Consider the following 115,343-nt stretch of genomic DNA (forward strand, 5'->3'; position numbering starts at 1 on the left):
TCACAGCGGCCGCCCGACAACACTGACCTACGACGGCAGTGATGAGGACGATCTGGCCTTTCAACTGGGGATCGGCTGCGGCGGTATCGTGCATATCATGCTGCAACCGCTGAGCCGCGAGCATGACCTGGATCTGGGAGCCCTGGCCGAGACGCTGAGTCGTCGTGAGCTGGGCACCTACTACCAGCAGATCGGCGGCATGGGAGCCCGGTTCCAACCGGGCGAACAGCGCCCGTTCGAGCGCAGCCGGATCGAAGCCGGCTGGCTGGTCACCCCGATCCGGCCCGAACCCCACCTGCTGGTGGTGGGCGGCGGGGTCGATGCCCGGCCACTGGTGCAGATCGCCCACACCCTGGGCTGGCGGGTCACCCTGGCGGACCCGCGCCCGGCCAATGCCCGCGCCGAACATTTCTCCCAGGCCGACCGAGTGCTGCGCTCGCTGGATCACAGCCTGACCGAATACTCCATCGACCATCGGGTCGATGCGGCGGTGTTGATGTCCCATAACATCGAGCTGGATGCCGAGGGTTTACACCGGCTGCACCGCAGTGGTCTGCAGCATATCGCCCTGCTGGGCCCGCAGCATCGCTACCATCAAGTGCTCGAGCGAGCGGGTTTGGAGGAGCGCCAACTTGGCTGCCACGTTTCCGGTCCGGCGGGACTACCGATCGGCGGCCAGTTGCCCGAGAGCATCGCGCTATCGATCCTGGCCGAGTGCCATGCCGTTCTGCACCAAGCGGTCGAGTCCTGTCCACAACCGATGGCCGTAGGGCAATAACCGATGGCGATGCGAATGGCCTGCCTGTTGATGGCCGCCGGTGCCGGCTCCCGTTTTGGCTCGGTCAAACAGCTGGCCGATATCCACGGCAAACCGATGCTGCAGCACGCGCTGGAGCAGTTGCAGCCGCTGTTCGGCGAGGACCTGTTCTGTGTCGTCGGTGCCCACCGGCAGCGGCTCGCATCGATTGTTCAGCCTCGGGCGCAACTGATTGAAAACCCCGACTGGCAGCAGGGGCTGGGCGTCTCCATCGCCCGAGGTGTTGAGGCGATCAGGCGACAGGATAAGGACACAAAGGCCAACGACTCAAACAAAAACTACGACGCCCTGCTGATCGCCCTGGCCGATCAAGCCGCGCTGCTGACCCAGGACTACCGCTATCTGATTAATCACACCGATGGTGATCGGATCGTGGCGGCCGAATATGCGCAACGAGCCGGTGTGCCGGCACTGTTTCCCGCCAGCTTCTTTAACGAGCTCGAGCAGCTTGACGGGGACCAGGGCGCACGTCGCCTGCTCCAACCCCAGGAGCAATGTGGCCGCTTGATCAAGGTTGCCCTGCCCGGCGCTCAACTGGATATCGATACTCCTGCCGATCTAAAGGCACTTGTCTAGCCACAGAAATCGACAGCGGTCATCACCCCCCCACCTGAAAGCACTACACTGACAACCAGTGGTTATCGGTTTCTCTGGTGCATGAATCGAGGAGGCAGATGTTGTTCTCCCTACGCGTACTGCTGGCGTTACTTCTTTGGGTTTGGGCAACCAACGCCCGCGCCGAGACGGTGATCGTCTACACCCACAGCGCCGACGCAGCTACCGAGCGGGATGCAGACGGGCAGCTACGCGGTTTACCCCACGCGGGACGGCGGGCCTTTCTGGTCGAACTGGTCCGCGAGCTGATGCAGCGCGTTGGCCAGCCACCCAAGATCCAGTCGATCCCATTGGAGCGCGGTATCCGAACCCTGAGTCGTCAAAAGCTCAGCGCGTTGTTCAATCTGAACCGCACCCCGGAACGCGAGTCCCATTTCAAATGGGTTGGCCCGCTGCAATCCAATACCGTCTCGTTCTATGAGAATGCCGGCGCGCCAACGGGGATCTCCAACCTGGCCGATGCTAAGCGCGTCGAAGCGATCTGCGTTCGTCGCGGTAACTCCCATGCCCAATACATGCGCGCCAACAGCTTCACCAATCTGATCGATGCCGATTCCTATGAAAGCTGCTGGGAGATGCTCAAACTCAAACGGGTATCGCTAACCACCCTGGGGGATGACCTGGAACCGCAGATGCGCCTGCAAACCCAAACCGACACAGATTCGATCGCCAATACCAAGGTCCCTCTCTACGCCACCGACGGCTATCTGGCCTTCTCTACCGATACCCCAGATAGCCTGATCGCGCTATGGCAGACCAAACTGGATCAGATCAAAGCCTCCGGACGCTACGATCAACTATTGACCAGCTACTACCACCTAGCATCGCCGTCGAAAGGTTTGCCACCCTAGACTTATAACGGCTTTGACCGGTTCAGATCAGAGTCTCAACCAGCAACGTCACCGCGATCAGCTTCATAGCCCACTTCAGCAACAACCTGAAGCGGTGCTCATATAAACGTCCCAGCAACAAGGCCCCAAGCCAGGTACCGACAAAGCCCGTCACCATCATCGCCAACACCACCGGCAGCCAGGGTAACGGGTTAAACCCCAGTGATCCGAACACCGCGATTTTCATCAGGTTCTGCCCCAATAGGCAGACTGCCATCGTGCCCACCAACGTCGTTTTAGCGAAATCCAGACCCTTCATCAATTGATGCGTACGCATATATATGTCAACCAAGAGTCAGATTTTCCTTGCCGTCTTGCTAATCCACGATTAGCTGACCCTCAACTGTCCAGCCCTGAAAAACCTATACTTACCTACATCAGCCCCGCGTAATCGCTTATGGCTAAGCCCGCCCCCTACAATTGGTCGCGTCCACTGTTGTCGTTACTGGCGCTACTGTTATTGACCCTGTTGTTGCTACCCCCTGCGGCTCTAGCCCAACAGACTTCTCCGTCTGACTCGCCTGTCGGTTGGAGGCTAAAATTGGCCGGAGGCATCGGCCCGGCCAGCAGTGATCTGGTCGAGCGTACCATCAGCGACGCGGCTGATGCCGATGCCCAGCTACTGGTTATCGAGCTGGATACTCCGGGCGGGTTGGATAAATCGATGCGAAGCCTGATCAAGCAGATCATCGCCTCGCCGATTCCGGTGATCAGCTATGTCTCTCCCCAGGGTGCCCGAGCCGCCAGCGCCGGCACCTATATTCTTTACGCCAGCCATATCGCAGCGATGGCCCCGGCCACCAACCTGGGTGCAGCGACCCCGGTACAGATCGGCGGCCCCAGTGCACCACGCTCGCCCTACCCTCGCAGCCAGGATGATCAACAGCCCGATGACAATGCCACCGCCCTCAGACGCAAAGTAGTCAACGACGCGGTGGCTTACATACGTGGTCTGGCCGAACTACGTGGTCGCAATGCCGACTGGGCCGAAGCGGCTGTTCGCGAAGCTGCCAGCATCGATGCCGCCGAAGCGTTGAAGCTGGAGGTGATCGACCTGGTGGCGGTCGATATCGACGACCTGCTTCGCCAGCTCGATGGCCGAGTAGTACAAGTGCAGAATCGTGATTACCCACTCCGGACCCAGGGCATGCAGTTACAGCTGATCGAACCGGACTGGCGCCATCAGTTTCTGCTGGTGATCACCAACCCCAATGTCGCCTACATCCTAATGATGCTCGGGGTCTACGGCCTCTTGCTGGAGTTCTACCACCCCGGCATCGGTTTGCCAGGGATCGTCGGCGGCATCTGTCTGCTGCTGGCGCTTTATGCCCTGCAACTGCTGCCGATCAGCTATACCGGGCTGGCATTGATCGCCTTGGGTATCGGCCTGATGGTGGTGGAAGCGCTGTCGCCCAGCTTTGGTCTGTTCGGCCTGGGTGGCGCTATCGCCTTCGTCATCGGCTCGGTGCTGTTGATGGATACACAGCTACCGGCTTATCAGATCGCCCTGCCGGTAATCGCCGCCTTTACTCTGATGACCTTGGTACTGGCGATCCTGGCCCTGGCTTTGGCCCTGAAAGCAAGGCGTAGCGCGGTGGTCAGCGGTGTCTCGACCATGCTGGGCCAACAGGCAACAGCCCTGGTCAGCTTCGAAGGTGACGGCAAGGTGTCGATTCAAGGTGAAACCTGGAACGCTCACAGCGTTGAGGCGATCAAACGGGGTGACAGCGTCACCATCACCGCAATCGATGGGTTAATACTCGAAGTTAAAAAGGGAGACCGATGATGCTCGCCCAATACTTTACCAACGCCTTTACCATCGCCATGGTGATCCTGGTACTGGTGCTGCTGGTCAGCATGTTCCGCATCCTGCGCGAGTATGAGCGCGGGGTGATCTTTATGCTGGGTCGCTTCTACCGGGTCAAAGGGCCGGGGCTGATCATCGTCGTCCCCCTGATCCAACAGATGGTACGGGTCGATATCCGTACCGTGGTGATGGACGTTCCCACTCAGGACGTGATCTCCAAGGATAACGTCTCGGTCATGGTCAACGCGGTGGTCTACTACCGGGTCACCGACGCCCAGCCGGCGATCATCAATGTCGAGAACTTTCATGAAGCCACCAGCCAGCTGGCCCAGACCACGCTGAGGTCGGTGCTGGGCCAGTACGAACTAGACGATATGCTTAGCTCCCGCGAGACCCTCAACAGCGCCATCCAAACCATTCTCGATCAGCAAACCGACAGCTGGGGCATCAAGGTCAGCAACGTCGAGATCAAGCATGTCGACCTGAACGAGTCGATGATTCGCGCCATCGCCAAGCAAGCCGAAGCAGAGCGCGAGCGGCGCGCCAAGGTGATCCACGCCCAGGGCGAGCAGGAGGCGGCTGAAAAGCTTAGCCAGGCGGCCAAAACCCTGTCCCAACAACCCCAAGCCTTGCAGCTACGCTACCTGCAGACCCTGACTGAGATCGCCGGCGAGCACAGCAACACCGTGGTCTTCCCGCTGCCGATCGAAATGCTTCAGCACCTGCAAAAAGCAACCGAGGGAATGAGTAGCGATGAAACGGCAAACAGTTAAAGCTTCTCTGGGATCAGTAACAGGTGCTAATCGATGAGCCAAGGAGATCAGCCCATCAAGGTTTTTTACGATGGTGCCTGCCCGCGCTGCGTCCAGGATCGGCGCAACTACGAACAGCTGGATTCCGGTGATCCTGAGCAAGTCTGCTGGGTCGATATCACCGACCGTGAAGCCGAGCTGGAGCGCCTAGGGATTGACCCAAATAAAGCCCTGACCGAGCTGCATCTCATGACCGCCGACGGCCGGATACTTTCTGAGCTGGACGCCTATATTGTGCTGATGCGACGAGTTCGCTGGTTAAAACCGATGGCCTGGCTGATCGGCTTGCCGGGTATTCGACCGCTACTATCTCGCGGTTACCGATATACGGTCACCCGGCGACTGCAACGCAGTGGCCGCCTGCCTGAATAACGCGTTCAGAAGTGACTACTCGGCAGGCACCCCAAAGTAGTTAGCTAAAAAAGCGGTTAGCTAAAATTAGAGAAGCACCGATTAACCCGATCACCGAGACAACGTTATGGGAACCGTCACCAATATCAGCCGAGCTAAATTCTGCGTCGGGCAGCTGATCCACCATCGGCTATTCAACTACCGCGGCGTTGTTGTCGATGTCGATCAAACCTGCCAGGCCAGCGAAGAGTGGTATGAAACCGTTGCCAAATCCAGACCACCGAAAGACCAGCCCTGGTATTCCGTACTCGTCCACCAAGGCACTCACACCACCTACGTGGCGGAACGCAATCTGGAGGCCGATGATAGCGTCGACCCGGTCATCCACCCTCTAGTGGAGCAGTGCTTCTCACGCTTTGAAAACGGTCGCTACATTCGCCACAAACCGGCCAACTAGACCCTAGCCCCTACCTAGCCTAAGCCCGGTAGAAAGCCTCTTTTCATTTGAGTTATTAGCTATATTTACAGAGCTATCGATCATCACTGACAAGATCGGAGACCCTTGTGAAACTTGCCTACCTGCTCGGGCTGGCCATCGCATGGAACGCTACGGTACAAGCCGCTGAACCCACCCCCGAAACCCTACCGGAATCCCTAATCAAGAAGTTAAGGGGCGGCTCGACTATCACCATATACCCGATGAAAACCAAACCGATCCAATCAGAGAAAGAGAAGGGCTGCGGTATCAAGCGCGAATGTTTCCTGGTCCAGTATGGCGACGGTGCTCTACGAGAGGAGTGCTACGTGATTAAAGACTGCCACCTGTAGCCCCGTTTACCGGGTCGATGCCAGTCCAGGACAACGACTGGCCCAAGCCATCGCTGGCGGTTTCTCAACTAAACTATTCAACCAGTTAGCTTACAACCCCGCTCTCGACACGCCCTGACCGGGGTCATCGCGCTAAACCAGCCTGTGGAGAGAGACCGTGGCTGACCTTGCCGAACCCCAGCCGCTCAACGATACCCAAACAGCCGAGAAACTCCTGACTCTGCTCGAAGCCCTACGCCAGGAGATTCAACCGGGGCGAACCAGCGCAGCACCTGTCAGTCTCGACAGCTCGCTAGATCAAGACCTGGGGTTTGACAGCCTGGCCCGGGCGGAAATGCTGGTGCGGATCGAGCAAGGCTTCGGCGTGTCTCTGCCCGAATCCCTGCTGATGAACGCCGAGAGCCCACGCGACCTGTTACGGGAGTTGCTTCGCGCCGGCCGACCGGCGGATGGTCAGCACAGCGCATCGACACCGGAACCGCAGCTGCAATCCACCGAATCAGATCCGCTGCAGGCGAAAACCCTGCAGCAGGTCTTGGCCTGGCATGTCGCCGCCCATGGCGATCGCCCTCACCTATACCTTTATAGAAATGCCCTGCAGTTTGAAACCATCAGTTACCGCGACCTCCACAACGAAGCGATGCGGGTGGCTACGCTACTGCTATCCAAAGGGATACTGGCCGGACAAAGCGTCGCCATTATGCTGCCAACCAGTCGCGAATATTTCGCCACTTTCTTCGGCATTCTGTTGGCCGGTGCCGTGCCGGTGCCCATCTACCCGCCGCTACGACCGTCACAACTGGAAGAGCATCTACGCCGCCACGCCGGCATTCTCAATAACGCCCAGGCCCGCCTACTGGTAACGGTGCCCGAAGCGCTGACCGTGTCGCGGTTTCTGAAAACCCAGGTAGCCACGTTGCAAAGCCTGATATCGGTGGCCGAATTCAACGAACTGGAGGCAGTAGAATTCAACTACACCTCGCAGAGCCAGGATACCGCTTTTTTACAGTACACCTCCGGCAGTACCGGCAACCCCAAAGGCGTCATCCTCAGCCACGCCAACCTGCTGGCCAACATCCGTGCTTTCGGCCAGGCGCTGCGGGTCGACTCCACCGATGTCTGCGTCAGCTGGCTACCGCTCTACCACGATATGGGATTAATCGGTGCCTGGCTGGGCAGCCTCTACCATGCCGCGCCGCTGGTGGTGTTCTCACCGCTGCTGTTTCTAGCCCGGCCACTACTGTGGCTCCAGCTGATCGACCAGCACCGCGGCACCCTGTCGGCAGCACCCAACTTCGCCTACGAGCTGTGCCTGAGCAAGCTGCAGGAACCGCAGCTGCAAGGGCTGGATCTCAGCTGCTGGCGCGCAGCACTGAACGGCGCAGAGGCGGTCAACCCGGCGACCCTGAGGCGTTTCAGCGAACGCCTGCGCCCCTATGGGCTCCGCCCCCAGGCCATGCTACCGGTCTACGGCTTAGCCGAGTCCTCGGTCGGGCTGGCGTTTCCCCCGATCGAGCGCGAACCGCTGATCGACCGGGTACAACGCGAACCGCTGATGCGCGATAGCCAAGCGCTCGCTGCTGCCGACGACGAGTCTCAAGCGCTGGAGTTTGTCTCGGTCGGACGACCGTTGAGTGGCCACCAGATCCGTATCGTTGACGCCTTGGGCAACGAGCTGCCCGAGCGTCAGCAGGGAGACGTCGAGTTTCAGGGGCCGTCGACCACCAGCGGTTACTTTCGCAACAACGAGCAAACCCGCAAGCTGTTCCGAGGCGATTGGCTCGATTCCGGTGATCGCGGCTATATGGCCGGCGGCGAGCTGTTTATCACCGGCCGCAGCAAAGACATCATCATCCGTGCCGGTCGCAACCTCTACCCGCACGAGCTGGAACAAGCCGTGAGCGAGCTGGCCGGCATTCACAAAGGCGGTGTCGCCGTATTCGCCAGCCCCCAGCCGCAGGGCGTGGAACAGCTGGTGATCGTAGCCGAAACCCGGGAGCAGGATCGCCAGGAGCGGGATCAACTGCAGCAGCAGATCCAACAGCTCTGCCTAACCTTACTCGGGGCTATGGCCGACAAGGTGGTGCTGGCACCACTGCACAGCGTCCCCAAAACATCCAGCGGCAAGGTGCGACGAGCCGCCTGCCGGGAGCTCTATCAACGTGACCAGCTCGGCAGGGGCCGCACCGCGTTATGGTGGCAACTAGGCCGCCTGGCGCTGGCCACCATCGGCCCGCAGATTCGCCGCAGTGGCCGTACTATCGCCGAGTATCTCTACGGCGCTTACCTGTGGATGCTGCTGGCCGTTTTGGGAACAGTGGTCTGGCTGCTGATGCTGCCGTTGTTTAACCAGCGGTGGTGTCGATCCCTGGCCAAAAAGGCGATGGGCCTGGTGGTTAGCATGAGCGCAACCCGTATCGACCTGGAAGGCGTGGAGCACCTTCCGGAGCATCACTGCGTGCTGGTCGCCAACCACTGCAGCTACCTGGATGCACTGCTGTTAACGGCGGTGTTGCCGCCAGATTTCGGCTTTGTCGCCAAGGGAGAGTTTAAACGCAACCCGGTGCTGTACCTGCTGTTCAGGCGCGTGGGGGCAAAGCTGGTGGAACGCTTTGACCTGCAGCGCGGGCTCGCCGATGCCCGCCGGTTGGCTCAGGATGTAGCCCAGGGCCAGTCGCTGATCTTTTTCCCTGAGGGAACTTTCGACCGCATTCCCGGCCTGCGCCCCTTTCATATGGGTGCCTTTGCGGCCGCCGCCGAAGCCGGGGTCGCCGTGGTACCGGTCAGCATTCGCGGTTCACGCTCCAAACTGCGCGCCGGTTCCTGGCTGCCAAGGCAGGGCTCCGTTCAGATCCGAATAAGTCAGCCGCTGATACCCGAAGGCAGCAACTGGACGGAGGTGGTCAAGCTTCGCGACCAGGCCCGCTCGCAGATCCTACGAAGTTGCGGCGAACCTGACCGTGGCGAGGAGTGATGGCCGCCCGGATATGACGGATTTAGGGGCAAGCTATCTAGCCCGTTATCTTGATTTAGCGAAACGATAAACCATAGTTAAGGAGCTAAAACGGCCAGTGCTGAATGGGAGGTTATCGCCATGTCCAGAACTATCACCGTTTCCAATGAGGTCTACGCTGCAATCGCGGCCCGACGCCAACACAAAAACGAATCCGACAATGCCATTTTGAGCCTGATTCTGGCCACTGCCGGCAGTGCTGAAGAGATTCACGCTCATATCCATCAAGATGCCGATGATGCTCACCTGATTCTTGATAGCGAGATGGATCATACATTCGAAACCGAATGATGAAATGGCGGTTGGATTATCCACTCGGTGGATACCAGTTGGCCTCTGCGTCTAAAGCCGATCGCCCTATCCTGCCAACGGCTAACTAATACAGCGACCAGCGACGGCTACACATCGCTTGCATGACCCGTGCCTTGGCCATCTTCAATGCTGCTGCACGGGGCGTAATCTGTCGCGCCAAAGCGGTCTCAAGGGTTTCAGCGGTATTGCTGCGAACCTTATCTTCGATGGCGTCTAAGGCGCTCGCCTGGCTTTGGTGTTGGTACTCCATCGCGGCGCAGATCACCCCGCCGGCATTGGCGATAATATCGGGAATATTAAGAATCCCGCGTTGGTGAAGCCGCTTCTCTGCGGCCGGCGTGATCGGTATATTGGCACCTTGGACGACCAGTCGGGTTTGGAGCTGGTCGACGTTGCCCTCGTGAATCACATCAGGGCGAGCCGCCGGTATCCAGATATCGCACTCAATACCCACCATTGCTTCAGATTCAAGCGGGAGTCCATTCGGGTAGCCGATCACACTCTTGCCTGCCGATTTGAGTGCTAACAGCTGTGCCAGATCCAGACCAAGAGGGTCATGGACGGCGCCTTGAGAGTCGGCAACAGCGACCAGTACCGCGCCCTTAGCACAAAGGAACCGGGCCGCGTGGCTGCCGACGGCGCCAAACCCCTGCACCGCTACGCGCGCGCCTTCCAGTTCAAAATCACAATGCTCCAAAGCTACCTCGACAGCATGATTGAGCCCCCATGCGGTAGCGCCTATCTCATCCAACGGGATGCCACCAAGCGTCTTGGGCAAGCCGACCGCCCGGCCGATCTCATCCTTGACCCAGGCCATACAGTTCTCATCGGTGCCCATATCGGGCCCGAAGATGTAGGCGGATTCGTTTTTGAGCGCGCAGGCAAAAGCCCGGACCAACTGCTCTTTTTCAGTAACGGGCATCCGCGGGTCACCGAAAAGCACCGATTTAGCTCCACCATGGGCCAGACCCGCAGCGGCATTCTTAAGGGTCATCGCCCGAGCCAGTCGAGCGCACTCCCGAGTGCTGACATCGGTAGCCATCCGCAGACCACCGATGGCTGGCCCCGCAGCCACATTATCGATCACCAGCACCGCCCTGAGGCCGAGACTAGGCTCGTATACATGGATGGTTCGAGTGGGGCCTAACTCATCCATGCTATCGAATAGTTCACTCATGGACTTCACCCTTGGCAGCAAAGCACTGACTAGAACACGGGGTCCGCAGTATCAGCCGCCGCGTTAGCTGCCCTCCTCCTATTTTGGCCTGCCAGCGGCGGCGATAGTTCCCAAGTCCGGATCTTGGTCGATGGCTTAATTACTGGGGTAAGCTCCATGTATAATGGCGTTTTCCTTTGTTCGTACGTTTTCTACATGACTGCCTCTAACACCACCACCGAGCCCAACCGCCGCTTCTCCGTGGCACCGATGCTGGATTGGACCGACCGCCACTGTCGCTACTTCCATCGTTTACTGAGCCAACACGCGCTGCTGTACACCGAGATGGTGACGACCGGCGCTATCCTGCACGGTGGTGCCGAGCGCTTCCTGCTGTTCAACGAAGCCGAACATCCATTAGCGTTGCAACTGGGAGGCAGCGATCCGCAGGCGCTGGCCGAGTGTGCCAGGCTGGCTGAACAGTGGGGATACGATGAGATCAATCTAAATGTCGGTTGCCCCAGCGACCGGGTTCAGAACGGTATGTTCGGCGCCTGCTTGATGGCCGACCCTCAACTAGTGGCTCAGTGTGTTACCGCAATGAAGGCCGTGACCTCCGTCCCTGTCACCGTCAAGCACCGGATCGGTATCGACGATCAGGACAGTTACGAGTTCCTGCGCCGCTTTATCGAGCCGGTGGCCGAAGCCGGCTGCAACACCTTTATCGTCCATGCCCGCAAAGCGATCCTGAAGGGCCTCAGCCCGAAGCAGAACCGCGAGATTCCGCCGCTGGATTACGAGCGGGTCTATACCTTGAAGCAGGATTACCCCGAGCTTGAGATCATCATCAACGGCGGCATCAAGACCCTGGAAGAATGCCAACAGCACCTGCAACACCTCGACGGTGTGATGGTGGGTCGCGAGGCCTACCAGAACCCGCTGATGCTGGCCGAGGTTGACCAAGCCCTGTTTGGCGGCGATGCTGTGGAACTGGAAGCCATGCTGCTGCAGATATGCGACTATTGTGAGCAGCAGTTGGCCAGTGGTGCGCAACTGGGCTGGATTGCCCGTCATCTGCTAGGCCTGTATCAGGGCCAGCCCGGAGCACGACGCTTCCGCCGCTATATCAGCGAGAATGCGTTTCAGCCGGGCGCCGATGTCGGTGTGTTGAAACAGGCCCTGGCGCTGGTTAAGCCCGACCTGTTTGCCGCCTGAAACGTTAAAGATCATCAGGGTGCCGCCGATGACAGGTGGCCCCGTTGTTATATTTCACGATAAGAGAGACCTGGAATGTCAAACCTGCTCGAACAGCTTAAAGCTATGACCACGGTAGTGGCCGATACCGGCGAGTTCGCCGCCATCGAGTGCTACACCCCTGAGGATGCGACCACCAACCCGTCGCTGATCCTCAAGGCGGTTCAGCAGGAGCAGTATCGCCCCCTGCTGGATCAGACCCGTACCTGGGTCGAGCGCCAGAACCTGAGCCAGACCAGCGCTCTGAACCTGATGGCCGACAAACTGGCGGTCAGCTTTGGTGAGCAGATCCTGAAGGTGATCCCTGGCCGGATCTCCACCGAGGTCGATGCCCGTCTATCTTTCGACACCCAGGCCACCATCGAGCGTGCCCGCGGTCTGATCCGCCTGTACGAAGAGGCCGGCATCGGCAAAGAGCGGGTGCTGATCAAGATCGCCTCCACCTGGGAAGGTATTCAGGCCGCCCGTCAGCTGGAAACCGAAGGGATCAACTGTAACCTGACCCTGCTGTTTGGTTTCGCCCAGGCGGTCGCCTGCGCCGAGGCCGGCGTCTATCTGATCTCACCGTTCGTGGGTCGAATTCTGGACTGGTACAAGAAAGACACCGGTCGTGACAGCTATCCGGCGGCGCAAGATCCGGGCGTACTGTCGGTCTCCAAGATCTTCAACTACTACAAGCAGCACGGCTATCACACCGTGGTGATGGGGGCGTCCTTCCGCAACAGCGGTGAGATCATCGAGCTGGCCGGCTGCGATCGCCTGACCATCAGCCCGCAGCTGCTGGACGAGTTGGCTTCCACCGAGGGCCATATCGATCGCAAGCTGGATCCGAGCCAGACCGGTGCCGAACAACCCAAACTGAGTCTCAACGAGTCCCAGTTCCGCTGGATGATGAACGAGGATGCGATGGCCACCGAGAAACTGGCCGAAGGGATCCGCAACTTCACCGCCGACCAGATCAAACTGGAGCAACTGCTGCAGAGCTGATCCGCAGAGCGGTGTCACCGATCGCCCTGCCTTCTGGCAGGCAGGGCGACTCAGGTTGACGAATCAGTTAAAGGTTCCGCATCGACTGGATCCGTTTCGGCACCCGGCTCCTGCTCACAAAACCGATCACGCCCTTGCTGCTTGGCCTGATACAACGCCCTATCGGCTTGCTTCAGCAACCAGGACAGCAACCCATCACGGCTGTGACCATCCCACATCACCACCCCGACGCTGATGGTTGTTGAAACCAGCTGCCCGTCACACTCAAATTCCAACTGCCTGACCTGATTGAGCAGCCGCTCGACTAGAGGCCGAGCCTGCTCCAATCGGGTCTGCGGCAACAGCATGGCAAACTCCTCGCCGCCGATACGCGCCAAAATATCTGAGCTGCGCGCCTGACGCTCCAATGCATGGCTGATTCCCTGCAGCACCCGATCACCGAAGTCATGGCCGAAGCGGTCATTGACCTGTTTGAACCTATCCACGTCGATGATCAACACCGTTACCGGCGTATTGAAGCGAACCGCCCGCTCCAGCTCCACCCGCCCCATCTCGCTGAAGCGGCGCCGGTTCAACAGTCCGGTGAGCGGATCCACCGAGGACAGGGTCCGGTAGCGGTTGGCTTTCTGTTCATTGAGTACGCTGCGCGCTTCATCGTATGAGCCCTGCAGGATCTCCACCCGGCATCGTTCGTAGGCGGTCAGGATATGGCGCAGCTCGTCATCGGCCATCAGGTCATTCAGCAACACGGTTTGATCACCGCTGGCGAGCCGGCTGAGCGCGACCGTCACCTTTTCCACCGGCTCGACAACGCTACGGATCAACAACCATGACAGCCACCACAACAGGATCAGAAACAGCCCGGTCAACAGCACCGTAAAACCTACGATCCGTTCCTGCTCGGCCCTGTCGTGTTGCATCTGCTCCACGATGATCAGGGACAGTTGATCCAACAGCACCTGTAACTGGTTCATCCGATCGGTAAAGCTGCCCCACCAGTCGTCACCGCTGAGCTGAGCCAGCTGGTTGGTGTCGATCCGATCCAATAGGCGTTGCTGTAAACGCAGCACTTTTTCACTGATATCTGAGCGCTGCTCAGCCTCCAACAACTCACTCAACGCCGGGGACGCCGCGTTGAAAAAAGCTTGCAACAGCGCCTGCTGCTGTCCCAGCAGTTGGTAAAACTGGCCTAGGGTTTGCCCTTCCATCTTCCCGTTTTCAATCGCCTTCAACCCCAACGCCCGCTCAAGCCCGAGTTTTTCCTTGTAATGAATCAGGGAGATATAGGCGCTGATCGAATTACTGACCGCGTTGGACATCGGAACATGGGTGATCCGATCGGCAATCTGCAGCAATTCCTCGATATAGGCGGTGTAGTAAGCCTGAATCTCATCGCTAGCCAGCAACTGGTTATCGACGGCCACTCGGATCTGCGCCAGTTCGTCGCTACGCAATGCCAACAGCTCGCCCAATTGAGGCAGCAGAGGATACAGGTTGCTCTGCTGGAGCCGGTTCAGGTAGGTCTGGAAATGGAGCACGGTGGCGTCCGAGTCGCTTCGCAGCGTACGTATCCGCTCGGTAAACTGCTTCGGCCGGGAAGCGGGCAGCCCGATGCTCAAGCCCCGCTCGGCTTGCAGCGCATGGACCAGGTGACTGGATTCATCGGCCAGTTGATAGAGTGATTCCAGATCGGTTAGCGCGTTGGCTTTGGCGGCACTCTGGAGAACCACGTAGAGACTCAAGCAGACCATGCCCAGGGTCGGGATCAAAGCGGTCAGCAAGACGCGGGTTCGAAACGGCACCGTGCGGGTAAAGCGGGCGATGACTCCTCCCCAACCGGGCTGAGTCTGCTGTCGCGATGTCTTGATCAGGTGCGCCAGCTTGGTGTCTTCGGCAACGATATGGTGAATCAACCACTGGGTCAGAAAGTCGATCGCCTTCTCGGCCACTTCGCGACTACTGCTGCTCAGCAGTTCCGCTTTCAGCTCTCGAACTCGGTCGGTAAAGTTCCGATGCTGAGCCTGATGGTCCGCGCGGTCAGAATAGTGGTACTGCGCCATCAACGCCTCTTCACGACTGAAATGACGGTGAATATAGTCTTCGAGCCGATCAAAGCTGTCTTCGATGCTGTGCTGAGTATCGCCTTCATCCAGCGCGACAAAAAGTGCATTAATCAGCGCAATCAATGTCTTATGATCGTTGTCGATCTCCTCGACACCGACACTCAAGCCATCATTCCATTCGATAACCGGCATCCTGAATTCCCCACAGGGACCCGCATAATTTAGGCTTCGGGAGGCACCCCTGGCTTGTTCAGACAGCAGCAGAGATACAAGCCAGCATCCTGCTATAAGCTCAAAGTCCTTCCACCAGCGCAGGGTGATCGATGACAGTATCCCTGCCCCCTAACGACATCAAGTTGAAATTGATCAATTATTGATCGACCTCAGGATTCTGATGGTCGCCAGCGGATGCTGAAGACGATTTCTCCAAGGTGTAAAGTCGAACCTTACCTTCACGACCTCGAACCATGGCTTCGGCCACATAGGCCAGAGGCTCGCCTGTTAACTGTCTGGCCGTGGACTCGCTGACCAACAGGCGGGTGCCGTAGATCTTATTCATCGACTCCAACCGCGCCGCCAGATTCACCGCATCACCGTGGACGGTATAGTTCAGTCGCTGTTTGGCGCCGACGCTTCCGGCCACCAGTTCGCCGCTGTTGATGCCAATACGGCAATGCAGCTGCTGATCGCAAAAACGGCTCTGCTCTACCCGTCGAAGAATGTCGCAGCCCGCTTGCCAAGCTTTGCGAGCGTGTTCCGTATCGGCCAGAGGCACATTAAATATGGCCAACACCGCATCCCCTTGAAACTGAGTCACAACCCCACCATGAGACTCGATAATGTCGACCACGCTGGAAAAATAACTGTTGAGAGTTTCGACTAGACGGGAGGGTTCAAGCTGCTGGGAAAGTCGGGTAAAGCCCTCCAGGTCACAAAACAGCACGGTCGCCTCAGATTGCCGGGGTTTTAGCTCTCCCTGCTGCTGCAGCAGCTCATGGGCTACCGCCTGGGGGACATACTGACCAAACAACCGCTGGCTGGTTTCGTTCTCGCGCAACCCCTTCAGCATTCGGTTAAAGGCCAGAGAAACCCGGTTGAACTCCTGGATTCGGCTGCCGGGAAGGTCTTCAACCTGTTGCAGCGGATGATGGCCAACCGCATCGAAACCGGCCACGGTGCGATCCACCACCGCGCCGATTCGGCGACTGATCCAGATTACCAGCAACAGAATCACAACCACCAAGGCAAGACCGCCAATCAAGATGTCCCACATTCTCTGAAACACATCGGGAATCTGCTTGGGATCCAGATAGGTTCCGACGACCCAGGGTTTATCGCCATAGCGTTGCATCGGTCGTATCAGGTAGAGCAGACGGCTATCCGAATCGTTGAGCGTGAATGCCTGGGCATTTTCAGGCATCACAAAGGGATCCTGCTTGCGCCTGGGCCCCCAGATCTGCTGTAGGGCGGGATCGCCAATCTCGCCAATCTTGGGCAGGAAACTGCTTCTTCCTTCCAGTGCGCCCTGATCCACCCACTCGTCCAACAGGTGGTTCAACTTGGGATGCGCCAGCACCTGATCGCTGTCGAACAGGATAAACACGGGGGATTCGACCTGGGTCGAGAGCTGAGAGACAAAGTCAGAAAGATTGGAAACTTCAATGGGAGAAATGATCAGGCCGACAAATCGCGGTCCTCGGTAGACCGGCTGCACCAGCGGCAACACCAACTTACCAAGCCAGGGGGAGTAGGTCGGCTCCAGCCAAAGTGAGCCGGTGGGCGGTTGCTGCATCAGCAGCTCCAACCGTTCACTTCGGCGCTTTAGCCAGGAATCGATGGCAATCTCATGCTGGTCCCGGTCGACCCAGACTCGCCCACCTTGATGGTCGAGCATCAGCAGGCCTGTTACCTGGGGCGTGGCGGCCAAGGCGCCTTCAAACAGCAGGCTGACGGCTTTTTTATCGTCAAAAGGGAATTGATCGGCGCCAACAGCCCTCGCCAGGTATTCCAGCTGGGTCTCAACCGGTTGAAGCTGGCCGTCGATCTGGTCGACCACGGTTTCTATCAGCCCGTCCGACAACTCAGACAACAGAGTTTGGGTGTTACCGCGAGTTCCACTGAAGCCGAGAAACAACAACACCCCCAGCCCCACCAGAACCAGCAAGCCAAACCCGCCGCTCAGCAAGCGGGTGAAGGTGATTGTCAGGGCAGGCTTCAATCAGCTACCCGTATCAGCTGCGCGGTTACCTTGCGTAGCTGTTCGCCACTGCGATAACGGTGAAACTCCAGCAACAATCCTTTGTCATTGAGGGTGCGATCGTAAACCTGCATCTCGTAACCACCGTCCTCGGTGATCACCAGCGTGTGGACCGTCAGGGTGTTACCCTTGATTCGCGCCCAGACGAAGGGGTCGCCCTTGAGCGGATCCAAGGCGATCTGACCTCCGAACACATTGGTCTTCATCGCCGACGAGTAGATCCCTTCTCGCCGGCTTCGACGGAATTTAATCTCGTACGCTTTGCGCTTGAGCGTTTGGTCGGCCTTTTCAAGCACCGTGGTCCATTTGACGAAAAACCCCCGCTTGGCAGTCGGGCCGATGGTGACGCTCAGGTCCCGGCGAATGGACTCTCCACCCTCGGTCTCGGTGGTCTGGCCGATATACTGGCCGTAGAAGGCCTCCAGGGGTTGATTCGCCAGTGCTGACCCACAAGCCAGGCTGAACCACAGGGCCAGCATCCAAGCCCGCAGCATACGGATTTTGTGCATGAAACAGAAAACCTCTTAAAAACTTGCAGCTTATCTTTCTAAAAGTATATCAATTGGACCAATTTAGCTGCATAAATTCCCCAGGTTTAGCTCGATAAGAAATTAATTTTCATCTATTTTTTATAGGTTACATTTTTTCTCCGTCAATCAGTCGAGAACTGCATGAAGCAACCGCCCGCGCTACTCGAAATACGCAATCTTGCTGTGGAATTTCAAATGCACGGCACCCCTATCACCGCTGTTAAGGATCTATCCTTGACCCTGCGTGCCGGTACCACCCTGGCGCTGGTCGGCGAATCCGGTTCCGGCAAGACGGTTACCTCCCAGGCTATTCTCGGTATTTTGCCGCGCTCGGCCCGAATCAGCGCCGGTGAGATACTGTTCACGCCGCCAGGTGAAGAAACCGTCGATATCGCTCAACTGCACCCGGATCAACCGGCCATGCGAGCACTTCGTGGAGATCAGATCTCGATCATCTTCCAGGAACCGATGGTGTCGCTCTCTTCGATGCATACCATCGGCAATCAGATCATGGAGGCGATGCTGCTGCATCGCGACTGCAGCAAGCAGGAAGCCCGAGAGGCCACCATCGAGATGCTGCGCTTGGTCGGTTTTCCGGAGCCGCAAAAGGCGATCAAGCGTTATCCGTTCGAACTCTCCGGCGGCTTGCGTCAGCGCGCCATGATCGCAATGGCGCTGATCTGCCGCCCGGCGCTGCTGATCGCCGACGAACCCACCACTGCCCTCGATGTCACGGTACAGGCCCAGATACTAAAGCTGATCAAGTCACTGCAGCAGGAGTTCAACATGGCCGTGCTGCTGATCACCCACGATCTCGGCGTGGTCGCCAACATGGCCGACGATGTGGTGGTGATGTACCACGGTGAGGTGATGGAGCGCGGTCCGGCCAAAGCGCTGTTCGAAGCTCCCCGTCACCCCTATCTGAAAGCCCTGTTCTCGGCCGTGCCCCACTTCGATATGCGCGCCGGCGAGCGACTAACCCCGATTCGCGAAATCGAACATGACATCGACCACTTCCGTCGCCTGCGTACCCCCTGGACCGAAGAGCAGATGACAGCCGGTCCGCACCTGCAGGTGAGCCAGCTGAGCAAAAGCTTCAGTGCCCATAGCGGCAGCTGGTTTGGCGGTGGGGAAGTTCATCACCACCTGGCGGTACAGGACGTCAGCCTGGAGATCGGCTGCGGCGAGTGCTTCGGTCTGGTGGGCGAGAGCGGCTGCGGCAAGACCACCCTGAGCAAGATGCTGATGCGGGCGGTGCAACCCGATTCCGGCAAGCTGCTGTATAACGATCGCGGTCGGATGATCGACCTGTTGAAGCTCGAAGGCGAAGAGCTGCGGGCATTCCGGCCCAAGATGCGAATCGTGTTCCAGGATCCGTTCAGTTCCCTCAATCCTCGGATGACGGTGCTTAATATCCTGGTCGAACCGATGCAGATTCATCAGGTCGGCGACGCCGCCTCACAACTGCAGCGGGCCCGAGAATTGATGGCGCTGGTGGGACTCGATCCGCGTTATCTCAACCGCTACCCCCACAGTTTCTCCGGCGGCCAACGTCAACGGATCAGTATCGCCAGGGCTCTGGCACTCGACCCCGAACTATTGATCTTCGACGAGCCGGTCTCGGCGCTGGACGTGTCGGTTCAGGCGCAGATCCTGAATCTGCTCAAGGATCTGCAACACGAGCTGGGGCTGACCTACCTGTTTATCTCCCATAACCTGGCGGTGGTCGACTACATTGCCGACCGGATCGGGGTGATGTGTCGTGGCCAACTGGTGGAGGTCGGTCGACGCGAGCAGATCTTCCGCAATCCCCAGCACCCTTACACAAAGGCGCTATTGGCGGCCGTCCCCTACCCGGACCTGTCCCGACCACTGGATTTCGAGCTGCTGGAGAGCGGCCGCCACAACGTCCCCGAACTCTGGCCTGATCCGTACTGCGCCCCCAGCGACGGCGATCTGGAACTGATCGAGATCGAACCCGACCACCAGGTTCGTCGCCAGCCCATCGAACAGCTTGAACGGAGCCTGATGTCATGAAGTGGCTATCCCTGTTCGGATTCATCCTTTGCAGCCAGGCATTGGCACAGCAACCGCTGGCATCAACCTACTCGTTGTTGGAACCACCCTACTTCGCACCGAAGGTCGAGCAGGGTGAACTGCCACCGTTGTCCCAACGGTTACCCCAAACACCCCTGGTTGACCCTTTCGAAACCCTGCCTGGACGCAGCCTGGGCCTGTCCGGCGGCACCATCAATCTGCTGATGGGCAAAGCCAAGGATGTTCGCCAACTGGTGGTCTACGGCTATGCCCGGCTGGTGGGATTCAACGAATCTATGCAGCTCCAGGCCGATATCCTGCAGGACTATCAGGTCGATGAAGGGCGAATTTTTACGCTGCACCTGCGCCCCGGCCACCGCTGGTCCGACGGTACCCCCTTCACCAGCGAGGATTTCCGCTACTTCTGGGAATCGATGGCCAACAATGCCGAGCTGTATCCGTTCGGCCCGCCGAATAAACTTCTGGTGGATGGCAAGCCGCCGACGGTCGAAATACTCGACCGCTATACCGTGCGCTACAGCTGGCACCGACCCAATCCGGAGTTTCTGCTGTCGCTGGCCGGCCCTCGGCCGCTCTACATCTATCGTCCGTCCCACTACCTGAAGCAGTTCCATCCGGATTATGCCGACCCCGATGAGTTGGCCGACAAGGTTGCCCACGCCAAGACCAAGAAGAAATCCTGGGTGGCGTTACACCAACGCAAGGACCATCAGTACAAGTTCGATAATCCGGATCTTCCGACTCTGCAGCCCTGGATGCCGGTCACTAAGCCACCGGCCGAGCGCTTCCACTTTGTCCGCAACCCCTACTACCACCGCCTCGATACCCGGGGTAACCAACTGCCCTATCTGGACGAGCTGATTGTCGATATCGCCAGCAGCAAGCTGGTGCCGGCCAAGACCGGCTCCGGTGAATCCGATCTACAGGGGCGCTACCTGAGTCTGGATGACTACACCTTCCTGCACGAGGGTGCCGGCAGAAACCATGTCGATGTGATGCTGTGGCGTACCTCGCGCGGATCACGGATGTCGCTATACCCCAATCTCAATGCGGTCGACCCGGTCTGGCAGCCGCTGCTGCGTGATGTGCGGTTCCGCCGCGCCCTGTCGCTGGCGGTCAATCGCTACGAGATCAACCAGGTAATCTTCTTCGGGCTGGCCCTTGAAGGCGCCGACAGCCTGCTGCCCGAGTCACCGCTGTTCCAGCCCCAATACCGCAGCCGTTGGGCCGAGTTCGATCTGGATGAAGCCAACCGACTGCTGGATCAGCTGGGATTGACCAAGCGAGACCCCAGAAAGATTCGACTGCTGCCCGACGGTCGTCCAATGGAGATCATCATCCAGTCCGCCGGCGGCAGCACCGAGGAGTCCGATATTCTGGAGCTGATCCACGACAGCTGGATGGAGATCGGCATCAAGATCCACACCAAACCCACCGAACGGGAGGTGTTCCGTAACCGAATCTTCGCCGGTGAAGCGCTGATGTCGGTCTGGACCGGCCTGCCCAACGCGATCCCGTCATCGGACATGAGCCCGGCTCAGCTGGCCCCGACCTCTCAGCAACAACTGCAGTGGTCCCAATGGGGCAAACACTACGAGACCGGCCAGGGGGAAGCCCCGGTGCTGCCCGAAACCCAGCAATTGCTGCAGCTAAACAATGCCTGGCGTGAGGCCACCGATGACGATCAACGGCAGCAGATCTGGCAGCAGATGCTCGATATCTACAGCGACCAGGTCTACAGCATCGGCACCGTCGCCCGGGTTCTGCAGCCGATCGTGATTCGGTCGGACCTGCGCAATGTCCCCGCCGAAGGGCTTTGGAACTGGGAGCCCAACAGCTACTTCGGTGTCTACCGGCCGGATCGTTTCTGGCTTGACCCTGCGCTTTCGACCACAACGACAAATACCCAGGAGGCGAACTGATGGGCCGCTATATCCTCAATCGCCTGCTGCTGATGATCCCGACGCTGATCATTATCAGTTTCATCATCTTCGTGATCATCCAGCTGCCGCCGGGAGACTATCTGGAGAGCTATATCTCCGAGCTGGAGAGCCAGGGTGAATCGATCGATCATCACCAGATCGAGATGCTGCGCCAGCAATACGGCCTCGATGAGCCCTTCCTGATGCAGTACTGGACCTGGGCCACCGGGATGCTGGTGGGAGATTTCGGCTACTCGTTCGAGTACGGCCTGCCGGTCACCGATGTGGTCGGCGACCGGTTGTTCCTGACCACGGTGATCTCAATCTTCACCATCGCCTTCACCTGGATGATCGCATTCCCGATCGGCATGTACTCAGCCACCCACCAGTACAGCTGGGGTGACTATGGCTTAACCTTCCTTGGTTTCCTCGGCCTGGCGACACCAAACTTCCTGCTGGCACTGGTGATGCTCTACTTTGCCAACGTCACCTTCGGCACTTCGATCGGCGGCCTGATGGATCCCGAGTACGTCAACCAAGCCTGGAGTTGGGACAAGCTCAAATCGGTGCTCGAACACCTATGGATTCCAGTCGTCGTGATCGGTACTTCCGGTACCGCGGCGATGATTCGACGCCTGCGAGCCAACCTGCTCGACGAGCTGCACAAGCCCTACGTGGTCACCGGTCGCGCCAAGGGGGTTCCGCCGTTCAAGCTGCTGGTCAAATACCCGCTGCGCACCGCGCTGAATTTCTTTATCGCCGACATCGGTAATATGCTGCCGAGTATCATTTCCGGCGCCGAGATCGTCGCGGTGGTGCTGTCGCTGCCGACCACCGGCCCGATCCTGATCGCCGCGCTGCAGAGCCAGGATATGTACTTGGCCGGTTCCTTCCTGATGTTCCTGGCGATCCTGACCGTGGTCGGGGTGCTGGTGTCCGACCTGGCGCTGGCGCTGCTTGATCCACGAATCCGGCTACAGGGAGGGTCGCGCTGATGGCTACTCACTCCTCAGAAGCACCGATGCAAAACGACCACTGGGTCAGTCAGAAACCCTTCGACCCCCAATCGATCGAGGCGATCAGCCCCGAGCAGGAGAAGTACTACTTCGCGTCCCAGTGGCAACTGATCTGGTGGCGCTTCAAGCGTCACCGCCTGGCGCTGATCTGCGGCATCTTCCTGGCGCTGATGTACCTGTCTATCCTGATTACCGAGTTCCTGGCGCCCTATGCCCTTTCGACCCGGCACACCGACTACATCTACTCGCCGCCGCAACCGGTGCACTTTATCCATGAGGGCGAGTTTGTCGGCCCGTTTGTGTACGGCTGGAACTACGAACTCAATATGCAGAAGCTGCTGCGCGAGTACAGCGAGGACAAAAGCCAGGTCTACCCGCTACAGTTCTTCTGCAAGGGCGACCCCTATAAGTTCTGGGGCTTGTGGGAATCCGACCGGCACCTGTTCTGCGCCCCGGAGGGTGCGACACTGTTCCTGCTCGGCACCGACCGACTCGGCCGTGACCTGCTCTCCCGGATCACCTACGGCGCCCGAATATCGCTGACCATCGGCCTTATCGGTATCAGCCTAAGCTTCTTCCTCGGCATCCTGATCGGTGGTCTGGCCGGCTACTACGGCGGCTGGGTCGACTCCAGCGTGCAACGGATCACCGAGGTGATCCGCTCGTTCCCGGAGCTGCCGCTATGGATGGCACTGTCGGCGATCCTACCGGTCACCTGGAGTCCGCTATGGGTATTCTTCGGCATCACCCTGATCCTGGCCCTGCTGGACTGGACCGGCCTGGCCCGGGCAGTTCGCTCCAAGCTGTTAGCTTTACGGGAGGAGGACTACTGCCTGGCGGCCCAATTGATGGGGGCCAAACCCAAGCGGGTTATCGGCCGTCACCTGCTGCCGGGGCTGTTCAGCCATCTGATCGCCTCGGCCACGCTGTCGATTCCGGCGATGATCCTGGGCGAGACCGCACTGAGCTTCCTCGGTCTGGGTCTGCGCCCACCGATCACCAGTTGGGGAGTCCTGCTCAATGAGGCTCAGAACATCAACGTGGTGGCGATCTATCCCTGGCTGATGTTCCCGGTACTGCCGGTTATCGTGATCATTCTGGCGTTCAACTTCTTCGGTGATGGTCTGCGCGATGCCGCCGACCCCTACAAGCATTGAGCAGATTGAATGGATAGCCGATAACGATGGGGAACTGCCGATATTGTCTGAACGCCTCGCTGATCAACAAGCTGGGGCGCTGCCGTGATTGCATGCTCAAAGCCTGGATCTTCGCGCTGCTGTGCTGGGGGTTATGGGGTTACTTGGCTTGGAGCGGGGCTGAGCCCACCTCCACCCTGGCAGCCCTGGTCGGTGCGTTGCTTCTATCACTGCTGGGGATCAGCCACTCACTGATGGCTATACGTCACCGTCGCAAAGAGAAGATATAAACAGTATCTGCACTATCAGCGGGTCAAGTTAGAGAATGCGGTAGGTCAACGCCGAGGGCTTGTTATTTCTTCTTGTGGCTACCATCGCACAGAGGCTTAGACGCCGTGCCCTTACAGCCGCAAAAGAACACTTTCTTTGATTCCTCGGCTTCATACTTTACCGGGCTAAAACCGGTCCCCTTATGCGAGCCATCGCAAAAGGGCTGATCTTGGCTCCTGCCACAGGCACACCAGAAATAAGACTTACCGGCCTCGACTTCCACGGCATAGGGGGTATCCGACGCTCTTCTTGGTTTATTCATTTTATGCCTCCCTAGGGATAGCCTAGCAGCTTGCTGACAGGACGAACCTACGAAGTCCCCACAAAGGGGCTGAGGCCATAGTCACTTGTTGGGCGGTACACGCTTAGTTTTCATTGAGTATCCTCGATACGAAAAAGCTTGCCCCTAATAAAAACGGCAGCTACCAAAATAATAGCGGCAGAAAAGATACTGAAAAAAGAACGCCAATATTGGCCACCATGCGCGATCAATGCTTTGGCCTGTTGTTTGCCAGAAGTAAAGAGAAACAGCAGCACAAGAAACTAAAACCGCACCAAGTGTGTAAAAGTTGAACCGCTGAAACGCCTTTCTTTTTTGTTGTGGAGGCTGAACACGTACAAACAGCCAAAAGCTTATGGCTAGTATCGGAAGTAGACTGGCTGATGCTAAAATCATGTATGTACGCCTAACGCCCTACATAAAGGGCCGGAGCGCAGCGACGGTCTAAGCCCGAAGGGCGACTTTTGATGTTTTTGTTAGGTGTTTTCCAACTCAATGGGATTATCCCAAAGCTGACAGTCATTAGTTCGTTCCTTGAATTTAATTAGAGGCTCAATCGGTATGTCCCAACGCCTACAAATAACTAATAAGCGGATAGTTGCTTCTTCACTTATAGGGCTAACGAACTGAATAGTTAGCTTCGTTCCATGACCAACAACCTGATCAAAACCTTGAAGGTCGCTCAAACACTCAAAAAAGAGATTTTCATCTTCCGGATCGTAAAAACTAGGCCCTTCTATGGTGATTTCCATTTATACACCTAACGCCGCGCTAACGGACTGGTGCTTCGCAGCAGCGACAGTCCAAGACCAGCCAAGCTGGGCTGAGTGTTGAGTGCCTTGTTAAATAGAATCATGAGTATTGATACCCCATGTACCAAGTTAGCCCCGGCAAAGCATAAAGTGCGCCGAACCCAAAAAACATAACAAGGCCATCTAAACCACGAGTCTTTGCAAGATAATATGGCAGTACAAGTGGCCAAAAGATAAACATGAAGAATCCGTACTCATAAGGCCAACCTTTGCCTGTTTTGTCACGGTCACACCACATGGCTATTAGAACAGTAAACAAGCACATCCATAGCGTATAGATGCTATCTGTAGACTCTATTTCATGCAGCCCCATGTAAAATTGCTGAGCTGCAAAAATCAAACTAAGCCCTATGATTGTTATTGCCAAATACTTGGGCGCTTTCTCCATGACATCCTTTTCCATTTAACGCCACGCTAACAGGAAAATTGCGAGCGCAGTGAGTATTTTTTCCTAGTTGAGCGTTTTGTTAGTACTTATTACTTCACAAAACTCATTTATTTCTTCTCTGCTTTGAAGCCTTACCTTCTTTCCACAGAACTTTTCAAATAACTCATTGTGGTAAGAGTGAGATGTTTTGGTTTTCCTAGAATTGTACTCTGATGCCCACTGTAGAAGTTCATTGAAGCCCTTTTTGGCAGCGGCTGGGTCCGATAGTTTTTCGCTTACAGTCCCTCGACTCAAAAGTCCTTCTCGACAATCCTTCCATGGGAGATCAAGAAATATCAAAAAACTGGCGACATCACAGAAAGGGGTAATCAGTTTTCCAAACACTCCTTCGACTACCCACTTCTCGCTCACTTTGATTCGCTGAAGCCTTTTATATACGTCGGCTTCATCCCTTTTTATCTGTAAGCCGCCAGCCTCCCAGAACACTTTGTCCAACCCTATATACGGTAGCTCCAATGACTCAGACAAGCACTCGCCTAGCCAAGACTTTCCAGAACCCGAGTTACCTATAATCAATATCCTTTGCATCTGTCTCAAGAGTACTAACGCCGCGCTAACGGACTGGCGCTGCGTAGCAGCGCCAGTCCAAGAACAGCGAAGCTGGGCTGAGTGTTGAGCGCCTTGTTAAATGCAGAACGCTGCGCTGCTGTTGTGGTTTGGGTGTAAGCCATTACTTTATTCAGTTTGTTTTTGTTGTCTCTGGGAATCACTTTGCACGCCACGTGATGTATAGGACATACAAAGAAAAGCAAAGCATGCCAGCAAAAAACACATAGGATTCAGGAGGCTGCATTGTTATGAAGTGGCCCGTTCTTGTGCCGAAGCCTCCATTGAAAAGAAGATCTAAGCCTAGCCAAACTGGCAATATTGCTAAAGCTAGACCACAGAGTTTTTTCACTAGAAAATCACTGTTTTTACGCATAGGCATTTAACAGCCTGGTTATGATGACAACGTCCACATAACAATTATTAACGGGACGTCCATATATCCCGCGCTTAGAATCTTGCTGCTTCTCATAACCATTTGTTTATCTGGATAATTCTACGCCAAGTGTTCGATTAAGCCGCGGCAAATATGGACACCAGCCTATGCTCGAGACACAAACAAGGACAAGCCTGTAGAAAACAGAGCGTCAGAGTGGATTACGCGCATGTCATGATCTCCATTTCCATTCTTGCAGTCCTTTGCCGAGTCTATGACTGTTCGGCGTTATGGCAAGCCAAGGATCAGTCTTACCGATATTGGATCGAGTCTTTCAAAATCTTCCATTGAAGAACACAGATCCGTCGTTGGAATTTAGAGACTTAGTTCGTCTCTTTCAATTCCGGCTGATAGCAGATGTCTCCGTCAACCAGGCTGTAGCCCCCGCCTTCGTGCTGTTGCTGGTTCTTCAACTGGTTGTCATCGGCCGACAGTGTCACACCCGGATACAGGGTCTTGCGGGCGATCAGTTCGACCCCGGCAAACAGCCCCTTGCGCTTCTCCTTGAGCTCTTGCCGCTTTTGATCCCATTCCACGGCTTGGTTACCGACCTCAATACTCTGCCGCAGTGCCTGCTTGTAGGCCTTCTGGTTCTCTGGGGTTTTGGGCTGGGATGACAGGCTGCTCAGTTGCTCTTTCACCTCGGCCAGCTGCTGCTCCTGCTGCTCGACCGCATCAACCAACTGCGCCATCTGCTGGTCAATCTCAGCCACCGCCGCCGGATACAACTCAACCTGGGTCGGAATAAAGGCGTCGGTCCCGATATCCCCGCTGACCAACTGCTTGCCGACCCGACTGACACCGCCGATCAGCTTGGCGTTACGATCACCGCTACGACCCACTTTAAGTGATTGCCGGGCCTGACTCAGGCAGTGGATCAGCTGCTTATCGACCAGGATGTCGCCTTCGGATTGCAGTCGCGCATATTGGGCAAAGCCGACATGGATATCGCCCTTGGCGTAGAGCTCGCAAGTCAGATCTTCACTATCGAAGTGGTGATCATCGTCGGAGCGTTGATGCCCCACCACCCCCTTGCGGACCTGCAGGTCGCCCCCGGCCTGTAGATAAGCCGACTGGATCGAACCACCGATGGTGATGTCGCCACTGGCCACCACCTTCATCATCTCGGCCACATCCCCGCGGACCACCACACTGCCGTCAAACTCGATATGACCACTCTCGACGTCAACCTGGGATACAACATAGATGTTATCGACCCGCATCCCTCCGGGGATCTCCACCGGTAGGCCGGCCCGGGCGGCGATCAACTGCTTGCCGTCGGCTGACAACTCCACCCCTTCGGATTCGACAAATTCCGCCTCGCGGCCAGGCTCAGCCTCCAGCACCTGACCACAGACGTCCGCGCCTGGCTCACCCGCTCCCGGCGGCACCAGCTCCATCAACAGGTCGCCCTGCTGCACGCTGGGTATCTCGCCGTAATCGAGCAGGTCGATCAAGCCCTCCTGATGCTGGCTTGGGCGGTCGGTGGTATGGGAGGTTTCGATCAGGCTGTTCCAATGCCCGTTGCGGCCTTTGACCGCCGCACGCCCCTTGGCGATCACCGCACTGTGCAGCGAACCGGGTTCGGCCCGGTAAGCCTTCTTCATCAGTTGGGACGCGGCCTGGGTATCGATCCCATGCCGGATACCGGCTTTAACCAGGGCCCGTTTAAAGCAAGGCGCATCCACCGGCGCGCCGCCATAGGCGCTGCAGATCTGAGCTTCGACCCGCATTCGGTCTTCACTGAGTTTGAGTTTGAGTTCGGCATCGATTCGGGTTGCCAGAGTCACGGTGGTGGTAACACCCACCGGGCTGTCCAGGTCACTGCTCGCTAGGCTCTTGGCGCTGCTGAGGAGTTGCTGCAGCGCTTCACTATCGAGTTTGAAGCGGCGGTAATCAGAAGCCTGGATCAGGGCTAGAAGCTGTTCACGGCTGGGGGCGTCTTGACGACGCAATGCGTCGACGACAATCTCGGCCTGAAGTTGTTGCTGATCCGCTGATAAGCTAAACCGAATTGCGTCCACAGTATCCTCCAATGATCGATTTCCTAGGCTCCACTACCTTGAGCCTCAAACAGAGCCCGCATAACCTGACACAAAACAGGGTTTTATGCTTCTGTTTATTATCGACCGTTGCGACGATATCTACAGCGCTACGGGTCAGGGCGAATCAATCAGGCGGATACCCTCGGGTTCGATGTCGATGCGGCGCTGCTTGTAGAGGGTGCCAATTGCCATCTTGTACTTCTTCTTGCTGACCCCAAAGCGTTTCTTGATCAACTCGGGATCGGAGCGGTCGGATAATGGCAGGAAGCCACCCTGCTGCTGCAACTGTTGCAGAATCCGTTCAGCCAGCCCCGTCACCGGGGCAAAGCCGGGCTGTTCGAGCAGCAGGTCGATCTTTCCGTCTGACCGTACCTGCTTGATATAACCGCTGAGCGGCTGCCCATAGTGTAGTTTGCGGAACAGGTCCTTGTTATGTACCAGCCCCCAATACTGCTGATCAACAATCGCCTTGACTCCCAGATCGGTACGCTCGGCGATCAACAGATTGACCTTGTGATGGTTGCGATAGCTGCAGGGTTCAGGATTCAGGAAACGATCCAGCTTGGTAGAGGCGGCAATGCGGTTGGTGTTATCGAGGTAGACGGCCACGATCACCGTTTGGCCTTCGCTAACCGGATTGCGCTGCTGTTGAAACGGCAACAACAGATCCTTGGGCAGGCCCCAATCCAGGAATGCACCCACCGGCCCGGTCGAGACCACTTTCAGCGCCGCAATTCCACCCACCTGAACCAGCGGTTCCACGGTGGTTGCGATCAGATCATCCTCGGAGTCCAGGTAGACGAAGACATCGACCTCGTCACCTTCGGACACCCCCTCGGGCACATAGCGTCGCGGCAGCAGTACCGTACCGAAACGACCAGCTTCCAGAAACAAGCCGATATCCCGGTCACGCTTGACCGTCAGGCGGTTATAGCGGCCGATCTGAAGTTCAGTATCGCGGTTACCCGATGAGTAGATCTCGTTAGTCATAGACTGCACACTTAGGCTGGCAAACCCTGCCAAATGCGGCCGGGGCTGCCCGGGACAAGCCCGGAGGGATTGGAAAAACGCGCCAGTGTATCACGCCGGCCGCAGCTCCCGTAACTCGCCATGGCCCAGTTCCAGAATCCGATCGAAGCCGTCGGCCTGGTCGGCCCGACCGCTGAGCAGAATCAAACCGCGACCGATCTGCAGTTGGCGTACATTGGTCAGCAAGCGTTTTTCGGTATTGGGATCCAGGCCATTGAGGGCATCGTTAAGGATCAGCACATCCGGTTGCTTGATCAGCACTCGAGCCAGCGCCAGTTTCTGACGTTGCGCCTGGGACAGCCTCGATCCGGCGGTGCCGACCTGAAAGTCCAGCCCTACCTGCTGGATACTCTCCTCCAGCCCCAGCTGTTCGACCACCCGCTGTACCAGCTCGGTTACCCGGCGCCGCGCTGATGCCTGGCCGTAGGCCAATCGACCAAACAGCATATTATCCATCAGGCTCAGGCGGTTGTTGAAACGCTCCAGGGCGAAGAAATCGATCTGCAGATCCGCATCGGTTTGCTCAGCCAGCTGTGCCGCCAGCTTATGTCGGGCTTGGACGATCTGCTGTTGAATGGTCGAATCGATCAAGCCCAAACGATGTCGTGCCGGACAGAGCTGGAAGGTCAGGGCCAGGAATTTGCTACAGCACTCAACATCTTCAAGGTCTATGCCGTCAGCGGTCTTATTCAACAAGGCTCGATAGTCCGGCAGGTCCTCATGATGGATAAAGCTGAAGCGTTCGAACAGGTCACTGTCCGGCTCCACGTCGGAGAACAGATCAACCATGATCTCGGTGACTTTACGGCCGATTTTGACAAAGTCCTCGTATAAGCCAGCCTGTTCCAGGAACTCACGCACCGTCGGGCTGGCAGCCTCGGTGTGGGTGTCCCTAGGATTATCCGTCGTACCGAACAGGATATTTTCCTGCACCGTCAGGTTGGTGTTATAGCGATCCCAATCGAACGGCTCCACCAGATCTTTGAAGTTGGGCTCACCCAGTTGCTCGCGGATCAGCTGCCGAGCCTGCAACACCTGCTGCTCAATCTGATCGCAATCCTGCTGTTCCAGCCGACCGGCCAAGCCCATCTGGAACAGATCCGCCCCCAGGTCGGCGGTATCGATCGCCTGCTGAATCCGGGCTTTGAAAGCCCGCTGATCGGTCAGTTCGAGACTGTCCAGATCGAACCAGTTGCCGTGCGGATCCTGAATACTGTTTCCCGACTGTCTGGCCCGCAGCTGCATCCGCTCACGTTCTGCATCGGTTTCGGCAGGTTCAAGTTCTCGATTGCGTAATGGATAGAGCAGGTTATCCCGGATCGAACCACTGAACAGATGGGCACCGGCGGCCACATAGCCCACATGATTGGCCATCGCCGATTCCGGTAACTGGTCCAACTCTGCGCCGGCCAGTGCCAGCCCCCCCTGGGACGGCGTTAACAGCCGTACCAGCAGCTCGCCTAACTCCTGTCGACCGCTGCCTTCGGCGCCGATTAACGCATTGTGACGGGTGATATCCAGCTCAAAACTGAGTCGCCCAAAGCGACTCTCGCCCTCGTCTTCGGCATATCCGAGTCGGGTTGCCTTCCAGCCCCCTTGAGACAGGTCCAACGACAGCCGGGGAGCGTCCAGCAGCTTCTGCTCCATCATCCCGTCGGCCTCGAACATCTCGACCACCTGTTCGTACTTGATCCGAACATCTTCCTTGGTCTGGTAGTACTTCAGCAGCTCTTTCCAGGGAGCATTCAGATCTTTATAGGCCGCCAACACCGCCACCAGAGCACCGAGTGAAAGCTCTCCCTGAATCACGTAGTAACCGCCGGCGCTGTAGAAGAAGAACGGGGTTACCTGGGCGAGAAAGTTATTCAGAAACTTGATAAAGAACTTTTTCTTGTAGATCTCGAAACGGATCTCAAAAATCCGCCCCAGCCGCGAGCTGATCTCGGCACGCTCGTAATGACTGGTGTCATTGGCGTGCACTTCGCGAATACCCGAAATGGTGTCACCGATCCGGTCACCCAGCTGGCGCGCCGCCAACACCCGCTGTTTACCGAGCTGGTTAACCTTGCGCTGCAGCTTCGGAATAATATAGAGCTGAAACGGATACAACACCGTGGCGGCTGCGCCCAACAACGGATCCTGGTTGAAGATAAAAAAGATGTAGGTCAGCAGAATACCGCCCTGGAACGCCGGCAGCGCAAACGCCTCACCGATAAAGCCACCCAGGGGTTCGGTTTCGGCGGTGATGATCGGAATCACCTCCCCCTGGCTCAGGCGCTTAAAACGGGGCAGCGGAAAACGCAGCACCTGGCAGAACAGATCGTAGCGCAGCCGTCGCAGCATCCGCTCGCCCACCACCCCACGATAGACATTGAGCACGTATTTGATCGCGCCGTTGATCAGTACCAACCCCAAAAATAACCCGCACAGCAGGAACAGATAGCTGACCTGATCCATCGGCCAACCAAACAACTGCTCCGGAATGTCCACTCCACCAATCGCGTTGTTGATGATCAGCTTGGGGACTTCCAGCGACGCGTAAACAAAGGGGAAAGACAGCAGGGTCAGCGCCAGAATCAATATTTGATCGCGCTTGGTATGCCGCAAAATAAACTTAAAAATCGACGGATCCATGGTCCGACCCGAACGCGGTTCCTTGTTCTGCATCCTTTAATGTCTCTCTAGGCTACGCTGACACTCGGGGCATAATGTTGACCAGCTCCCATCCTGCTGCATCTGCCGCAGCACCTTCGCGAGTGGTGCAATCTGTGACTGATGACGATGATGCAGCAATAAATACAGGTTGCTCTCAAGCAGTACCGCAGAGCGCTGTAAGCGTTGTCGTAACTCAGGCTCAAGCAACAGTGACAATGCTTGGTCCTCATATAGCAACACATCAAAGATCTGCAGTCGTATCAACTGGGCCATCTGGCCATCATCATGCAAAGGCACGGCACTACCGTAATACTCCGACCGACTGTCGAATACCTGCCAGCCTGCCGGATAGGTTACCTGGTGGCCTTTAAGATCCTCCCAGTCAGCGATCTGCAAATCAGGATCGAGCGAATAGGCATAGTAGCTGGAGCGATAAATAGGGACCGGTACCCGGATCAGGTTCGGATAGAGTTCATCCACACTGGAAGTACGCAAAAAGTGACCATCGACATGACCGCCGTCTGCCAGCATCAATCCTCGCTGCTCGGGATAGATCTCAACCTCGGCCTGTCGATCAAGACGTTTGAACGCCTCCTTCAGCAGCAGATCGACCTGACCCCGGCCATCCTGAGCGGAAAATGGGGGCTCGAGATAGCTGCTTAACCGAATAGGATCTGCAACCAGAGTGCCCTGGAATATGAGCATTAGGACCAACGCAATCAGCGATCGAAAAAACACTACAACCTAACCTAAGCAACTGAGCTCACGAAAAAATCAGCTTACACTAGCGGTGCCCTATATTATAGTTGCGCACGCCCCGAGGAGTCTGTGAAAAACCCTCCTAAGGCTTATTCGTAGACTCCCTAACCGATCTGATACGAGAGAATACCGTTGTCCTCCCAAATCGCCGTTGTCCTTAAAGGCTATCCGCGTCTGTCCGAAACCTTCATCGCTCAGGAGCTTTACCAACTGGAACAGCGAGGATTGAAGCTGATCATCGTATCCCTGCGCCACCCAACCGATAAGGATATCCACCCGATCCACAAACAGATCCAGGCTCCGGTCCTCTATCTACCAGAGTATCTTCACCAGGAACCGTTACGGGTACTTCGCGGCTTGTTCAGCGCCCTGAAACGACCGGGGTTCGGACGCGCACTTCGTAGCTGGTGGAAGGACCTGCGTCGTGAGCCTAGCCGCAACCGGATTCGTCGTTTCGGACAGGCATTGGTTCTCAGCCGCGAGCTGCCCGTCAGCGTGCAGCAACTCTATGCTCACTTTATCCATACCCCGGCCTCGGTGACCCGCTACTGCGCCCAGATCAACGCCCTACCCTGGAGCGCCTCGGCCCACGCCAAGGATATCTGGACCCTGGAGGAGTGGGAGTTACGCGAAAAGCTGGCCGAGCTGGAGTGGCTGGTCACCTGCACCCGCGCCAACACCGAACACCTTCAAGGCCTGAGCGCCGACCCTACCAGGGTCGAACTGCTCTACCATGGGCTCGATTTCGATCGTTTTCCAGCCCCTGCTAACAACAAGCACCACGACGAGGAGCAGCCTCGCGATGGCTCCGATCAGCCGGTACGGTTAATCTCGGTGGGTCGAGCGGTGGAGAAAAAGGGCTACGACCACCTGCTCAATGCCCTGGCGGCGCTACCGCCGCAGCTGAACTGGCATTTCACCCATATCGGCGGCGGAACCCTGCTCAAACAGCTTCAGGCCCAGGCCAACGAATTAGGTTTGAGCGATCGGATCGACTGGCTCGGCGCACTACCGCAGCTGGAAGTGCTTGAGCGCTACCGCAACGCAGACCTGTTCGTACTGGCCAGCCAGGTTATCGGCGATGGTGATCGCGACGGCTTGCCCAATGTGTTGATGGAAGCCCAAAGCCAGCGATTGTGCTGCCTGGCGACCAACATCTCCGGGATACCGGAGCTGATCGACCATCAACAAACCGGTCTGCTGGTAGAACAGCGCGACGTTGAAGGCCTCAGCGTTGCCCTGGAGCAATTGATTCGCCAACCGGAGCTGCGTGACCAACTGGCCGAGGCTGGCTATCGACGGGTCACCGATGGTTTCTCGGTCCACCGAGGTATCGATCAGTTGATGCAGAAGTTCTCCCATCTGACGGCTGAAAAAAGCACCCAGCAGGACGGAGGTGCGTAATGAGCCGGGGGCGTCACAGCCGCACTGAACCATCGGCCACGCCGATCGCGTTCTACGCCCCGCTCAAGCCACCCTGTCACCCCAACCCATCCGGCGACCGACTGATCGCTCGCCTGATGCTGCAGGCATTGGCCGGAGCGGGGTTTGAGCCTCAGCTGGCAAGCCGCTTTCGCAGCCGGGAAGGCCAGGGAGACCCGATACGACAGCAGCGGCTTAAATCGGTGGCTCAACGTCTAGCCGATCGCTTGATCCGGCGCTACCGCAAACTCCCCGCCGATCAACGCCCGCGACTCTGGTTCAGCTATCACCTGTACCACAAAGCGCCGGACTGGATCGGACCCCGAGTCAGTCAGGCGCTGGGGATACCCTATGTGGTCGCCGAAGCCTCCTACGCCGCCAAACAGGCCAACGGCCCCTGGGCTAACGGGTTAGCCGATACCACCGCCGCGATCGAGCAGGCCGAGCTGATCCTCAGCCTCAATCCCCAGGATGACGAAGGGCTGCGCCAATGTCGCGCCGATGCCCCAATCCGCCGGCTCTATCCCTTTGTTCCCGGCGTCTGCGACTCCGCCGTGGAAAACCCACGAGAACAGCTGGCCCAACGCCTACAGCTGGACCCCGATAGCCGCTGGTTGATCTGCGTTGCGATGATGCGACCCGGCGACAAGCTGCATTCATTTCAGTTGCTGGCGGATTCGCTGCAACAGCTGCCAACCCAAGATTCTGCGAGCTCCAACTCAACACTGGCCCAGCCCTGGCAACTCCTGGTTGTGGGCGATGGCAGAGCCCGCAATCAGGTCGAGCAGTTGTTTGCCCCGCTGCAATCCCGGGTTCGGTTTTTAGGCCGTCTACAACCCTCCCAGATCGAGCCGCTGCTGCAAGCCAGTGATCTTTACGTCTGGCCGGCAGTCAACGAAGCCTTTGGCATGGCTCTATTGGAAGCGTTACAGGCAGGCACTCCGGTGCTGGCCGGCGATGAAGGGGGCGTTTCCTCACTGGTTGAAAACGGCAACAATGGCTGGCTGACACCGGCCCGTGATAGCAACGCCTTTGCCCAGACGCTTCAGCAATTGCTGCAACAACCCGAACGACTGACCGAAGCTGGAACAAACGCCCGCGAACGGGTGGATCGGTACCATAGTCTGCATGCCGCCGGTCAACGCTTACAGCGACTGCTGATGCCGTTGATCAGCCCAACAGCAGCGGGCTCTCAATCTGATACCAGGAAGCCAAGCGATGCTTGAACTGTTACTGATTCGCCACGCGGCAACCGAATGGAACGCCGAAAAGAAGCTGCAGGGACGCCGTGACATCCCGCTCAGCCAGCTCGGCCGCGACAGCCTAAGCCAACGCGCTATCCCTCCCGAGCTGCGTGAGCGAGACTGGTTCTGTAGCCCGCTGCTTCGAACCCAACAAACGGCAGAGCTGCTGGGTATCCCGCACCCCAGCCTGAGCGACAGCTGGATCGAAATGGACTGGGGCGACTGGGAAGGTCGACGGATCACCGAACTACGCCAACAGCAGCCGCAACTGATGAAGATCCAGGAGCAACGCGGCCTGGACATGACCCCGCCCGGCGGCGAATGTCCGCGTCAGGTGCGTCAACGCATAGGTGCCTGGCTCGCCAGCCAAGACCCGCAGGACTCTCTGAAGCGCATCGGCGTAGTGACCCATAAAGGCGTGATCCGCGCCCTACTCAGTGATGCGCTAGAGTGGGATATGCTGGCCAAATGCCCGATCAAGCAGGACTGGCAATGCGCGCTGCTGCTGCATTACCAACAGGGCAAACTGACGCTCCAGCAGCACAACATCAGCCTGCTGACCGACGCTGATTGAAAACAAACGCGTTGATCAACCTGCCGGATTGAACAGCTCGGCACCGGTAAGCCACCGCACCGGCTGATCATCCAAGAAGCCGAACAGGCGTTCCAGAAAATCCCAACAACCCTCATCATGGGCCAGGTGGTGGCTCATCAGCCCGGTGGCCTCCTGCGGGTCCACCTCTGCCAGTCGTCGCTGGCGCAGATGGTTGATCAGCTGTCCCAGCACCTGGGCATCACCAGCAAAACAGCGGCCCTCGCGCCAGTTGATCAGATCGATATGGACATGGTTAAGCCGCAAACCGGACGCGACCTCAGCCTGCCGAGGCCCCAACGTCGATAGACCGACAAAGTCTTGGGACTGGAGCTGATCCACCAACGCTTCACTGAGGCGGTTCCAGGGTGGAACCAGGGCCGGAACAAAGGCTTGCCCCAACAGCTGAGTCAGGCGCACCCTACCCCGGGATAACTGCTCCATGATATCGGACAGCGGTCGATCATCGCCCAGCTCACACTTACGCTTGGAAGCCGGCGCGTGGTTCTGGTGGCTGTAGCCGTGCTGCAGCGCCTGCAGCCTGGGTGTAAATTGGAACAACGGCCGCAGACTTTCATCGGCACCGGCGGGAATAACGGCCAGAGATAGCGGTATCGCAAACTCACGACTGAGTCGGCATAGCCGCTGCAAAGCCTCGCTATCCTGCTCAGCATCATCATCGCGCCACCACAGGGTCGGCGTCCGGTCTAGCGCTCGCCAACAGTCCAGCTCATCGGCTAACAGCTGCCAACTCTGGCTGTCATCAATCGGCGTTGGATTCATCGTCGCCTCGGAAAATGATCAGAAAACGGTTACTTGTCGAGAGTTTCGAACAACTGCTGCAAGATAGACGCGGACTTCGCGGCACCGTTGCAGTCGAGTTGAAAATTATTACCGGCAGGCGCGTTCAGGGCTTTGATGATTGCTGCGCAGACCGCCTCAGGGCCTAATTGAGCTTCGCTGACCCACTGACACAGCCCCAGCTCCGCCAAACGTTCGGTTCGGGCTCGTTGCTCTGTTTCACTGCTGCCTTCGAAGGGCACCACCACGGCTCGCGGGCGCGCAGACAGAAGATCCATCAGGGTGTTGTAGCCCCCTTGAGAGATCGACAGCCGACAAGCTTTGAGCAGATCGACAAAGTCCGGACGCAGCGGTTCCAGAATCACTCGATAGCGATCAGGATCGGCCGCCTGGGCCAGCTGCTGGAGTTGCTCGGTTTGCTGCGTGGTCATGTTCGGCCCCAACAACAGTCGCCAACACACCGGCCCATTGCCACTCAACGCCTGGGCAAGCTCGGGCAACTTCAGCGCCTCCAAGCAAGCTTTCATCAAACTGAACCCAACCGCACCGCCACCAGCAGACACCAACACCTCATTACTACTGCCACCGTCTTTGTTATCGAATGAGCCGGGCGATTCGGTCACATAACCGGTGTAATGTAGCTTGTCGGAAAGCTCGGTGCTACGCGGGAAGGAGTCATGCAGCGGAATAAAGGCCGGATCACCGTGAACCAGCACCGCATCAAAGTGGGCCTCGATCAGATCCAGGCTCTCCTGCTCCCGCTCAGGCTTGCGGCGTTGGAGGATATCGCGGATAGAACAGACCCGAACAGGCGGTTTATCGAGCTGCCCGGCACGGATCAACAGCGGTTTCAGCTCCCAACGCAGCTGGCGACGGCCGAACGGGTAGTTTTCGATCACCAGCAGATCCGGCTGGGTCTTCTCCATCGCCTGCAGCAACTGCTGACGGCGACGTTGTTTGAACGCGTCACTCAGCGGTTGGCCCTGCTGGTCAACCAGGCCGGAGAAGGCGGCATCGCTGGCCCGTACCGGCGGTAGCTGTATCAGCTCGGCGCCATCAAAACCAAACTGTTCGACGGCTTCTCCACCACTGACCACACTCACCTGCAGTCCGGCATCCAGCCAGCCGCGCACCAGCAGTGAGGCCCGCTTGATATGGCCGATACCCAGCAGATGTTGAACGTAGAACAGAACCCGGGGCGAGCTCATGATCGAGGCATCAACGCCAGTGCCCGCTGACAGACCTTATCGAGGCCGTTGAGGAAACAATCTGCCACCAGCTCACGCGGCGGAGACTGCTTTAACAACGCCTGTAATGCGCGATGCATCTCTGTCGCATCGATCCCCTTGCGAGGATCCAACAGGCTGACCAGCCCCAGATCACTGGCTTTCTCGGCACGAATCAACTGCTCTTCCCGGGGGCGGGTTCTGGGGATCAACAGGGCCGGTTTGTTAAACGACAGAATCTCGCAGAAGGTGTTGTACCCTCCCATAGCCACCACGGCAGCGGCATTGTCGATTAACGACTCCATCCGGTTATCGAAGGTTACCAGGCTGGCATTCTCAATCCGGCTGATCCGCTCCCGAAATGCCTGCTGTTCCGCCAGCGCCATAAACGGGCCGAGCACAAACAGGCCATGGGGCAGACTGCTCGAATCTAACTCGTAGGCACGCAGCGCCCAATCAACCATTTCAACGCCGTCACCCCCGCCACCCGGCGTGATCAGCAGATAGTTCTGCGGCACTCCGAGCAGATGTTTGGAAGGTACTGATTCGGGAACTTCTCGCTGCAGATAACCGGTATAGTGGGTCATCTGCTCGATTTGCGCCGGCAGCCCTAGCCCTTCAAGGGGGTTGCCCATCGAGCGGTCACCGTATACCCAGACCTCGTTGTAGTATTCCTGCAAAGCCGCGCCAGCCCCCTTGGACTCCCACTCCGGGCGCAGCAGATGGGGAGCATCGAGCACATCCCGGATCCCCAGCACCGTGGCTACACCTTTCTGTTTCAGTAGCTTGAGAGTGCTTTCGACCTCGCCTTTAAGGCCCAGGGGTTCTTTATCAACGAGAAACAGATCCGGCTCGAAAGCTTCGGCGGTATGCAGGATAATCGACTCACGTAGCTTAAGGGTATGCTGCAGGTCGATATGCAACCCCAGTGACGTGTATTCACCGTTGTGGAGTTTGATCACGCCGGGTATACGGACAAAGTCGACCCGGGCTTTAAAATCGAAGCGGCCGATAATCGGCGATCCGGTCAGGATCAATACCGACAAGCCCTTGTACTGCTCCACCAAGGCGTGGGCGAGGGTACGACAGCGGCGCAGATGCCCCAACCCGAAGGTGTCGTGGCTGTAGATCAACACCCGGGCGTTATCGAGTTTATCCGGCAGCGGGGAATCGGCCATCTTACTGCAATCCATCCACAGAGAAACGGCAATCTTAGTGGATCAACAGGGCCTTTACAAACACACAGACTGCCTCTCAAGAACCAAAGTATCTGCTGAAAACTTCCACAGGAACAGTAACATCCACCTAGCTCCATCGTCTAAGCTCAGCACACCGGAACGGACGGAAGCCAACATGACCCTTACCACGGAAAACTCCAAGTCGACACAGGATCTGCATTCGCGCATGACGGCCACCCGTGCCAGCCAACTGACCGGTCGCTTGAAGCAATCTTTGATCCAACATCAAGCCGGTAGTGAACGCCTAGTGGCCTGGGTGCAATTCTTCGTGGTAGTCACCTTCTCGCTACTCTATTCACTGGCCCCGAAAACCTTTACCTCTGAAGCCGAGTTCGCACCGGTACCCTGGGTATTGGGCGCCTACTTTTCGTTCACCGTACTGCATCTGTATGTCTGCTACCGCCGTCTGCCACCGGACTGGTTCACCTATCTGTCGATCGCCGTCGACATGGCGCTGATCTATGTTCTGATCTGGAGTTTTCATCTGCAGTACATGCAGCCGCCGTCGTTTTACCTCAAGGCACCGACGCTACTGTATGTGTTTATCTTTATCGCGCTACGAACGCTACGCTTTGAGGTCAAGTTCATCCTGTTTGCCGGCGGTTCGGCAATCTTTGGCTGGATTCTGATGATCCTGTATGTCTTTACCGCCGACCCCGGTAACACCATGGTCACCAAGGACTATGTGCAGTATCTGACCTCCAACAGCATGCTGCTCGGTGCCGAGTTCGACAAAATCATCAGCATGCTGATCGTGACATTGGTACTGGCCACCGCCGTTCATCGCAGCAAACGCCTGCTGTTGAATTCGATTATCGAAACCCGGATGGCGGAAGACCTGTCGCACTTTGTTCCCGATCAGGTACTGCACGATCTGAGTCACAGCGACGACGCCCCCCGAGCCGGTCAGGCCAGCCGCTTCCAGGCTGGAGTGCTGTTCATCGATATCGCCAATTTCACCAGCATCAGCGAGAAATTCAGCCCCGAACAGCTGGTCTCGACCTTGAATGACTACTTCACCGAGGTCGGCGCGATCATGGAGCGTAACGGCGGCACCATCAACCAGTTCCAGGGCGACGCAATCCTGGCCAGCTTCGAGCAGTCCCACGATGGCCTCAACAGCTCCGAATGTGCCATCAAGACCGCACTGGAGATCCAGCAACGGCTTGAACAGGCCCGTTTCGGCGATCAGCAGCTCAAGCTAAGCAGCCGCATCGGTATCAACAGCGGCGAGGTAGTCGGTGGAATGATGGGATCGCGGAACCGGCTGATCTATACCGTCCACGGCGACGTCGTCAACCTGGCGGCCCGGTTGGAGCAGCATAATAAACAGGTCGGCAGTGATATTTTGGTCTCGCGCGATACCCGACTGGCCTGCCGTGACGGTCTGTTTGAGTTTCACCCCGAGGGCGAGGTCAAAGTGAAGGGGCGGGATGCCATTACCCGGATCTACTCGGTCAAGTCACCGGATACGCAGAGTTAACCCGCCAGGCTTTCGGGAGCATCCTGGCATTCCGGGCGCGCTTCCAAGAGTTCAATCAGCTGGATGATATTCTGCCTAGCCGCCGGTTCATGGTCGGCCCGGAACTGGGCATGGTGATACAGCTGCGGCCGCCGGATCAGTTCGCGTAAGAACTCCAATTGACCTCTATAGTCGCAGGCTGGGTTAACCAACTGCCTCTCTTCCTGACAACGGACAGTATCGCGAAGATACTCTGCCCAAGGGCGGGCAAAACTGGCCAGGTCGATATCCAGCATCAACGCCTGCTCCGGATCATCGACCGGAGTTTGGTGAGTGGTCAGCGCAATCATGGTACAGATCTTGTCCAGCCGTTGCGGTGCCATCCGGTCCTGCGCCAGCTCTCGTAATAGCGCTGCTCCGCGCTCTTCGTGCCCCTTGGGATCAGGTCCGTAACAGGCATCATGGAACCAGATCGCCAGTTCCACCGCGTCCGGATCTTCAATGGTCTGGCGGTAGCGGTCCAGCCATAACAGGCACTGCTCGATATGGCTACCATCGTGATAACGGCGACAAGGCTCGCTGTAGTTGGCCTTCAGACGATCAAAAACCGCCTCACCATCGGACTCCTGGTCGGGATTGAGATTGCGCATCCACAGCTGACCAAAACGATAGGCATCCATCTAAGGACCTCCGCACACCTGGGTGGACAGTTGACGTTGCAGCAGGTTGTTGGTCTCCTGCGCTTCTGCCAATTTGTCCGATAACTGGCGCATGACGTCAAGGGCCACGTCGGAGTTGCTGGTCAACAGTTTGACGAACATATCCCCTTCGATGCGTAACACCTTCAGGCCATCCCGTGCCCGGATGGCAGCACTACGCCCCTGTTTTGAGATCACCGCCATCTCACCGATCAGATCACCGCTGGTTCGGGTCAGTACGACCTTTTCCGTGCAGCTTTCTTCATCACAATCGGGTTTAGCCATCACCTCGGCCTCGCCCTGCATGATCAGGTAGACGTCATCGGCAGGGTCATCTTTGTAAAACAGATAATCTCCCGCCCGGTATTCAACCAGCCGACTGGTAAAAGCCAGTAGTTTGAGCTTGGAGTCATCCAGTTTAGACAGCATAGGAATACTGCGTAAAAACTCCACTTCCTGATTGATATCCAAAACCGACTCCCAACGACGGAAAACTAAGAGCCTCGCACTGGAGCTCCTACAGTGTCAAGCACACCCAAAATCCCCGGGAATTATTCCCGGAGATCTCATTAGTGTAGATGAAAGCGTAAGTTTGTGACGAATCAGTGTCAGTCGCGCTCTAGCGCACGGTACTCTTTATCCCAGCGCTTGGCTTCTTTCTTGGAGGGGCCGCCGACCACTCCCAGGGCGTGGCGAACCCGGGCACGGCTCAGATCCGGCCCCAGCAACGCCATCGATTCGATCACCGAAACCGAGGCAGCGCTGCCTGAGATCGCCACGAACAACGGCGCCAGCAGATCACGAATCTTCAGTCCCATGGCTTTGGACAGTCCATTCAGGGTCTGGAAGATCGCATCCTTTTCCCACTGCCGCAGCGCTTCGAGATCCCAGAGCGCATACTGCAGCACCTTACGAACCTGCTCCGGCTCCAGGCTCTTGTGGGCGAACTGCTCCTCGTCCAGATCCAGCATTCCAGCCATAAAGAACCCGGCCAGCGGCACCACGTCGGAGAAGGTATCCACTCGCGGCTGAATCAGCGGAATGATCGGCATCAGGTAGTCACGATTCAGAGCCCATTCCTTGACCCGCTCGGCGAACGCCTCGGCATCCAGGCCTTCACGAATCCACAGGCCGTTGAGCCAGCGAAGTTTTTCGGTATCAAAGACCGGTCCACCCAGGGACACCCGCTGAATATCGAAGGCGTCAAACATCTCCTGACGGCTGAATTTTTCCCGCTCGTCCGGCATCGACCAGCCCATCCGTCCCAGGTAGTTCAACAGCGCTTCGGGCATAAAGCCCATGCGCTGGTAATACAGGATGCTGGTCGGGTTCTTACGCTTGCTCAGTTTGCTCTTGTCCGGGTTGCGCAGCAGCGGCATATGGCACAGATGCGGCATCTCCCAACCAAAGTATTCGTATAGCAGCTGATGCTTAGGCGCAGAATTGATCCACTCCTCGCCCCGAAGAACATGGGTGATCTTCATCAGATGATCGTCGACCACATTGGCCAGGTGGTAGGTTGGCATGCCGTCGGCCTTCATCAGCACCTGCATGTCGACCTGGGCCCAGTCGATCTCGATCTGGCCGCGCAGCATGTCATTGAAGGTACAGACACCTTCGCGGGGCACCTTCATCCGGACCACATGGGGCTCGCCACTCTCGAGACGACGGGCGACCTCCTCTTCGGACAGGTGCAGGCAGTGTCCGTCATAGCCCAGCTGCTGCTTGTTAGCCATCTGATCCTTACGCAGCTCATCGAGTCGCTCGGAGGAACAGAAGCAACGGAACGCATGTCCGTTATCCAGCAGCTGCTGGGTATGCTCTGCGTAGATTTCACTGCGCTCACTCTGGCGGTACGGACCATGGGGGCCACCGACATCCGGTCCCTCATCCCATTCCAGCCCCAGCCAGCGCATCGAGTCCAGAATCATCTGCTCAGACTCCGAAGTACTCCGGGCCTGGTCGGTGTCTTCGATCCGGAGAATAAACTCTCCGCCTTGCTGGCGGGCAAACGCCAGGTTAAACAGCGCAATATAAGCGGTACCTACATGCGGATCACCGGTAGGAGACGGAGCAATACGAGTACGAACGGTCATATCTGGACAGATTCCGTGGCTAGAAATATTAAGGGAGGCGCATTATAGCGGAGCCGGACAAAGCAATGCCAATGGATGGTTGTCTGCGACACCGATTTGGTTACACTATAACATTACATATAGATCGCTGAATTCTATTCAAATTCCAGCGCCAACCTAACTATCAACAAGCTGAATCCAAACCATGCCGCATTTTTCTGTTGCCGCTCTGTTACTGACGGCAGTCTTAAGCCTTATTTCTGTTCAGGCACGAGCCTTGGACGTCGTCGCCACCATCCAGCCGATTAAACTGCTGGTGGCCGAAATTACTGACGGGGTCGTGGAGCCCAAACTGCTGTTGCCGGCGAACACCTCGCCCCATGATTTCCAGCTGAAGCCGTCGCAGCGACGGACCATCCAGCAGGCCGATGTGATTTTCTGGATCGGCCCAGATATGGAGATGGCGCTGAACAAGCCCCTGGCCCAACTCGATGATCACACCCTGCTAGTGACTCTGGCCGAAGGCGCTCTGGATAGTGAGAAGCTGCACCAGGAACACGATGAACATGAGGCTCATGAAGAGCATGAAGCCCATCAGGATCATGACGAGCACAAAGAAAACGACGCTCACGACGAAGAACATGATCACGATGAGCATGAGGCCCATAAAGAGCATGCTGAGCACGAAGAGAACGATCATGACGACCATGCTCAGGAAGCGGCCAGCCATGAACACGGCCACGATCACGAACACGGTGAAGACCTGCACCTGTGGCTTGATCCCCATGAAGGCGAACGTATCGCCAAGCTGGTCGCCGAGACACTAAGCCAGGCAGATCCGAACAACCGTCCCAAATATCAGCAAAATCTGGCTGAGTTCCTAACCGACCTGGAAGATCTGGATAAGCAGCTGAAGCAGCGTTTGAAGCCTTTAAGCGGCAAGGGCTACTTTGTATTCCACGATGCCTATAACCGCTTTGAGGCTCACTACGGCCTCAGCCACCTGGGTGCTATCACGATCAGCCCCGAGCGCAGTCCTGGAGCAAAGCATGCGGCGGAAATCCGTGAGCGTCTGATCAAGAATGAAGCGGTATGCGTATTCAGCGAGCCGCAATTCCCGTCGCCTCTGGTCAGCAACCTAATCGAGGGAACCGATGTAGGCAGTGGTGTTCTGGATCCGATGGGTGGCCAGATAGCACAAGGCCCTAAGGGCTACCTGCGCTTTCTGGAGCAGATGGCCGCTGATTTCGAAGCCTGTTTGAGTCAGTCCAACAATTAAATTTGTCAATCGCGGAACTTTGACTGACCGTCCCAGTCACAGGAAGCAGAGGCACATGGCCGTGCATCTCTCCTTCGTTTGTTAGCCCCGCCCTCGCGGGGCTTTTTTTTGCCCAAACCTCGCTGGAGTGCGTTATTAGCTTCAGGTCAGCTGGGCGCGGTATCTCTCGATAACCTCTTCAAACTTGGCACGCTGATCTTCCGGTACTAAACGACGGTAACTGTCGGCCATGTCGGAAAAGTGAGACATCAGTTCCAGATCGGACTGATGGTGAGTACGGGCTCGCCAACGCAGATAGTCCACATCGTTTTCCATCTGATGACGTAATCTTTGCAAGGTCATAATGCAACCTCCCTGTTGCCGCAAGCCGCATCGATCCATCGACCTTAGGTCATCCGCGCGGCGAAGAATTAATCACAGCCGCGGTAAACACCGGCGGTCTGCGCGATTAATTTTAATTGGCTTTTAATCGAAGCGCAAAAGCGCGCCCGGCCAAGTCTGTTTACTGCATGTCGATATAGGCGCGCTGTACGTCACGAATATCGAGTTCCAGGATGGTCGCATAGGTATCTTTTTGAATCGGATAACTTTTTACGACACGAGCACCACGAATGATGCCACCGACTGCAGCATTGAACTGATCATTCTGTACCACCATGTCGCGGACCTGATTGGTACCGAACAGGTGCTGACCGTGGACGATCGCGGTTAATTCCTGATAGGCACGCAACTTCGATGCCCGCATTGCCATCAGCATCTTCTGCTCTCGGGTCTGTCCCGGTTGCAAACTGATCGGCGCATAACCGGTAGCCGAGATGATCTGTGGCGCCGGATCGACCTGAGGCACCGAGCTGTACTCGGCCTCTTCGTGCCGGTTGTTCTGAGCCTGGTTGTAGTAGTACTTCATGGTGTCGCAACCACCAAGCAGTACCATTGCCAACAGCGCGACTGTGGCTCGAACAGACTTACCCATAGTTAAACTCTCTCGCATATCCTGTCTCTGGGGGGGATTACCCGATTACTGCACCGGCACGCCGCCGTTCTCGATGATCATACCGTCTTGGCTGCTAAACGGATCATAGCCGGGAAAAGCTCCTTCGAGCTGTTCGATACCGAAGTCCGACTGCCCTGTTGCCACCACTTGCTGAGTCACCGTATCCAGCATCCGAGCATTGACGGTTACGCCGGAAGAGTTGACGTTATAGGTTCCTCCAAGCACATAGCTGATCCGATGACGCCGGTAATACTCGGCCAACGGTAGATTCTCGAGGCTGCGATCGGCAAATGGCAGCGCCCGATGATCGATCAGGTTAAACCCTCGGGCCTGCAGCTCATGGTAGAAGCCTTCGGCTAATTCATCACCAAGCGGACGCTTTTCCGTTGCCGCTGACAGCTCCACAAAGGGCGTGATCGCAATCGGCAGCCGCTTGATTCCCCGCTGGGCCAAACTGGTTTCGATCTGCTCGGCCATCTGCCGCACCGCACCGCCCAGATAACTGACCGGTTCGGCAATCGCCGAACGCTCGGCCGGATCGGTTGGAGTCGGTTGCAGCGCTTCGGGGTTGGTGACACGGGTAGCGACTTCGTTATCGACCACCACATGAATCGGTCGATCGGCACAGCCGGCCACCAGTGACAGGGTAAACAGCGTTACGGCAAGTTGTTTCATCGGACTCTGGACTCGCATTAAGGGTCTAAAACGACCACAAGTGCAAAGAAAATATCACAAAAAACGCTGGGCTGGACGGTTTGCATAGGCCAAAGATTTTAATTAGCTTAAGCGGTTCAATTTACTGCTCCAATATAGGCCCGCCATGGCGTCGTTGATCTGCTCGCTACCGCGTACTCTGCTGGTACTGTTTGTTATCCTGCTCAGCCCTGCCGTCCTGGCCGTCAGCATCGAAGCCGAAGGCTCTGCCTTGATTTACAACCAGGACATCAGTTCCGCCCGCCACCAGGCTCTGCGCAACGCCTCACAGCAGGCACTGCTGCAAGCCGGTGCCTATATCAGCAGTTCCCAGAGCATCAGCCAGGGCGTTATCAAGACCGATAACCTGCGAATCCGCACCCGGGGCAATCTCAGCAATGTTCGGGTTATCGACGAGCGGGTCAAAGGCGATCGTTTCTGGCTGCGTATTCGTGCCGATGTGGATACCGACCAAAGCTGTGCACTGGGCGATGCCCATACCCGCTATACCAAATCGGTAGCGGTTGCAGCCTTCCCGCTGCAACATCGTCCGCAGGCGGCTCTGGGCAACCTCTACGGCGCTGAGCAGCAACTATCGGCCTCGTTAACCTCACTGATCAACGCCGAAGGCCCGCTCCGTGCACTGAACGCCTCGCACCTGAGCGTCAATCCGGCTCCCTCCACCGCTGCGACCTATCAGCAGGATCAAGGCCCACTGACCGAGGCGCTGCAGAACTTCAGCGAACTGGATGTCCAGTTTATCGTTTCCGGGGTGATCCGCGACCTGAGCCCCTATGACCCCAGTCGCCACGATGAACAATTGATCTGGAAAACCCTCTACGACCAGCTCGACGTCCGTGGTCGCCAGCGTCTACGCAACTTTGCCGTCGATCTGTTTATTCACGATGGCTATACCGGCACCCTACTGTTCAGCCGCAGCTACCGCACCGGGGGGTTCTGGGACGCCGACGATGTTGACCAGGTGGGTTTCTACACCCCGGCATTCTTGAAAACCGATTACGGCCAGAAGGTGCGCAACCTGCTGACCCAGGCAGGACGCGATATCAACAAGCAACTGCAGTGCGAACCGTTCCGAAGCCGGATCATCCGCGCTGAACAAAACCGCTTAACCTTTAACGCCGGTTCGGTAGTCGGGATCCAGCCCGGCGACCAGTTCCGCCTGTTCCGTAAATCGATGTTCTTCGACACCCTCGACCAACCCCATATCAAGCTCGAGGACACGCGCCAGACCGTGGTGGTCAACGAAGTGCAGCCGCGCTTTTCGGTCGCCAATATGGAAAACGACGCGGTGGAGCTTAATATTCAGCAGGATGACGTGTTGATAGCGTGGTAGCGCCTGACAGGTCGGGCAACTAAACCCGACCTAACTCTGCCCTTGATCAATTTTAGAACGGCCGCCCGTCTGCTAAAATCGCCGACCTTTGACCCCTTACCGGAGCAGCGGCAATGCCCAAGGCCTGTGACCTGAAAAAAGGCGATGTGATCGAGCGCGATGGCAAGCTCTATATCACGCGCCAGATCGACGTTAAATCCCCCTCCTCCCGTGGGGCTCAAACGCTGTATAAGACCAGGTTCAATCGCATCCCAGACGGCCAGAAGCTGGAACTCTCACTGACCGGGGACGAACTGCTGCAAAGCGCAGATCTACGCCGTGCCCCTGCCCAGCTTCTGTATCAGGAAGATCAGCTCTACACCTTTATGGAGCAGGAGGAGTACAGCCAACACAGCCTCAGCAGCGAAGAGCTCGAAGGCCAGTTGCCCTACCTGTACGACGGCATTGAAGGCCTGACTGCACTGATAGTGGACGATCGCATGGTCGCCATTGAGCTACCGGCTTCAATCAGTCTGCCGATCGTAGAAACCTCACCGGCGATCAAAGGCGCCTCGGCCAGTGCCCGGACCAAACCGGCCCGCCTACCCACCGGTCTTGAGGTTCAGGTACCCGAATACCTGGCCGAAGGTGAAGTGATCCGGGTCAATACCAGCACCGGCAAATTCATGTCTAGGGCCTGAACATGAACCGCATTGCCCGTCCTGCCATCGCCCTGCTGCTAATCGCCCTGTTCGGCTGCCAGCCGTCGGACCAGAGCCACACCGTGAAGGGGCCACAAACCGACTCGGAAGGCGCTGAACAGCCGGCATCCGAACCCGTCGCAGCGGCAAAACCACTGCAGCGCAGTAGCAATGCGCCCAGCCTCCGTCTCCCGGAGCCGGGGCCGACATTACCCGACTTCGGCGCAATCAAGGACGTGAAACAGAAAAAGCAGCAGTTCTTTGCCTATCTGGAGCCGATGATCGCGCAAGAGAATGCGCACACCCAAGCCCTGCGCAGCCATTTCGAGCAACTGCTGGAGCTGCTCGAGCGGCAGCCACAATTGCATCCGGACGATCAGCAGTGGCTTGCCCAGGTCAATAAGTCGTTCCGTATCGATGCCGAAACCGAGGCCGACCAACTCCACCAGTTGCTGGCCAAGGTCGATCAAATTCCGGCCGCTCTGGTTAAAGCCCAAGCCGCCAATGAATCGGCCTGGGGCACCTCCCGCTTCGCCCGGCAGGCCAACAACCTGTTCGGCCAGTGGTGCTTCACCCCCGGCTGCGGAATCGCCCCGTTGCAACGGGGGGCCGACCAAACCCATGAAGTCGAAGCCTTCGATTCGGTGGCAGCGGGAATACGCAGTTATTTCACCAACCTCAACGGCAACAAGAGCTACAGCGATCTTCGTCAGATCCGCCGGTGCCTGCGCAACCAGCAGCAACCGCTTCGCGGGCGGGCGTTGGCGGCTGGTTTGACCCACTATTCGGCCCGTGGCGGTCACTATGTCGACGAACTCCAGTCGATGATTCGCATCAACAAGCTGGAGCCTTGGGCCGCCAGTTGGTGGGGTGACAGCCAACCCAAGCACCCCTGCTACCAGCTGGTTCAGGTCGAAAACGACCAACCCGATCCAATTTTGGTAGCCAGCGCTGCACCAGAAGCTGCTGCCTCGACGGCACCCACAGCCCAGCAACCTGAATCCAACCCAGCCTCAGGCTCGGTTGCCTCGGTGGATCCAACGCCTGTCGCCAGCGACCTGTTGGCGGCTAGCGCTCAAGTCCAACAGCCAACGGCGGCGATTGAAAACTTGATACCGCCGACGCCTGCGCCTCCTCTGGAGCAAGGCAAAGAACAGCCAGCCGGGCCGATCCAGTCAGCCACAATACCGTCGAACAACAACTCGGACACAGCCGAGCAGAAGTAACACGCTAAAGACTAAGGGAATCGAACAACGGATGCTGGTAAGCTTGCCGAAGCTGTACAGAGCTTGGCGTAGAGGACTGCTGTGAAGACTCAAAAGCTCGTCATCATTTACATCCTGACCCTGGCCGCATCCGCCCTGCTGGTGGGGTTGTCCTGGTCGATGAACCAGAAAATTCTCAATGCCTCGGCGATCGAGATCGCTCGCGTTAAGGGCCAGTCCGCCTTTCAGTTACTTCAGACAATCCGCAGCTGGAGTGCCCGCCACGGCGGCGCCTACGTGCCGGTGACCGAGAATTCGCGCCCCAATCCCTACCTGCACACCGATGATCGCGACATTGTCGATAGTTCGGGACGCCGTCTCACCAAGATCAACCCGGCCTACATGACCCGGCAGATTTCAGAGTTGCTTCAGGGTGGCGATATCGAAGCCGGTATGACCAGCCTACGGCCGATCAATCCGATCAACAAACCCACCGAGTGGGAACGCCAGGCGATGATCAAGTTTGAGACCCAACACCTCAGCGAGCTGGTCGAACTGATCGACGACCGTTACCGCTATATCGCCCCCCTGTATGTCGAACCGGCCTGCCTGAAATGCCACACCCAGCAGGGCTACAAAGTCGGCGACGTCCGTGGTGCCATGCATATCAATTTCCCCACCTCCCAGATCGATGTGCTGGTGGACAAGCAGAAGCAGATGTCCAATCGGGCACACCTGATCGCCTTCGTGGCGATCACCCTGACCGGACTGCTGATGATCCCATTGGTTATGCATCTGCTGAAACGGATCCAGCAGGGATCCGAGCAGCGAGAAGAGTTGGAACGTCGGGCTCGCTATGACCAACTGACCGGGGTACTGAACCGTAGCAACGTGCTGGAGTACCTGCATAACGAATTCCAACAGGCGGCCCGGCAACAGCAGCCGTTTTCACTAATCATGGTGGACCTGGATTACTTCAAGACCATCAACGACACCTACGGCCACCGTGCCGGCGACAAGGTGCTGCGGTGTACCGCCGAGATGATCCACTCGCAGCTGCGCGAGAATGATCAGATCGGCCGGTACGGCGGCGAGGAGTTTTGTATCCTGCTGCCCGATACCAACCTCGACAGCGCGCTGGCCGTCGCCGAACGGATCCGCAGCCTGATCGAACACTCCGAGATCTCTACCCGGCTGCATCCCAGCATCCGCACCACCGTCAGCGTCGGGGTTGCCGAGCTCAGCCAGAGCGACTGCAGCGACTCGAAGATGCTGATCGAACTGGCCGATCAGGCGCTTTACCTGGCCAAGAACCGCGGTCGTAACCGGGTCTGTAGTCAGCTTGACCTGAAGACCAACTGAGCCGACCTGGAGCCGACTCTCCAGGTGCTGGCGCGAGACCTGTCCACAGCTAGGACTCCTGCCAACCAGCCATCGGACGGCTTAGACGATCTTACGAATCCACTCTTCGCCGCGCTGGTCGATCTGCGGCTGCTGCGGCAGGTAGACAAAGAAGCTACTCCCCAAGCCGGGCCTCGAGCGCACGTTGATCTCGCCCCCTACCCGCTCCAGAATCCCGTAGCTGACCGACAGCCCCAGCCCTGTACCACCCTGACTACGGGTAAAGAAGGGGTCGAAGATCCGCGGTAGGATCTCGCTGTCGATCCCGCAACCGTTATCGCGGATCAGCAACAACACCCCCTCCCCCCGATTTCGGCTGCGGATGCAGATCTCACCGGCACCGGGACTATCCTTGAGCTGCACCTGGATCGCGTTGACCGCATTGACGATCAGATTGATCAGGACCTGCTGCAGCTGCTGCGGATTCCCCTTTACCGTCATGTCGGCGCGAAGATCCAGTCGCAGACGGATCGACTTCTTGGCCAGGTCATGACGTACCAGTACCAGCGAGTCCTCCACTACCTGATTAACCTGCATCGGCGACAGCTGGGCCAGGTAATCGTTGGGCCGTGAATACTGCAGCAGATTGCTGATAATGGCGCGGATTCGATAGACCTGCTCGACGATCAGCTCCGACTCCCGTCGCACTGGTTCGGCCGCGGCCTCATCCAGCTCCGCCATCAGCAGATCCATATTGCCGAGGATCACCGCGGTGGGGTTGTTGATCTCGTGGGCGATACCGGCGGTCAGCTCGCCGATCGCGGCCAGTTTCTCTTTCGCCACCAGCTGCTGGCGGGTTTTTTTCAACAGGTCCAGATTGCGCTGCAAGTCATCGGTACGCTGCTGCAGCTGCGCGGTCCGTTTTTCGACCTTGACCTCCAGTTGATCAGCGTCTGCTTGGATCTGCTGATGTTGCTGACTTAGCTTATCCAGCATCACATCCATCTGCTGGGCCAGCATGCTCAGCTCGTCGCGGGTTTCGAGCCCACCGATTCGCTCATCGCCGCCGGCCCGCACCCGCGCCATCACCCGGGTCATCGCCTCGATCGGCTTAAAGATCGACTTGGCCCCCCGCACCGCCAGCGTCACGCTGAGCAGGGTGACCAGCAGGAACAGTCCGCCCAGCCAGCGCAATGCCTGGAAATAGGTTTCCTTGAAGGGGGCCTCCAGAAAACCGGCATAGAGCATGCCGATACGACGACCGTAGATATCGATAATCGGCTCGTAGGCGGAGATATACCATTCGCTGACCACGAAGGCGCGGTCGATCCATTTCTCGCCCCGCTCCAGCACCTGATCGTGCACCGCCTTGGAAACCAGGGTACCGATCGCCCGCTGTCCCGGTGCTGCGAGTTTTTTGGGAACATTGGTATTGATCCGCACATCGCCCAGAAACACCGTCACTGTGCCCAGACTGTCCTCGGCCAGGCTGCCCTTGCCGTACACCAGCCGTTTGAGCTGATCGACAAACTCAAAATTGCCGTTGACCAACACCCCGGCACTCAAGAACGCCTGGATATCACCCTCGGCATCGCGGATCGGGTAATAACTCAGAAAGACCATGCCGCGATCTTCGGCATCGCGCTGCTGGGGAATCGCCCAGGGTGTGCTTTGAATCGGCAGGTAGACCCGTTCGGCCAATGCCGGATCGATCCGGGCAAGATCGGCCGCCTCGAACAGGCTTACCCCGACACTACCGTTTTCGATTCGGGCCCGCTCCATCATCGGCAGCCGTTTCAGACCACAACCCAGATTGCCGGTCAGATCACAGCCCGAGTTATCGATCAGAAATACAAAATCGAACAACTTGCGCTGCTGCAATCGCTGTAGTTGCAGTGTCAGAGGGGCCAGCTCCGGCCGATGTCCGAACGCCTGCTGGGCCGCCTGTTGGAACGGATAGGACTCGGCGGTCAGGGTCAGCTGCTGCAGGTAGTCACGCTGCTGATCCTCAAATGCCTCATGAGCCACCGACAGGTCGGTGCTGACCTTCATCAACAATTGACGGTAGCTGACCTCGTTACTCCACAGATAGGCCATACCGACCACAAACGGCATAACCAGTAGAATCGGAAACAGCACCAGCGCCAGCAGTCGATAACGCAGGCTGGAGCTGATCAGTTGATAGACTCGGTTCAGCATCAGAGTGTCGCGCGGCGGGCCAGCAAGCCCGGCTCAAGCGCTCCAGGCATGCAGTTTACGGTCCAGGGTTTTGCGGGCGATGCCAAGCTGGCGCGCCGCCTGGGTCTTGTTGCCATCGGCCTGGTCCAGCACCCGCAAAATATGATCCTTCTCGACCCGGTCCAGGTCCCATTCGCAGGGATAGCCCTGACCCGAGCCTGGTTCCATCATCTCGTCACCATTCTGCAGCGCTTCGGCCGGCAAACGCCCCAGCAGCAGGCAACGCTCGATCATATTCTTCAGTTCCCGAATATTGCCGGGCCATTCGTAGCTCTGCATCCGCTGCAGATCGGCATGGCTGAACGGGATCGCCGGTAAGCCCAGTTTTTTAGCCAGTTGATCGCTGAAGTGCTCCACCAGCAGCGGTATATCCTCGCGACGCTCGCGCAACGCCGGTACCCGCAGCCGCAGCACGTTCAGCCGGTAAAACAGATCCTGGCGGAAGTTGCCGTCGGCCACCTCCTGTTCCAGATCCCGGTTGGTTGCTGCGACCAGGCGGACATTGACCGGAATATCGCGCTCGCTACCGACCGGGCGGATCCGTCCCTCTTCCAACACCCGCAGCAGTTTGGACTGCATCAGCAGCGGCATTTCACCGATCTCATCGAGGAATAAGGTTCCGCCGTCGGCGTAGGAGAACAGCCCCTCTCGGGCCTGCTGGGCACCGGTAAAGGCCCCCTTAGTGTGGCCAAACAGCTCCGACTCGATCAACTCCGGCGCGATAGCACCGCAGTTGATTGGAACGAAGGGACCGCTGCGCTTGCTCAACTGGTGCACCGCATTGGCCACCAGCTCTTTACCGGTTCCAGATTCACCCTCGACCAACACCACCGATGGCGTGGGCGCCACCCGCTTGGTCAGCTGACAGATCTCGGTGATCGCCGGTGAATTACCGACCATCCCCTCCATCGAGTAGAGCGCGTCGACCCGTCGCTTCAGCACGAAGTTTTCCCGCTTCAGCTGGCGCCGCTCCATCACATGCCGGACCGCCGAAACCATCTGCTCGAGCCGAAACGGCTTGAGAATGAAGTCAGAGGCACCGACCCGCAGCGCGCCGATCGCCTTGTCGATATCGGCAAACGCGGTCATGAAGATCACATCGGACTGGAAGGCCGGCGTCATCACTTCGCTGAGCCAGTCGACACCGGAGAGTCCCGGAAGGCAGATATCCACCACCAACAGGTCGAAATGGCAGCGCGACCTCAGTGCCTCGGCTTCCTCAGCCGAGCCCACCGCTTCGACCAAGGAGTACTCTTTGGCCAGCGCTTTTTGAAGAAATTCCCGGATACCCTGCTCATCATCGACGATCAGGATGGATAATGCCTGCCGCCCCTGCTCCGTGGCATCGGGAACAAGCGCATCAGCACTCGCACGGCCGACCGCCTGCGAGCTTCGGGGGAGTGTTATGGTCACGCAGTCCACCTTAATAATTGTGTTATTGGTGCTCTACTTGCGTTTTCAGCTACAGCGCCAGTTCGCCACTGCAACCTTAGAATTTCATCACCCGCCGTCCCTACCCGGCAGGCCATGTACCGCAACAGATTCTAAATTTTTACCATCTTGATATGGCCCACCGCCGTCTTTGTGCAGCGGTCTAACCCGGGCCGCTCTTAGGCTCAGTCCGCAATTGACGGCCTTTATATGCCCAAAAATCCGTTTTAAATACTCGAGGCATTGGTACAAACAAGTCAATTAAACTGACGTATAAGCCGAGCTCCAGACCTAACCTGGATCAACTCGGGTCATTTTGACCCTGACCACTCTGGCGGCGTGACATTTTGCCCAATCCCTGCAAACGAGCCGACCTGTCCGAGCCGGTTTCACTGCCGCAAACCCTCCCTACGCTGCCTTTCGCGTCAAACATTGAAGCTGGCACTCTCCTTGCTTTGAACCTGTTGATAAGCACCAACAACAGCCCCTCGAGTTAATCGAGCGATAACAAAAGAAGAAAAAACAAGCGCAGCCGGCTGTAGCGCCCATGACAATAAAGAGATGAGGAATCCCCATGCCCACCCCACTGAGCCGTAAACTGGCCTCACTGATCTCCCTGTGCCTGCTGGCACTGGGCAGTACCAGCCTGCAAGCCGAAACCCTGAAACTGGCCACCACCACCAGTACTTACAACTCCGGCCTGCTCGATTCGATTCTGCCCCAGTTCGAACAAGCCACCGGCACCGAAGTTCATGTGATAGCGGTCGGTACCGGCGCCGCACTTCGAATGGGGCGTGATGGCGACGCCGATGTACTACTGGTCCATGCCCCGGCTGCCGAGCAACGATTTATCGGCGAGGGCCACGGCATTGACCGCACCGGGGTGATGTATAACGATTTTGTAATCGTTGGCCCAAGCAGTGACCCAGCCTCGATCGCCGGCCAGTCGGATGTAGCCAGCGCCCTGCAGCGCATCGCCGAGGCGGGCGCCCTGTTTGTCTCCCGCGGTGACGACTCCGGCACCCACAAGAAGGAGAAATCGCTCTGGCAACAGGCCCAGATCAGCCCTTCCGGCGACTGGTATCGGGAAGCCGGTCAGGGCATGGGTAAGGTGCTACAGATCGCCGACGAGGTCGGCGGTTATACCCTGACCGACCGGGGCACCTGGCTGGCCTATCAGGGCAAACTGCAACTGAACCTACTGCTCGAAGGGGATCAGCGCCTGTTCAACCCCTACAGCGTCATGAAGATCAATCCGCAGCGTTATGCCGACCTGAATCATCAGGGCGCCGAGGCCTTCCGCCAATGGCTTGTCTCCGAGCAGACCCAGCAGCAGATCGCCGATTTCCGGATCAACGGTGAACCCTTGTTCGTACCGTCGGCCGTCACCCCGGTTGCCAGCCAATAAGCGGCCCCCATGCAAAGCCTGAGTGCCACCACGCTGGAAGCGATCTCACTGCTGTTGAGCGGTGACGCCAAACTCTGGTCAATCATCGCAGTGTCCTTCAGCACCACGCTGAAGGCAATTGTGATCGCCACTCCGGTGGCGTTTGTGGTCGGCTGCGCGCTGACCCTACTGCAATTTCCAGGCCGTTGGGCGCTGATCTCACTGTTTAACAGCCTGTTGAGCGTGCCTACCGTGGTGGTCGGGCTGCTGCTCTATCTGCTGTTGTCGCGCAGCGGCCCCTTTGGCGACCTTCGCTTGCTGTTTACCGATACAGCGATGGTGCTGGGCCAGATCGCACTGGCATTTCCGGTGCTGGTGGCCATGAGTCTGGCCTGCTTCAAGGGCGCCGATCGCAGTGCCTGGGAGACCGCCCGCACCCTCGGGGCGTCCCCACTACGCGCCTTCGGCACCCTGATCCTGGAGTTACGTTATGGCTTGGCGGCGGCCTGTATCGCCGCCTATGGACGAATCATCTCCGAAGTGGGCTGTTCGATGATGGTCGGCGGTAACATCCTCAACCACACCCGCAATATCCCCACCGCGATTGCGCTGGAAACCAGCAAGGGAGAATTTGCCCAGGGGATCGCACTGGGACTGGTACTGCTGTTGCTGGCGCTGGGACTGAACATCTGCATCGCCTACCTGCACCGACGTGTCGAGGGTCGCGCCGAATGCTAACCCGAATTCTGAGTCTAACAATCACCACCGAGCCGATGGGTTCGATGAATGGGTCGCGACGGCCCAACAGGAGCACCTGATGCACGGCAACGCTTCCACCCCGTTACTGGATGCCCGCCAGCTCAGCAAATCGTACGGTGAACGGGCACTGTTCCACATCGATGCGCTGGATCTACACCGTGGCGAAGCCACCCTGCTGACCGGCCGTAACGGTGCCGGGAAAAGCACCCTGCTCAAAGTGCTGGCGGGGCTCGAGCCCCAGCACGGAGGGCAGTTACGTTACTGCGGCACCCCGCTGACCCAACGCCGCCACCGCCAGCTGGGGGGAAAGGTGATCTACCTCCACCAGCACCCCTACCTGTTCGACACCAGCGTCGCCAATAACATCGGCTATGGCCTCAAGCACCTGTCGCCCTCGCAGCGGCAGCAGGCGATCGACCGGGCACTGGACTGGTCCGGCCTGAGTCATCTACGCGAACGTCGCGCCAAGACCCTGTCCGGTGGCGAAAAGCAGCGCATCGCCCTGGCCCGCGCCTGGGTGATGGAACCCGAGCTACTGCTGTTGGATGAGCCGACCGCCAATATGGATGCCGAAGCCCGCGAGCAGACCCTGTTTTTGATTCGCCGACTGATCAATGACGGGGTTGCCGTGCTGTTATGCAGCCATGAGATAAAGGTCGACAAGCGACTGATCCGACGCCAGCTCCACCTTGAAGATGGCGTGCTCCATGAACGCTCGACCGCTGCGGCTAGCGACAGCCCGCTTCAGCATTCGCTTCATTCCGACAACCCCGTTCCCCTGATGCAACTCACGGAGGCCTGACGATGTCCAGCACACTCATAAACTCAAACCAGATCAGCGCCCTGATTTTGGCTGGCGGTAGAGCCCAACGGATGGACGGTTGCGACAAAGGACTGGTCTCCCTGCATGGCCAACCGATGATCTGTCACGTCATCGATACCCTCAAACCGCAGCTGGAGCTGATCCGCATCAATGCCAACCGCAACCAGAGCGCCTACGCTGCCTTGGCCCAGGATCTGGAAGAGACCGATAAGGTAACCAGGGGCATTCCCGGTTATGAGGTGGTCGGCGATAATCTGCAAGACTTCCAAGGCCCCCTGGCCGGTATCGCGGCGGGACTGCAGCAGTGTCCGACCGAATGGATGCTGATCGCCCCCTGCGACACCCCGTTTCTACCGGCCAATCTGGTCGAACGGCTGCGACAGGCGGCCGAACGTGAGCAGGCAGAGATTGTCGTTGCCCACGATGGCAAACGACTTCAACCCGTGGTGGCGTTACTTCAGCGACGTTTACTGCCGAGCCTGCTTGGCTACCTTGAGCAGGGCGAGCGCAAGATCGATCGCTGGTATGCTAAGCACCAGTGCCGTCCTGTCGATTTTTCAGACCAGCCCGAGGCCTTTTTAAATATCAATACGCTTACGGAAAAGCAGCTGTTGGAGAATCAAGTCGTATGACCGCCAGCATCGAATCCCCGCTTCCGCTGATCGGGTTTGCCGCCTTCAGCGGCACCGGAAAAACCACCCTGCTCAAACAGCTTATTCCGCTGTTGAATGAGCGCGGTATCCGCATCGCCATGATCAAGCACGCTCACCATCGTTTCGATGTCGACACCCCCGGCAAGGACAGCTACGAGCTGCGCAAGGCCGGCGCCGGTCAGGTGTTAATCGGCTCGCGTCACCGCTGGGCCCTGATGACCGAAACGCCCGAAGAGCAGGATGACCCGGATCTGAACTACCTGATCCAGCAGCTGGACCCCAGTCGCCATGAACTGATTCTGGTTGAAGGATTCAAGATGCTGCCGTTCCCAAAGATCGAGCTGCACCGTCCCAGCACCAGCAACCCGCTGCTGTTTCCGAACGATCCGAATATTATCGCTGTCGCTCACGACGGTGAACTCGCCCAACCAACCACATTGCCGACCCTGGATATCAATGACCCGGCGGCGCTGGCCGACTTTATCGTCGACTACTGCGCGCTGGCATCCGTTCAACAAGCGCAGCGGAGCCAGGGCTAATGAACAGCAACGAACGCGCCAACGAAGAACAACACCAATGCTGTGGAGGGCCGGCCAGCAATCTGTTACCGGTCGAACAGGGTCGCCAACAGATTCTTGAGACGGTCACGGCTTTGCCCCAGACCCAGCAATTGGACCTGCGCCATGCTCTCGGACGGGTGTTGGCCGAGCCGGTGGTCTCCCCGATCAATGTGCCCGCCTACAACAACTCGGCGATGGACGGCTACGCGGTACGCAGCGCCGATATCCAGTCCGATGGTGACACCCGGCTAGAGGTCGTTGGGAGCGTGCTGGCAGGCCATCCGTTCAGCGGTGAGCTGCAACCCGGTCAGTGCGTCAAGATCATGACCGGCGCCCAGGTCCCCGACGCCCTCGATACGGTGGTGATCAAGGAGCTGTGTCGTTGCGAAAAGAGCTCGCAACAAGAGTTCGTTATCTTTCCCGCCGGGGCCAAACCCGGCCAAAACCGCCGTCTGGCCGGTGAGGACCTGGCCGTTGGCTCTCCGGCTATCGGGGCTGGCACCCGCCTAGGAGCCGCCGAATTGGGGATGATCGCCTCTTTAGGCCAAGCCGAGGTTTGCGTCACTCGGAAGCCTCGGGTGGCCTATTTCTCCACCGGCGATGAAATTCGTAGTCTGGGCCAGCCGCTAGAGGCGGGCCAGATCTACGATTCCAACCGCTATACCGTCACCGCGATGCTGGCAGGAATGGGGATCGAGGTAATCGATCTTGGCGTGATCGCCGATCGCCCCGACGCGATCGAAGCCGCCTTCAAACAAGCCAGCGAACAGGCCGATGTGGTGCTCAGTTCCGGTGGCGTGTCCTTGGGCGAGGCCGACTTCGTCAAAGACTGCCTGGATCGATTAGGCCAGGTTGGTTTCTGGCGCCTGGCAATGAAACCGGGGCGGCCGTTGGCTTTCGGCCATGTCGGCGAGGCACTGTTCTTCGGGCTGCCAGGCAACCCGGTGGCGGTCATGGTGTCGTTCCTGCAGTTCGTCAAACCGGCGCTGCGAAAACTCGGCGGCGAGAACCACTGGCTACCCTCCGAAGCCCAGATTCGCTGCACCGAGCCGATCAGAAAGCGTCCCGGACGGACCGAATACGTCCGCGGTATTATCAGCCATGGGGCGGATGGTCAACCCGAGGTGCGCAGCAGCGGTCATCAGGGCTCCGGTATTCTCACCTCCATGAGCCAGGCCAACTGCCTGATCGTACTATCGGATCAGCAGAGCCCGGTGGCTGCCGGCGATTGGGTCCGGGTACAGCCGTTCGACGGCCTGTTATAACAGCAACAGCCCTTCTCCCGACACGGAGCCGCGATGGCTCCGTTTTTCTTGGCCGCTAAAACTCAACTGGAAGCAATAACTTGCAGGCTGGTCCTGTTGTCTATACTTGCCTGCAACAACAACGTGTTCCGTCAATTTTATCCCTTGAGAAGTACGCTACCGGTTCAAGACCCGCAGTTTTAGCGAGAGTTACGAGGTCAGTCCAGCATACCCAATGCGGGAGGAATCCATGGCCTATCAAGAGCTGAATCGCGGGGATAGAGGGCAAGATGTCGTCATTTTGCAGACCCTTCTCAATCGCGTCGGGGCGATGTTGATCGCCGATGGCGACTTTGGCAGCGGCACCGAACGAGGAGTTCGCTACGCCCAGAATGTCGCCGCCATGCCTTCGACCGGGACCGCCGACGACAATCTTTGGCAATGGCTAGAGGCCCAGCCCGATCCCTATCCGGAGCTATCAACCAACGGTATCGCCTTTATCGCAATGGAGGAGACCGGCGGCCTGAGGTACTACCACCAGGTCACCCGCTGGCCTCACTATCCCGGCGTGGCCAGTGGCGTCACCATCGGCGTGGGCTACGATCTGCGCTTTAATTCCGAAGATAATTTCCGTGAACTTTGGGGTGACCACCTACCCGCCCCGATGATGGATGAACTGGCCAAAGATATCGGCAAAAAGGGCACCAAAAAACGGGTCACCGAGCTTAAACGGATGGGAGTCGAAGTCCCGTTCAAGGCGGCTTGGCCGGTTTTCGTCCGCAAGATATTGCCCGCTTATTACGAGAGCACCGCCTCGATCTACCCCTCAATCGCATCCCTGCCCGAACTGTGCCGATCGGTACTGGTCAGCATCGTCTTCAACCGTGGCAGCAGCCTGGCCGGCTCCCGGCGTACCGAGATGCGGGCGATCCGCGATATTTTGCAGCAAGCCAGCGGCGCGGAGATCAACAAACCGAAGCGCAAGATGATCTTGAACGATGTTGAAGACGAGATCGTTTCGATGAAGCGACTCTGGGGCGTCCGCTCGGGGTTGGCCAAGCGGCGCCAAGCCGAAGCCAACCTGTGGCGGAAAGGCTTATCCCAGTGGTGAGCAAGATCGATAAATACACCACCTAACAACAATCTACCTGCTGGTCTTCGGCCTTGGATCCATCGGGCCGTCGCGTTAGTCGGACAGGGCTAAACCAGGAGATCATTATGGCCAACGGCAAGGTCACCAAAAGGGTAGCCCCCTACACAACCGGACTCCATGACGGCAACGCCTACTGGATGGCACGGCTGTCAAAAGAGGTCTATTTAAAAAAATCACCCGGCAACCAGATACCGGACGAAGAGCAGATCCTGAAAAACCTGAAACAGGATGACGGTCGTTTTCTCAGTGTATTCGGGGTCGATAAGAACAGCGCCCAGGCCGCGCTGATCGAGCATGAAGAGTTTCTCTGCATGGCCTTCCGGGGCACCAACGAACTGAAGGACTGGCTCGACAACATCAATGCCTTTGCCACCCAGCAGCTTTTCGGCGAATTCCACCGGGGCTTTTGGAACTCGGTCGAAGATGTCTGGAAACCATTGAACGACAAGTTTCGCGATCTACAACAGCAACGCAGACGCCCCCTGTTTCTGACCGGCCATAGCCTGGGTGGTGCAATGGCAACGGTGGCCGCCGCCCGCATGGTTCACGAGGACAAACCCTTCACCAGCGTCTATACCTTCGGCCAGCCACGGGTGCTGACCCGCAGCACCGCACGAACCTTCAACAACGAATGCAAATCACGCTATTTCCGCTTCCACAACAACAACGATATCGTCACCCGCGCCCCGGCCCGGCTGATGGGCTACAGCCATATCGGCAGCTACCTGTATATCTCGGCGGAAAAAGAGATCCATCCCGAGGTCGGCTTCTGGTTTAAGTTTGTCGATTACTTCGATGGGGCACTCAGTGCACTACTCGAAGACGGGATCGATGCCGTTGAGGACCACAACATGGATCGCTATTTGGCCGCCGTCAACGCCTGGCACCTTAAAGACTGAACGTTAACTGCGGTTGCGGCAGTCAGCCGCAGCCGTTTAAGCTCCTTCCAAACCGTCAATCCAGTGTCACCCCTCGATGATCGAAAACAACCCACCCCGGCATCGTCCCCCAAAGCTACGGATCCGGCTCGCCAGCCCGAAGGACGCCGCTGAGATCAAGCGCGTGGCGGCCGCCCTCGGCTACCCCGATGACTCCGATTCAATAGCCCGAGCACGACTGCTGACACTGCTTAACAGCCCTAGCGACCAGGTCTGGGTCTGCGAACAGGACGGCTCTGTGATGGGTTGGATTCACGCCTTTGTCGCCCATCGGCTGGCCTCTGATTCCTTCGTCGAGATAGGCGGGCTGGCAGTAGAACCGAACTCCCGGCGTCTGGGAGCGGGTTCAGCCCTGGTGCAGCAAGCCAGGCTCTGGGCCACGGAGCTCGGAATGGGATTGCGAGTGCGCTGCCGGATCGATCGCGATGGGGCTCACCAGTTCTATGCTGCCCAAGGACTACAGCCCGGCAAACAGCAACAGGTCTTTGACAGCCTGGAACCGGATAACCAATCCTCAACCCGCTCTTCCACTGAACAGCTAGACCGATGATCAACTCCCTATTTGTTTATGGAAGCCTGGCCCCGGGGCAATCGAATCAGCACCTGCTCGCCGAGCTGCCCGGTTCATGGCAACCGGCACACGTGCAAGGGAGACTCGAACAGCTCAGCCGGGGGGCGGCTAAGGGGTACTTGGCCATCGAGCTGGATGACAAGGCCGATGAAGTTCCTGGCCTGCTCTTCTGTTCGAAAGCCCTGGCAGGCTTCTGGCCGCGGCTGGATGCGTTCGAAGGCGTTGCCTACCGGCGGGTACTGACCTCAGCGCGACTCGAGAATGGCAGCCAGGTCGAGGCCTATGTCTATGAAATCAACCGTCGCTGAACATCAGCAACACCATCAGGGCTCCATCCCCTGGCGATGTAGCTCGTCCAGATCGGTAATCAGCTGATCCAGCTCTTCCAGCAGATTCTGCTGCTGCGACTCCTGCAACTGACCCAACTGCTGCGCCAGAAAGCCGGCCCATTGTTGACGGCTATGCTTGAGCTGCTGGCGCAACTCGGGCGGCCTTAGCCGCTGCGGCTGAAGCACCAATTGCTCAAACTGGTGCCAATCACGTTGCTGTAACGCCAGGTCGAAGGTAGATAACCATTGCTTGCGGTAATCCAACCAGGCCTGGGTGGTATCCGGCAATCCTTCGGTAAACCGGCGCAACGATAGTTGCTGTTGTTGAGTCAGCGATCCGATCCAGAACTTAAGCCGTTTCTGGTAACGCAGATAGCGGTGTTCAATCTGCTGCTGCGCTGACCGCTGCTGGTAGACACGGAGTCGTTTGGCCAGGTCCCGCTCGAGCCGCACCATCATCCGCTTCCGCTGCTCAGGACTGATCTGGAGGAACAGTTCGCGTAACAACGGCTCAGCATCGGCCCGCAGTTGCGCCCACTGCTGCTCAACCTGTTCAAACATCAGTATCAGTGTCTCCGAATCGAGCTCAGAGCGCATCAGATCATGGCGAACCTGTTGCAGTAGCTGGCTGTACGCGGGTAATCGCTGCTGCCGGTGCAACCGGTGAGCACGATCCAGCAGCCGCTCCATCTGCAACTGCTGTTTCGAGGTCAGGTTGGCATAGTCATCGATACGGTCCAACAGCAGGGTATCGAGATTGTTATAGGCCAACTGATATCGACTGCAGCCACTGAGTCCAATCAGTGCAACAACAAGGATCAGGGTGATCCAATAGTGATTCCAATCCTTTGATCTATCCAACGGCAAGGCGTAACTCCTCTATTTGCTGTCTTTAGCGTAGCCGAGGCGATCATCCAAATCGCAAGGGACTATGTGTTTTTGACAACGGATCGATTCGATCGGTGCAGTAGTGATCGAATGGTAACGCCTGGTATCAGCGACCCTTACGTTGTGCGTGCCAACCACTCTTTGATCAGAGCAGCGGTTTGATGGGGTTGCTCCATCGGGAAGCAGTGCCCTTCTCCCCAGACCTGGTAGCTGATATGCGGATTGATCTGTGCGGCACGCCGGGTGCCTTTCAAGATGAACGGAAAGCTGTTGCGCGCACAAAGGACGTGAACCGGAATACGGACCTCACGAATCGCCTGAGTTAGTCGCTGCGGCACGCTGGAGAAGATCCGGGCCTCCCACTCCGGCGGGCAGCTCAGCTCTACCCTTTGAGCAGCCCCCTGGGCCACCACCTGATGGCCGCCAGCCACAAATCCGGCCAACGCCTGCGGATCCCAACTTCGATAAAACCCTTTTTGGGCCAACTGTTGATGCATCAGTGACACCGACTGCCAACGGCTGTCACGACGACGAGTCACCTTCGGCATCGGCATCCAGCGCCAGAGTCCAAGCGCCTTCAGCACCTGCTGAGCCGCAACAATACCCGGCGTAAACAACACCGGATCGAGCAACAGCAGTCGATCAAATCGATCCGGATACTGATGGGCCTGCAGCAGGCTGACCACCCCACCGAGGCTATGGCCGATCCCGATCCGCTCCACATCCGAATTCGCCGGAAGCTGCTGGACCATTCCCTGCTCCACATAACTGGCCAACTCACGCCAGACCGGCCAGGGCTTACCCGTGGTTTGCGAATGTCCGTGGCCGGGTAGATCGGTGGTATAGAGCCCCAGGCCGGTTTGAGTCGAATAATCCGGATCACTGAGCGCTGCCAGAATCGGCGCATAAGCCAGGCTGTTGAAGCCATTACCGTGCAACCAGCAAATCTGTCGACGGTATTCTCCCTCAGACAGACTGCGATAACCGCCGAGTCGACGACCATTGACAGGAACCGACCAGCGTTCAAAGCGTTGCTCGAACTGCTGTTGCCACAGCTGGCATTCACGTGAGTGGTCTGATGAAGTCGAATCTGTTGGCTTTGGTATCTTGAACATGGGGGCAAACATCCACACGCGGCACAATTTGAACAGCGTCAAGATAGCCTGAAAAATTGGCTATTCCAAGCCATAAGGGGCTCAGACTTTAGCCAAGGCGATAAATGGTTAGATAGATGAAGGATTCACGCCCAAAGATAAGCGGTCGTGTTTCGATAGCGGAGTTGAAAGGCTGGACGGTTAGTGTCGGATCGAACCAGCCTTTTATAGAGCATAATTAGTTTAGGTAGAGGTAACCCAAAGCACTTCGGCGTCTTCTTCGCTGATCGAGACCAGCGCATGGCCCATGCCGCCGTCGTAATAACTGCTGTCACCGGCTTCCAGATCGACCGGCTCGTAAAATTCGGTGTAGAAACGGACCTTGCCGCTTAACACCAACAGAAACTCCTCGCCGTCATGACGGACCCAGCTGGGGTAATCATCAAAGGAACGGGAGCGAACGATCGAGCGGTAGGGCAGCATCTGTTTATTGGTCAGCTGGCTGGCCAACATCTCATGCTCGTAGGTCGGGGTCGGATGCACACGTCCCTGACCGGCCCGGGTAATATCCCGTCGACCGGCACAACGCGATTCCTTGGCGGTGGCGAACAGCTGCGGAATATCGATATTCAAGCCATTGGCCAGTTTCTGCACCGCCTGGAAGGTCGGCGAGATCTGTTCATTCTCGATCTTCGATAGGGTCGAACGCGCCAGTCCGGTCCGTCGACTGGCTTCTTCCAGCGTCAGGTTGTGACTCAGGCGGATCTCCTTGACCCGTTTACCCAGCTGCAATTCGGTGACTCGTGAGTCAGCGGCGGAACCGTTATCGTCCAACGAACCTTCCATCTCTTTTTGACGCTCTTTATCCAGCACCGAGTAAGGGGCTTCTTGATCGGACATGCTCCAGCTCCATGAGTTTCCTAAAGTAAACTGCAAAAAACTTTGTTGCCCATCTGCACCATCAATGGGCCAATAATTCTCGCTTTATAGCCTTTAATCATACAGCAATCCCCACACCCCACCAATTTCGACGCCGCTGAGATGGCATCGGTTTCATGAAACCTTTCAGAATGAATAAAGTTTCCTATTGGAAATTTTTGTTGACTAGGTTTCTAATTCCTATTAATCTGGTCACATCTTGAACAACGGGGTTGTTCGGATACTTTCAACCCCGGGACGCAACAAATAGTGCATTTATGACACTTAGCGTCCGGACAACGCGAAAACAAAACAACACGAGCCAGACTCGTACGCGGAGTTTAATAAAGATGTCATTAAGTCTTTTTGATCTGTTCAAAGTTGGTATCGGTCCTTCCAGCTCTCACACCGTTGGACCCATGTGGGCCGGACAACGCTTCCTCGATCTACTCGATTCCCAAGATCTGTTCTCCCAAGCTGGCCGTGTCAAAGTCACCCTGTTTGGTTCTCTGGCCATGACTGGCAAAGGTCATGCGACCGATCTCGCCACCCTGCTAGGCCTGCTGGGCGAGCGCCCGGACGAAATCGATCCGGACAGCGTCGATGCAAAGATCGCCACCATCCGCGAACAAAAGGTGCTGAACCTGGGTGGTCGAGTCGAGCTGCCTTTTAATGAAGAAACCGATCTACCGTTCGCCTTCGGCGAAAGCCTGCCGCAGCACCCCAACGGCATGCGCTTTGAGCTGTTCGATCGCGACGGCATTCAACTGATCAGCAAAGTCTATTTCTCCGTCGGCGGCGGCTTCGTGCTCTGCGAAGACGAGATCGAACTGCCGGCTGATGAGGTCGTCAACCATCCGATCCCCTACCCGTTTGAAACCGGTCGTGAGCTGCTCGACCGTTGTGAAGAGAGCGGTTTGAGCATCGCCGAGCTGGTACTGGCCAACGAACGCGCCATGCGCTCGGACGAAGAGGTTGACGCTAACCTGCGCCAGCTGTGGAACGTCATGGAAGCGTGCATCGAGCGCGGCTGCCGCGAGACCGGCGAACTGCCCGGTGGCCTGGGTGTTCAGCGTCGTGCCGCTCAACTGCGCAAAGAGCTGACCGATCGCCCCGAAGCGGCCCTGCGTGACCAGCTCAGCGTGATGGACTGGATCAACCTGTACGCCATGGCCGTCAATGAAGAAAACGCCGCCGGTGGCCGGGTCGTGACTGCGCCGACCAACGGTGCTGCCGGTGTGATCCCGGCCGTGTTGGCTTACTACCACCGTTTCGTGCCCGGTGCCGATGAGAAAGGCATCTTCGATTTTATCGCCACTTCCGGTGCCATCGGCATGCTGTACAAGAAGAATGCGTCTATCTCAGCCGCCGAAGTGGGCTGCCAGGGTGAAGTCGGCGTGGCCTGCTCCATGGCGGCGGCCGGTCTGGCTGCGGTACTGGGCGGCACCCCTGAGCAGATTGAAAACGCAGCCGAGATCGGCATGGAGCACAACCTGGGACTGACCTGCGATCCGATCGATGGTCTGGTTCAGGTCCCTTGCATCGAGCGCAACACCATGGGTGCGGTTAAGGCGATCAACGCCGCCCGCCTGGCACTGCGCGGCGACGGTAACCAGCGCGTACCGCTCGATAGCGTCATCGAAACCATGCACCAAACCGGCCTGGATATGCAGGACAAGTACAAAGAGACCGCCCAGGGCGGACTGGCTGTCAACGTCGTCGCCTGCTGAAGCACCCGGCCGGTTTCCAAACCTAATAACGACATAACAACGTACCACCAGAGGGATAAACATGAGCATCAACGACCTGTACGGCTCTGACTCGAAGCGCGAAAGCTTTTTCACCGCCGCTCTTGCCGATATCGATCCGTCGATCAAAGCCTCGGTAGACCGTGAATTCGACCGCCAGGAGCGCCAGATCGAGCTGATCGCCTCCGAGAACATCGTCTCTAAAGCTGTCATGCAGGCCCAGGGCACTGTACTGACCAACAAGTACGCCGAAGGCTACAGCGGTCGTCGTTACTACGGCGGTTGCGAATACGTCGACGAAGTTGAGTCCCTGGCTATCGATCGCGCCAAGCAGCTGTTCAACTGCGAATACGTTAACGTTCAGCCCCACTCCGGCGCCCAAGCTAACGGCGCGGTGATGATGGCACTGCTGCAGCCGGGTGACACCATCCTCGGCATGTCTCTGGACGCCGGTGGCCACCTGACCCACGGCGCCCGTCCGGCTCAGTCCGGCAAGTGGTTCAACGCGGTTCAGTACGGTGTTAGCGAAGCCGATTGCCGCATCGATTACGACGCCATCGAAGCCCTGGCCGTTGAGCACAAGCCGAAGCTGATCATCGCCGGTGGTTCCGCCATCCCGCGCGAAATCGACTTTGCCCGTTTCCGTGAGATCGCCGACAAAGTAGACGCCTACCTGATGGTCGACATGGCTCACATCGCCGGCCTGATTGCCACTGGCAAGCACCCAAGCCCGATGCCTTACGCCGACGTGGTAACCACCACCACCCACAAGACCCTGCGTGGCCCCCGTGGCGGCATGATCCTGTCCAACAACCTGGAGCTGGGCAAGAAGATCAACTCTGCGGTATTCCCGGGTCTGCAAGGCGGTCCGCTGATGCACGTAATCGCAGCGAAAGCGGTTGCCTTCGGTGAAGCACTGCAGCCGGAATTCAGCGACTACATCCAGAACGTACTGGACAACGCCCGTACCCTGGCCGAAGTCATGGTCGAGCGCGGCTGCGACATCGTCACCGGCGGTACCGATACCCACCTGATGCTGGTCGACCTGCGTCCGAAAGGACTGAAGGGTAACGCCGTTGAAGAGAGCCTGGAGCGCGCCGGTATCACCTGTAACAAGAACGGCATCCCGTTCGACCCGGAAAAGCCGATGGTCACCTCCGGTATCCGTCTGGGTACTCCGGCCGGTACCAGCCGCGGCTTCGGCGTCGACGAGTTCCGTCGCATCGGCCACCTGATCAGCGATGTGCTGGATGGTCTGGCTGAAAACCCGGAAGACAACAGCAAGGTAGAGCAGCAGGTCCGCGACGAGATCGAAAACCTGTGCAAGCGTTTCCCGCTCTACCGCTAAAAAGACCAATGTTGCCGGTATCTATCACGCTGCCGGCAACGCTAACCCTCTAATTAACAAGATCTAATTCAGGAACAGAACGATGAGCAATATCCCAACTAACCTGCGTTTTGCCAAGAGCCACGAATGGGTACTGGATAACGGCGACGGTACCGTAACCGTTGGTATTTCCGACCACGCCCAAGAGCTGCTCGGCGATGTCGTTTTCGTTGAAATTCCCGAAGAAGGCCGTGAAGTCGAAGCTGGCGAAGAGTTCTCACTGGTTGAGTCTGTCAAAGCGGCTTCCGACGTTTACAGCCCGGTCAGCGGCGAGATCATCGCGATCAACGAACTGCTGGAAGAAGCTCCGGAAACCATCAACGAAGATCCGTACGGCGAAGCTTGGCTGGCAAAGATCAAACTGTCCGATGCCGACGCCCTGAACGCACTGATGGATGCGGCTACCTACTCCGATCTGATCGCACAGAGCGAGTAAGCCCTCCCAACGCGCAGCCCAAAGGAGTCAAACTTCTTACGGCTGCGCGCTACAGAACGGATAACACGACCGAACTGACAGGTTAATTAGTTATGAATGCGACCTCCCTACCCCGCCTGAATGCGCTGGCCAACGCGCTGGAATTCACCGATCGCCACCTGGGCCCCGATGCCGCCCAGCGTAGTGAAATGCTGAGCTACCTCGGCCTGGAATCGATCGAACAGTTGATCGACCAGACCGTCCCTGAAGCGATCCGCCTGGAACAGCCGCTGGCGCTGGCCGATGGCAAAAGTGAAGCACAGGTGTTGGAGTATCTGGGTCAGGTCGCAGACAAGAACCAAGTCAACAAATCCTACATCGGTAGCGGCTACTACAACTGCCGCGTCCCGAATGTGATCCTGCGCAACGTGCTGGAGAACCCAGGCTGGTACACCGCCTACACTCCTTACCAGCCGGAGATCGCCCAGGGCCGTCTCGAAGCGCTGCTGAACTTCCAGCAGATGGTAATGGACCTCACCGGTATGGATCTGGCCAACGCCTCGATGCTGGATGAAGCCACCGCCGCCGCCGAAGCGATGGCGCTGTGTAAGCGTTCCAACCGTAAGAAGAGCAACCTGTTCCTGGTTTCCGACCAGGTACACCCGCAGACCATCGACGTCATCAAGACCCGTGCCGAATACTTCGGCTTCGAGATCCTGGTTGGCGATATCGACACCCTGCTCGACGAGCAGGACGCCTTTGGCATCCTGGTTCAGTACCCGACCACCGAAGGTAACGTCGTCGACATCAAGCCGCTGATCGATCGTGCTCACGAGAAGAAGGCACTGGTTTCCGTTGCCGCCGATCTGCTCAGCCTGGTGCTGCTGCAATCACCGGGTGAGCTGGACGCCGACGTGGTGTTTGGTTCTGCCCAGCGCTTCGGCGTACCGATGGGCTTCGGTGGCCCGCACGCTGCCTTCTTCGCCACCCGCGAGAAGTACAAGCGTTCTACCCCTGGCCGTATCATCGGTCAGTCTATCGACAGCAAAGGCGCCCCGGCCCTGCGGATGGCGATGCAGACTCGTGAGCAGCACATCCGCCGCGAGAAAGCGACCTCTAACATCTGTACCGCCCAGGCACTGCTGGCCAACATGGCCGGTTTCTACGCCATCTACCACGGTCCGGAAGGTCTGAAGCGGATCGCCGAGCGCGTTCACCGCCTGACCACCATCCTGGCTAAGGGCCTGATCGAGCGTGACATCACCCTGGCCCACGATAACTGGTTCGACACTCTGACTCTGGTCGTCGGTCGTCAGCAAGAAGCGATCGCCAAGCGCGGTTACCACGCCGGTATCAACCTGCGTCTGGTTGGTGATGACAAGCTCGGCATCAGCCTCGACGAAACCACCAGCGCCGCCGATATTGAGCAGCTGTGGGAAGTGATCCTGGGTGTTGGCCACGGTCTGGACATCGATCTGTACGACAGCGCCCTGAGCGCGGGTTCCAGCGACGGTATCCCGGCCGAGCTGCGTCGTACCTCCGAGTTCCTGACTCATCCGGTATTCAACAGCTACCACTCTGAAACCGAGATGCTGCGCTACCTGAAGCGTCTGGAGAACAAAGACTTCAGCCTGACCCACGGCATGATTCCGCTGGGTTCGTGCACCATGAAACTGAACGCCAGTGCCCAGATGATTCCGCTGAGCTGGCCCCAGTTCGCCAATATCCACCCGTTCGCGCCGCGTGACCAGGTCCAGGGTTACATGCAGCTGATTGACGAGCTCGAAGCGATGCTGGTCGAGGTGACCGGTTACGACAAGGTCTCGATGCAGCCCAACTCCGGTGCTCAGGGCGAATACGCCGGTCTGCTGGCGATCCGCAAGTACCAGGAGAGCATCGGTGAAGGTCACCGCGACATCTGCCTGATCCCAAGCTCCGCCCACGGTACCAACCCGGCCTCTGCCGCGATGGCCGCGATGAAGGTGGTTGTGGTTGAGTGTGACGAGCAGGGTAACGTCGATATCGACGACCTGAAGGCCCAGGCCGAAGCGCACAAAGATGATCTGTCCTGCCTGATGATCACCTACCCGTCCACCCACGGGGTGTACGAGGAAGGCATCAAGCAGATCTGCGACATCGTTCACGACAACGGCGGTCAGGTCTACATGGACGGCGCCAACATGAACGCCCAGGTCGGTCTGTCCAAGCCGGGTCTGATCGGCTCCGACGTCTCCCACCTGAACCTGCACAAGACTTTCGCTATCCCGCACGGCGGTGGTGGCCCGGGCATGGGTCCGATCGGTGTGAAGAGCCATTTGGCGCCGTTCCTGCCGAACCACGCTGTCAGCCCGATCGAAGGCCCGCTGGCCTCCATGGGGGCGGTATCCGCGACGCCGTTTGGTAGCGCCTCTATCCTGACCATCTCCTGGGCCTACTGTGCCCTGCTGGGTGCCCAGGGTCTGCAGAAGTCCACCGAGGTGGCGATTCTGAACGCCAACTACCTGACCGAGAAGCTGTCGGCGCACTACCCGATTCTGTACCGCGGCCGTAACGATCGCGTCGCTCACGAGTGCATCGTTGACATCCGTCCGCTCAAAGAAGCTTCCGGCATCTCCGAAGAGGATATCGCCAAGCGTCTGATGGACTTCGGTTTCCACGCCCCGACCATGAGCTTCCCGGTTGCCGGCACGCTGATGGTTGAGCCGACCGAGTCCGAGTCCAAGGCGGAGCTGGATCGCTTTATCGAAGCGATGCTGACGATCCGTGAAGAGATCCGTCAGGTGCAGGAAGGCGAGCTGGATGCGGATAACAACCCGCTCAAGAACGCGCCCCATACCCAGGCTGACATTGTTGCAGCCGAATGGGATCGTCCGTACTCACGCGAACAGGCGGTGTTCCCGGTTCCTAGCCTGAAGAACAGCAAGTTCTGGCCGTCCAGCAACCGGATCGACAACGTTTACGGTGACCGTAACTTTATCTGTAGCTGCCCGTCGATCGACAGCTACCGTGACTGAACTCCGTGCCGGCCAAGGATGATCTCCTAGGTCGGCACAACCAGAGGGCCTTGGGCCGCGGCGCTGCAGGTGAATCTACCCTGATACGCCGCCTGTTAGCACTCCCAGCCGCGGTCATTTTTTTAGTACCTCTGAGTTCTGCTATACCAACTACGGACAATAAATAAAAAATTAAGATAGAGAGCCATTTAGACACAACTATCGAATCCTTTTTTTACTTTTCAGCCACACCGGCTCGGGCCTACCAAGGCGGTCGACTGGAAAAGCTCAAAACAGCCGCTCACAAGGCGGCATAACTATAAAAACCATGAGGGTAAAACTATGGAGATGCTCACTGGAGTGATCGAAACGATAAACGGCATCGTCTGGGGACCGATGATGCTCGTTCTGATTCTGGGTGTAGGCCTGTTCCTGCAGCTGGGTCTACGACTCTTGCCGATTCTGAAGTTGGGAACCGGTATCAAACTGATGTGGGGTGGCCGTTCGGCCCGTAAAGGTGAGGACCAGGAGGGTGAGATCTCCCCGTTCAACGCCTTGATGACCGCCCTGTCCGCTACCGTAGGTACCGGTAACATTGCCGGTGTTGCTACCGCCATCTTCCTGGGTGGTCCGGGCGCACTGTTCTGGATGTGGTGTACCGCTCTGGTCGGTATGGCAACCAAGTTCTCTGAAGCCGTTCTGGCTGTGAAATACCGCGAAGTCGACGAAGAAGGCAACCACGTTGGTGGCCCGATGTACTACATCAAGAACGGTCTGGGCAGCAAGTGGGCCTGGATGGGTACTCTGTTCGCCATCTTCGGTACCATCGCCGGTTTCGGTATCGGTAACACCGTACAGTCCAACTCTGTTGCCAGCGTCATCGAGTCCAACTTCGGCGTGCCGATGTGGGTTTCTGGTGTGGTACTGATGGTTCTGACCGCTGCGGTTCTGATCGGTGGTATCAAGCGTATCGGTAACGTTGCTGGTCTGCTGGTACCGTTCATGGCGATCGCTTACCTGCTGGCAGGCCTGACCGCACTGGCGGTTAATGCCGATGCTATCCCGGCTGCGTTCGATCTGGTCTTCACCCACGCCTTCTCACCGGTTGCTGCTCAAGGTGGCTTCGCAGGTGCTGCTGTGTGGATGGCGATCCGCTTCGGTGTTGCCCGTGGTGTATTCTCCAACGAAGCCGGTCTGGGTAGTGCGCCGATTGCTCACGCTTCTGCGCAAACCAAAGATCCGGTCCGTCAGGGTCTGATCGCGATGCTGGGTACCTTCATCGATACCATCATCATCTGCTCCATCACCGGTCTGGTTATCATCACCTCCGGCGTATGGACCAGCGGTGATTCCGGTGCGGCTCTGACCTCTGCGGCCTTCGCCGGTGCACTGCCGGGTGTGGGTAACTACCTGGTTGCCATCTCGCTGGCTATCTTCGCCTTCACCACCATCCTGGGCTGGAGCGTTTATAGTGAGCGTTGTGCTGAGTACCTGTTCGGCGTCAAGATCATCAAGCCGTTCCGTCTGCTGTGGATCCTGGCCGTTCCGGTCGGCACCATCGTCAGCCTCGACTTCGTCTGGCTGCTGGCTGACACCCTGAACGCCATGATGGCGATCCCGAACCTGATCGCTCTGGCACTGCTGAGCCCGGTTGTGTTCAAGCTGGCGCGCGAGTACTTTGCTCGTCAAGCTGGCGACACCGCAGAAAGCTCTCAATCCTGATGGCTTAAAGCCTCAGGAGTGATATTCGGAGCTTAACGCTCCCCCCTGGAGCCGTGCTTGACTCACGGGCACGGTTCCTCCCCTCGGGGAAACGAACTTTTGGTTTGCTTGAGCGCATCAAGCGATGTGCTGAATCAAACCCAAACCTGGCCTGGACTTGATCCATTAGATCCGGGCGGTAAACAAACAACAGTCCATAAACTGCTTGCAGGAGACACCCCATGTCACAGAACGAACAAGCCCTGGCTAAAACAGCCCTGTACGATCTTCATGTAGAACTGGGCGCCAAGATGGTGCCGTTCGCCGGATACGAAATGCCGGTTCAATACCCGCTGGGTGTCAAGAAAGAGCACAACCATACCCGTGAGCAAGCCGGTCTGTTCGACGTCTCCCACATGGGTCAGGTTCTGCTGCACGGGGAAGGCGCCGCCGCAGCGCTGGAGAAGCTGGTACCGGTCGACATCATCGATCTGCCGGCCGGTAAGCAGCGTTACGCTCTGTTCACCAACGATGCCGGCGGCATCATGGACGACCTGATGGTCAGCAACCTGGGCGACAAGCTGATGGTTGTGGTAAACGCGGCATGCAAGGAGCAGGATATCGCTCACATGCGCGCCAACCTGGGTGAAGGCGTTGAGATCGAAGTTCTCGAAGACCGTTCCCTGCTTGCACTACAGGGCCCGAAGGCCGTTGACGCCCTGGCTCGCCTGCAGCCGTCTGTCACCGATATGGTCTTCATGGATTTCCAGACCGTTGAGATCAACGGTATCGACTGCTACATCGGCCGTGCCGGCTACACCGGTGAAGACGGTTTTGAAATTTCTGTTCCGTCCAGCCAAGCCGCCGAACTGGCCAAAGCGCTGCTGGAACAGCCAGAAGTAGAAGCCATCGGCCTGGGTGCCCGTGACTCCCTGCGTCTGGAAGCCGGTCTGTGCCTGTACGGCAACGACATCGACACCACCACCACCCCTTACGAAGCCAGCCTGCTGTGGGCAATCAGCAAGAACCGTCGGCTGGAAGGCGAACGTGAAGGAGGCTTCCCGGGTGCAGAAACCGTACTGGCACAGATCCAGAGCAAGAAAGCCGATCGCAAGCGCGTTGGCCTGCTGGGTCAGGGTCGTGCACCGGTTCGCGAAGGTACCGAGCTGGTCAACGCCCAGGGCGAAACCATTGGTACCGTCACCAGCGGCACCTTCGGCCCGACTGCCGGCGCACCGGTAGCGATGGGTTACGTAGCCTTTGAGTATGCCGCGATCGACACCGAAGTCTTCGCCGTCGTCCGTGGTAAGCAACTGCCGATGACCGTCGCCAAGACGCCGTTCGTCCCGCAGCGCTACTACCGTGGCTAAGTAAGAGCACCTAAGCTCGCACCACCGCTGCTGGTTCCTTTCAGGCAAACGGCAGCGGTTGCTGATATCCCGCAGTAAACCAATCCCTATTCAACACGTCTTCAGCGAACTCTGTTCGTTGCGGACACTCGTGCAGCGGTCCCAGGCATTTCAGCCTGTTCAATAGAACATACGGCCGCATTTGGTGTTAATCCCGGAGGCACCTATGGAACTGATCGAAACCGTCGAACTGAAGCAACTCAAAGGCGAGTCGAAGATGTCACGGCTGAAGATAAAGCCGGACCCCAAGCGTCAACGCCTGCGTAAACCCGAATGGATTCGGATCGACGCCCGCAGTAATGCGAATGTCTCCAAAGTTAAAGCCGAATTGCGCGAGAAAAAATTACACACCGTTTGCGAACAAGCCTCCTGCCCTAACCTGGCCGAGTGTTTCAGCAAGCGCACCGCTACCTTCATGATCATGGGGGCTATCTGCACCCGTCGCTGCCCATTCTGCGATGTCGCCCACGGCAAGCCGATGGCGCTGAATCCGGAAGAACCCCTTGAGGTGGCCAACACGATCACCAAGCTGGGTCTGGCCCACGCGGTGATCACCTCGGTCGACCGTGACGACCTGCGTGACGGAGGTGCGGCCCATTTCAGCGCCTGTGTCCGAGAAAACCGTCGCCTGAATCCGCAGACTCGGATCGAAATTCTGGTTCCGGATTTTCGTGGCAAACTCGATCGCGCTCTGGAAGAACTCGCCCAGGACGCTCCCGATATCCTCAACCACAACCTGGAAACCGTACCCCGGCTCTATGCCAGTTGCCGCCCCGGCGCCAGCTACCAGGGCTCACTGGAGCTGCTGTCGCGCTACAAACAGCAACACCCGGAGGTTGCCACCAAATCCGGTCTGATGGTCGGTCTGGGAGAGACCCTGGAAGAGATCGTTGAAGTAATGAAGGATCTGCGAGCCCATGACGTCAGCATGCTGACCATCGGCCAGTACCTGCAACCCAGTCGCCACCACCTGGCGGTTGAACGTTATGTGACTCCGGAGGAGTTCAAGCAGTTGGAGCAGACCGGTTATGAGCTAGGCTTTGAAAGTGTTGCCGCCGGCCCCATGGTCCGTTCGTCCTACCACGCTGATCGCCAAGCTGATGGCCAGCGGGTCGACTGAGCCTCGTCAGATCTTCACGGAGGAAACCGTATGCAATCCTTGAATCTGGTCAGCCTGCAATCCGGCACCGTGCATTCCGCCGAACTGGTGGCCGAACCTAGTCTTGCCGAGCTGAACCTGCAAGGCAGACAGGACGATCAACGACTGATGATTGCACTGGGCCAAACCCTGGGCTGCCCTCGTCCGATCAACCCCAAAGGGATCAGCCGTTGCCGAGACCTGTTGTTGGTATGGCTCGATCATGCTGAAGTGGTGGCCATTGCTCACCCTCGCTTTGGCTACGACCTCGAAAGCGGATTACGCGCGGTACTGGGAGACCAGATCGAAATTGAGCTGATTCCGGATACCAGCCTACACCTGAGCCTAGACAGCGATAGCTGGAAAGCCCTGCAGGCGCTGGAATACCATTCCATCGATGCTGACGGCCTAAGTGAACAACCGGATTCTTTATGTGTCCGCCCCAGCTCAGCCTGTCGCGAGCTCAGCCTGTTGCTCCAACAGCAAGACCACGAGCTGTTTCAGCGTTGGATACAGCAACTCAGCCATTAAATCCGGTCTGCTAAGTGCCAGCCCATTAAAACGGCAGCCCATTCATAGGCCAAAGCCGGATCGGCTGGCTTTGGCCAGAACAGAAAGACCCTCTCTATCCTGCTCCCCTTCTATCCGCCCATCCGCCAAACCAGCCCCTGCTCAACAGCCCCATTGTGTAGTTGAGCTAGCGATTCTTCTTAACAGAAGAGTGCTGGTTTGATGCGGAGCAAATAAGCCCAATAGCGGATGGATCTTGGTATCCCTGCCTGCCAAACTAGCGCCTGACACCTCCGGAGCCAAGCCATTCATGCCGACTCTAATCCAGCTGTCCGACTGTCAGCGCTATCTCACCGTCTATCAAAGCGGTCCACTTTCGGTCGCCGAGATCAAACAGGCGCGCCTCGACTCGGCTGGTTTCTACAACAACTGTGACCGGGCTCTGGTGGATTACCGCGAAGCAGATCTGAGCCCGTTAAATCTGCTGGAGCTGGACAATCTGGCGATGGAGTTTAAACAGGACCTACCCAGCTGCAGGCGGATGGCAATCGTGCGAACCATCGGTTCCGATGATAACTATTACGAACATCTGACCAACGTCTGCACCATCGGGGGCGTCGACACCCGTGTCTTTGAATCACCCAGCCAAGCCCTTGACTGGCTGCTCAGGGACTAGCTCAGCTCCCAAGCCAGGCGGTACGGCCCCAACGTAGGATCCAGGTTCAAATCGAGGTGCATAGCTTGACAAGCAATAAGCGAAATCAGGATAAATAGAGGAAAATTGGTGGAGCCTAGCGGGATCGAACCGCTGACCTCAACACTGCCAGTGTTGCGCTCTCCCAGCTGAGCTAAGGCCCCACGACTTCCGAATGGAAGAAAAGATGGCGTCCCATAGGGGGTTCGAACCCCTGTTACCGCCGTGAAAGGGCGGTGTCCTAGGCCACTAGACGAATGGGACGCTACGGTACACTTTGGGTAAGTGTTCGTTCTGCAAATTCTTAACCGAATGGAAAGAATTGGTGGAGCCTAGCGGGATCGAACCGCTGACCTCAACACTGCCAGTGTTGCGCTCTCCCAGCTGAGCTAAGGCCCCGTGCAAAACGTGGGCGTATTCTATAGGCACTTAGGCAAAGGGATCAAGGGATTTTTTAAGAAATATCAGACTAAAATCTGGTCCCTGATGGGGTTGAAACAATGGTCAAAAAACGTCCGTTTTTTAGCGGGATCAACCCCTGTCTTAGCCTTCGATCTCCAATGATCGAACCAGATCCTGAAACTTCTCCCGATTGTCGTCGTTGAGTTCCATCAGCGTTCGGTGAGCATCCAAAACACAGGAGCGTACGTTCTCTTCCGAGTCCTGCAACACGTCCAGCTCCTGTAGTGCTGCCTGCCCTTCAAAGGTCTCCTGGATCAGGATAAAGACACGATCAAAGCCCATGCTCAGTAGAACACGGGTTATATCTTCATTGGTGGAGATGATGGTGGGCAGCTGTTGAAAACGCTGCTTCATACGCACCGAGATTTTGGCCAACAGCCCAAGAGACGTGCTATCGATCCCTTCGGTCTCGGTCAGATCAATCAAAACTGTCTTAAAGTTGTCATTCTCAAGCGTGGAAGCTAGAAACTGATCCAGAGTTGAGCAAAGAGTCAGGCGCACATCGCCAACAAACTTCAGCACATAGTTGCCGTCTTGCTCGGCAAAGAGAATTTTTCCACTCGACATGGTAGCCGTTATAACCGTCTGGTAACACTGAGCGCGGCGATATCATCCGGCGCGTCATCCACATGATCAATACCCAGCTTCCGTGCCAGATCGTCTAGGTCATCATAGCCCTGCGCCGCAACATCCAGCAAGCACTTTTCCTTGGCTTTAAGGTCCGGTTGATCCAGCACCTCCAATACGCCATCGGAGAATAGTGTCAGGCTGAATTCATCCTCTAACTCGACAATCCGGCCTTCGAACTCGGCATCATCGAACAACCCTACCGGCATACCGCAGCCTCCCAGGTATTCGGCCCGATCCCCCTGTCGCAAAATCGGCATCGGAAAATGGCCACCTACCCCATACTGAAGGGTGTTTTCGATCCGGTCCAGCAGCCCGACAAAGATCGTCATATGCTTGCCCAGCCCAGTATCCAGCAACTCCTTATTGACCCGCGCCAACACATCGGTTGGCGACAGAATATGGAAACTGGAACCACGGTTGTAATTGCGCAGCAGTCGGTTGGTCATATTCTTAAGCAACACGGTCACAAAGGCCGAGGAAGCACCATGACCGGAGATGTCGGCCAGGTAGAACATCGATAGAGATTCTGAGATACGGAAGTAATCGACAAAGTCACCACTGAGAAACAGCGATGGCTTGATCCGATACTCAAAGTGATAATCGTTGATAACGACCTGATTGGAGGGCAGCATCTTCAGCTGCACCTGGCGCCCTGCCTGCTGATCCTCTTTCAGCAGCGCCAAGCTCTGTTCCAACTCGTCGCGGAAATACTGGCTCTGATTCAGCAGCTCAGCACGTTCTAGATTACGGGCCAAGATATGCTCGATCGCCTGCCGGTCAACGATTGGTAATGCCAGCAAGTCCGAGGCACCGCGACCAAGCAAAGTTATGCCCTCAGCCGCAGAAGAGGTATCAACCAAAGCAATCGTTGGGCAGGGATAAATCGCCTGACTGGCTTGGCTCAAAAATTCCGGATCAGCATCCCAATCCGGTTGAGTAATCAAAAGAAGTGGCGGTCGCTGCTTTATGGCTTCGAGCGCCTCTACGGGGTTATTAAAGACCGCCAGCTGCAGCGAATCGTCCTCGCCCAGCAACTCTATCAGCTGCCCGATACCGGGGTAAACTCCGCTATCGGCAACCAGTATGCAGTAACGCGCGCTACTCATAACACCCCGCTTCCCCTCGCTACACCAACCGTAAGCCCGACCTTGGTCGCCGATCCTGGCTTACAATGTCAAACGACGGGTTTAAAAGTCATCTTCGTCGCCGAACTCGTCATCGATCATACCATCGTTGACCTGAAATTCACGGCGCTGCAGATAAGCATCACGGATAAAGCTGTAGCGATCGCCGCTGATCAATCCTTCGGTCTCGATCAACCCGGCACGTCGATCAACTGCCCACAGAGCCACTAAGCCCCAGTAGTAGCGATCCTGATCCATCTGTGAGGTCGGATGAATCATCACGTTGGGATACCAGGCGATTCCATCGCGGACGTTGCTCGGCCCCAAGAACGGCAATACCAGATAGGGACCGCTAGGCACTCCCCAATATCCCAACACCTGCCCGAACTCTTCATCCTGTTTAGCAATCCCCATGGGCGTGGCAACATCGATTAGACCGCCCAGACCAAAGAAAGTATTGGCTACCACCCGACTCGTATCCTGGGCTGCATTGTGCATCTTCAGCTGTAATAGATTGCTCACCAAAGAGACAAAATCGTCCAGATTACCGAAAAAATTACTGACCCCGGTCTGAACCGGCTCCGGCGTCACCGCGATATAGCCTTCAGTCACCGGCAACAGCAGGTTACGATCAAAGAATTCATTGAACTCAAAAACTTTGCGGTTAAACCCTTCCCAAGGATCTACCTCTTTGAGTTCCTGCGCCTGCAGACTAAACGGCAGCATTAAACAGGACAGCGCGACCAGCGCCCAAGATAAACGTCGACCTTTCACAACATTCCCTTCAAATCTTATCTGTGTATCCTCTGACCGAGGACAACTGTAACCGACAACCTAGCGGTAGACGATAGACAAGTCATTGATCCGAGTCCATTAAATATGCACAAAAAAAGGGCTCCCGAAGGAACCCTTTAATGCATAACTCTGTTAACTAAGTCTTAGAAAGACAGAGTGTATTCCAGAGTCAGAGTGTCGTTCTTACCAGCGTCTTCAGCGTCGCTGTTGTAGCTAGCATAGTCAACACCTACGGAAGCCTTGGCACCCAGAGCGTAACGCACACCTACCAGGAACTGCTCCTGATCGTCTTCACCAGACACATCGGTGTCATGGACAGAGTAGATCGCAGCCAGAGTAGTCTTACCCATAGTGTAAGATGCAGCCAGGTCGATAGTTTCCGGCTCTACAGAGGTGCCATCGGTGTCTTTCTTCGAGTAAGAAGCAGCCAGGTAGACATTCTCGATACCGGTGTAGTTAACACCAGCAGTGATGATATCGAAATCTGCTACTTCTGCAGCAGCGGTAGTAGCGACAAACGCATCGGCAGATGCACTGTAAGTCACAGCTGAGCCATCAACGTTTGCAGTAGTAGTACCACCTTCAACGTTGGTGATGGCCGCAGCTACACCAAAGCCAGCACCGGCCCAGTTAACAGCCAGTACGGTTGCATCTACGTCATCTGCACCCAGAGCATCGCTATCGGTGTCAGAAGAACCTTCAGAGATAACGGCAGCAACCGCGTGGAAACCACCGAAAGTCGGAGTTACGTAAGCAACAACGTTGCCCAGACGGTCAGGGTTCATGTGGAACGCTGCAGAGTCGTTGCCCAGGATGTCGGTCATCGCTTCAGCAGGGTTAGCCGGGTTGTTCTGACGACCCAGAGAAAGAATACCGAAGTCACCCTTCATGTAGACGTTGGACTTACGCATAGCAACAGAGCTGCTGTTAGTTGCGGAAGTAGCAGAACCATTACCGTCGAATTCCCACTCAAACTGGAAACCGGTGGTCAGACCTTCGATATCGTTATCGACGGTACCTTTAACACCCAGACGGGTTTTGGCCATTTTGGAGTTGAAAGACTTGTCGTCTTCAGCAACGCCACGGAACTGAGCGATACCGTACAGGGTAGCGTCAGCTTGAGCAATCATCGGAGCAGTCAGAGCGCCGGCAACAGCCAGAGCAATCAGTGACTTCTTCATGTAGTTTTCCCCTTCAATTTTTAACGTACTAGTAGTTAAAACGGTTTTAACTTCTTTGTGGCGCACCTCTCATCCATTCCCCAATGGACCTAACGAGAGATGCCCTGTATTCCAAGCGATTCCAACTCTAACCCAGCAATTTGGAAAAATGTAGGCCTGACAACAAAAAAAAGAGCCTTTTTGTCCATTTTTTTAACCGGAATTGAATATTTTTTAACCAAAAACAGGTTTGTTATTAAAAAACATTCATCTAGCGTCAATTTCAACACTATCGGCTTAACAGTGAATACCAACCAACCTATCGGTTTGATCCCAATCAATCACTGAGCTTTTTGATATTACCGACAAATAACGTCAATTATTTGTATGGCTATCCGTTTGCTTCATTTCTTGCGGCCTAAGGACTATCCCCCTTGCCTTGTATCCTTAAACGGACAAATGAAGTTCAGACAGCATCAGTTTTCGATCGGCATTCAATCACGATGTTTTTAAGCGGTCAACCTAGCCAAAATGAATACCGACCTCTAAATCTGACACTGATCAAATAACTGTTTTAGGCGCTTATCGGAAACCGGCTTGAGTGCTCCCAATTGTTGGGCGAACAGTGATATCCGGTACTCCTCCAACATCCAACGGTATTCAATCAACGGCGCAGAGCTGATTCCCGCCTGCTGCATTCGAGTCTGCTGATTGCAGTACCCTTGCCACAGCTGCTGTAGTTGCTCGCTGTGCATCCGTTGCTGATTCAATTGCTGCTGATATTTCTGCAAGCGTATCTCAATGGCTTTCAAATACAACGGCAGTCGAGACCACCAGCTAGCCGGTGTGGCTTTCATAAATCCCGGGTATATCAGCCCTGCTAACTGCTCACGGATATCATTTAATATGGGTGCCCACGCCAGCTGAATCGAACCTGACAGTTTTTTATTAATCGTCTGATATTGAAGCAGCAAGGTATGAAGTTGCTGTGACAGGACTTCAGCTTCCGGCACCAGATTCGCCAACTGTTGTTTGTAGAGTGCCTCAAACTGGCCAGCTTGCCGTGGCAGCACTTCAAGCGGTTGCTGACCAGTACCGGCCAAGCTCGGCTGGATAAATACCCGATCATATAGTGCATCGAAGAAATCGGCTTCGAACTGCTCTCTCCGCCCCAGCTTGCTGAACAGCAGGGCACTTCGTTGCAGCTCCGGCAGTCGCTTGGTCAATTCACGCTGTTGCCGCGACGTTCGAAGCTGTAATAGTTTCACCAGCCCCCATCGATGGGCTTCCAAGGCCTGCTGTCGACTGGCGTGCAGACTCAGGTTGAGTCCTTCTTTGGTCACTGTCAGCGCCGGAAATGCAGGAATTTTCATACCAGCCTGTTCCAGTTCGACCTGCTGCGGTAGCCCGCCAAAGTCCCATTCGGTTATACCAGTTCGCTGCCACTCCGAGTCGGCTCGCGGATCAGCCTGCTGTTCCTGCTGTTGCCCGGCAAATCGCTCGGCCAAGCTATGCCAGTCACGCCCCTGGGCCAAGGTTTTACTACGTTGATCCAACACGCGGATATTGAAACAAAAGTGCGTTTCCAGATTCTCTTCGTTCCAGTCATCAGGTCGAATCTGTACACCGCATTGGCGCTTCAACGAATGGGCAAGCGCCTCGGTCAACGAACTGTTATCAGCCGCCGCATCCTGCAGAAAGCGATCGACCCTGTCCGGCACCGGCACACACTGCTTACGGATCGACTTGGGCAGGTTTTTGATCAAGGCGATGCACTTATCCCGCAATAATCCCGGAACCAGCCACTGTAGCCGTTGCAATGGTAGTCGTTGCAAAGCGGCAGCCGGCACGTCGACACTGACACCATCATCCTCTGCCCCCGGCGAGAAGTGGTAATGCAGCCGGAACTTGAGCCCCTCGTGTTCTAGATAGTCCGGATACTGATTTTGATTGATACCGCTGGCCGAGTGACGCATCAGCGCCTCACGGGTCATAAACAATGCTTTCGGATCCCGCTGCTCCAGCTTCTTACGCCACTGTTCGAACGAAGCACCGTTAACGACCCGATCGCCACCCTGCTTCAGCATCAGTTCCAAGTAAAATTCGTAGAGTTGCTCCTCATCCACCAGAATATCGCGACGACGGGACTTATCCTCTAACGCGGCGACCTGGTCGAGCAGCTCACGATTATGCTTGAAGAAGGGCGCCCGGGTATGGAACTCCCCCTCTACCAGCGCCGAACGGATAAAGATCTGTCGGGCCTGTTCCGGATCGATCGCCCCAAAATGGACCCGCCGCTTGGGCACGACCACCAATCCATACAAAGTTAACCGTTCGTAGGCGATCACCTGGGCGGCTTTCTTCTCCCAATGGGGCTCGCTATAACTGCGCTTTAATAGATGCGGCGCCAGAGGTTCAATCCAAGCCGGCTCTATCTTGGCCGCCATGCGGGCAAACAGGCGACTGGTTTCCACCAACTCGGCTGCCATCAGCCATTTCGCTTTACCCTTGGCCAACACCGAGCCGGGGAACGGCATAAACTTCCGGTTCCGAGCTCCCAGGTATTCCCGATTTTCCTGTCGAAAGCCGATATGTCCTAGTAAACCGGCCAGCAGTGAACGGTGGATCTCGGCATAACTTGCCGGTTGCTTATTCTCCGTTAATCCCAGTGATTTGCAGGCCAGATGGAGCTGCCTGTGCAGATCGCGCCATTCGCGCATCCGCATAAACGACAGAAACTGTTTCTGGCAATACCGCCGCAACTGCCCCTGACTCAGTTCTTGACGCTGCTCTTCATAGTGATTCCATAGATTGATGAAACCGACGAAGTCCGAATCTTTGTCCTGGTGAACCCGATGCTTCTCGTCGGCCTGCTGCTGTTTATCATGGGGTCGCTCACGTGGATCCTGAATCGCCAGCACCGAGGCGACAATCAACAGCTCGGTCAGGCAATCGTAACGGGCCGCTTCCAGCAGCATCCGGCCGATCCGGGGGTCAACCGGCAAACGACTCAGCTGACGTCCAAGCTTGGTCAGGCGGTTATCCTGAATCGCACCCAGTTCCTCGAGCAGACGAACCCCATCGCGGATCTGGCGCGGGTCAGGAGGATCGATAAATGGGAACAGCTCCATCTTGCCCAATCCCAGCGCCTCCATCTGCAGAATGACGGCCGCGAGGTTAGTGCGCAGAATTTCAGCATCGGTAAAACTGGAACGGGATTGAAAATCTTCCTCACTATAAAGGCGGATACAGATGCCGGCCGAGATCCTCCCACAGCGCCCCTTACGCTGGTTGGCACTGGCCTGGGAGATCGGCTCAACCGGAAGGCGCTGGATCTTGGAGCGCACACTGTAACGGCTAATCCGCGCCACCCCGGCATCGATCACGTAGCGAATCCCCGGTACCGTCAACGACGTTTCCGCCACGTTGGTGGCCAAAACCACCCGGCGCCCCCGCCCACTGGGGTTGAATATCTTGTTTTGCTCGCCCTGACTCAAGCGGGCATATAAAGGAAGCACCTGAAGATCACGCAACTGACGATGGGTGACGGCCTTACGCAGTTGCTCGGCCGACTCACGGATCTCCCGCTCGCCGGGCAGAAACACCAGCACATCACCCAACCGATGCCCTTTACCCGCCGATTCCAGCTGTTCGATCTCTTCGACGGCAGCCTGAACCTGCTGCGGCAGGTTCAGCGCTCGGCTGTCTTCATCCCCCTGCTGCAGCTCTTTCTGCAGCTCGGGCGGTCGGTAGAGCACCTCGACCGGGTAGGTACGACCGGAGACTTCCAGCACCGGCGCATCTTCAAAGTGCTTGGAGAAGCGCTGCACATCGATCGTCGCCGAGGTGATGATCAGCTTCAGGTCCGGTCGTTGCGGCAACAGGCGCTTCAGGAAGCCGAGCAAAAAATCGATATTGAGGCTGCGCTCGTGGGCTTCGTCGATGATCAGGGTGTCGTATTTCTGCAGCAGCCGATCATGCTGGATCTCGGCCAGCAGGATACCGTCGGTCATCAGCTTGACCCGGCTCTGTTCGCCGAGGCTATCGTCAAAGCGGACCTGATAACCGACGCTGTGACCCGGCGCCTCGCCTAGCTCTTCGGCAATTCGTGATGCTACCGCCCTGGCAGCCAGCCGACGCGGCTGGGTGTGTCCGATCAATCCGGCGGAACCACGCCCCAGCTCCAGGCAGAACTTGGGCAACTGGGTGGTCTTACCCGAACCTGTTTCACCGGCCAGCACAATAACCTGATGATCGCGGATCAGTTCCAGAATCTGCTCACGCTTCTGGCAGATCGGCAGGCTGTCATCGTACTGGGGTCGGATCGGCTGACTACGCTGCAGCCGACGAGCTTCGGAAGCCTCTGCCAGTGTCTCGAACTTGCCCTGCAGTCGATCATAGGGTTTGCCGGCTTTGGCGTTACGTCGGATGCCTTTCAGCAACTGCTTCAGCGGTTGTTGATCCTGAAGCAGGCATTGGTCGAGTCGGGCAGAGAGGGATTTGAATGGGTCAGTCATGGGGCCGGGATTATACGCCGTTCATCTCCTATTCGGCACCTGTTGGCTCCTGTTGCCCCCTGAATAGCAGGGTATTACCGCGCTGAGACAATGAGCAATTACTGCTATAATCGCCAGCCGTTTTGCTCCAAACCCTGAAACACGACTCGCCAGCAGCCCGAACACCATGATCCCAAGACTCGCCGACGCCAATCCCGTACAGTCCCGTTACCTCAAGTTTATCGAGACCCTCAAGCAGCAGGGCTTTGCCGGTGACCTGAACCCGGATTATGCCAACCGGGTGGTGCTGGCGACCGATAACAGCATCTACCAGCTGCTGCCCCAGGGTGTGCTTTACCCGCGCAGCACTGATGACCTGGTGTTAATCACCCGGCTGGCCGATCAGCCCGAGTTCGACGATATCGTCCTCAGCCCCCGTGGTGGTGGTACAGGCACCAACGGCCAGTCGCTGACAGACGGGCTGATCGTCGATCTGTCCAAGTACATGAACCAGATTCTGGAGATCAATGCCGACGAGCGTTGGGTGCGGGTCCAGACCGGGGTGGTCAAGGATCAGCTTAACGCCGCGCTGAAACCCTTTGGGTTGTTCTTTGCCCCGGAGCTGTCGACCAGCAACCGCGCCACCATCGGCGGCATGATCAACACCGACGCCAGCGGCCAGGGTTCGTGCCTGTACGGCAAGACCCGCGATCATGTGCTGGCACTGGAGACGGTACTGCTGGACGGCCAGCGTTGGCGCTCCGCCCCGATCGATCAAGCCGAGCTGGAACAGATCCAGCAACGCGATGACCGGATCGGCGAACTGCACCGGTTGGCCGATACGATCCAGCGCGACAACGCCGCGCTGATCGAGCAACGCTTCCCGAAGCTGAACCGCTGCCTGACCGGTTACGACCTGGCCCACCTTCGCACCCGTGAAGGTCAGTTCGATCTGAACTCGGTGCTCTGCGGTAGCGAAGGCACCCTCGGCTTTATCACCGAAGCCAGGCTCAATGTGCTGCCGATTCCCCAATGTGCGGCGCTGATCAACCTCAAGTACGACAGCTTCAACGACGCCCTGCGCGATGCTCAGGACCTGATGAAGGCCCAGCCAACCTCGATCGAGACGATCGATTCCAAGGTCCTGAATCTGGCCATGGGCGATATCGTCTGGGATACCGTGCGGGACTACTTCCCGGCCACCGAGGGCCGCACGATTCAGGGGATCAACCTGGTCGAGTACACCGCCGACGATCCGGCCCAGCTCGAAGCCAACGTCAAACAGCTGACCGACCAACTCGATGCCGAAGCTGGTCAGGCCGGCAAGAGCTTTGGCTACACCGTGGTGTACGGCCAAACCGAGATCAACAAGATCTGGGCGATGCGCAAGAAAGCCGTGGGTTTGTTGGGTAACGCCAAGGGCAGCGCCCGGCCAATTCCGTTCGTCGAAGATACCGCCGTACCGCCGGAGAACCTGGCCGACTTTATCCTTGAGTTCCGCGCCCTGCTGGATGGTCTGGGGCTGGAATACGGCATGTTCGGCCATGTCGATGCCGGGGTGCTGCATGTGCGTCCGGCCATCGACATGAAGGATAAAGTCCAGGAAGCCCTGATCCGCGAGGTCACCGATCAGGTGGTCGAACTGACCACCAAGTACAAGGGGCTGCTCTGGGGTGAGCACGGCAAAGGGGTGCGTTCGGAATACGCCCCGGAGCTGTTCGGCCCGGAGCTGTACCGCTGTCTGCAGCAGCTTAAAGCCGCCTTTGATCCGCGCAACCAGCTCAACCCCGGCAAGATCTGCACCCCGCTCGATAGCGGCGCCGAACTGTACCGGGTCGATGGCGTCCCAACCCGGGGCCAGCAGGATCGGCAGATTCCGGTGGCGGTACGCGAGCAGTACGACAGTGCGATGAACTGCAACGGCAACGGCGCCTGCTACAACTACGACCCCAACGATGCCATGTGTCCGTCGTGGAAAGGCACCCGCCAGCGGATCCACTCGCCCAAGGGGCGCGCCTCGCTGGTGCGCGAGTGGCTGCGGCTGTTGAGCAATCACGGCAGCAACGCCCTGACCGAGAAACGCAAGTTGCAGCTGGCGCTGCCGCTGCGCGACCTGCCCGCCAAGATTCATAACAGCTGGAAGAAACGCCGGGGCGAGTACGACTACTCCCACGAGGTGTATGACGCGATGCAGGGCTGCCTGGCCTGTAAATCCTGCGTGTCGCAGTGCCCGATCAAGGTCAACGTGCCGGAGTTCCGTTCCGAGTTTTTGGCCCTGTACCACGGTCGCTACCTGCGTCCGGCCAAGGATTACATGGTCGGCACGCTGGAGTACCTGATCCCCTGGTTGGCGAAGTGGCCAACGCCCTACAACTGGGCCATGACCAACCCGACCATGGCCAAGCTGATGCGCAACTACCTGGGCATGGTCGACAGTCCCAGCATCTGTACCCACTCGCTCAAGCAGGGCCTGGAAGCGCGGGATATCCCCTGGGCCAGTGCCGATACGCTGCGTCACCTGTCCGAGTCTCGTCGAGCCAATTCGGTGATTCTGGTGCAGGACGCCTTTACCAGCTATTTCGAAACCCAGCTGGTACTCGACTGCGCCGAGCTGCTCAAGCGACTCGGTTTTGAGGTCTTTATTGCGCCGTTCAGCCCCAACGGCAAACCGCTGCACGTGCACGGCTTCCTGAATCAGTTCGAGCGCACCGCCCGCGCCAGCGCTGAGCGACTACAGAAACTGGCCGAGTTCGGGGTGCCGCTGATCGGGATCGACCCGTCGATGACGTTGAGCTACCGCCAGGAATACGCCAAGGCGCTACCGGATATGGCGTTGCCGCAGGTTCAGCTGATTCAGGAATGGCTGGCCGGCAAGACCGAGCAGCTAAAGCCGATCGCCAGCGCCGGAAAACGGTTCCAGCTGATGGCCCACTGCACCGAGCGCACCAATGCGCCAAGCTCGGTGGCCCAGTGGCAGCAGATCTTCAAGGCGCTGGGACTAGAACTAAGCCACCAGAACCTGGGCTGCTGCGGCATGGCCGGCACCTACGGTCACGAAGCGGACAACCTGGAAACCTCACAAGCGATCTACAGCCAGAGCTGGGGACCGGTAGTCGAGCAGTACAGCCCGGCGGATGCGAACGATGAGCCGGAAATCACCCTAGTCGCCACCGGCTACTCCTGCCGTAGCCAGGTTAAGCGGATGGATCAACAGCAGATAGCGCATCCGATGCAGGCGCTGCTACAGGCAATGCGATAACTCGAACAGCACTAGAGATGAACGGAGGCCTTAACCGGCCTCCAGCTCGATTCCCCATTCTTGCCAGACCGGATCAAAGTCTCCTTTGATCGGAGGGTACTTACCCAGCCGGCTCCAGTGAAACTCGCTGCGATGGAAATCGCTGCCGACCGACATCTTTAAACCGTGTTCACGGGCGATACGCACCAGATCGATTATCCGGTGAGGGTTCTCGCCGCCGTAACTAACCTCGATCGCGCCACCGCCAGCCGCGACAAAATCGTTCAACATCAAGCGCAGTCGACGCCAGTTCAGATCGTATTTGAGCGGGTGAGCGAGCACGGCGACACCGCCGGATTCTTTAATCCAACCGATCACCGTTGCCAGTGAGGGCCAATGGCAGCGGATATCCCCCTCCTTGCCTGAGCCCAGATATCGGTTAAACGCCTCCACCTCGGTATCGACATAGCCCAGTTGAACCATCGCCTGAGCGAAATGGGGCCGCCCAAGTGCATCGGTAGCGCCAAATTGTCGAGCCCGCTCCAGCACTCCGGTCATGCCCCGCTGCTGAAGCGCTTGGTCGATCTGCTCCGAGCGTTTAATCCGGGCCTGCTTCTGTTGCGCCTGAGCCTGCTGCATCGACGGATGGTCCGGATCCATCCCCAATCCCACCACATGAATACCGCAATTGGCCCAAATTGAAGAGAGCTCGATGCCATTGATCAGTTCAACACCCTGCTCGGCTGCAGCCTCCCGGGCCTCACCCAGCCCAGCGCAGGTATCGTGATCCGTCAGTGCCAGATACTTTAGGCCGTTTTGGTGCGCCAGTTGAACCAGCTGCGAAGGCGAATGCCCGCCGTCAGACGCGGTGCTATGGCAATGAAGATCGATCGGAAACCACATTTGAATACCACTGAAGGGATCGGAAAAGGTAGGCGTTCTGTGTGCCAGTACCGCCAGCATACTGGTTTTTCCCCTTGATAGGGAGCCTGCCCGATAGTCGACCGATGCTGAACTCTTTATACTGTCGGACTGTCTTTATTCTGTTAGCGGCAAGCCCGATCTTGGCGCTAACCCAGATTCACTAGCGGAACCTCTATCCATGAAGCTGTTGTTTGATTTCCTGCCGATCGCCATCTTCTTCGGCGTTTACAAATACACCGGCGATATGATTATTGCCACCGCCGTGTTGATTCCTGCCACCGCCCTGCAAATGCTCTATACCTGGATCAAAACCCACAAAATCGAGAAGATGCAGCTCATCACCCTGGGTCTTGTCGTGGTGATGGGTGGCGCCACCGTATTGCTGAAAGACAAGACCTTTATCCAGTGGAAGCCGACCGTGGTCAACTGGTTGTTCGCTGTGGCCTTCCTCGGCAGCCAGTTTATCGGTGCTAAACCCCTGGTTCAGCGGATGATGGAAAGCGCGGTCGAACTCCCCAAGCTAATCTGGCTACGCCTAAACCTGGCCTGGGTTATCTTTTTCGTAGTGATGGGTGCGCTGAATTTGTTCGTCGCCTACACCATGAGCGAAGAGACCTGGGTCAACTTCAAGCTGTTCGGCATGCTGGGGTTAACACTGGTATTCATCGTCCTGCAGGGCATCTACCTGAGTAAACATATTCCGGAAAAAGCCGAAGAGAACGGCGGTTCCGAACCTGTCGAGCAAGACAAGTAATCGTCATCAACAATAACAATCCCGAACTTAAGGATTCCTCCATGTATTACGCCATTATCAGTGAAGATGTTGAAAACTCGCTGGAGAAGCGCCTGGCCGCCCGTCCGGATCACCTGGCCCGGCTGCAGCAGCTCAACGACGAAGGCCGCCTGCTGGTGGCCGGCCCACATCCTGCCATCGATAGCGAAGACCCGGGCCCGGCTGGTTTTAGCGGTTCACTGGTGATCTCCGAATTTGACTCACTGGAAGCCGCTCAACAATGGGCCGATGCCGACCCCTACATTGCCGCCGGCGTCTACGCCAAGGTTGTGGTTAAACCCTACAAAAAGGTGCTGCCGTAACCAACAACCCAATAAAAAAACGGGGCTTAAGCCCCGTTTTTTGTCGCCAGATTACTACCTAACTTCAGCTAATCAGGCCTTGACAGGTTCTCAAAGCAGTAGTTGGTCGCCTTGACGTATCCCGGCACGCTACCACAGTCGAACCGCAAGCCCTTGAACTTATAACCGATCACCCGGCCCTGCTCGGCCTGCTTCATCAATGCATCGGTGATCTGGATCTCTCCCCCTTTTCCGGGCGGGGTCTGACGAATCAGCTCGAAGATATCTGGGGTCAGCAGATAGCGGCCAATAATCGCCAGGTTGCTGGGAGCCTGATCCACCGGCGGCTTCTCCACCATCGCCTCAATCCGGTAGATACCCTCCGCTTCTTCGGTCCCGGCGATCACGCCGTACTTGTTGACCTGATCCATCGGCACTTCTTCGATCGCTACGATCGAGCACTGGTAGCGCTTGTAAAGCTCAACCATCTGGGCCAACACACCATCACCCCCGGGATTAACACACAGGTCATCGGGTAGGATAACGGCAAAGGGCTCATTTCCCACCACCGGTTCGGCGCAGCCAATCGCATGTCCCAAGCCCTTGGCCTGGAGCTGTCGGATCGAACTGATGCGGCACTGCTCCATCAACCCATTGACGCCCTCGAGCAGCAGCTCTTTGCCGCTACCGGCAATCTGCTGCTCCAGCTCCACATTGCGATCGAAGTGGTTCTCGATCGCCTGCTTATGCCGCCCATTAACAAAGCAGATCTGGGTCAACCCTGCAGCGGCTGCCTCTTCAACGCCGTATTGAATCAACGGCTTATCCACCACCGGCAACATCTCTTTCGGAACCGCCTTGGTGGCCGGAAGAAAGCGTGTTCCCAATCCAGCTACCGGAAAAACACAGCAGCGAACCGTATCAGTCATAACTTCCCCGCATCAGCTAGTAAATCAATGATCAAATCTCGACACCGTTAGAACGACCGATACCGATATAACGGAACCCTTGGGCTTGCAGATAGCCCGGGTCATAGATATTGCGCCCATCCAGAATCAAACGACTTGGCATCAATTGCGCCATCCGCTCAAAATCAGGGCTCCAGAACTCTTTCCATTCGGTCACGATCAGTAGTGCGTCGGCTCCTTCCAGCGCCTCATACATGCCATCGCAGCAAGCCAGATCAGCACGTGCACCTGCCCATTGTGCCACCTGCTCCAACGCCTTGGGGTCGTATAACCGAACGGTTACCCCCTGGGCCCAAAGCGCCTGCATCAGGGTCAAGCTGGGTGCATTATCGATCCGATCAGTACCCGGCTTAAACGAAGCCCCCCAGATCGCCACGGTCTTGTCCTGCATATCCGCCTGCCACAGCTGCCAGAGTTTGCGGAACAGCACCTCTTTCTGCTGCCGATTGGTCTGCAACACGGTACTGAGCAGGTAGGAATCTTCGACGCGCTCCTCGACCGCTTCAGCCAGGCGCATTACGTCGTCGGAGAAGCTCAAACCCCCGAAGCCACAGCCCGGGTAGATATAATCGGAACCGATCCGGGGGTCGGAGCCAACACCCTTACGAACCTGCTCGATATCGACCTGGAGCTGATCGGCCAGATTGGCCATTTCGTTCATAAAACTAAGTTTGGTGGCCAGCATGCCATTGATCGCATACTTGGTGAACTCGGCCTCACGGGTCGACATCCCCAGCCAGCGTTCATGATTACGATTGAACGGGCGCAACAGTTCCTGAACCCGCTTCAGACCGACCTCTTCGGCGCCGGTTCCGCAGCTATCGCTGCCCAGCAGGATTCGCTGCGGCCGGGTAAACCCCTGAATCGCGGCCCCCTCCTGCAAAAAACTCGGTAACGCCAAGCAAGTGACAGACTTCGCCTCATCGGAACGCTTCGCTCGCATCTGCTGCTGTAGCCGCTCGGTGGTCCCGACCGGAAAGGTGCTCTGATTTAACAACACAATCGGCGCGCTGGCCGCCTTGGCCAAACGCTCGCATAAGGCTTCCGCCTGAAGCTGATCCGTAGATTTGTAGGCAAGGCAATGCACTTCACCGTGAACAAAGGCGTGTGTTTCCGTTTCTGCTGCCAGCAAACGTCCGGTGATCAACTGCTCTTTGAGGCGATCCTTCAAGCCAGGTTCATCGAATCCGAGAACCAGTTGACGCAGCTTTCGCAACGTCTCCTGCCGACCGGGCCAGAGCAAGACTTCATTACCAACATCGGCCAACGCCCAGGCGGTGACCAAGGCGGTCAGACCGCTTCCGTATACCGAAACCCGCATCAGCTTTCCTCCTGCGCATCGGCTTGGATCTGGCCGATAAAATCCAGCAGCCCGTCGGTAGAGCTTTCGTCGAAACGGTAGTCAGGCTGGTCGATCGCCGAACGGGTTTTGTTGGCAATCTGTTTGCCCAACTCGACCCCCCACTGATCGAACGGGTTGATCTCCCAGATCACCGACTGAACAAAGACTTTGTGCTCGTACAATGCCAGCAGCTGTCCCAAACTGAATGGGCTCAACTCCTGCAACAACAGGGTACTGGACGGCTGGTTGCCGGGGTAACGTTGATCATTACGAGTCAGCTTGCGACGCTCCTGATCGCTCAAGGCATGATCGCCCAGCATCAACACCCGAGACTGGGCCAGACAGTTAGCCAAGGTCAGGCTCTGCTGCTGACGCAGGGTCTCGCCGGTGCCTTCAGCCGTATTCTCGCGGTAGCGCAACACCGGAGCAATAAAATCGCAGCTGACCGGCTGGGTGCCCTGGTGCAGTAACTGATAAAACGCGTGCTGGGCATTGGGGCCGACTTCGCCCCAGATGATCGGGCAGGTGTCGTAATCGACCCGATCCCCGTCACGATTGACCGATTTACCGTTGCTCTCCATCTCCAACTGGGTCAGGTAATGGGGAAAGTACTTGAGCCGGCCATCATACGGCAGTACCGCATGACCACGGCTGCCGAGAAAGTTGTGATTCCAGATTCCAACCAACGCCAGCAGTACCGGAAGATTCGTTGCAGCCGGAGTGGTCTGGAAATGCTGATCCATCTGATGAGCGCCGCCCAACAACTGGCGAAACCCCGTCATGCCGACCAACAGAGCGATCGGCAGGCCGATCACCGACCAGAGCGAATAACGTCCACCGACCCAATCCCAGAATTGCAGTTGATTAGCCGGATCGATCCCCCACTCGGACATTTTCTGCGGATTGGCAGAGCTGCCGATAAAGTGCTGACGCAGTAAGATCGCCGGATTGTCGATCTTCTCTTCCAACCAACCACGAGCGGTATCGGCATTGGCCAAGGTGTCGATGGTGGTAAAGGATTTCGACGACAGGATGAACAGCGTCGTTTCCTGATTCAGGTGCTTAAGCAGCTCGGCCAACTGGGAGCCGTCGATCGAAGAGACGAAATGGATCCGCAAATCCGCCGCGGCTTCAACCCGAAACTCTTCCAAGGCATGGCAGACCATCTGGGGCCCCAGGTCAGAGCCCCCGACGCCCAAGTTAACCACATCGGTGATCGGCTTGCCGCTGAATCCCCGCCATTGGCGATTGTGGATCTTTTCCACCAGTCCAGCCATCTTATCCAGATTGGCATGAACATCCGCCGTGACGGACACCCCCTCGGCCAGATTGTCGCGACCCCGCGGTGCTCGCAACGCGGTATGCAGTGCGGCACGGCCTTCCGAGCTGTTGACCGCCTCGCCGTCAAACAGACGCTTGGTCCAGCTATCCAACCCTTGCTGCTCTGCCAGCTGAATCAGCAACCGCAGCGTCTGTTGGTTCAGACGCTGCTTGGAAAGATCCAGCAACAGTCCCGGTTGCTGGAAAGACAACGAGGAAAAACGATCCGCCTGCTGATCGAACAGCTGACGCAGATCGAGATTCGAGATCTGCGCCCTGTAGTGCTGTTCCAACGCCTGCCAGGCGGGACTCTGCTTAACCGTCATATCACTCCTTGTATCCGGCTTGGTCGCTGGACAGATCGATCAGTCGACCCAAACCCGTGCATTACGGAACATCCGCATCCAGGCACCATCTTCGCTCCAGGCATCCGGCGCCCAGGAGTTCTGGACCGCCCGGAATACACGCTCCGGATGCGGCATCATGATGGTCACCCGACCATCTGGAGTGGTGACACCGGTAATGCCGGCCGGTGAACCATTCGGGTTAGCCGGATAGGTCTCGGTAATCTGACCACCGTTGTCGATATAGCGTAGCGCCACATTGTGACTGTTCTGCAGTGCCGCCAGATGGTCGGCATCCTTGAACTCGGCTTGGCCTTCACCGTGGGCAACAGCGATCGGCATTTTGGAGCCGGCCATACCGGACAGTAGGATAGACGGACTGTCCTGTACCTCGACCATCGCCACCCGGGCTTCGAACTGCTCTGACAGGTTACGGACAAAGTGCGGCCACAGCTCGGCTCCAGGAATCAGTTCATGAAGGTTGGAGAGCATCTGGCAACCGTTACAGACCCCCAGTGCAAAGCTGTCATCACGCTTGAAGAAGGCTTCAAACTGGTCCCGTGCCCGCGAGTTGAACAGGATCGACTTGGCCCAGCCTTCACCGGCACCCAGCACGTCACCGTAGGAGAAACCACCGCAGGCCACTAGGCCTTTGAACTGTTCCAGGTTGCGTCGTCCCGACAGGATATCGCTCATATGAACGTCAACCGCATCGAATCCGGCCCGATCAAAAGCCGCCGCCATCTCGATCTGGCCGTTGACGCCCTGCTCACGTAGCACGGCGATCTGCGGCTTAACGCCGGTGGCGATCATCGGCGCCGCCACGTCTTCGTTGATATCGAAGCTCAGCTCGGCGTGCAGCCCCGGATTATTCTTCTCCAGCAACCCGTCGAACTCCTGCTTGGCACAGTCGGCGTTGTCGCGCAGGGCCTGGATTTCGTAACTGGTCTGCGCCCACCAGCGCTGCAGCTGCTCACGGGATTGGGTATAGATCTCTTCGTCGTCAAAACCGATGTTGATCTGATCGTCATCGTTCAACGAGCCGATCACCATCGCAATGTCGCCCAATCCGGCGGCATTCAACTCGGTCAGCACCTGTTCGCTGTGCTCGCGCTTGATCTGTACCACCGCACCCAGCTCTTCGCTGAACAGCGCTGCTGCCAGTTCGGCTGATTCGGCCGCCAGCAGGTCCAGATCGATATCGAGACCGGTACGCCCGGCAAACGCCATCTCAACCAAGGTGGTGAACAGGCCACCATCGGCACGATCGTGGTAGGCCAACAGCAGCCCCTGCTCGTTCAGCTCCTGAATCGCAGCGAAGAAGGTTTTCAGCTGTTCGGCGTCCACCACATCGGGCACGTCCTGGCCAACCTGATTGTAAACCTGCGCCAGGGCCGACAGACCCAGACGGTTGTGGCCGTTCCCCAGATCCAGCAACAGCAGATCGGTTTCGCCCAGATCGGTACGCAGCTGCGGGGTCAGGCTCTTGCGGGCATCCAGAACCGGCGCAAAGCCGGAGATAATCAGCGACAGCGGCGCCGTGACGCTCTTCTGCTCGTCGTTATCGCCGCTCCAGACCGTCCGCATCGACATCGAGTCCTTGCCCACCGGCACGGTGATGCCCAGCTGCGGGCATAGCTCCATACCCACCGCCTTGACGGTGTCGTACAGTTTCTCGTCTTCGCCCGGATGGCCGGCGGCACACATCCAGTTGGCCGACAGTTTGATATCACTGAGCTGACCGATACGGGCACCGGCCATGTTGGTAATGGTTTCACCGATCGCCATCCGACCCGAAGCCGGACCATCCACCAGCGCCAGCGGGGTACGCTCGCCCATCGCCATTGCTTCACCAGCGTAAGTGTCGTAGGCGGCAGTAGTTACGGCGCAGTCAGCAACCGGCACCTGCCAGGGACCCACCATCTGATCGCGGGCCACCTGACCGGTAATGGTTCGGTCACCGATGGTGATCAGAAAGCTCTTGCTCGCGACCGCCGGCAGTTTCAGCACTCGCTCGGCCGCCTCGGCCAGATCGATTGAAGTACTATCGAACTCAGCTACTTCGTAGCTGATCCGCTCGACTGAACGGTGCATCTTCGGCGGTTTGCCGAACAGCACGCTCATCGGCAGGTCGACCGGCTTATTGTCAAAATGGGTATCGCCCAGGGTCAGGTGGTGCTCTTCGGTGGCGGTACCGACCACCGCATAGGGGCAACGCTCGCGTTCACAGATCGCTTCGAACAGCGGCATATCTTCCGGCTGAACCGCCAGCACGTAACGCTCCTGGGCTTCGTTACACCAGATCTCCAGCGGCGACATGCCCGGCTCGTCATTGTTGACGTTACGCAGCTCAAAATCACCACCGCGGCCGCCGTCTTTGACCAATTCCGGGAAGGCGTTGGACAGACCACCGGCGCCCACGTCGTGGATAAATGCGATCGGATTGGCATCACCACGCTGCCAGCAGCTGTCGATCACCTCCTGACAGCGACGCTCCAGCTCGGGGTTGTCCCGCTGAACCGAGGCAAAATCAAGATCGGCCGAGCTGGAACCGGATGACATCGACGAGGCTGCACCGCCGCCCAGACCGATCAGCATCGCCGGACCACCCAGGCAGATCAGCTTGGCTCCGACTTCGATCTCGCCCTTGTCCACATGGGAGTCGCGGATGTTACCCATGCCGCCGGCGATCATGATCGGCTTATGATAACCACGAACCTCTTCACCGTTGGCACCGTTGACGGACTGCTCGAAGGTGCGGAAATAACCGGTCAGGGCCGGACGACCAAACTCATTGTTGAACGCCGCGCCACCGATCGGGCCTTCGATCATGATATCGAGAGCCGAAACGATGCGTTCGGGCTTGCCGTAGTCCGATTCCCACGGCTGCTCAAAGCCAGGAATGTTCAGGTCAGAAACCGTAAAGCCGGTCAGGCCCGCTTTGGGCTTACCGCCCTTACCGGTGGCGCCTTCGTCGCGGATCTCACCACCGGAGCCGGTCGCTGCACCGGAATGGGGTGCGATCGCGGTCGGGTGGTTGTGGGTTTCGACCTTGATCAGGATCTGAATATCTTCGTCGTTGTAGCCGTAACTCTTGGATTCCGGATCAGGGAAGAAGCGGCCAGCACGGGAGCCTTTCAGCACCGCAGCGTTATCGGCGTAGGCCGACAGTACATTGTCGCCGGAAACCTGGTAGGTGTTGCGGATCATCGCGAACAGCGACTTCTCCTGCGCCTCGCCGTCGATATCCCAGCTGGCGTTGAAGATCTTGTGGCGGCAATGCTCGGAGTTGGCCTGGGCGAACATCATCAGTTCGACATCGTTGGGGTTGCGGCCCAGTTCGGTAAAGCTCTCTACCAGATAGTCAATCTCATCCTCGGCCAAAGCCAAGCCCAGTTCTATGTTGGCACGAACCAACGCATCGCGACCACCCGCAAGCACATCAACCTGCGACATCGGCTTGGGCTGGGCATGGCTGAACAGCGCCTCGGCCTGATCAACGCTATCGAGCACCTGCTCGACCATTCGATCGTGCAACTGGTCGATGACCGTTTGACGCTGGTCGGCACTCAATTCAGCCGATGCGGTCACATAATAGGCCAGGCCTCGTTCAAGACGGACAACCTGCTCAAGGCCGCAGTTATGGGCAATATCGGTGGCCTTGCTCGACCAGGGCGAAATGGTACCGATCCGCGGCACTACCAGCAGGGCGTCGCCCTGGGGCTCTTCGACCGCCACCTTAGGTCCATAGTGCAGGATCGTCTGCAGCTTCTGCAGATCCGCATCGGACAGCGACTCGGCCAGTTCGGCAAAGTGAACGTATTCAGCATATACTGCGCTGACTACCGGGACCTCTGCTTGCAAACAAGCGAGAAGTTTTTCACGACGGAAGGAGGAAAGAGCGGGAGCGCCACGCAGTTTTAGCATGTCGTTTACAAGCCTCTGGAGAGCAGTTTTGGAATCGATCCGCCCACCCAATTGCGGGGCGGAAATTGAGGCCAAATAATACTGGAATCACCCTGCTGTTGCCATGTATCCCCAAGGATTTTTAGGAGTCCGACAGGCTCGATGAGAAAAGCGCTAATCAGAAAATTGCCGCTGTTGATCGGTGCCGGTATCGCCCTGTCGTTTGTGCCGGTGATCTCGGAGTACAATCCGCAGTCACAACTGGACAGTATCCTTGAACGCAAGCAACTGCGGGTCATCAGCCGCCTGAGTCCAACGACCTACTATCTGGAAGACGGACGCCCGGGGGGCTTTGAGTTTGAACTCAGTCAGGCCTATGCCGATTATCTGGGGGTTGAGCTGGAGCTACTACCCTCCTCCTCGATCCAGGACATCTGGAATGCCCTGCGACTCAACAACGCTCAGCTGGCGGCTGCCGGACTGGCTTTGACCGATGATCGCACCTCCCGCTTCGATTTCGGACCCGGCTACCTGACCAGCAAGGTGTTTCTGATCTACCGCTCGGGAGATGGCCACAAGCCACCGAAGAGTCTGGAGGAGGTCAGTGAACCGATCCATGTGATCGCCGACAGCAGTCACGCCGAATATCTCGCCAAACTCGATCCACAGCCGCCCTGGATTGAAGCCCAGCCTGGGGTTGAGTTACTCGATCTGATCCAGCAGATCGATCGTGGTGAAATTCAGTACGCACTGGTTGATGCCGAAGCGTTTGAGGTCAGCCGTGCGCTGTTTCCGCGGCTTAAAGCCGCCTTTGCCCTGGATCATCCGCAAGTGTCGGTGTGGTGGCTCAAGCGCAGCGCGGACAGCAGCCTGCAACAGAGTTTGATCGATTTTTTTGAGCAACCCAGCACGCAGGACCTGATCCAAGACCTGAAAGAGCGCCACTTTGAGATCGATCATCGTCTCGGACTCGTCGACAATCTGACCTTCCGCCAACACCTCAAGAGTCGCTTTCCCAAACTCAAAGCCTGGCTGATTGAAGCGGCGGCGCAACATCAGATTGAATGGGAGCTGCTGGCTGCGATCGCCTACCAGGAGTCCCACTGGAATCCCAAAGCCGTCTCTCCGACCGGCGTACGCGGCATCATGATGCTGACTCAGAATACTGCCCGAGCGATGGGAGTCACCAAACGCACCGACCCCAAGCAATCAATCTTCGGCGGCGCCCGCTATTTCGCTGAGCAGTTTCAACGGATACCCGAGCGCATTCAGGGAGAGGATCGACTCTGGTTTGCGCTGGCCTCCTACAATGTCGGCCGCGGACATCTGGAAGACGCCCGAGTCTTATCCCAACAGGCCGGCGACAACCCGGATCGCTGGGAAGATGTAGCCAAGCATCTGCCTAAACTGGCGCAGCCACGCTGGTACAACAAGGTAAAACACGGCTTCGCCCGTGGTTATGAGCCGGTCCAATACGTGCAGAATATACGTCGCTACCAGACCATGCTGCAGCTGGAGAGCCGCCACGAAGCGATTCAAGAGATGATGGCGGTACCCGAAATCATGGGGCCGCCGGCACCATCTGCCGGCACCGACCTGGAGAACACCCCGCAAACCCTGTAATCGGTTATTCCGAGGTGGCTTGCTTGCGCTGTTTTTTTAACGCCCGTCGCTGCGCAAAAAATTGACTCAACTGGGTACTGCAACGCTCGGCCAGCACCCCGCCCTGCACCTCAACAGCCCAGTTAAACCAGTCGCTATCGAGCAGCTGAGCTTGACTGGCGACCACCCCGGCCTTGGGCTCGGTGGTGCCGTACACCAACCGACTGATACGGGAGTGGACCATGGCGCCCGTGCACATGGTACAGGGTTCGAGCGTGACATAGAGCGTCGCGCCCGGCAGCCGATAATTCTGCACCCTCTGCGCCGCCTGCCGGATCGCCACCACTTCGGCATGGGCACTGGGATCCTGGCTACCGATTGGCTGATTCCAACCTTCGCCGATCACCTCTCCGTCCAGAACCACCACAGCCCCGACCGGAACCTCGCCCTGTTCCGCACCGAGCTGAGCCAGCTCAAGCGCCCGCTCCATCCAGTGCCGATCTTCGGCCAACTGTTCAGCGGCAGCCGGATCCTTGTCCATATCAGAAGCCAACGTCTAGCGAACCTGGCGCCGCTTGATCGATTCCATTGAGCGCACCCAGGGCTTATCCCGCAGGCCATAGCGGGTGATCAATTCACCCCCCTGCCGCTGAGCCGACTTGATGGTCCCGAATTCTCCCACCAGCAGCACCTGCCAGAGCTGGTCATCATTACGGATCTCGACCACCCGACTATCTGGAATCTGTTGCAGCTTGCTCATCCGTTTCCGGCAAGGCTCGGCGTTGCAGGCCAACAGCTGCAGGGTATAACGACCTTCCGCCAATGCCGGCGGTTCGGCAACGGAACGAATGCCGGAGCCTGCATTGGCCGCCGGCAGCTTGATCGAGGAATCCGCCTCTGTCTGCCCGCTGAACTCCAGCGCGCTGATGTAGTGCTCACTGCGAAACACCGACATCCGGTTGTCTTTCCAGCTGGCGCAGATCCAGGCCTCGGCCTCCGCCTTACAGGCGGTCAGACTGGCAACCTCGGTCGCCGATAGCAGAGGAGCAACAAACAGCCCAGCAATCAGGCAAACGAATCTGAACATCTCACTCATCCTAAGAACATGCGAAAAGACCGCCATCATCGGTAGACCAGCACCTGCTCGATATGCCGAAAGGCGATCGGCAAGGTCGCATCACCAGTCCCAACCTCGCGATAGATCCGCAGCTCATCATCGCCTACCGACAACAACCGCCCCTGCAGCAGGAAGCCGTTCTGGGTCCGGATCCGAATCTGGCTACCGATAAAGCCGGGTAGCCGCTCCATCGCTACCGTCTGGTAGCCACCACTTGGCGGCGTGTAACTGCTGAACTGTTCAACCTCGGGCGCTGGCGGGGTCTCGGGCTCATCAGCCTCTTCAATAAAGGGGCTCTGCAACAGCTCGTTCAACGCCTCGACCCGGGTTCGAACCTCCTCCTCAATCGAGGCCTCACCCTGCTCCGGCGACACCCAGGCCACCTCCAGCGGCTCGATCGGTTGACCGTCTATCCACAGCTTCGGAGCCAGCTGCTCCAGCAACAGCTCCGGAGTTATCCCCAACAGGCTTGGTCCACCCAGCTGCTTTCCACTGAGCAGCTCCAACTGCAACTGCCCCTTTCCGAGTAGAAACTGGCGATAACCGGCCACCAACGCTGGGCCCGGCTCGAGCCCAAACAGGCGGTAACGCTGCAGCAACAGCTCGATATGGCTGTCGACATAGGCCTCGACCTCCACCCCCAACCCCTCAGCACAGAAACGGTTTTGTCGGCCGTTGAGCGACTTATCCTGATAGTCGAGCTGAATATCACTGATCCAGGGCTGGGCAAACTGTAGGTTGTGCTGATCGAATTGGTTGATCTTTAAATCCAGTACGATCCCCAGATCCATCTCATAACCATCGGCCATCCCGGTGTGAAGGTCCACCTGCAGCTGCTTATCGACATTATCAAACCAATAGCTGATCGACAGATCCAACTCCAGCTGCTGATATCCCAAGCGTTGCATCACCTGAGTCGGAGTCAAGGTCCCCATCGCCTGCTCACAACCCAGCATCCAATCGCTCTGATGCTGTTGCTGCGGCAGCATCTCTTGATACTGCAGCAGTACCGGTGAATCGGCGGCCAAACGCATCCCCTGGATATCCACTCCCAGACGCTGCGGCAGCTGTCCTTTCTCAATTCCCCAGTGCAACTGCATCAACTCGAGCGGATCCGAGGCCCGGAACAGAACCCGATCGACCGTCACCCCTTCCTTCTGACCTTCTGGAATCAACTGCAACCCACTGACGCCGGCCACACCATCCAGTCCGGCCTCTATCTTGCTGTAACTGAGGGTGGCAAAGGGGGACAGCTGACGGGCAAAGTCCTCCACCACCGAGCGAATCTGGTACCAGTAATAGCCGTAAGCACCACCAGCAACCAGCAGCGGCAGCACGATCACGGCCGATGTGATACGAAGAATTTTACGACGCAGAAGCGGATTCAAAACCCATCACCTTAAGCATTTCCTTAACTGATTAAGCCTACAATTTAGCAGCTACCGATGGCAATTCAGTCGGTTCAGTAACGATCCCGACGCCAACGACTCCGAATTCTATAGAGGTTAGATAGCTGATGTTAATCATAAAACGGCAATGATACCCCCCTATGATCTCAATTAAACAACTCTCCTACGCCGTCGCGGTTGAAAAGACGCTTCACTTCAAGCACGCAGCCGAACTCAGCCATATCAGTCAGTCGGCCCTTAGCACGGCGCTGAATGAACTGGAAAAACAACTCGGACTGCAGATTTTTGAGCGGGACAATAAAAAGGTACTGATCACCCCGATTGGCCATCAGGTATTGGCGCACGCCCACGCGATCTTGGCGCAGGTGGACAGCCTGGAGCAACTGGCCGACAGCCAGCGAAGCCCGCTCAGCTTTCCCATCAGCATCGGCATTATTCCAACCATCTGCCCCTACCTGCTCCCTCGATTTCTACCGTTATTGAATCAACGCCACCCGAATGCTCAGCTCAACATCGTCGAGGAGCAATCGCAAGTACTGGTGGATCAGGTACGCAGCGGCGAAATCGATACTGCCATCCTTGCCCTACCCTACGCCTGTGACGGCCTGCTGACGATGGAGTTCTGGCAGGAAGATTTCTATTGGGTCAGTTTGAAAGAAAAGCAGTTCGCCGATCGGACAGAGATCACCAGCGGCGAGCTGAATCACTGCAATCTGATGCTACTCAAAGAGGGGCACTGCCTTAAAGAGCATGCCCTTGAAGTTTGCCGCCTGCCACAGCAGATCGCCAACCAGGGCGTCGGCGCCACCAGTCTTAACACTCTGATCGAGATGGTGCTGGGCCAACTGGGGACCACACTGGTACCCCAGATGGCGTTAGAACAACTGATTGGTCGACACCAAAGCCTGTCGGCCCTGCACCTTGGCGAACCCGGCCCCCATCGACGGATCGCGTTTATTCTGCGCCCCAACTCGACACGGATGTCGAGTGTCGAAGCGCTAATTGCGCTCTGCAAAGAGGCACTAGCTCAAAGCGAGGACGATAGCTCAGGAAAAAACTGAATATCAGCTTCCAAATTATCAAATGTACCTGCCACCGGGACTGGATCATCCTGATCAAGAACCCGATCCCCACTCCTTAGGAGGGCAGACAGATGATAAAAAAAACCATCCCCTTGGTGGCTGCTGCTGTACTGACAAGCCTAACCCCGCTAAACCTCTCAGCATCTGAGCTTGCGACACCATCCAACCAGTTCTGGTGGCCGAAACAGCTCGACCTTGATCCGCTGCGGAACCACAACAACCGCTCCAACCCCTACGGCGACAGCTTCGATTATGCCGCCGCCTTCAGCAGCATCGACCTGGAGGCGCTAAAGGCTGATATCGAGACAACCCTGACCACCTCACAGGACTGGTGGCCGGCGGACTGGGGCCATTACGGCGGCCTGATGATCCGGATGGCCTGGCACAGCGCCGGCACCTACCGGGTCCATGACGGTCGCGGTGGCGCCGATGGCGGCCAACAGCGTTTCAACCCACTCAACAGCTGGCCCGACAACGCCAATCTGGACAAGGCCCGGCGCTTGCTGTGGCCGGTAAAGCAGAAATACGGTCGCAATATCTCCTGGGCCGACCTGATGATCCTGGCTGGTAATGTGGCGCTGGAATCGATGGGCTTCGAAACCCTTGGTTTCGCCGGTGGCCGAGTCGATGATTGGGAGGCCGATGAGGTCTACTGGGGCGCCGAAACCAAGATGCTCGGCAACGATAAACGCTACCGAGACGGCAAGCTGGAAAAACCGCTGGCAGCGGTCCAGATGGGGCTGATCTATGTGAATCCCGAAGGCCCCAACGGCAATCACGACCCACTGGCGGCAGCGGCCGATATGCGCGAATCCTTCGGCCGAATGGCGATGAACGACGAGGAGATCGTCGCCCTGGTGGCCGGCGGTCACACCCTGGGTAAAGCCCATGGGGCTCGCAAAGGCGACTGTGTCGGCCCGGAACCGGGTGCCGCTCCGATCGAAGATCAAGGACTCGGCTGGCAAAACAAGTGCGGCAAGGGCAATGCCGAAGATACCCTGACCAGCGGCCTGGAAGGAGCCTGGACCTCAACCCCAACCGCCTGGTCGATCCTCTATCTCGACAATCTGTTCCGATTCCAGTGGCAACAGAGCAAGAGCCCGGCCGGCGCCACCCAGTGGGCCCCGATCGACGAAGCGGCCCAACAGCTGGTCCCCGACGCCCATATCGACGGCAAACGTCATCCACCGGTGATGTTTACCACTGATATGGCGCTGAAGAAGGATCCGGGCTTTCGTGCCATCGCCGAGCGATTCTGGAAAAATCCCAAAGCCTTCGACCAAGCCTTCGCCCGTGCCTGGTTCAAGCTGACCCATCGGGACCTTGGTCCCCGCTCGCGTTATCTGGGTAGTGAGGTGCCGGAGCAGCAGTTCATCTGGCAGGATCCGATACCGGCGCTTGATCACACGCTGATCGACGATAGCCAGGTAGAGGCGCTAAAAGGCAAGATTCTCGACAGCGGCCTCAGCGTATCCGAACTGGTCAGAACCGCCTGGGCTTCAGCCTCCAGCTATCGCGGCTCCGATATGCGCGGTGGTGCCAACGGTGCCCGTATCGCGCTGGCGCCGCAGAAGGGCTGGCCGGCCAACAGCCCCGATGAGCTGGCGCGAGTGCTGCAGACTCTGACCGAAGTGCAGCAAGGCTTCAACCAGTCGCTGCCCGAGGGTACAAAGGTCTCGCTGGCCGATACCATCGTACTGGGCGGAACGGCTGCGATCGAACAGGCCGCCAAGAGCGGAGGTATGGACGTCAAGGTCCCATTCAAGCCGGGTCGCACCGATGCCAGCCAGGAGATGACCGACGTCGAATCCTTTGCGGTACTGGAGCCAAACGCCGATGCATTCCGAAACTACTACAGCCCTGCCGCCTACGGCTCGCCGACCGAGATGCTGATCGAGAAGGCCGATTTGCTGGGGCTGTCGATTCCGGAAATGACCGCGCTGATCGGTGGAATGCGGGTGCTGGACGCCAATAGCGCCGGCTCACGACACGGTATCCTGACCGATCAGCCCGGCACCCTGAGCAACGACTTCTTCGTCAACCTGCTCGATATGTCCACCCGTTGGGAAAAAGCGGAAGACGGCGTATACCAAGGTGTTGACCGCGCCTCGGATAAACCGAAATGGACCGCCACCTCGGTTGATCTGATCTTCGGTTCCAACACCGAACTGCGGGCGGTGGCGGAAACCTACGCCTCCAGCGACGGCCAGGTTGAGTTTATCGAGGACTTCATTGCCGCCTGGAGCAAGGTGATGTTGGCGGATCGATTTGAGCTGAACTGATTCGGCCAGGCCGATGCGGGCAAACAAAAAAGGCGGCACATCAAGCGCCGCCTTTTCTTTCACTATCCGTTCAACTTACCGAACGCAGCAACAACCGTTTATTCCCACTCGATGGTGGCCGGCGGCTTGCTGGATACGTCGTAGGCGACCCGGGAGATACCCGAGATCTCGTTGATGATCCGGCCGGACACGGTTTCCAGCAGGTCATAGGGCAGATGGGCCCAGCGGGCGGTCATAAAGTCGATGGTTTCGACCGCACGCAGTGAGACCACGTACTCGTAGCGACGACCATCACCGACTACGCCAACAGACTTAACCGGCAGGAATACTACAAACGCCTGGCTGGTCTTATGGTACCAACCGGATTTGTGCAGCTCCTCGATAAAGATCGCATCGGCTTCACGCAGGATGTCGGCGTATTCTTTCTTCACTTCGCCGAGAATCCGAACACCCAGGCCCGGTCCCGGGAACGGGTGACGGTAGACCATGTCGTAGGGCAGACCCAGCTCCAGACCGATCTTGCGAACCTCGTCTTTGAACAGCTCACGCAGCGGCTCGACCAGATCCAGCTTCATGTCGTCGGGCAGACCGCCGACATTGTGGTGGGACTTGATCACATGGGCCTTGCCGGTCTTAGCAGCAGCAGATTCAATAACATCCGGGTAGATGGTGCCCTGGGCCAGCCATTTAACATTGTCGATCTTAGCCGCTTCGTCGTCGAACACCTCGATAAAGGTGTTACCGATAATCTTGCGCTTCTGCTCCGGATCGCTAATTCCCTTGAGTTTGCCCAGGAACAGCTCTTCGGCATCGGCGCGGATCACCTTGACGCCCATGTTCTTGGCGAACATGTCCATCACCTGGTCGCCCTCGTGCTTACGCAGCAGGCCGTTATCAACAAACACACAGGTCAGTTGATCGCCGATCGCCTTGTGCAGCAGCGCTGCCACCACGGAGGAGTCGACCCCACCGGATAGACCCAGCAGCACGTGATCGTCGCCAACCTGCTCGCGCACCTGCGCGATCGCGTCTTTGACGATATTGGTCGGCGTCCAGAGTGCTTCGGTGCCGCAGATATCACGCACGAAGCGGGACAGGATACGATCACCCTGCTTGGTGTGAGTCACTTCCGGGTGGAACTGAACCCCATAGAACTTGCGCTGCTCGTCGTACATACCCGCGATCGGTGCACTCTCGGTGGCCGCCATCAGGTGGAAACCTTCCGGCATTTCGGTGACCTTGTCGCCGTGGCTCATCCACACGTCCAGCAACAATACACCGTTGTTGGCCACGTGATCTTCGATACCATCCAGCAGCGCACTCTTGCCTTCGGTACGAACCTGAGCATAACCAAACTCACGCAGATCGGAGCTTTCAACCTTGCCGCCCAACTGCTCCGCCATGGTCTGCATGCCGTAGCAGATACCCAGTACCGGTACGCCCAGTTCAAACACCAACTGCGGCGCCCGCGGGGTGTCGGAACCGGTCACCGATTCCGGCCCACCAGCCAGGATGATCCCCTTGGGATTAAACTCGCGGATCTCCTCCTCGCTCATGTCGAAGGCACGAATTTCCGAGTAAACCCCACACTCGCGCACCCGACGGGCGATCAGCTGAGTGTACTGGGATCCGAAGTCCAGAATCAGAATACGTTGCGCATGGATATCTTGGGTCACGGTATTAGTCTCCGCCGACGGTCTGTCACCGTCTGTATCTGCTTATCAAATAAAGCGATAAAAAAACAATGGGGCTGCAACTACAGCCCCATCGGTTTACTTATTCTGCTTAGCCCACGCGATAGTTGGGCGCTTCCTTGGTGATGGTCACATCGTGGACGTGGCTTTCCTTCATGCCGGCGCCGGTGATGCGAACAAACTGCGGCTCGGTGCGCATCTGCTCCACGTTGGCGCTACCGGTGTAGCCCATGCTGGAGCGCAGCCCGCCCATCAGCTGGTGCACCACCGCAGCCATCGGGCCTTTACAGGGCACCCGACCTTCGATCCCTTCGGGGACCAACTTCTCTGCTCCGGCGCTGTTATCCTGGAAGTAACGATCCGAGGAGCCTTGCGACTGCGCCATGGCGCCGATCGAGCCCATGCCGCGGTAAGCTTTAAAGGCCCGACCTTGGTACAGCTCAACCTCACCGGGGGCTTCGTCGGTACCGGCCAGCATGCCGCCAACCATTACCGCTGAGGCACCGGCCACAATGGCCTTGGACAGGTCGCCGGAGAAGCGCACACCGCCATCGGCGATTAGAGGCACACCGCGCTCAGCCAGCGCTGCCGCCACGTTGGCGACCGCTGAGATCTGTGGAACACCGACACCGGCAACGATTCGGGTGGTACAGATGGAACCCGGACCGATACCGACCTTAACGCCATCGGCACCGGCATCAGCCAGCGCAGTCGCCGCCTCGGCAGTGGCGATGTTTCCACCGATCACCTGCAGCTGCGGGAAAGTCTCTTTGGCCCAGCGAACGCGATCGATCACACCCTTGGAGTGACCGTGAGCGGTATCAATAATCACCACATCGACACCGGCATTGACCAGCGCGGTGATACGGTCCGGAGTTTCCGGGCCGGTACCGACCGCAGCACCGACAATCAGTCGGCCTTCGCTATCTTTGGCGGCACTGGGGTAGGCCTTGGCCTTGTTCATGTCCTTAACGGTCATCATCCCCTGCAGACGGAAATCCGCATCGACCACCAGGATCTTCTCGATTCGATGCTTACGCAGCAGATTGCGAACCTTGTCAGGATCGACCCCTTCCTGGACCGTAACCAGACGATCCTTGGGAGTCATGATGGAGGCAACGGTGGCGTCCAAGTGACGTTCGAAGCGCATATCCCGGCTGGTCACGATACCGACCAGGTCATCCCCATCGAGAACCGGGAAACCGGAAAAACCATGCTGCTCGGCCAGCTTGTGCAGCTCACCGACGGTCAGATCGGAACTGCAGGTGACCGGATCCTTGACCACACCGCTCTCGAAGCGCTTCACCTTAAGCACCTCGGCAGCCTGCTGCTCGATGGTCATGTTCTTGTGGATGATACCGATACCGCCTTCCTGGGCCATGGCAATGGCCAGGCGCGATTCGGTTACTGTATCCATCGCAGCCGATACCAGCGGGATATTCAGCTCGATTCCACGGGTCAGACGGGTCTTGAGGCAGACATCTTTGGGCAGTACCTCGGAATAGCCGGGTACCAGCAGAACGTCGTCGAAGGTCAATGCTTCCTGAGCAACACGCAACATGGGTAAAACCTCCAAATCGGGCAGGGGCTGCGCCTAGGGAACCTGCGAATAAGTCCTTACGCGCTTCTGGCTTTCAGCTTGATTCGCAATCAAGGCGCAGCTTTGAAGCAATGTCTAGACCTTACGAAAAGCTGAAACGCAGAGTGCGGGTCAAGCTGAAATCCCCGTAGGGCAAGACCTGAAGCACACAATTTCGTCGTTACAACCTTTGCCAAGGGCGAAGGCCATTAGCTGCAGCTTGCGCCTAGAACTTGCGCACTTCAGGCACTTGCAGAAGCCGTAGGGGCTTGTTCGCAGGCTCCCTCGGGAAAAAACGGCGGATTATATAACGACAAACAGCCCTGAACAATGGCTATTCAGAGCTGTTTGCGGTAATAGACGAATTTTTGGCGTTCGAAACGAGAGCGGCGCTGCTCGCTAGTCCATCTCGTCGATCCAGGCCGCCTGGATCGCCTCTAGGATCTTCTCGCCGCAGTGCTTGGGATCATCATCGAAATCTTCCAGCTCCAGCACCCAAGTATAAAGATCGGTAAACCGGATCGATGTCGGGTCGACGTCCGGGTACTTTTCACTCAGCTCGATCGCAATATCGAGGGTGTCGATCCACTTCAGTGACATGGGTCTTCCTCCCGGCATTAATTAAAGGTATCAGTGATTCTCGGACACCTGATTAAGGGTGTACTTCGGAATCTCGATTACCAGATCTTCGTCAGCAACCACCGCCTGACAGCTCAAACGTGAGTCAGGCTCCAGCCCCCAGGCCTTATCGAGCATATCGTCCTCGAGCTCGTCGGACTCCTCCATCGAATCGAAGCCTTCGCGAACGATGACATGACAGGTGGTGCAGGCACAGGATTTTTCACAGGCGTGCTCGATCTCAATCCCTTCGGCCAGCGCCGCATCAAGAACGGTAACACCCGGCTCAACCTCAACCACCTTACCTTCAGGGCAAAGCTCGTGGTGGGGTAGAAAAATCAACTGGGGCATCGGAACTCCTCGTTTTGGGGTGATTAACCCACGGACAATTAGTTACTTCTTTAAACAATCGGGCAGGTCGGACAGCTCTTGCTCGTCTGGATTGAGCTCGTCGACCGCATGGCCAGACAGCGCTTGGCGCACACCTTCATCCATCCGACGGGCGGCAAACTCGTCACTGGCCGCCGACAGCACCTCGATTCCCTTGGCGATCAGCTTGTGATCGGTTCCCTGACGAACCCGCTTAAGCTGCTCAACCCCCTGGGAGAGCGCAGCCAGATCATCGGCATGGAGCAGCCGCTCACCATCGGCCGCCAAGGCACTTTCGAGCGCTTCTACCAAACGATCCGCCTCGACCTGCTGCTCACGCAATGTACGGGCATCATGGTCTTCCTGGGCATGACTGAACGAGTCCTGGATCATCCGGGCAATCTCACCATCACTCAGGCCGTAGGACGGCTTGACCTCTACCGAGCTCTCGACACCGCTGTTCAGCTCGCGAGCCGTCACCGCCAACAGGCCATCGGCATCGACCTGGAAGGTCACCCGCACCTTGGCATTGCCAGACGCCATCGGGGGAATGCCACGCAACTCGAAGCGCGACAATGAACGACAATCATCGACCAGTTCGCGCTCGCCTTGCAGAACATGGATCGCCATCGCAGTCTGGCCATCCTTATAGGTGGTGAATTCCTGGGCACGAGCCACCGGGATCGGCGTGTTTCGATCGATTACTTTCTCGACCAGACCGCCCATGGTTTCGAGCCCCAGCGATAGCGGAATCACATCCAGCAACAGCATCTCAGCATCGGGCTTGTTGCCGGCCAGCACATCGGCTTGAATCGCCGCACCGATCGCAACCACCCGATCCGGATCGATCTCACTGTGAGGCACATTGCCGAAGAACTTTTCCACCAGTGTGCGCACATGGGGTACCCGGGTCGATCCGCCTACCATCACCACTTCACTGATCTGGTCGGCCTCGACACCGGCGTCCTTCAACGCTCGACGACAGGCACGCAGCGTTTGCTTGATCTTGGGTTCGATCAAACCATTGAACTGCTCAAGGCTTAATGCCCCCTGCCAGGACTGACCATCCAGTTCAAAGCTCAGCTCGGCCTGATCGGCCCCGCTCAACTGCTCCTTAACCGATCGAGCCAGATCCAACAGCCGGCGCTGCTGTTGCTGAGCCAGCTGCTCAACCCCCATCTGCTGCAGCACCCACTCGGCGATAGCATGGTCGAAGTCATCCCCGCCCAAGGCACTGTCGCCGCCGGTAGAGAGTACTTCGAAGACGCCACGATTGAGACGCAAAATCGAAATATCGAAGGTTCCGCCACCCAGATCGTAGATCGCGAAGGTCCCTTCAGCCGCACTATCGAGTCCATAGGCCACCGCCGCTGCAGTCGGTTCATTGAGCAACCGAAGTACGTTAATACCAGCCAACTTGGCGGCATCTTTGGTGGCCTGGCGCTGAGCTTCATCAAAATAGGCCGGAACCGTGATTACCGCACCGACCAGCTCGCCACCCAAGGCTTCATGACCTCGGTCAGCCAGGGTCTTAAGAATATCGGCAGAAACCTGGACCGGACTCTTCTCGCCGGCCACGGTCTGCAAATAGGGCATGCCGCCATCAGTCTCGACAAAATCGTAGGGTAACTGATCGCCGAGGCTCTTCACATCAGCCAGACCACGGCCCATAAAACGCTTCACCGATACGATGGTGTTAAGCGGGTCCCCTGACGCAGCCTCGCGGGCACTGTATCCGACCTCGGCGGCCTGATCACCGCCATGATAACGCACCACCGACGGCAACAGATGACGCCCCTCCACATCGGCCAGCGTATCCGCCTCGCCGCTGCGCACGGTGGCCACCAGTGAGTTGGTGGTTCCCAGATCGATCCCAACCGCCAGTTTATGCTGATGGGGCTTGGCACTTTGCCCCGGCTCCGCAATCTGTAGTAACGCCATCTAGGTTTGTATCCTTTTGGTTCAGGCCCTGCGTTGGTCAGGGTATTTAGAGATCATCCAGCTCGTCTTCGACCCGCTCGATCTCATGCCGTAATTTGTCAAAGAACTGTAATTTTCGCAGATTATCCAGCGCATCGCTCAGCACCGCCGGATCATCACTTTGTAGCTGCGATTCAAGCGACTGCTGCAGCTCAGCCTCACTACCCTGCAACTGCTCAAGCAGCTCTTCTAGCGCCTCAAACGGATCATCCGCGTGCCGTGCATCATCAAGCTGTTCGCGCAGCATCATCTGCTGCATCAGGAAAGCACCATCGGAAACCGTTTGATGACTGACATCGGTATCCACACCCTTGAGCGACAACAGATAGGCAGCTCGTCGTAGCGGTGATTTCAGCGTTGCCAGCGCTTCGTTCAGATGCGCCGAGGCTTGAACAGCCTGCAGCTGTTCGCGCTCGCTCTTATGGGCATAACGATCGGGATGGAGAGTCTTTTGCAGGGCCCGATAACGTTCGGACAACAGCGCTGTATCGACTTGATACTGCTGAGGCAGCTCAAACAGGATGAAGTAATTTTGTTCGATAGCCATGGATTCAGCTTAGGTAGGTTCCGTGTCTGCTGGTTTCAGGCACTGAAAGGGAGGCTAAAACCTGCCTCCCGAGGTTCGGTTCGGACGCCAGCTGCTGTGGCTTTATTTCAGGTATTGAGGGCTCGCCTCAAACGCTGAAGCTTTCGCCACAACCGCATTCACTGCGGGCATTGGGGTTATTGAACTTGAAGCCTTCGTTCAGACCCTCTTTGACGAAATCAAGCTCAGTCCCATCCAGGTACACCAGACTCTTGGGATCGATCACCACTTTCAAGCCTTCGATGTCGAACACCTGATCTTCTTCGGCCACCTCATCGGCAAACTCGAGTACGTATCCCATTCCGGAGCATCCGGTGGTACGTACCGCCAGACGAATACCCACGCCACCGCCTCGATTCTCGAGGAACCGGCTGACATGGTTATGGGCTGCCGTAGTCATGGTGATTGCCATAGCACTTCCTTAATCTTGTTGATCTGACCGGGCACAACCACCGCACCCGACCGACCAGCTATTACCCGTTTTTCTTCCGATAGTCAGCGATCGCTGCCTTGATCGCATCTTCGGCCAGCACGGAGCAGTGAATCTTCACCGGCGGCAATGCCAGCTCTTCGGAGATCTGAGTGTTTTTCAGATCCGCCGCCTGATCCAACGTCATCCCCTTGACCCATTCGGTCACCAGGGAGCTGGAGGCGATCGCCGAGCCGCAACCGTAGGTCTTGAACTTGGCATCCTCGATGACACCCTCGTCGCTGACTTTGATCTGCAGACGCATCACATCGCCACACGCCGGGGCACCAACCATGCCGGTACCGACCTGCTGGTCTTTGTCGT

Annotated in this window: 99 protein-coding genes and 3 tRNA genes (2 of these 102 only partly in view); 52 read left to right on the forward strand and 50 right to left on the reverse strand. The window is 57.5% G+C overall.

The window, feature by feature from the left end; all coding sequences use genetic code 11:
• The 3 genes from DV711_RS11590 to DV711_RS11600 form a co-directional block, all read left to right on the forward strand.
• Positions 1-778, forward strand: the 3' portion of a protein-coding gene (locus tag DV711_RS11590; RefSeq protein WP_114695871.1) for an XdhC family protein. The gene continues 206 nt to the left of window position 1, outside the view; only the last 778 of its 984 coding nucleotides appear in the window; its start codon lies off the left edge, out of view; it ends in the stop codon at positions 776-778.
• Between the two features lie 3 nt (positions 779-781).
• The gene (locus DV711_RS11595; RefSeq protein WP_114695872.1) at positions 782-1,393 is read left to right on the forward strand and encodes a nucleotidyltransferase family protein; all 612 of its coding nucleotides are present in this window, start codon (positions 782-784) and stop codon (positions 1,391-1,393) included.
• Between the two features lie 98 nt (positions 1,394-1,491).
• A complete protein-coding gene (locus DV711_RS11600; RefSeq protein WP_114695873.1) occupies positions 1,492-2,283 on the forward strand; it encodes a substrate-binding periplasmic protein in 792 nt (263 codons plus the stop codon).
• Positions 2,284-2,305: 22 nt separating this feature from the next.
• Here the strand turns inward: DV711_RS11600 and DV711_RS11605 are convergent, their stop codons facing one another.
• A complete protein-coding gene (locus DV711_RS11605; RefSeq protein ID WP_114695874.1) occupies positions 2,306-2,599 on the reverse strand; it encodes a hypothetical protein in 294 nt (97 codons plus the stop codon).
• 264 nt (positions 2,600-2,863) lie between these two features.
• Between DV711_RS11605 and DV711_RS11610 the strand changes: the two genes are divergently transcribed.
• The 7 genes from DV711_RS11610 to DV711_RS11640 all read left to right on the forward strand — a co-directional run bounded on the left by DV711_RS11610 (position 2,864) and on the right by DV711_RS11640 (position 9,424).
• On the forward strand, positions 2,864-4,108 hold the full coding sequence (locus DV711_RS11610; protein ID WP_243633804.1) for an NfeD family protein: 1,245 nt from the start codon (positions 2,864-2,866) through the stop codon (positions 4,106-4,108).
• On the forward strand, positions 4,108-4,902 hold the full coding sequence (locus DV711_RS11615) for a slipin family protein (protein WP_114695876.1): 795 nt from the start codon (positions 4,108-4,110) through the stop codon (positions 4,900-4,902). Before DV711_RS11610 ends, DV711_RS11615 begins: the two co-directional genes overlap by 1 nt.
• 33 nt (positions 4,903-4,935) lie before the next feature.
• The gene (locus DV711_RS11620) at positions 4,936-5,313 is read left to right on the forward strand and encodes a thiol-disulfide oxidoreductase DCC family protein (RefSeq protein ID WP_114695877.1); all 378 of its coding nucleotides are present in this window, start codon (positions 4,936-4,938) and stop codon (positions 5,311-5,313) included.
• A gap of 106 nt (positions 5,314-5,419) precedes the next feature.
• Positions 5,420-5,749 (forward strand): heat shock protein HspQ, encoded by a 330-nt coding sequence (gene hspQ / locus DV711_RS11625; protein WP_114695878.1) that lies wholly within the window; start codon positions 5,420-5,422, stop codon positions 5,747-5,749.
• Between the two features lie 107 nt (positions 5,750-5,856).
• On the forward strand, positions 5,857-6,120 hold the full coding sequence (locus DV711_RS11630; protein WP_114695879.1) for a hypothetical protein: 264 nt from the start codon (positions 5,857-5,859) through the stop codon (positions 6,118-6,120).
• A gap of 157 nt (positions 6,121-6,277) precedes the next feature.
• Positions 6,278-9,094, forward strand: coding sequence for an AMP-binding protein (locus DV711_RS11635; RefSeq protein ID WP_114695880.1), 2,817 nt, complete (start codon positions 6,278-6,280; stop codon positions 9,092-9,094).
• A 120-nt stretch (positions 9,095-9,214) separates the two neighbouring features.
• A complete protein-coding gene (locus DV711_RS11640; protein ID WP_114695881.1) occupies positions 9,215-9,424 on the forward strand; it encodes a hypothetical protein in 210 nt (69 codons plus the stop codon).
• 85 nt (positions 9,425-9,509) lie between these two features.
• On the opposite strand, the gene DV711_RS11645 is transcribed toward DV711_RS11640, so the two are convergent.
• A complete protein-coding gene (locus DV711_RS11645; protein ID WP_114695882.1) occupies positions 9,510-10,622 on the reverse strand; it encodes a Glu/Leu/Phe/Val family dehydrogenase in 1,113 nt (370 codons plus the stop codon).
• Positions 10,623-10,817: 195 nt separating this feature from the next.
• Here DV711_RS11645 and dusA point away from each other — a divergent pair, with 195 nt between their 5' ends.
• The gene (gene dusA, locus DV711_RS11650; protein ID WP_114695883.1) at positions 10,818-11,816 is read left to right on the forward strand and encodes a tRNA dihydrouridine(20/20a) synthase DusA; all 999 of its coding nucleotides are present in this window, start codon (positions 10,818-10,820) and stop codon (positions 11,814-11,816) included.
• Between the two features lie 75 nt (positions 11,817-11,891).
• Complete coding sequence (gene tal / locus DV711_RS11655; RefSeq protein ID WP_114695884.1) at positions 11,892-12,842, forward strand: transaldolase; 951 nt, start codon at positions 11,892-11,894, stop codon at positions 12,840-12,842.
• 50 nt (positions 12,843-12,892) lie between these two features.
• On the opposite strand, the gene DV711_RS11660 is transcribed toward tal, so the two are convergent.
• The 3 genes from DV711_RS11660 to DV711_RS11670 form a co-directional block, all read right to left on the reverse strand.
• Entirely contained in the window at positions 12,893-15,097 is a 2,205-nt protein-coding gene (locus DV711_RS11660; protein WP_114695885.1) for a bacteriohemerythrin, read from the reverse strand.
• Positions 15,098-15,275: 178 nt separating this feature from the next.
• Complete coding sequence (locus tag DV711_RS11665) at positions 15,276-17,123, reverse strand: adenylate/guanylate cyclase domain-containing protein (protein ID WP_114695886.1); 1,848 nt, start codon at positions 17,121-17,123, stop codon at positions 15,276-15,278.
• On the reverse strand, positions 17,120-17,671 hold the full coding sequence (locus DV711_RS11670) for a hypothetical protein (protein ID WP_114695887.1): 552 nt from the start codon (positions 17,669-17,671) through the stop codon (positions 17,120-17,122). The genes DV711_RS11665 and DV711_RS11670 overlap by 4 nt, the downstream gene beginning before the upstream one ends.
• 216 nt (positions 17,672-17,887) lie before the next feature.
• On the opposite strand from DV711_RS11670, the gene DV711_RS11675 reads away from it, so the two are divergent.
• The 5 genes from DV711_RS11675 to DV711_RS11695 are packed head-to-tail and all read left to right on the forward strand — an operon-like array spanning position 17,888 to position 24,114.
• Positions 17,888-19,729 (forward strand): ABC transporter ATP-binding protein, encoded by a 1,842-nt coding sequence (locus tag DV711_RS11675; RefSeq protein ID WP_243633805.1) that lies wholly within the window; start codon positions 17,888-17,890, stop codon positions 19,727-19,729.
• Positions 19,726-21,672 (forward strand): ABC transporter substrate-binding protein, encoded by a 1,947-nt coding sequence (locus tag DV711_RS11680; protein WP_114695889.1) that lies wholly within the window; start codon positions 19,726-19,728, stop codon positions 21,670-21,672. Before DV711_RS11675 ends, DV711_RS11680 begins: the two co-directional genes overlap by 4 nt.
• Positions 21,672-22,667, forward strand: a complete 996-nt coding sequence (locus DV711_RS11685; protein ID WP_114695890.1) for an ABC transporter permease — start codon at positions 21,672-21,674, stop codon at positions 22,665-22,667. The genes DV711_RS11680 and DV711_RS11685 overlap by 1 nt, the downstream gene beginning before the upstream one ends.
• Positions 22,667-23,845, forward strand: coding sequence for an ABC transporter permease (locus DV711_RS11690; protein WP_114695891.1), 1,179 nt, complete (start codon positions 22,667-22,669; stop codon positions 23,843-23,845). Before DV711_RS11685 ends, DV711_RS11690 begins: the two co-directional genes overlap by 1 nt.
• A 26-nt stretch (positions 23,846-23,871) precedes the next feature.
• Complete coding sequence (locus DV711_RS11695; RefSeq protein WP_114695892.1) at positions 23,872-24,114, forward strand: DUF3624 family protein; 243 nt, start codon at positions 23,872-23,874, stop codon at positions 24,112-24,114.
• A 62-nt stretch (positions 24,115-24,176) separates the two neighbouring features.
• On the opposite strand, the gene DV711_RS11700 is transcribed toward DV711_RS11695, so the two are convergent.
• On the reverse strand, positions 24,177-24,416 hold the full coding sequence (locus DV711_RS11700) for a CDGSH iron-sulfur domain-containing protein (protein WP_114695893.1): 240 nt from the start codon (positions 24,414-24,416) through the stop codon (positions 24,177-24,179).
• A 113-nt stretch (positions 24,417-24,529) separates the two neighbouring features.
• Here DV711_RS11700 and DV711_RS19360 point away from each other — a divergent pair, with 113 nt between their 5' ends.
• Positions 24,530-24,727, forward strand: a complete 198-nt coding sequence (locus DV711_RS19360; protein WP_133297450.1) for a hypothetical protein — start codon at positions 24,530-24,532, stop codon at positions 24,725-24,727.
• Positions 24,728-24,910: 183 nt separating this feature from the next.
• Here the strand turns inward: DV711_RS19360 and DV711_RS11705 are convergent, their stop codons facing one another.
• The 6 genes from DV711_RS11705 to DV711_RS11735 form a co-directional block, all read right to left on the reverse strand.
• Positions 24,911-25,186: a hypothetical protein gene (locus tag DV711_RS11705; RefSeq protein WP_114695894.1), complete on the reverse strand. Its 276-nt coding sequence runs from the start codon at positions 25,184-25,186 to the stop codon at positions 24,911-24,913.
• A 100-nt stretch (positions 25,187-25,286) separates the two neighbouring features.
• A complete protein-coding gene (locus DV711_RS11710) occupies positions 25,287-25,649 on the reverse strand; it encodes a hypothetical protein (protein WP_133297451.1) in 363 nt (120 codons plus the stop codon).
• 1,350 nt (positions 25,650-26,999) lie between these two features.
• A complete protein-coding gene (locus DV711_RS11720) occupies positions 27,000-28,700 on the reverse strand; it encodes a FapA family protein (protein ID WP_133297452.1) in 1,701 nt (566 codons plus the stop codon).
• A 135-nt stretch (positions 28,701-28,835) separates the two neighbouring features.
• The gene (locus DV711_RS11725) at positions 28,836-29,711 is read right to left on the reverse strand and encodes a CvfB family protein (protein WP_114695898.1); all 876 of its coding nucleotides are present in this window, start codon (positions 29,709-29,711) and stop codon (positions 28,836-28,838) included.
• 90 nt (positions 29,712-29,801) lie between these two features.
• Positions 29,802-32,417: an ABC transporter ATP-binding protein gene (locus DV711_RS11730; protein WP_114695899.1), complete on the reverse strand. Its 2,616-nt coding sequence runs from the start codon at positions 32,415-32,417 to the stop codon at positions 29,802-29,804.
• A 3-nt stretch (positions 32,418-32,420) separates the two neighbouring features.
• Positions 32,421-33,110: a hypothetical protein gene (locus DV711_RS11735; RefSeq protein WP_114695900.1), complete on the reverse strand. Its 690-nt coding sequence runs from the start codon at positions 33,108-33,110 to the stop codon at positions 32,421-32,423.
• 186 nt (positions 33,111-33,296) lie between these two features.
• Here DV711_RS11735 and DV711_RS11740 point away from each other — a divergent pair, with 186 nt between their 5' ends.
• Genes DV711_RS11740 through DV711_RS11750 form a run of 3 tightly spaced genes read left to right on the forward strand, consistent with a single transcriptional unit; the run spans position 33,297 to position 36,404 of the window.
• The gene (locus tag DV711_RS11740; RefSeq protein WP_207802625.1) at positions 33,297-34,568 is read left to right on the forward strand and encodes a glycosyltransferase family 4 protein; all 1,272 of its coding nucleotides are present in this window, start codon (positions 33,297-33,299) and stop codon (positions 34,566-34,568) included.
• A complete protein-coding gene (locus DV711_RS11745) occupies positions 34,568-35,812 on the forward strand; it encodes a glycosyltransferase family 4 protein (protein ID WP_114695902.1) in 1,245 nt (414 codons plus the stop codon). The genes DV711_RS11740 and DV711_RS11745 overlap by 1 nt, the downstream gene beginning before the upstream one ends.
• The gene (locus DV711_RS11750) at positions 35,805-36,404 is read left to right on the forward strand and encodes a histidine phosphatase family protein (protein ID WP_114695903.1); all 600 of its coding nucleotides are present in this window, start codon (positions 35,805-35,807) and stop codon (positions 36,402-36,404) included. Before DV711_RS11745 ends, DV711_RS11750 begins: the two co-directional genes overlap by 8 nt.
• Positions 36,405-36,419: 15 nt before the next feature.
• Here the strand turns inward: DV711_RS11750 and DV711_RS11755 are convergent, their stop codons facing one another.
• From DV711_RS11755 to DV711_RS11765, 3 genes are read right to left on the reverse strand one after another with little or no spacing between them, the layout of a single operon-like run.
• Entirely contained in the window at positions 36,420-37,205 is a 786-nt protein-coding gene (locus DV711_RS11755; protein WP_114695904.1) for a polysaccharide deacetylase family protein, read from the reverse strand.
• Between the two features lie 29 nt (positions 37,206-37,234).
• Positions 37,235-38,431, reverse strand: coding sequence for a glycosyltransferase family protein (locus tag DV711_RS11760; protein ID WP_114695905.1), 1,197 nt, complete (start codon positions 38,429-38,431; stop codon positions 37,235-37,237).
• The gene (locus DV711_RS11765; RefSeq protein WP_114695906.1) at positions 38,428-39,627 is read right to left on the reverse strand and encodes a glycosyltransferase family protein; all 1,200 of its coding nucleotides are present in this window, start codon (positions 39,625-39,627) and stop codon (positions 38,428-38,430) included. The genes DV711_RS11760 and DV711_RS11765 overlap by 4 nt, the downstream gene beginning before the upstream one ends.
• Before the next feature lie 175 nt (positions 39,628-39,802).
• On the opposite strand from DV711_RS11765, the gene DV711_RS11770 reads away from it, so the two are divergent.
• The gene (locus DV711_RS11770) at positions 39,803-41,170 is read left to right on the forward strand and encodes an adenylate/guanylate cyclase domain-containing protein (protein ID WP_114695907.1); all 1,368 of its coding nucleotides are present in this window, start codon (positions 39,803-39,805) and stop codon (positions 41,168-41,170) included.
• Here DV711_RS11770 and DV711_RS11775 read toward each other — a convergent pair.
• The 3 genes from DV711_RS11775 to gltX form a co-directional block, all read right to left on the reverse strand.
• The gene (locus DV711_RS11775) at positions 41,167-41,829 is read right to left on the reverse strand and encodes an HD domain-containing protein (protein WP_114695908.1); all 663 of its coding nucleotides are present in this window, start codon (positions 41,827-41,829) and stop codon (positions 41,167-41,169) included. The two genes, DV711_RS11770 and DV711_RS11775, sit on opposite strands and share 4 nt — an antisense overlap.
• On the reverse strand, positions 41,830-42,318 hold the full coding sequence (locus DV711_RS11780) for a cyclic nucleotide-binding domain-containing protein (RefSeq protein WP_114695909.1): 489 nt from the start codon (positions 42,316-42,318) through the stop codon (positions 41,830-41,832).
• A gap of 137 nt (positions 42,319-42,455) precedes the next feature.
• Entirely contained in the window at positions 42,456-43,943 is a 1,488-nt protein-coding gene (gltX, locus tag DV711_RS11785; RefSeq protein WP_114695910.1) for a glutamate--tRNA ligase, read from the reverse strand.
• Between the two features lie 256 nt (positions 43,944-44,199).
• On the opposite strand from gltX, the gene DV711_RS11790 reads away from it, so the two are divergent.
• The gene (locus tag DV711_RS11790) at positions 44,200-45,201 is read left to right on the forward strand and encodes a zinc ABC transporter substrate-binding protein (RefSeq protein WP_165840097.1); all 1,002 of its coding nucleotides are present in this window, start codon (positions 44,200-44,202) and stop codon (positions 45,199-45,201) included.
• Between the two features lie 141 nt (positions 45,202-45,342).
• On the opposite strand, the gene DV711_RS19365 is transcribed toward DV711_RS11790, so the two are convergent.
• The 3 genes from DV711_RS19365 to DV711_RS11800 form a co-directional block, all read right to left on the reverse strand.
• Entirely contained in the window at positions 45,343-45,543 is a 201-nt protein-coding gene (locus DV711_RS19365; RefSeq protein WP_133297453.1) for a hypothetical protein, read from the reverse strand.
• Between the two features lie 160 nt (positions 45,544-45,703).
• Positions 45,704-46,174 carry an LPP20 family lipoprotein gene (locus DV711_RS11795; protein WP_243633806.1) on the reverse strand — a complete coding sequence of 157 codons (471 nt, stop codon included), beginning with the start codon at positions 46,172-46,174 and terminating at the stop codon, positions 45,704-45,706.
• Positions 46,175-46,219: 45 nt separating this feature from the next.
• Entirely contained in the window at positions 46,220-46,870 is a 651-nt protein-coding gene (locus DV711_RS11800) for a FlgO family outer membrane protein (RefSeq protein ID WP_165840098.1), read from the reverse strand.
• Positions 46,871-47,015: 145 nt separating this feature from the next.
• Here DV711_RS11800 and DV711_RS11805 point away from each other — a divergent pair, with 145 nt between their 5' ends.
• The 4 genes from DV711_RS11805 (at position 47,016) to DV711_RS11820 (ending at position 51,489) form a co-directional block, all read left to right on the forward strand.
• Positions 47,016-48,242 (forward strand): flagella assembly protein FlgT, encoded by a 1,227-nt coding sequence (locus DV711_RS11805; RefSeq protein ID WP_114695913.1) that lies wholly within the window; start codon positions 47,016-47,018, stop codon positions 48,240-48,242.
• 113 nt (positions 48,243-48,355) lie between these two features.
• Positions 48,356-48,922, forward strand: a complete 567-nt coding sequence (efpL, locus tag DV711_RS11810; protein ID WP_114695914.1) for an elongation factor P-like protein EfpL — start codon at positions 48,356-48,358, stop codon at positions 48,920-48,922.
• A gap of 2 nt (positions 48,923-48,924) precedes the next feature.
• On the forward strand, positions 48,925-50,148 hold the full coding sequence (locus tag DV711_RS11815; protein WP_114695915.1) for a glucosaminidase domain-containing protein: 1,224 nt from the start codon (positions 48,925-48,927) through the stop codon (positions 50,146-50,148).
• Positions 50,149-50,229: 81 nt separating this feature from the next.
• Positions 50,230-51,489 carry a diguanylate cyclase gene (locus DV711_RS11820; protein WP_114695916.1) on the forward strand — a complete coding sequence of 420 codons (1,260 nt, stop codon included), beginning with the start codon at positions 50,230-50,232 and terminating at the stop codon, positions 51,487-51,489.
• Between the two features lie 81 nt (positions 51,490-51,570).
• On the opposite strand, the gene DV711_RS11825 is transcribed toward DV711_RS11820, so the two are convergent.
• Both DV711_RS11825 and DV711_RS11830 read right to left on the reverse strand, forming a co-directional pair.
• Positions 51,571-53,667, reverse strand: a complete 2,097-nt coding sequence (locus DV711_RS11825; protein ID WP_114695917.1) for a sensor histidine kinase — start codon at positions 53,665-53,667, stop codon at positions 51,571-51,573.
• Positions 53,668-53,700: 33 nt separating this feature from the next.
• Complete coding sequence (locus DV711_RS11830; protein WP_243633807.1) at positions 53,701-55,119, reverse strand: sigma-54-dependent transcriptional regulator; 1,419 nt, start codon at positions 55,117-55,119, stop codon at positions 53,701-53,703.
• 592 nt (positions 55,120-55,711) lie between these two features.
• Here DV711_RS11830 and DV711_RS11835 point away from each other — a divergent pair.
• From DV711_RS11835 to DV711_RS11875, 10 genes are all read left to right on the forward strand, one after another.
• Positions 55,712-56,545 (forward strand): ABC transporter substrate-binding protein, encoded by an 834-nt coding sequence (locus DV711_RS11835; protein WP_114695918.1) that lies wholly within the window; start codon positions 55,712-55,714, stop codon positions 56,543-56,545.
• 9 nt (positions 56,546-56,554) lie between these two features.
• Positions 56,555-57,262, forward strand: a complete 708-nt coding sequence (locus DV711_RS11840) for an ABC transporter permease (RefSeq protein ID WP_114695919.1) — start codon at positions 56,555-56,557, stop codon at positions 57,260-57,262.
• A gap of 79 nt (positions 57,263-57,341) precedes the next feature.
• Positions 57,342-58,085 (forward strand): energy-coupling factor ABC transporter ATP-binding protein, encoded by a 744-nt coding sequence (locus tag DV711_RS11845; RefSeq protein WP_114695920.1) that lies wholly within the window; start codon positions 57,342-57,344, stop codon positions 58,083-58,085.
• 2 nt (positions 58,086-58,087) lie between these two features.
• On the forward strand, positions 58,088-58,738 hold the full coding sequence (gene mobA / locus DV711_RS11850; protein ID WP_114695921.1) for a molybdenum cofactor guanylyltransferase MobA: 651 nt from the start codon (positions 58,088-58,090) through the stop codon (positions 58,736-58,738).
• Positions 58,735-59,298 carry a molybdopterin-guanine dinucleotide biosynthesis protein MobB gene (gene mobB / locus DV711_RS19495; RefSeq protein ID WP_165840099.1) on the forward strand — a complete coding sequence of 188 codons (564 nt, stop codon included), beginning with the start codon at positions 58,735-58,737 and terminating at the stop codon, positions 59,296-59,298. Before mobA ends, mobB begins: the two co-directional genes overlap by 4 nt.
• On the forward strand, positions 59,298-60,584 hold the full coding sequence (gene moeA, locus DV711_RS11855; RefSeq protein ID WP_165840100.1) for a molybdopterin molybdotransferase MoeA: 1,287 nt from the start codon (positions 59,298-59,300) through the stop codon (positions 60,582-60,584). The genes mobB and moeA overlap by 1 nt, the downstream gene beginning before the upstream one ends.
• 229 nt (positions 60,585-60,813) lie before the next feature.
• Entirely contained in the window at positions 60,814-61,674 is an 861-nt protein-coding gene (locus DV711_RS19500) for a peptidoglycan-binding protein (RefSeq protein WP_114695922.1), read from the forward strand.
• Between the two features lie 107 nt (positions 61,675-61,781).
• Positions 61,782-62,615 (forward strand): lipase family protein, encoded by an 834-nt coding sequence (locus DV711_RS11865; protein WP_114695923.1) that lies wholly within the window; start codon positions 61,782-61,784, stop codon positions 62,613-62,615.
• 76 nt (positions 62,616-62,691) lie between these two features.
• On the forward strand, positions 62,692-63,204 hold the full coding sequence (locus DV711_RS11870) for a GNAT family N-acetyltransferase (RefSeq protein ID WP_114695924.1): 513 nt from the start codon (positions 62,692-62,694) through the stop codon (positions 63,202-63,204).
• Complete coding sequence (locus tag DV711_RS11875; RefSeq protein WP_207802626.1) at positions 63,201-63,533, forward strand: gamma-glutamylcyclotransferase family protein; 333 nt, start codon at positions 63,201-63,203, stop codon at positions 63,531-63,533. Before DV711_RS11870 ends, DV711_RS11875 begins: the two co-directional genes overlap by 4 nt.
• Before the next feature lie 15 nt (positions 63,534-63,548).
• On the opposite strand, the gene DV711_RS11880 is transcribed toward DV711_RS11875, so the two are convergent.
• The 3 genes from DV711_RS11880 to DV711_RS11890 form a co-directional block, all read right to left on the reverse strand.
• Entirely contained in the window at positions 63,549-64,415 is an 867-nt protein-coding gene (locus tag DV711_RS11880) for a DUF6279 family lipoprotein (RefSeq protein ID WP_133297454.1), read from the reverse strand.
• A gap of 143 nt (positions 64,416-64,558) precedes the next feature.
• The gene (locus DV711_RS11885; RefSeq protein WP_165840101.1) at positions 64,559-65,557 is read right to left on the reverse strand and encodes an alpha/beta fold hydrolase; all 999 of its coding nucleotides are present in this window, start codon (positions 65,555-65,557) and stop codon (positions 64,559-64,561) included.
• A 222-nt stretch (positions 65,558-65,779) separates the two neighbouring features.
• Positions 65,780-66,382 (reverse strand): helix-turn-helix domain-containing protein, encoded by a 603-nt coding sequence (locus DV711_RS11890; RefSeq protein WP_243633824.1) that lies wholly within the window; start codon positions 66,380-66,382, stop codon positions 65,780-65,782.
• 422 nt (positions 66,383-66,804) lie between these two features.
• Here DV711_RS11890 and DV711_RS11895 point away from each other — a divergent pair, with 422 nt between their 5' ends.
• From DV711_RS11895 to DV711_RS11935, 9 genes are all read left to right on the forward strand, one after another.
• Entirely contained in the window at positions 66,805-68,184 is a 1,380-nt protein-coding gene (locus DV711_RS11895; protein ID WP_114695928.1) for an L-serine ammonia-lyase, read from the forward strand.
• 61 nt (positions 68,185-68,245) lie between these two features.
• Positions 68,246-69,550 (forward strand): serine hydroxymethyltransferase, encoded by a 1,305-nt coding sequence (glyA, locus tag DV711_RS11900; RefSeq protein ID WP_114695929.1) that lies wholly within the window; start codon positions 68,246-68,248, stop codon positions 69,548-69,550.
• An 82-nt stretch (positions 69,551-69,632) separates the two neighbouring features.
• Positions 69,633-70,025 carry a glycine cleavage system protein GcvH gene (gcvH, locus tag DV711_RS11905; protein ID WP_114695930.1) on the forward strand — a complete coding sequence of 131 codons (393 nt, stop codon included), beginning with the start codon at positions 69,633-69,635 and terminating at the stop codon, positions 70,023-70,025.
• 92 nt (positions 70,026-70,117) lie between these two features.
• Entirely contained in the window at positions 70,118-73,018 is a 2,901-nt protein-coding gene (gene gcvP / locus DV711_RS11910; RefSeq protein WP_114695931.1) for an aminomethyl-transferring glycine dehydrogenase, read from the forward strand.
• A 321-nt stretch (positions 73,019-73,339) separates the two neighbouring features.
• Positions 73,340-74,719 (forward strand): alanine/glycine:cation symporter family protein, encoded by a 1,380-nt coding sequence (locus DV711_RS11915; protein WP_114695932.1) that lies wholly within the window; start codon positions 73,340-73,342, stop codon positions 74,717-74,719.
• A gap of 221 nt (positions 74,720-74,940) precedes the next feature.
• Positions 74,941-76,068 (forward strand): glycine cleavage system aminomethyltransferase GcvT, encoded by a 1,128-nt coding sequence (gene gcvT, locus DV711_RS11920; protein WP_114695933.1) that lies wholly within the window; start codon positions 74,941-74,943, stop codon positions 76,066-76,068.
• Between the two features lie 205 nt (positions 76,069-76,273).
• A complete protein-coding gene (gene lipA, locus DV711_RS11925) occupies positions 76,274-77,227 on the forward strand; it encodes a lipoyl synthase (protein ID WP_114695934.1) in 954 nt (317 codons plus the stop codon).
• Between the two features lie 30 nt (positions 77,228-77,257).
• Positions 77,258-77,776, forward strand: coding sequence for a hypothetical protein (locus DV711_RS11930; RefSeq protein ID WP_114695935.1), 519 nt, complete (start codon positions 77,258-77,260; stop codon positions 77,774-77,776).
• Between the two features lie 289 nt (positions 77,777-78,065).
• Positions 78,066-78,431, forward strand: coding sequence for a hypothetical protein (locus DV711_RS11935; RefSeq protein ID WP_114695936.1), 366 nt, complete (start codon positions 78,066-78,068; stop codon positions 78,429-78,431).
• Between the two features lie 106 nt (positions 78,432-78,537).
• Here DV711_RS11935 and DV711_RS11940 read toward each other — a convergent pair.
• The 8 genes from DV711_RS11940 to hrpA all read right to left on the reverse strand — a co-directional run bounded on the left by DV711_RS11940 (position 78,538) and on the right by hrpA (position 87,137).
• Positions 78,538-78,613, reverse strand: a tRNA-Ala gene (locus DV711_RS11940).
• A 24-nt stretch (positions 78,614-78,637) separates the two neighbouring features.
• Positions 78,638-78,713 (reverse strand) — tRNA-Glu (locus DV711_RS11945).
• A 59-nt stretch (positions 78,714-78,772) separates the two neighbouring features.
• Positions 78,773-78,848 (reverse strand) — tRNA-Ala (locus DV711_RS11950).
• A 144-nt stretch (positions 78,849-78,992) separates the two neighbouring features.
• Entirely contained in the window at positions 78,993-79,478 is a 486-nt protein-coding gene (locus DV711_RS11955) for an STAS domain-containing protein (RefSeq protein WP_114695937.1), read from the reverse strand.
• 8 nt (positions 79,479-79,486) lie between these two features.
• Positions 79,487-80,647: a PP2C family protein-serine/threonine phosphatase gene (locus tag DV711_RS11960; RefSeq protein WP_114695938.1), complete on the reverse strand. Its 1,161-nt coding sequence runs from the start codon at positions 80,645-80,647 to the stop codon at positions 79,487-79,489.
• An 81-nt stretch (positions 80,648-80,728) separates the two neighbouring features.
• Positions 80,729-81,439: an MlaA family lipoprotein gene (locus DV711_RS11965; RefSeq protein ID WP_243633808.1), complete on the reverse strand. Its 711-nt coding sequence runs from the start codon at positions 81,437-81,439 to the stop codon at positions 80,729-80,731.
• A 164-nt stretch (positions 81,440-81,603) separates the two neighbouring features.
• Positions 81,604-82,641, reverse strand: coding sequence for a porin (locus tag DV711_RS11970; RefSeq protein ID WP_114695939.1), 1,038 nt, complete (start codon positions 82,639-82,641; stop codon positions 81,604-81,606).
• A 524-nt stretch (positions 82,642-83,165) separates the two neighbouring features.
• A complete protein-coding gene (gene hrpA, locus DV711_RS11975; protein ID WP_114695940.1) occupies positions 83,166-87,137 on the reverse strand; it encodes an ATP-dependent RNA helicase HrpA in 3,972 nt (1,323 codons plus the stop codon).
• 166 nt (positions 87,138-87,303) lie between these two features.
• On the opposite strand from hrpA, the gene ydiJ reads away from it, so the two are divergent.
• A complete protein-coding gene (gene ydiJ, locus DV711_RS11980; protein WP_114695941.1) occupies positions 87,304-90,375 on the forward strand; it encodes a D-2-hydroxyglutarate dehydrogenase YdiJ in 3,072 nt (1,023 codons plus the stop codon).
• 30 nt (positions 90,376-90,405) lie between these two features.
• Here ydiJ and DV711_RS11985 read toward each other — a convergent pair whose 3' ends face one another.
• Positions 90,406-91,257 (reverse strand): PHP domain-containing protein, encoded by an 852-nt coding sequence (locus tag DV711_RS11985; RefSeq protein ID WP_165840102.1) that lies wholly within the window; start codon positions 91,255-91,257, stop codon positions 90,406-90,408.
• Between the two features lie 199 nt (positions 91,258-91,456).
• On the opposite strand from DV711_RS11985, the gene DV711_RS11990 reads away from it, so the two are divergent.
• Positions 91,457-92,032 carry a septation protein A gene (locus DV711_RS11990; protein ID WP_114695943.1) on the forward strand — a complete coding sequence of 192 codons (576 nt, stop codon included), beginning with the start codon at positions 91,457-91,459 and terminating at the stop codon, positions 92,030-92,032.
• Between the two features lie 41 nt (positions 92,033-92,073).
• Positions 92,074-92,373 (forward strand): YciI family protein, encoded by a 300-nt coding sequence (locus tag DV711_RS11995; RefSeq protein ID WP_114695944.1) that lies wholly within the window; start codon positions 92,074-92,076, stop codon positions 92,371-92,373.
• A 68-nt stretch (positions 92,374-92,441) separates the two neighbouring features.
• Here DV711_RS11995 and galU read toward each other — a convergent pair whose 3' ends face one another.
• The 4 genes from galU to purL are packed head-to-tail and all read right to left on the reverse strand — an operon-like array spanning position 92,442 to position 100,253.
• Positions 92,442-93,281 carry a UTP--glucose-1-phosphate uridylyltransferase GalU gene (gene galU / locus DV711_RS12000; RefSeq protein WP_114695945.1) on the reverse strand — a complete coding sequence of 280 codons (840 nt, stop codon included), beginning with the start codon at positions 93,279-93,281 and terminating at the stop codon, positions 92,442-92,444.
• 31 nt (positions 93,282-93,312) lie between these two features.
• Positions 93,313-94,641, reverse strand: a complete 1,329-nt coding sequence (locus DV711_RS12005) for a UDP-glucose dehydrogenase family protein (RefSeq protein ID WP_114695946.1) — start codon at positions 94,639-94,641, stop codon at positions 93,313-93,315.
• On the reverse strand, positions 94,641-96,308 hold the full coding sequence (pgi, locus tag DV711_RS12010; RefSeq protein WP_114695947.1) for a glucose-6-phosphate isomerase: 1,668 nt from the start codon (positions 96,306-96,308) through the stop codon (positions 94,641-94,643). The genes DV711_RS12005 and pgi overlap by 1 nt, the downstream gene beginning before the upstream one ends.
• Positions 96,309-96,347: 39 nt before the next feature.
• Positions 96,348-100,253 carry a phosphoribosylformylglycinamidine synthase gene (purL, locus tag DV711_RS12015; protein ID WP_114695948.1) on the reverse strand — a complete coding sequence of 1,302 codons (3,906 nt, stop codon included), beginning with the start codon at positions 100,251-100,253 and terminating at the stop codon, positions 96,348-96,350.
• A 141-nt stretch (positions 100,254-100,394) separates the two neighbouring features.
• Between purL and mltF the strand changes: the two genes are divergently transcribed.
• Positions 100,395-101,855, forward strand: a complete 1,461-nt coding sequence (mltF, locus tag DV711_RS12020) for a membrane-bound lytic murein transglycosylase MltF (protein ID WP_114695949.1) — start codon at positions 100,395-100,397, stop codon at positions 101,853-101,855.
• A gap of 4 nt (positions 101,856-101,859) precedes the next feature.
• Here the strand turns inward: mltF and tadA are convergent, their stop codons facing one another.
• From tadA to DV711_RS12035, 3 genes are read right to left on the reverse strand one after another with little or no spacing between them, the layout of a single operon-like run.
• Positions 101,860-102,387, reverse strand: a complete 528-nt coding sequence (gene tadA / locus DV711_RS12025) for a tRNA adenosine(34) deaminase TadA (RefSeq protein WP_481318822.1) — start codon at positions 102,385-102,387, stop codon at positions 101,860-101,862.
• Positions 102,388-102,390: 3 nt separating this feature from the next.
• Complete coding sequence (locus DV711_RS12030; protein WP_114695951.1) at positions 102,391-102,921, reverse strand: hypothetical protein; 531 nt, start codon at positions 102,919-102,921, stop codon at positions 102,391-102,393.
• A 35-nt stretch (positions 102,922-102,956) separates the two neighbouring features.
• Entirely contained in the window at positions 102,957-104,339 is a 1,383-nt protein-coding gene (locus DV711_RS12035; protein WP_114695952.1) for a hypothetical protein, read from the reverse strand.
• A gap of 161 nt (positions 104,340-104,500) precedes the next feature.
• Between DV711_RS12035 and DV711_RS12040 the strand changes: the two genes are divergently transcribed.
• Positions 104,501-105,421 carry a hydrogen peroxide-inducible genes activator gene (locus DV711_RS12040; RefSeq protein ID WP_114695953.1) on the forward strand — a complete coding sequence of 307 codons (921 nt, stop codon included), beginning with the start codon at positions 104,501-104,503 and terminating at the stop codon, positions 105,419-105,421.
• A gap of 92 nt (positions 105,422-105,513) precedes the next feature.
• A complete protein-coding gene (gene katG, locus DV711_RS12045; protein ID WP_114695954.1) occupies positions 105,514-107,724 on the forward strand; it encodes a catalase/peroxidase HPI in 2,211 nt (736 codons plus the stop codon).
• Between the two features lie 98 nt (positions 107,725-107,822).
• On the opposite strand, the gene guaA is transcribed toward katG, so the two are convergent.
• The 8 genes from guaA to iscU form a co-directional block, all read right to left on the reverse strand.
• Positions 107,823-109,400, reverse strand: coding sequence for a glutamine-hydrolyzing GMP synthase (guaA, locus tag DV711_RS12050; RefSeq protein WP_114695955.1), 1,578 nt, complete (start codon positions 109,398-109,400; stop codon positions 107,823-107,825).
• A gap of 109 nt (positions 109,401-109,509) precedes the next feature.
• Positions 109,510-110,979, reverse strand: a complete 1,470-nt coding sequence (guaB, locus tag DV711_RS12055) for an IMP dehydrogenase (protein WP_114695956.1) — start codon at positions 110,977-110,979, stop codon at positions 109,510-109,512.
• Between the two features lie 417 nt (positions 110,980-111,396).
• A complete protein-coding gene (gene iscX / locus DV711_RS12060) occupies positions 111,397-111,597 on the reverse strand; it encodes a Fe-S cluster assembly protein IscX (RefSeq protein WP_114695957.1) in 201 nt (66 codons plus the stop codon).
• Between the two features lie 30 nt (positions 111,598-111,627).
• Positions 111,628-111,966 carry an ISC system 2Fe-2S type ferredoxin gene (gene fdx, locus DV711_RS12065; protein ID WP_114695958.1) on the reverse strand — a complete coding sequence of 113 codons (339 nt, stop codon included), beginning with the start codon at positions 111,964-111,966 and terminating at the stop codon, positions 111,628-111,630.
• Between the two features lie 42 nt (positions 111,967-112,008).
• Positions 112,009-113,925 carry a Fe-S protein assembly chaperone HscA gene (gene hscA, locus DV711_RS12070; RefSeq protein WP_114695959.1) on the reverse strand — a complete coding sequence of 639 codons (1,917 nt, stop codon included), beginning with the start codon at positions 113,923-113,925 and terminating at the stop codon, positions 112,009-112,011.
• 46 nt (positions 113,926-113,971) lie between these two features.
• Entirely contained in the window at positions 113,972-114,511 is a 540-nt protein-coding gene (gene hscB / locus DV711_RS12075; protein WP_114695960.1) for a co-chaperone HscB, read from the reverse strand.
• Between the two features lie 127 nt (positions 114,512-114,638).
• Complete coding sequence (gene iscA, locus DV711_RS12080; protein WP_114695961.1) at positions 114,639-114,962, reverse strand: iron-sulfur cluster assembly protein IscA; 324 nt, start codon at positions 114,960-114,962, stop codon at positions 114,639-114,641.
• A 61-nt stretch (positions 114,963-115,023) separates the two neighbouring features.
• Positions 115,024-115,343 carry the 3' portion of a Fe-S cluster assembly scaffold IscU gene (gene iscU, locus DV711_RS12085; RefSeq protein WP_114695962.1) on the reverse strand. It continues 61 nt past the right edge of the window, so 320 of the gene's 381 nt are visible here — the last part of the coding sequence; its start codon lies off the right edge, out of view; the stop codon is at positions 115,024-115,026.

Origin of the sequence: Motiliproteus coralliicola (assembly GCF_003345655.1) — a bacterium.
Classification (GTDB): domain Bacteria; phylum Pseudomonadota; class Gammaproteobacteria; order Pseudomonadales; family Balneatricaceae; genus Motiliproteus; species Motiliproteus coralliicola.

Bases quoted from the DNA above. Each gene is read 5' to 3' on its own strand.
- DV711_RS11595 (WP_114695872.1), top strand. From the start codon at position 782: ATGGCGATGCGAATGGCCTGCCTGTTGATGGCCGCCGGTGCCGGCTCC.
- DV711_RS11600 (WP_114695873.1), top strand. From the start codon at position 1,492: ATGTTGTTCTCCCTACGCGTACTGCTGGCGTTACTTCTTTGGGTTTGG.
- DV711_RS11605 (WP_114695874.1), bottom strand. From the start codon at position 2,599: ATGCGTACGCATCAATTGATGAAGGGTCTGGATTTCGCTAAAACGACG.
- DV711_RS11615 (WP_114695876.1), top strand. From the start codon at position 4,108: ATGCTCGCCCAATACTTTACCAACGCCTTTACCATCGCCATGGTGATC.
- DV711_RS11620 (WP_114695877.1), top strand. From the start codon at position 4,936: ATGAGCCAAGGAGATCAGCCCATCAAGGTTTTTTACGATGGTGCCTGC.
- hspQ (WP_114695878.1), top strand. From the start codon at position 5,420: ATGGGAACCGTCACCAATATCAGCCGAGCTAAATTCTGCGTCGGGCAG.
- DV711_RS11640 (WP_114695881.1), top strand. From the start codon at position 9,215: ATGTCCAGAACTATCACCGTTTCCAATGAGGTCTACGCTGCAATCGCG.
- DV711_RS11645 (WP_114695882.1), bottom strand. From the start codon at position 10,622: ATGAGTGAACTATTCGATAGCATGGATGAGTTAGGCCCCACTCGAACC.
- dusA (WP_114695883.1), top strand. From the start codon at position 10,818: ATGACTGCCTCTAACACCACCACCGAGCCCAACCGCCGCTTCTCCGTG.
- tal (WP_114695884.1), top strand. From the start codon at position 11,892: ATGTCAAACCTGCTCGAACAGCTTAAAGCTATGACCACGGTAGTGGCC.
- DV711_RS11660 (WP_114695885.1), bottom strand. From the start codon at position 15,097: ATGCCGGTTATCGAATGGAATGATGGCTTGAGTGTCGGTGTCGAGGAG.
- DV711_RS11670 (WP_114695887.1), bottom strand. From the start codon at position 17,671: ATGCACAAAATCCGTATGCTGCGGGCTTGGATGCTGGCCCTGTGGTTC.
- DV711_RS11675 (WP_243633805.1), top strand. From the start codon at position 17,888: ATGCACGGCACCCCTATCACCGCTGTTAAGGATCTATCCTTGACCCTG.
- DV711_RS11680 (WP_114695889.1), top strand. From the start codon at position 19,726: ATGAAGTGGCTATCCCTGTTCGGATTCATCCTTTGCAGCCAGGCATTG.
- DV711_RS11685 (WP_114695890.1), top strand. From the start codon at position 21,672: ATGGGCCGCTATATCCTCAATCGCCTGCTGCTGATGATCCCGACGCTG.
- DV711_RS11690 (WP_114695891.1), top strand. From the start codon at position 22,667: ATGGCTACTCACTCCTCAGAAGCACCGATGCAAAACGACCACTGGGTC.
- DV711_RS11695 (WP_114695892.1), top strand. From the start codon at position 23,872: ATGGGGAACTGCCGATATTGTCTGAACGCCTCGCTGATCAACAAGCTG.
- DV711_RS11700 (WP_114695893.1), bottom strand. From the start codon at position 24,416: ATGAATAAACCAAGAAGAGCGTCGGATACCCCCTATGCCGTGGAAGTC.
- DV711_RS11705 (WP_114695894.1), bottom strand. From the start codon at position 25,186: ATGGAAATCACCATAGAAGGGCCTAGTTTTTACGATCCGGAAGATGAA.
- DV711_RS11710 (WP_133297451.1), bottom strand. From the start codon at position 25,649: ATGGAAAAGGATGTCATGGAGAAAGCGCCCAAGTATTTGGCAATAACA.
- DV711_RS11725 (WP_114695898.1), bottom strand. From the start codon at position 29,711: ATGACTAACGAGATCTACTCATCGGGTAACCGCGATACTGAACTTCAG.
- DV711_RS11730 (WP_114695899.1), bottom strand. From the start codon at position 32,417: ATGCAGAACAAGGAACCGCGTTCGGGTCGGACCATGGATCCGTCGATT.
- DV711_RS11735 (WP_114695900.1), bottom strand. From the start codon at position 33,110: ATGCTCATATTCCAGGGCACTCTGGTTGCAGATCCTATTCGGTTAAGC.
- DV711_RS11745 (WP_114695902.1), top strand. From the start codon at position 34,568: ATGAGCCGGGGGCGTCACAGCCGCACTGAACCATCGGCCACGCCGATC.
- DV711_RS11750 (WP_114695903.1), top strand. From the start codon at position 35,805: ATGCTTGAACTGTTACTGATTCGCCACGCGGCAACCGAATGGAACGCC.
- DV711_RS11755 (WP_114695904.1), bottom strand. From the start codon at position 37,205: ATGAATCCAACGCCGATTGATGACAGCCAGAGTTGGCAGCTGTTAGCC.
- DV711_RS11760 (WP_114695905.1), bottom strand. From the start codon at position 38,431: ATGAGCTCGCCCCGGGTTCTGTTCTACGTTCAACATCTGCTGGGTATC.
- DV711_RS11765 (WP_114695906.1), bottom strand. From the start codon at position 39,627: ATGGCCGATTCCCCGCTGCCGGATAAACTCGATAACGCCCGGGTGTTG.
- DV711_RS11770 (WP_114695907.1), top strand. From the start codon at position 39,803: ATGACCCTTACCACGGAAAACTCCAAGTCGACACAGGATCTGCATTCG.
- DV711_RS11775 (WP_114695908.1), bottom strand. From the start codon at position 41,829: ATGGATGCCTATCGTTTTGGTCAGCTGTGGATGCGCAATCTCAATCCC.
- gltX (WP_114695910.1), bottom strand. From the start codon at position 43,943: ATGACCGTTCGTACTCGTATTGCTCCGTCTCCTACCGGTGATCCGCAT.
- DV711_RS19365 (WP_133297453.1), bottom strand. From the start codon at position 45,543: ATGACCTTGCAAAGATTACGTCATCAGATGGAAAACGATGTGGACTAT.
- DV711_RS11795 (WP_243633806.1), bottom strand. From the start codon at position 46,174: ATGGGTAAGTCTGTTCGAGCCACAGTCGCGCTGTTGGCAATGGTACTG.
- DV711_RS11800 (WP_165840098.1), bottom strand. From the start codon at position 46,870: ATGAAACAACTTGCCGTAACGCTGTTTACCCTGTCACTGGTGGCCGGC.
- DV711_RS11805 (WP_114695913.1), top strand. From the start codon at position 47,016: ATGGCGTCGTTGATCTGCTCGCTACCGCGTACTCTGCTGGTACTGTTT.
- efpL (WP_114695914.1), top strand. From the start codon at position 48,356: ATGCCCAAGGCCTGTGACCTGAAAAAAGGCGATGTGATCGAGCGCGAT.
- DV711_RS11815 (WP_114695915.1), top strand. From the start codon at position 48,925: ATGAACCGCATTGCCCGTCCTGCCATCGCCCTGCTGCTAATCGCCCTG.
- DV711_RS11825 (WP_114695917.1), bottom strand. From the start codon at position 53,667: ATGCTGAACCGAGTCTATCAACTGATCAGCTCCAGCCTGCGTTATCGA.
- DV711_RS11835 (WP_114695918.1), top strand. From the start codon at position 55,712: ATGCCCACCCCACTGAGCCGTAAACTGGCCTCACTGATCTCCCTGTGC.
- DV711_RS11840 (WP_114695919.1), top strand. From the start codon at position 56,555: ATGCAAAGCCTGAGTGCCACCACGCTGGAAGCGATCTCACTGCTGTTG.
- DV711_RS11845 (WP_114695920.1), top strand. From the start codon at position 57,342: ATGCACGGCAACGCTTCCACCCCGTTACTGGATGCCCGCCAGCTCAGC.
- mobA (WP_114695921.1), top strand. From the start codon at position 58,088: ATGTCCAGCACACTCATAAACTCAAACCAGATCAGCGCCCTGATTTTG.
- mobB (WP_165840099.1), top strand. From the start codon at position 58,735: ATGACCGCCAGCATCGAATCCCCGCTTCCGCTGATCGGGTTTGCCGCC.
- moeA (WP_165840100.1), top strand. From the start codon at position 59,298: ATGAACAGCAACGAACGCGCCAACGAAGAACAACACCAATGCTGTGGA.
- DV711_RS19500 (WP_114695922.1), top strand. From the start codon at position 60,814: ATGGCCTATCAAGAGCTGAATCGCGGGGATAGAGGGCAAGATGTCGTC.
- DV711_RS11865 (WP_114695923.1), top strand. From the start codon at position 61,782: ATGGCCAACGGCAAGGTCACCAAAAGGGTAGCCCCCTACACAACCGGA.
- DV711_RS11870 (WP_114695924.1), top strand. From the start codon at position 62,692: ATGATCGAAAACAACCCACCCCGGCATCGTCCCCCAAAGCTACGGATC.
- DV711_RS11875 (WP_207802626.1), top strand. From the start codon at position 63,201: ATGATCAACTCCCTATTTGTTTATGGAAGCCTGGCCCCGGGGCAATCG.
- DV711_RS11885 (WP_165840101.1), bottom strand. From the start codon at position 65,557: ATGTTCAAGATACCAAAGCCAACAGATTCGACTTCATCAGACCACTCA.
- DV711_RS11890 (WP_243633824.1), bottom strand. From the start codon at position 66,382: ATGGAAGGTTCGTTGGACGATAACGGTTCCGCCGCTGACTCACGAGTC.
- DV711_RS11895 (WP_114695928.1), top strand. From the start codon at position 66,805: ATGTCATTAAGTCTTTTTGATCTGTTCAAAGTTGGTATCGGTCCTTCC.
- glyA (WP_114695929.1), top strand. From the start codon at position 68,246: ATGAGCATCAACGACCTGTACGGCTCTGACTCGAAGCGCGAAAGCTTT.
- gcvH (WP_114695930.1), top strand. From the start codon at position 69,633: ATGAGCAATATCCCAACTAACCTGCGTTTTGCCAAGAGCCACGAATGG.
- gcvP (WP_114695931.1), top strand. From the start codon at position 70,118: ATGAATGCGACCTCCCTACCCCGCCTGAATGCGCTGGCCAACGCGCTG.
- DV711_RS11915 (WP_114695932.1), top strand. From the start codon at position 73,340: ATGGAGATGCTCACTGGAGTGATCGAAACGATAAACGGCATCGTCTGG.
- gcvT (WP_114695933.1), top strand. From the start codon at position 74,941: ATGTCACAGAACGAACAAGCCCTGGCTAAAACAGCCCTGTACGATCTT.
- lipA (WP_114695934.1), top strand. From the start codon at position 76,274: ATGGAACTGATCGAAACCGTCGAACTGAAGCAACTCAAAGGCGAGTCG.
- DV711_RS11930 (WP_114695935.1), top strand. From the start codon at position 77,258: ATGCAATCCTTGAATCTGGTCAGCCTGCAATCCGGCACCGTGCATTCC.
- DV711_RS11935 (WP_114695936.1), top strand. From the start codon at position 78,066: ATGCCGACTCTAATCCAGCTGTCCGACTGTCAGCGCTATCTCACCGTC.
- DV711_RS11955 (WP_114695937.1), bottom strand. From the start codon at position 79,478: ATGTCGAGTGGAAAAATTCTCTTTGCCGAGCAAGACGGCAACTATGTG.
- DV711_RS11960 (WP_114695938.1), bottom strand. From the start codon at position 80,647: ATGAGTAGCGCGCGTTACTGCATACTGGTTGCCGATAGCGGAGTTTAC.
- DV711_RS11970 (WP_114695939.1), bottom strand. From the start codon at position 82,641: ATGAAGAAGTCACTGATTGCTCTGGCTGTTGCCGGCGCTCTGACTGCT.
- hrpA (WP_114695940.1), bottom strand. From the start codon at position 87,137: ATGACTGACCCATTCAAATCCCTCTCTGCCCGACTCGACCAATGCCTG.
- ydiJ (WP_114695941.1), top strand. From the start codon at position 87,304: ATGATCCCAAGACTCGCCGACGCCAATCCCGTACAGTCCCGTTACCTC.
- DV711_RS11985 (WP_165840102.1), bottom strand. From the start codon at position 91,257: ATGTGGTTTCCGATCGATCTTCATTGCCATAGCACCGCGTCTGACGGC.
- DV711_RS11990 (WP_114695943.1), top strand. From the start codon at position 91,457: ATGAAGCTGTTGTTTGATTTCCTGCCGATCGCCATCTTCTTCGGCGTT.
- DV711_RS11995 (WP_114695944.1), top strand. From the start codon at position 92,074: ATGTATTACGCCATTATCAGTGAAGATGTTGAAAACTCGCTGGAGAAG.
- galU (WP_114695945.1), bottom strand. From the start codon at position 93,281: ATGACTGATACGGTTCGCTGCTGTGTTTTTCCGGTAGCTGGATTGGGA.
- DV711_RS12005 (WP_114695946.1), bottom strand. From the start codon at position 94,641: ATGCGGGTTTCGGTATACGGAAGCGGTCTGACCGCCTTGGTCACCGCC.
- pgi (WP_114695947.1), bottom strand. From the start codon at position 96,308: ATGACGGTTAAGCAGAGTCCCGCCTGGCAGGCGTTGGAACAGCACTAC.
- purL (WP_114695948.1), bottom strand. From the start codon at position 100,253: ATGCTAAAACTGCGTGGCGCTCCCGCTCTTTCCTCCTTCCGTCGTGAA.
- mltF (WP_114695949.1), top strand. From the start codon at position 100,395: ATGAGAAAAGCGCTAATCAGAAAATTGCCGCTGTTGATCGGTGCCGGT.
- DV711_RS12030 (WP_114695951.1), bottom strand. From the start codon at position 102,921: ATGTTCAGATTCGTTTGCCTGATTGCTGGGCTGTTTGTTGCTCCTCTG.
- DV711_RS12040 (WP_114695953.1), top strand. From the start codon at position 104,501: ATGATCTCAATTAAACAACTCTCCTACGCCGTCGCGGTTGAAAAGACG.
- katG (WP_114695954.1), top strand. From the start codon at position 105,514: ATGATAAAAAAAACCATCCCCTTGGTGGCTGCTGCTGTACTGACAAGC.
- guaB (WP_114695956.1), bottom strand. From the start codon at position 110,979: ATGTTGCGTGTTGCTCAGGAAGCATTGACCTTCGACGACGTTCTGCTG.
- iscX (WP_114695957.1), bottom strand. From the start codon at position 111,597: ATGTCACTGAAGTGGATCGACACCCTCGATATTGCGATCGAGCTGAGT.
- fdx (WP_114695958.1), bottom strand. From the start codon at position 111,966: ATGCCCCAGTTGATTTTTCTACCCCACCACGAGCTTTGCCCTGAAGGT.
- hscA (WP_114695959.1), bottom strand. From the start codon at position 113,925: ATGGCGTTACTACAGATTGCGGAGCCGGGGCAAAGTGCCAAGCCCCAT.
- hscB (WP_114695960.1), bottom strand. From the start codon at position 114,511: ATGGCTATCGAACAAAATTACTTCATCCTGTTTGAGCTGCCTCAGCAG.
- iscA (WP_114695961.1), bottom strand. From the start codon at position 114,962: ATGGCAATCACCATGACTACGGCAGCCCATAACCATGTCAGCCGGTTC.